At 45.8% G+C, this 115,343-nt stretch carries 102 protein-coding genes (2 of these 102 cut by a window edge); 74 read left to right on the top strand and 28 right to left on the bottom strand.

Annotated elements, in window-relative coordinates; genetic code table 11:
• The 10 genes from KE626_RS13990 to KE626_RS14035 form a co-directional block, all read left to right on the top strand.
• Window positions 1-1,108, top strand: partial view of an ABC transporter permease gene (locus KE626_RS13990; protein WP_211973537.1) — the final stretch only. 1,307 nt of this gene lie to the left of the window's left edge; the window shows 1,108 of its 2,415 coding nt (coding positions 1,308-2,415); the start codon falls outside the window, past its left edge; its stop codon occupies window positions 1,106-1,108.
• A gap of 1 nt (window position 1,109) precedes the next feature.
• The gene (locus tag KE626_RS13995) at window positions 1,110-3,467 is read left to right on the top strand and encodes an ABC transporter permease (RefSeq protein WP_211973538.1); all 2,358 of its coding nucleotides are present in this window, start codon (window positions 1,110-1,112) and stop codon (window positions 3,465-3,467) included.
• 11 nt (window positions 3,468-3,478) lie between these two features.
• Entirely contained in the window at window positions 3,479-5,866 is a 2,388-nt protein-coding gene (locus KE626_RS14000) for an ABC transporter permease (protein WP_211973539.1), read from the top strand.
• Window positions 5,866-7,440, top strand: a complete 1,575-nt coding sequence (locus KE626_RS14005) for an ABC transporter permease (protein WP_211973540.1) — start codon at window positions 5,866-5,868, stop codon at window positions 7,438-7,440. Before KE626_RS14000 ends, KE626_RS14005 begins: the two co-directional genes overlap by 1 nt.
• Window positions 7,441-7,510: 70 nt before the next feature.
• Window positions 7,511-9,919: an ABC transporter permease gene (locus tag KE626_RS14010; RefSeq protein ID WP_211973541.1), complete on the top strand. Its 2,409-nt coding sequence runs from the start codon at window positions 7,511-7,513 to the stop codon at window positions 9,917-9,919.
• Between the two features lie 20 nt (window positions 9,920-9,939).
• A complete protein-coding gene (locus tag KE626_RS14015) occupies window positions 9,940-12,324 on the top strand; it encodes an ABC transporter permease (RefSeq protein ID WP_211973542.1) in 2,385 nt (794 codons plus the stop codon).
• 81 nt (window positions 12,325-12,405) lie between these two features.
• Window positions 12,406-13,071: an ABC transporter ATP-binding protein gene (locus KE626_RS14020; protein WP_211973543.1), complete on the top strand. Its 666-nt coding sequence runs from the start codon at window positions 12,406-12,408 to the stop codon at window positions 13,069-13,071.
• A gap of 145 nt (window positions 13,072-13,216) precedes the next feature.
• Window positions 13,217-14,662: a TolC family protein gene (locus KE626_RS14025; protein WP_211973544.1), complete on the top strand. Its 1,446-nt coding sequence runs from the start codon at window positions 13,217-13,219 to the stop codon at window positions 14,660-14,662.
• A gap of 25 nt (window positions 14,663-14,687) precedes the next feature.
• Entirely contained in the window at window positions 14,688-16,073 is a 1,386-nt protein-coding gene (locus tag KE626_RS14030; protein WP_211973545.1) for an efflux RND transporter periplasmic adaptor subunit, read from the top strand.
• Window positions 16,074-16,216: 143 nt separating this feature from the next.
• Window positions 16,217-17,239, top strand: coding sequence for an NAD(P)H-dependent glycerol-3-phosphate dehydrogenase (locus tag KE626_RS14035; protein WP_211973546.1), 1,023 nt, complete (start codon window positions 16,217-16,219; stop codon window positions 17,237-17,239).
• Window positions 17,240-17,396: 157 nt separating this feature from the next.
• Here the strand turns inward: KE626_RS14035 and KE626_RS14040 are convergent, their stop codons facing one another.
• Window positions 17,397-17,675 (bottom strand): hypothetical protein, encoded by a 279-nt coding sequence (locus KE626_RS14040; RefSeq protein ID WP_211973547.1) that lies wholly within the window; start codon window positions 17,673-17,675, stop codon window positions 17,397-17,399.
• Window positions 17,676-18,105: 430 nt separating this feature from the next.
• Between KE626_RS14040 and KE626_RS14045 the strand changes: the two genes are divergently transcribed.
• From KE626_RS14045 to KE626_RS14055, 3 genes are all read left to right on the top strand, one after another.
• Window positions 18,106-20,379 (top strand): glycosyltransferase, encoded by a 2,274-nt coding sequence (locus KE626_RS14045; RefSeq protein ID WP_211973548.1) that lies wholly within the window; start codon window positions 18,106-18,108, stop codon window positions 20,377-20,379.
• 7 nt (window positions 20,380-20,386) lie between these two features.
• Entirely contained in the window at window positions 20,387-20,749 is a 363-nt protein-coding gene (locus KE626_RS14050; protein WP_249207466.1) for a response regulator, read from the top strand.
• Between the two features lie 70 nt (window positions 20,750-20,819).
• Window positions 20,820-22,253 (top strand): sigma-54-dependent transcriptional regulator, encoded by a 1,434-nt coding sequence (locus KE626_RS14055; RefSeq protein ID WP_211973550.1) that lies wholly within the window; start codon window positions 20,820-20,822, stop codon window positions 22,251-22,253.
• Between the two features lie 50 nt (window positions 22,254-22,303).
• Here the strand turns inward: KE626_RS14055 and KE626_RS14060 are convergent, their stop codons facing one another.
• A complete protein-coding gene (locus KE626_RS14060; protein WP_211973551.1) occupies window positions 22,304-23,746 on the bottom strand; it encodes a hybrid sensor histidine kinase/response regulator in 1,443 nt (480 codons plus the stop codon).
• A 54-nt stretch (window positions 23,747-23,800) separates the two neighbouring features.
• Window positions 23,801-25,252: a sensor histidine kinase gene (locus tag KE626_RS14065; protein ID WP_211973552.1), complete on the bottom strand. Its 1,452-nt coding sequence runs from the start codon at window positions 25,250-25,252 to the stop codon at window positions 23,801-23,803.
• Between the two features lie 312 nt (window positions 25,253-25,564).
• On the opposite strand from KE626_RS14065, the gene KE626_RS14070 reads away from it, so the two are divergent.
• The 4 genes from KE626_RS14070 to KE626_RS14085 all read left to right on the top strand — a co-directional run bounded on the left by KE626_RS14070 (window position 25,565) and on the right by KE626_RS14085 (window position 27,865).
• Entirely contained in the window at window positions 25,565-25,810 is a 246-nt protein-coding gene (locus KE626_RS14070; RefSeq protein WP_211973553.1) for a hypothetical protein, read from the top strand.
• Window positions 25,811-25,840: 30 nt separating this feature from the next.
• Window positions 25,841-26,383: a YciE/YciF ferroxidase family protein gene (locus KE626_RS14075; protein ID WP_211973554.1), complete on the top strand. Its 543-nt coding sequence runs from the start codon at window positions 25,841-25,843 to the stop codon at window positions 26,381-26,383.
• Window positions 26,384-26,460: 77 nt separating this feature from the next.
• Window positions 26,461-26,814 (top strand): SDR family NAD(P)-dependent oxidoreductase, encoded by a 354-nt coding sequence (locus KE626_RS14080; RefSeq protein WP_211973555.1) that lies wholly within the window; start codon window positions 26,461-26,463, stop codon window positions 26,812-26,814.
• Window positions 26,807-27,865, top strand: coding sequence for a DNA topoisomerase IB (locus KE626_RS14085; protein WP_249207467.1), 1,059 nt, complete (start codon window positions 26,807-26,809; stop codon window positions 27,863-27,865). The genes KE626_RS14080 and KE626_RS14085 overlap by 8 nt, the downstream gene beginning before the upstream one ends.
• A gap of 29 nt (window positions 27,866-27,894) precedes the next feature.
• Here the strand turns inward: KE626_RS14085 and KE626_RS14090 are convergent, their stop codons facing one another.
• Complete coding sequence (locus tag KE626_RS14090; protein WP_211973556.1) at window positions 27,895-28,242, bottom strand: hypothetical protein; 348 nt, start codon at window positions 28,240-28,242, stop codon at window positions 27,895-27,897.
• A gap of 107 nt (window positions 28,243-28,349) precedes the next feature.
• Here KE626_RS14090 and ku point away from each other — a divergent pair, with 107 nt between their 5' ends.
• From ku to KE626_RS14110, 4 genes are read left to right on the top strand one after another with little or no spacing between them, the layout of a single operon-like run.
• The gene (gene ku / locus KE626_RS14095) at window positions 28,350-29,132 is read left to right on the top strand and encodes a non-homologous end joining protein Ku (protein ID WP_211973557.1); all 783 of its coding nucleotides are present in this window, start codon (window positions 28,350-28,352) and stop codon (window positions 29,130-29,132) included.
• Complete coding sequence (gene ligD / locus KE626_RS14100; RefSeq protein WP_211973558.1) at window positions 29,129-31,678, top strand: DNA ligase D; 2,550 nt, start codon at window positions 29,129-29,131, stop codon at window positions 31,676-31,678. The genes ku and ligD overlap by 4 nt, the downstream gene beginning before the upstream one ends.
• 33 nt (window positions 31,679-31,711) lie before the next feature.
• Window positions 31,712-32,179, top strand: a complete 468-nt coding sequence (locus KE626_RS14105; RefSeq protein ID WP_211973559.1) for a DUF4199 domain-containing protein — start codon at window positions 31,712-31,714, stop codon at window positions 32,177-32,179.
• Window positions 32,180-32,201: 22 nt separating this feature from the next.
• Entirely contained in the window at window positions 32,202-33,545 is a 1,344-nt protein-coding gene (locus KE626_RS14110; RefSeq protein WP_211973560.1) for a sigma-54-dependent transcriptional regulator, read from the top strand.
• On the opposite strand, the gene chrA is transcribed toward KE626_RS14110, so the two are convergent.
• From chrA to asnS, 4 genes are all read right to left on the bottom strand, one after another.
• A complete protein-coding gene (gene chrA / locus KE626_RS14115) occupies window positions 33,540-34,700 on the bottom strand; it encodes a chromate efflux transporter (protein WP_346344412.1) in 1,161 nt (386 codons plus the stop codon). The genes KE626_RS14110 and chrA overlap by 6 nt on opposite strands.
• A gap of 360 nt (window positions 34,701-35,060) precedes the next feature.
• Window positions 35,061-36,017, bottom strand: a complete 957-nt coding sequence (locus KE626_RS14120; protein WP_211973562.1) for an isopenicillin N synthase family dioxygenase — start codon at window positions 36,015-36,017, stop codon at window positions 35,061-35,063.
• Between the two features lie 132 nt (window positions 36,018-36,149).
• A complete protein-coding gene (locus tag KE626_RS14125; protein ID WP_211973563.1) occupies window positions 36,150-36,671 on the bottom strand; it encodes an ExbD/TolR family protein in 522 nt (173 codons plus the stop codon).
• Between the two features lie 270 nt (window positions 36,672-36,941).
• Window positions 36,942-38,381 carry an asparagine--tRNA ligase gene (asnS, locus tag KE626_RS14130; protein ID WP_211973564.1) on the bottom strand — a complete coding sequence of 480 codons (1,440 nt, stop codon included), beginning with the start codon at window positions 38,379-38,381 and terminating at the stop codon, window positions 36,942-36,944.
• Window positions 38,382-38,827: 446 nt separating this feature from the next.
• Here asnS and rho point away from each other — a divergent pair, with 446 nt between their 5' ends.
• Complete coding sequence (gene rho / locus KE626_RS14135) at window positions 38,828-40,543, top strand: transcription termination factor Rho (protein ID WP_211973875.1); 1,716 nt, start codon at window positions 38,828-38,830, stop codon at window positions 40,541-40,543.
• Between the two features lie 66 nt (window positions 40,544-40,609).
• Here the strand turns inward: rho and KE626_RS14140 are convergent, their stop codons facing one another.
• From KE626_RS14140 to trmB, 10 genes are all read right to left on the bottom strand, one after another.
• Window positions 40,610-40,786 (bottom strand): quinol oxidase subunit 4, encoded by a 177-nt coding sequence (locus KE626_RS14140; protein ID WP_211973565.1) that lies wholly within the window; start codon window positions 40,784-40,786, stop codon window positions 40,610-40,612.
• Window positions 40,787-40,903: 117 nt separating this feature from the next.
• Window positions 40,904-41,509: an outer membrane beta-barrel protein gene (locus KE626_RS14145; protein WP_211973566.1), complete on the bottom strand. Its 606-nt coding sequence runs from the start codon at window positions 41,507-41,509 to the stop codon at window positions 40,904-40,906.
• 64 nt (window positions 41,510-41,573) lie between these two features.
• The gene (locus KE626_RS14150) at window positions 41,574-42,209 is read right to left on the bottom strand and encodes a TetR/AcrR family transcriptional regulator (protein WP_211973567.1); all 636 of its coding nucleotides are present in this window, start codon (window positions 42,207-42,209) and stop codon (window positions 41,574-41,576) included.
• Window positions 42,210-42,333: 124 nt separating this feature from the next.
• Window positions 42,334-43,086: a LytR/AlgR family response regulator transcription factor gene (locus KE626_RS14155; protein ID WP_211973568.1), complete on the bottom strand. Its 753-nt coding sequence runs from the start codon at window positions 43,084-43,086 to the stop codon at window positions 42,334-42,336.
• A 25-nt stretch (window positions 43,087-43,111) separates the two neighbouring features.
• Window positions 43,112-45,196: a histidine kinase gene (locus KE626_RS14160; protein ID WP_211973569.1), complete on the bottom strand. Its 2,085-nt coding sequence runs from the start codon at window positions 45,194-45,196 to the stop codon at window positions 43,112-43,114.
• A 20-nt stretch (window positions 45,197-45,216) separates the two neighbouring features.
• Window positions 45,217-45,447, bottom strand: coding sequence for a 4a-hydroxytetrahydrobiopterin dehydratase (locus tag KE626_RS14165; RefSeq protein WP_211973570.1), 231 nt, complete (start codon window positions 45,445-45,447; stop codon window positions 45,217-45,219).
• 86 nt (window positions 45,448-45,533) lie between these two features.
• Window positions 45,534-45,977, bottom strand: coding sequence for an IPExxxVDY family protein (locus tag KE626_RS14170; RefSeq protein ID WP_211973571.1), 444 nt, complete (start codon window positions 45,975-45,977; stop codon window positions 45,534-45,536).
• Window positions 45,978-46,019: 42 nt separating this feature from the next.
• Window positions 46,020-46,451 carry an MGMT family protein gene (locus KE626_RS14175; RefSeq protein ID WP_211973572.1) on the bottom strand — a complete coding sequence of 144 codons (432 nt, stop codon included), beginning with the start codon at window positions 46,449-46,451 and terminating at the stop codon, window positions 46,020-46,022.
• On the bottom strand, window positions 46,372-46,581 hold the full coding sequence (locus tag KE626_RS14180; RefSeq protein WP_211973573.1) for a C1orf53 family protein: 210 nt from the start codon (window positions 46,579-46,581) through the stop codon (window positions 46,372-46,374). Before KE626_RS14180 ends, KE626_RS14175 begins: the two co-directional genes overlap by 80 nt.
• A complete protein-coding gene (trmB, locus tag KE626_RS14185) occupies window positions 46,553-47,260 on the bottom strand; it encodes a tRNA (guanosine(46)-N7)-methyltransferase TrmB (protein WP_211973574.1) in 708 nt (235 codons plus the stop codon). Before trmB ends, KE626_RS14180 begins: the two co-directional genes overlap by 29 nt.
• Before the next feature lie 518 nt (window positions 47,261-47,778).
• Between trmB and KE626_RS14190 the strand changes: the two genes are divergently transcribed.
• Window positions 47,779-48,246: an Lrp/AsnC ligand binding domain-containing protein gene (locus KE626_RS14190; RefSeq protein ID WP_079471223.1), complete on the top strand. Its 468-nt coding sequence runs from the start codon at window positions 47,779-47,781 to the stop codon at window positions 48,244-48,246.
• A 62-nt stretch (window positions 48,247-48,308) separates the two neighbouring features.
• Window positions 48,309-49,238 (top strand): tryptophan 2,3-dioxygenase family protein, encoded by a 930-nt coding sequence (locus tag KE626_RS14195; RefSeq protein ID WP_211973575.1) that lies wholly within the window; start codon window positions 48,309-48,311, stop codon window positions 49,236-49,238.
• 1 nt (window position 49,239) lies between these two features.
• On the opposite strand, the gene KE626_RS14200 is transcribed toward KE626_RS14195, so the two are convergent.
• The gene (locus KE626_RS14200; protein WP_211973576.1) at window positions 49,240-49,947 is read right to left on the bottom strand and encodes an alpha/beta fold hydrolase; all 708 of its coding nucleotides are present in this window, start codon (window positions 49,945-49,947) and stop codon (window positions 49,240-49,242) included.
• Between the two features lie 186 nt (window positions 49,948-50,133).
• On the opposite strand from KE626_RS14200, the gene KE626_RS14205 reads away from it, so the two are divergent.
• The 16 genes from KE626_RS14205 to KE626_RS14280 all read left to right on the top strand — a co-directional run bounded on the left by KE626_RS14205 (window position 50,134) and on the right by KE626_RS14280 (window position 68,568).
• Window positions 50,134-50,862: a DUF4290 domain-containing protein gene (locus KE626_RS14205; protein ID WP_211973577.1), complete on the top strand. Its 729-nt coding sequence runs from the start codon at window positions 50,134-50,136 to the stop codon at window positions 50,860-50,862.
• Window positions 50,859-52,169 (top strand): UDP-N-acetylglucosamine 1-carboxyvinyltransferase, encoded by a 1,311-nt coding sequence (murA, locus tag KE626_RS14210; RefSeq protein ID WP_211973578.1) that lies wholly within the window; start codon window positions 50,859-50,861, stop codon window positions 52,167-52,169. The genes KE626_RS14205 and murA overlap by 4 nt, the downstream gene beginning before the upstream one ends.
• A gap of 161 nt (window positions 52,170-52,330) precedes the next feature.
• Window positions 52,331-52,900: a guanylate kinase gene (gmk, locus tag KE626_RS14215; protein ID WP_211973579.1), complete on the top strand. Its 570-nt coding sequence runs from the start codon at window positions 52,331-52,333 to the stop codon at window positions 52,898-52,900.
• 42 nt (window positions 52,901-52,942) lie between these two features.
• Complete coding sequence (locus KE626_RS14220; RefSeq protein WP_211973580.1) at window positions 52,943-54,217, top strand: hemolysin family protein; 1,275 nt, start codon at window positions 52,943-52,945, stop codon at window positions 54,215-54,217.
• Between the two features lie 625 nt (window positions 54,218-54,842).
• Window positions 54,843-55,700, top strand: coding sequence for a twin-arginine translocase subunit TatC (gene tatC, locus KE626_RS14225; protein ID WP_211973581.1), 858 nt, complete (start codon window positions 54,843-54,845; stop codon window positions 55,698-55,700).
• Between the two features lie 30 nt (window positions 55,701-55,730).
• Entirely contained in the window at window positions 55,731-56,189 is a 459-nt protein-coding gene (gene rpiB / locus KE626_RS14230; protein WP_211973582.1) for a ribose 5-phosphate isomerase B, read from the top strand.
• 129 nt (window positions 56,190-56,318) lie between these two features.
• Entirely contained in the window at window positions 56,319-57,857 is a 1,539-nt protein-coding gene (locus KE626_RS14235; RefSeq protein WP_211973583.1) for a M28 family peptidase, read from the top strand.
• Between the two features lie 585 nt (window positions 57,858-58,442).
• On the top strand, window positions 58,443-58,976 hold the full coding sequence (locus tag KE626_RS14240; RefSeq protein ID WP_211973584.1) for an HdeD family acid-resistance protein: 534 nt from the start codon (window positions 58,443-58,445) through the stop codon (window positions 58,974-58,976).
• Window positions 58,977-59,268: 292 nt separating this feature from the next.
• The gene (locus tag KE626_RS14245) at window positions 59,269-59,769 is read left to right on the top strand and encodes an RNA polymerase sigma factor (RefSeq protein ID WP_211973585.1); all 501 of its coding nucleotides are present in this window, start codon (window positions 59,269-59,271) and stop codon (window positions 59,767-59,769) included.
• A 401-nt stretch (window positions 59,770-60,170) separates the two neighbouring features.
• Entirely contained in the window at window positions 60,171-61,241 is a 1,071-nt protein-coding gene (locus tag KE626_RS14250) for a fatty acid desaturase family protein (RefSeq protein ID WP_211973586.1), read from the top strand.
• 236 nt (window positions 61,242-61,477) lie between these two features.
• Window positions 61,478-63,811 carry an ATP-dependent helicase gene (locus KE626_RS14255; protein WP_211973587.1) on the top strand — a complete coding sequence of 778 codons (2,334 nt, stop codon included), beginning with the start codon at window positions 61,478-61,480 and terminating at the stop codon, window positions 63,809-63,811.
• A 103-nt stretch (window positions 63,812-63,914) separates the two neighbouring features.
• Window positions 63,915-64,373, top strand: a complete 459-nt coding sequence (locus tag KE626_RS14260; protein WP_211973588.1) for a regulatory protein RecX — start codon at window positions 63,915-63,917, stop codon at window positions 64,371-64,373.
• Window positions 64,374-64,438: 65 nt separating this feature from the next.
• Window positions 64,439-65,242 (top strand): amidohydrolase, encoded by an 804-nt coding sequence (locus tag KE626_RS14265; protein WP_211973589.1) that lies wholly within the window; start codon window positions 64,439-64,441, stop codon window positions 65,240-65,242.
• A 98-nt stretch (window positions 65,243-65,340) separates the two neighbouring features.
• Window positions 65,341-65,739, top strand: a complete 399-nt coding sequence (gloA2, locus tag KE626_RS14270; RefSeq protein WP_211973590.1) for an SMU1112c/YaeR family gloxylase I-like metalloprotein — start codon at window positions 65,341-65,343, stop codon at window positions 65,737-65,739.
• Window positions 65,740-65,750: 11 nt separating this feature from the next.
• Window positions 65,751-66,848, top strand: coding sequence for an N-acetylglucosamine-6-phosphate deacetylase (gene nagA, locus KE626_RS14275; protein WP_211973591.1), 1,098 nt, complete (start codon window positions 65,751-65,753; stop codon window positions 66,846-66,848).
• 40 nt (window positions 66,849-66,888) lie between these two features.
• Entirely contained in the window at window positions 66,889-68,568 is a 1,680-nt protein-coding gene (locus tag KE626_RS14280; protein ID WP_211973592.1) for an ArnT family glycosyltransferase, read from the top strand.
• A gap of 112 nt (window positions 68,569-68,680) precedes the next feature.
• On the opposite strand, the gene thiL is transcribed toward KE626_RS14280, so the two are convergent.
• The gene (thiL, locus tag KE626_RS14285; protein WP_211973593.1) at window positions 68,681-69,712 is read right to left on the bottom strand and encodes a thiamine-phosphate kinase; all 1,032 of its coding nucleotides are present in this window, start codon (window positions 69,710-69,712) and stop codon (window positions 68,681-68,683) included.
• Between the two features lie 3 nt (window positions 69,713-69,715).
• Entirely contained in the window at window positions 69,716-70,486 is a 771-nt protein-coding gene (locus tag KE626_RS14290) for an inositol monophosphatase family protein (protein ID WP_211973594.1), read from the bottom strand.
• Window positions 70,487-70,665: 179 nt separating this feature from the next.
• Here KE626_RS14290 and KE626_RS14295 point away from each other — a divergent pair, with 179 nt between their 5' ends.
• Window positions 70,666-72,204, top strand: a complete 1,539-nt coding sequence (locus KE626_RS14295; RefSeq protein ID WP_211973595.1) for a GH3 family acyl-acid amido synthetase — start codon at window positions 70,666-70,668, stop codon at window positions 72,202-72,204.
• A 29-nt stretch (window positions 72,205-72,233) separates the two neighbouring features.
• On the top strand, window positions 72,234-72,872 hold the full coding sequence (locus KE626_RS14300) for a LysE family translocator (protein WP_211973596.1): 639 nt from the start codon (window positions 72,234-72,236) through the stop codon (window positions 72,870-72,872).
• A 118-nt stretch (window positions 72,873-72,990) separates the two neighbouring features.
• On the opposite strand, the gene KE626_RS14305 is transcribed toward KE626_RS14300, so the two are convergent.
• On the bottom strand, window positions 72,991-74,028 hold the full coding sequence (locus KE626_RS14305; RefSeq protein WP_211973597.1) for a 2-oxoacid:ferredoxin oxidoreductase subunit beta: 1,038 nt from the start codon (window positions 74,026-74,028) through the stop codon (window positions 72,991-72,993).
• A 67-nt stretch (window positions 74,029-74,095) separates the two neighbouring features.
• The gene (locus KE626_RS14310) at window positions 74,096-74,443 is read right to left on the bottom strand and encodes a carboxymuconolactone decarboxylase family protein (RefSeq protein WP_211973598.1); all 348 of its coding nucleotides are present in this window, start codon (window positions 74,441-74,443) and stop codon (window positions 74,096-74,098) included.
• Between the two features lie 234 nt (window positions 74,444-74,677).
• On the opposite strand from KE626_RS14310, the gene KE626_RS14315 reads away from it, so the two are divergent.
• A complete protein-coding gene (locus KE626_RS14315; protein WP_211973599.1) occupies window positions 74,678-76,891 on the top strand; it encodes a transferrin receptor-like dimerization domain-containing protein in 2,214 nt (737 codons plus the stop codon).
• 268 nt (window positions 76,892-77,159) lie between these two features.
• Here KE626_RS14315 and KE626_RS35055 read toward each other — a convergent pair whose 3' ends face one another.
• Both KE626_RS35055 and KE626_RS14325 read right to left on the bottom strand, forming a co-directional pair.
• The gene (locus tag KE626_RS35055; protein ID WP_211973600.1) at window positions 77,160-78,896 is read right to left on the bottom strand and encodes an N-acetylmuramoyl-L-alanine amidase; all 1,737 of its coding nucleotides are present in this window, start codon (window positions 78,894-78,896) and stop codon (window positions 77,160-77,162) included.
• A gap of 224 nt (window positions 78,897-79,120) precedes the next feature.
• A complete protein-coding gene (locus KE626_RS14325; protein ID WP_211973601.1) occupies window positions 79,121-80,914 on the bottom strand; it encodes an acyl-CoA dehydrogenase family protein in 1,794 nt (597 codons plus the stop codon).
• A 286-nt stretch (window positions 80,915-81,200) separates the two neighbouring features.
• On the opposite strand from KE626_RS14325, the gene KE626_RS14330 reads away from it, so the two are divergent.
• The 27 genes from KE626_RS14330 (at window position 81,201) to KE626_RS14460 (ending at window position 108,874) form a co-directional block, all read left to right on the top strand.
• The gene (locus KE626_RS14330) at window positions 81,201-81,977 is read left to right on the top strand and encodes an alpha/beta fold hydrolase (protein WP_211973602.1); all 777 of its coding nucleotides are present in this window, start codon (window positions 81,201-81,203) and stop codon (window positions 81,975-81,977) included.
• 5 nt (window positions 81,978-81,982) lie between these two features.
• Window positions 81,983-83,125: a glycosyltransferase gene (locus KE626_RS14335; protein ID WP_211973603.1), complete on the top strand. Its 1,143-nt coding sequence runs from the start codon at window positions 81,983-81,985 to the stop codon at window positions 83,123-83,125.
• Between the two features lie 20 nt (window positions 83,126-83,145).
• The gene (locus tag KE626_RS14340; protein ID WP_211973876.1) at window positions 83,146-84,270 is read left to right on the top strand and encodes an ABC transporter permease; all 1,125 of its coding nucleotides are present in this window, start codon (window positions 83,146-83,148) and stop codon (window positions 84,268-84,270) included.
• Between the two features lie 48 nt (window positions 84,271-84,318).
• Window positions 84,319-84,750: a hypothetical protein gene (locus KE626_RS14345; protein ID WP_211973604.1), complete on the top strand. Its 432-nt coding sequence runs from the start codon at window positions 84,319-84,321 to the stop codon at window positions 84,748-84,750.
• Window positions 84,751-84,826: 76 nt separating this feature from the next.
• Entirely contained in the window at window positions 84,827-85,942 is a 1,116-nt protein-coding gene (locus KE626_RS14350; protein ID WP_211973605.1) for a glycosyltransferase, read from the top strand.
• A 120-nt stretch (window positions 85,943-86,062) separates the two neighbouring features.
• Complete coding sequence (gene gldC / locus KE626_RS14355; RefSeq protein WP_211973606.1) at window positions 86,063-86,410, top strand: gliding motility protein GldC; 348 nt, start codon at window positions 86,063-86,065, stop codon at window positions 86,408-86,410.
• A gap of 18 nt (window positions 86,411-86,428) precedes the next feature.
• Window positions 86,429-86,881 carry a GatB/YqeY domain-containing protein gene (locus tag KE626_RS14360; RefSeq protein WP_211973607.1) on the top strand — a complete coding sequence of 151 codons (453 nt, stop codon included), beginning with the start codon at window positions 86,429-86,431 and terminating at the stop codon, window positions 86,879-86,881.
• Window positions 86,882-86,961: 80 nt separating this feature from the next.
• Window positions 86,962-87,504 (top strand): CvpA family protein, encoded by a 543-nt coding sequence (locus tag KE626_RS14365; RefSeq protein ID WP_211973608.1) that lies wholly within the window; start codon window positions 86,962-86,964, stop codon window positions 87,502-87,504.
• A gap of 71 nt (window positions 87,505-87,575) precedes the next feature.
• On the top strand, window positions 87,576-88,352 hold the full coding sequence (locus tag KE626_RS14370; RefSeq protein WP_211973609.1) for an alpha/beta fold hydrolase: 777 nt from the start codon (window positions 87,576-87,578) through the stop codon (window positions 88,350-88,352).
• Between the two features lie 118 nt (window positions 88,353-88,470).
• Window positions 88,471-89,130: a CBS domain-containing protein gene (locus tag KE626_RS14375; protein WP_211973610.1), complete on the top strand. Its 660-nt coding sequence runs from the start codon at window positions 88,471-88,473 to the stop codon at window positions 89,128-89,130.
• A 244-nt stretch (window positions 89,131-89,374) separates the two neighbouring features.
• The gene (locus KE626_RS14380) at window positions 89,375-90,787 is read left to right on the top strand and encodes a POTRA domain-containing protein (RefSeq protein ID WP_211973611.1); all 1,413 of its coding nucleotides are present in this window, start codon (window positions 89,375-89,377) and stop codon (window positions 90,785-90,787) included.
• A gap of 164 nt (window positions 90,788-90,951) precedes the next feature.
• A complete protein-coding gene (locus KE626_RS14385) occupies window positions 90,952-91,842 on the top strand; it encodes an NAD kinase (protein ID WP_211973612.1) in 891 nt (296 codons plus the stop codon).
• 156 nt (window positions 91,843-91,998) lie between these two features.
• Window positions 91,999-92,865: a type IX secretion system protein PorG gene (gene porG / locus KE626_RS14390; RefSeq protein ID WP_249207469.1), complete on the top strand. Its 867-nt coding sequence runs from the start codon at window positions 91,999-92,001 to the stop codon at window positions 92,863-92,865.
• Window positions 92,866-93,084: 219 nt separating this feature from the next.
• Entirely contained in the window at window positions 93,085-93,846 is a 762-nt protein-coding gene (gene uppS, locus KE626_RS14395) for an undecaprenyl pyrophosphate synthase (protein ID WP_211973613.1), read from the top strand.
• Window positions 93,827-96,583, top strand: a complete 2,757-nt coding sequence (locus KE626_RS14400) for a BamA/OMP85 family outer membrane protein (protein WP_211973614.1) — start codon at window positions 93,827-93,829, stop codon at window positions 96,581-96,583. The genes uppS and KE626_RS14400 overlap by 20 nt, the downstream gene beginning before the upstream one ends.
• A 66-nt stretch (window positions 96,584-96,649) precedes the next feature.
• The gene (locus tag KE626_RS14405; protein WP_211973615.1) at window positions 96,650-97,165 is read left to right on the top strand and encodes an OmpH/Skp family outer membrane protein; all 516 of its coding nucleotides are present in this window, start codon (window positions 96,650-96,652) and stop codon (window positions 97,163-97,165) included.
• Between the two features lie 57 nt (window positions 97,166-97,222).
• Window positions 97,223-97,732, top strand: a complete 510-nt coding sequence (locus KE626_RS14410; protein WP_211973616.1) for an OmpH/Skp family outer membrane protein — start codon at window positions 97,223-97,225, stop codon at window positions 97,730-97,732.
• A gap of 181 nt (window positions 97,733-97,913) precedes the next feature.
• On the top strand, window positions 97,914-98,069 hold the full coding sequence (gene rpmH, locus KE626_RS14415) for a 50S ribosomal protein L34 (RefSeq protein WP_012788729.1): 156 nt from the start codon (window positions 97,914-97,916) through the stop codon (window positions 98,067-98,069).
• 25 nt (window positions 98,070-98,094) lie between these two features.
• Window positions 98,095-98,472 carry a ribonuclease P protein component gene (locus tag KE626_RS14420; protein WP_346344423.1) on the top strand — a complete coding sequence of 126 codons (378 nt, stop codon included), beginning with the start codon at window positions 98,095-98,097 and terminating at the stop codon, window positions 98,470-98,472.
• A gap of 152 nt (window positions 98,473-98,624) precedes the next feature.
• Window positions 98,625-98,855 carry a membrane protein insertion efficiency factor YidD gene (yidD, locus tag KE626_RS14425; RefSeq protein ID WP_211973617.1) on the top strand — a complete coding sequence of 77 codons (231 nt, stop codon included), beginning with the start codon at window positions 98,625-98,627 and terminating at the stop codon, window positions 98,853-98,855.
• Between the two features lie 48 nt (window positions 98,856-98,903).
• The gene (locus tag KE626_RS14430) at window positions 98,904-100,577 is read left to right on the top strand and encodes a S41 family peptidase (RefSeq protein WP_211973618.1); all 1,674 of its coding nucleotides are present in this window, start codon (window positions 98,904-98,906) and stop codon (window positions 100,575-100,577) included.
• 38 nt (window positions 100,578-100,615) lie between these two features.
• Window positions 100,616-101,161, top strand: coding sequence for an RNA polymerase sigma factor (locus KE626_RS14435; RefSeq protein ID WP_211973619.1), 546 nt, complete (start codon window positions 100,616-100,618; stop codon window positions 101,159-101,161).
• A gap of 101 nt (window positions 101,162-101,262) precedes the next feature.
• Complete coding sequence (locus KE626_RS14440; RefSeq protein ID WP_211973620.1) at window positions 101,263-102,303, top strand: FecR family protein; 1,041 nt, start codon at window positions 101,263-101,265, stop codon at window positions 102,301-102,303.
• Between the two features lie 48 nt (window positions 102,304-102,351).
• Window positions 102,352-102,639: an STN domain-containing protein gene (locus tag KE626_RS14445; RefSeq protein WP_211973621.1), complete on the top strand. Its 288-nt coding sequence runs from the start codon at window positions 102,352-102,354 to the stop codon at window positions 102,637-102,639.
• Entirely contained in the window at window positions 102,636-105,608 is a 2,973-nt protein-coding gene (locus tag KE626_RS14450; RefSeq protein WP_346344424.1) for a SusC/RagA family TonB-linked outer membrane protein, read from the top strand. The genes KE626_RS14445 and KE626_RS14450 overlap by 4 nt, the downstream gene beginning before the upstream one ends.
• Window positions 105,609-105,629: 21 nt before the next feature.
• Window positions 105,630-107,312 (top strand): RagB/SusD family nutrient uptake outer membrane protein, encoded by a 1,683-nt coding sequence (locus KE626_RS14455; protein WP_211973622.1) that lies wholly within the window; start codon window positions 105,630-105,632, stop codon window positions 107,310-107,312.
• A gap of 170 nt (window positions 107,313-107,482) precedes the next feature.
• On the top strand, window positions 107,483-108,874 hold the full coding sequence (locus KE626_RS14460; RefSeq protein ID WP_211973623.1) for a Gfo/Idh/MocA family protein: 1,392 nt from the start codon (window positions 107,483-107,485) through the stop codon (window positions 108,872-108,874).
• 100 nt (window positions 108,875-108,974) lie between these two features.
• Here KE626_RS14460 and KE626_RS14465 read toward each other — a convergent pair whose 3' ends face one another.
• A complete protein-coding gene (locus tag KE626_RS14465) occupies window positions 108,975-109,580 on the bottom strand; it encodes a superoxide dismutase (RefSeq protein ID WP_211973624.1) in 606 nt (201 codons plus the stop codon).
• 302 nt (window positions 109,581-109,882) lie between these two features.
• Between KE626_RS14465 and KE626_RS14470 the strand changes: the two genes are divergently transcribed.
• The 3 genes from KE626_RS14470 (at window position 109,883) to KE626_RS14480 (ending at window position 112,203) form a co-directional block, all read left to right on the top strand.
• The gene (locus KE626_RS14470) at window positions 109,883-110,587 is read left to right on the top strand and encodes a LuxR C-terminal-related transcriptional regulator (protein ID WP_211973625.1); all 705 of its coding nucleotides are present in this window, start codon (window positions 109,883-109,885) and stop codon (window positions 110,585-110,587) included.
• Between the two features lie 288 nt (window positions 110,588-110,875).
• Window positions 110,876-111,091, top strand: a complete 216-nt coding sequence (locus KE626_RS14475) for a hypothetical protein (RefSeq protein WP_211973626.1) — start codon at window positions 110,876-110,878, stop codon at window positions 111,089-111,091.
• Between the two features lie 185 nt (window positions 111,092-111,276).
• Window positions 111,277-112,203, top strand: coding sequence for an SPFH domain-containing protein (locus tag KE626_RS14480; protein ID WP_211973627.1), 927 nt, complete (start codon window positions 111,277-111,279; stop codon window positions 112,201-112,203).
• Here KE626_RS14480 and KE626_RS14485 read toward each other — a convergent pair whose 3' ends face one another.
• Both KE626_RS14485 and ligA read right to left on the bottom strand, forming a co-directional pair.
• A complete protein-coding gene (locus KE626_RS14485) occupies window positions 112,204-112,644 on the bottom strand; it encodes a nucleoside deaminase (protein ID WP_211973628.1) in 441 nt (146 codons plus the stop codon). It lies immediately after the preceding gene.
• A gap of 134 nt (window positions 112,645-112,778) precedes the next feature.
• Window positions 112,779-114,893 (bottom strand): NAD-dependent DNA ligase LigA, encoded by a 2,115-nt coding sequence (gene ligA / locus KE626_RS14490; RefSeq protein ID WP_211973629.1) that lies wholly within the window; start codon window positions 114,891-114,893, stop codon window positions 112,779-112,781.
• Between the two features lie 164 nt (window positions 114,894-115,057).
• Between ligA and KE626_RS14495 the strand changes: the two genes are divergently transcribed.
• Window positions 115,058-115,343 carry the beginning of an NUDIX hydrolase gene (locus tag KE626_RS14495; RefSeq protein ID WP_211973630.1) on the top strand. 434 nt of this gene lie beyond the right edge of the window, so the window shows 286 of its 720 coding nt (coding positions 1-286); the start codon lies at window positions 115,058-115,060; the stop codon falls past the right edge of the window.

A 115,343-nucleotide genomic window follows, 5' to 3' on the forward strand; every position in this document is an offset into this window, starting at 1 on the left:
GCAGTTTGCCGTAGCGGTGGCATTGATCATTGCTACGGTGGTGGTATTTTCCCAATTGCGCTACTGGCAGAATAAAAATCTTGGATTCGATAAAGAACACCTGGTGAATGTGTATTTGTCTGGTGTGGATGGCGATGCAAAAGCCGCCTTGCTGAAATCTTCTTTTTTAGCCTTATCCGGTGTGCAGCAGGCTTCTATGCATAACCTTCAGATGGGTAGCGGTGTTATGAGCAATAACCCTGTTGTGAAGGAAGGAGCCGATGATAAGGAGGGTTTTGTAGCAGGCATTGTTCAGTCGGATTTTGACCTCCTGAAAACAACGGGTATAAAACTGGTTGCCGGACGTGATTTTAACCCGGCGCTGGCCACCGACTCATCTGATGCGTTTATCATTAACCAGGCAGCAGCCAGGCAACTGGGTTTTAAGGATGATGCCGTTGGCAAGCGTATCGAATGGAGACCAGGCTATATGAGGAGGCATGGAACGGTGATAGGTGTGGTAGAAGATTTTAACCTCCGCTCGTTGCAGGTGCCGGTTGATCCGCTTATTTATATGGTAAAACAGGACGGTGCGGGTATTATTACGCTTCGCCTGGGCGCCGGCGATCAAAAAGTGGTATTGAAAAAAGTGGAAGCAGCATGGAATAGTATTATTCCCGATGTGCCGTTTAATTACACCTTTGTAGAAAACGATATACAGGCGCAATATGTTGCAGAACGTATGCTGGGTAAGCTATTCGGCGTTTTTTCCGGTCTGGCGATCTTTATTGCCTGTATGGGTTTACTCGGATTGTCGATGTTAATTTCCCGGCAGCGTACCAAGGAAGTCGGTATCAGAAAAGTACTGGGGGCTTCTGTTGCGAATATATCCTTGTTGTTATCGAAAGACTTTCTCAAACTGGTATTGATTGGTATTTGTATTGCTTCTCCGCTGGCCTGGTATGGCATGGAGCAGTGGCTGAAACATTTTGCCTTCAGGATACATATGGAATGGTGGGTGTTTGCCGTTACAGCGGCGCTGGTGGTCATGATTGCGTTTTGCACAGTAAGTCTTCAAACGGTAAGGTCGGCATTAATGAACCCGGTTAAATCACTTAGATCAGAATAACATGATTAAGAATTATTTCCGCATTGCCTGGAGAAGCCTGGAAAGAAGTCGCTTCTTTGCCGCGCTGAATATTGCCGGGCTGGCCTTTGGCATGGCTGTATGCATGTTTATTTTATGCTGGGTAGCAGATGAATACAGCGTAGATAAATTTCATACAAACGGAAAAAATATGTTCCGGTTACATGTCAATGCCGACTGGGGAGGTTTGCGTACGCTCACCACCACACCGGTTGTGCTTGGGGACGAGGTGAAAAACTCTTTTCCCGAAATAACAGCAGATGTAAAAGTAAGGACATACGAAGCCAATAAACTGTTTAAAACAGGTGGTAAATCGGGTATTGAAAAAAGAATGATGTATGCCACCCCTAATTTTCTGCAGGAGTTCGACTATCCTTTGGTAGCAGGCGATAAGCGCACGGCGCTCACACAGCCCAACTCAATTGTGTTAACAGCTGCGCTGGCTCAAAAATACTATGGCAACAGTAACCCCATTGGCAAAATTATCAGTCTGGATGATGGAAAGAGCCTGCAGGTAACGGCTGTTATCAGTAATGTTCCCGCTAATTCCTCGTTACAGTTTGATTTCATATTACCCTTTGCACTCACCTTACAGGATGATCCCTGGCTGCTGAGACCCGGTAGCTACAGCATATTCAACTATATGGTGATAAGGCCGGGTACAGACATCGCACAACTGACCGCCAAGATCCAGCAAAATTATAAGCGGTTGCACCCCGAGCAGAAGAACGAGTTATGGCTGCAACCTTTCCAGGACATCTATCTGCATGAAAAATATGAAAATGGAAAAGTGGCCGGAGGAAGGATAGAATATGTACGGTTATTTTTTATCACTGCCATCATAGTACTGGCGATTGCCTGTATTAACTTCATGAATCTTTCTACCGCGCAGGCTTCGAGGAGGGCCCGGGAAGTGGGGGTGCGCAAATCTTTGGGTGCTACCCATTCTTCGCTCATCCTGCAGTTTACCGGTGAAGCATTGCTGATGGCAGCTATTGCCGCTATCATTGCAGGAGTGGCGGTTTGGCTGCTGATGCCTGTATTTAACAACTTCACGGGTAAACACATTACTTTCACAATTCCTGTTATCAGTAAATACCTGCTTGGTTTGTTGCTGGTAACCCTGTTAACGGGCTTATTTGCAGGTAGCTATCCTGCATTTGTTTTATCCCGCTTCCTGCCGGTGAAGGTGCTGAAAGGGGATATAAGCAGCGGCGCAGGCACTTCCCTGTTACGGAAAAACCTGGTAGTATTGCAGTTTGTGCTTTCCTTTATTTTTCTTGTTGGCAGTGTAGTGATCTACAGACAGATGAACTATATCTATCATCGTAACCTCGGCCAGGACCGGGAAAATATTATGTATGTGCAGCTGGATAATGGTTTCCCGGATAAGCAAACTGCTATTGAACAATCGCTGGCCCAGTTGCCACAAATAAAGTCTTTTACCTACAGTAATTTTCTGCCGCTGTCTATTGAAGGTGTGAGTGCTGATCTTTCCTGGGAAGGTAAGCCGGAGCAAATGGTAGTGAATACGGCGCCTTTGCAGGTGGGATACGACTATGTGAAAACTATGGGCGTTGCAATGAAGGAGGGCCGTGACTTTTCGCGTGATTTCGCGACTGATTCAGGCGCTTATATTATTAATGAGGCCGCGGTCCGTGTAATGGGTATGACTAACCCGGTGGGTAAACAAATTGGTTTCTGGAAAGGTAAGGGAACTATCATAGGGGTAGTGAAGGATTTTCATTTCACTTCCCTGCGTGAGAATATCAACCCGGTGGTGATGATGCTGGAACCAAAGGATAATAACTATATCATGCTGCGTTTGGCCAGGGGAGATGTAGCAACAGAAGTGGCTGCTGTAGAAAAAGTATTTGCCAGGTTTAACCCGGAATATCCGCTGGAATATCATTTCCTTGATGAAGCTTTTGATAATATGTACCGGTCGGAAACCATGCTGAAAAAACTGGCAGAAGTATTTGCGGTGGTGGCCGTACTGATTTCCTGCCTGGGTTTATTCGGACTGTCGGTATTTACAGCAGAGCAGCGTAAAAAGGAAATAAGTATCCGGAAGATACTGGGCGCATCGGTGATGAATGTAACTACGTTGCTTTCCAGGGATTTTCTCTGGCTGGTGATGATTGGTATTTTGCTGGCAACGCCGGTGAGCTGGTACCTGATGCATAACTGGTTAAACGGGTTTGCTTATCACGTGAACCTGTCGGCCTGGATCTTCCTGTCAGCAGGGGTGCTGGCAATACTGATAGCACTGGCTACTGTAAGTTTTCAGTCGGTGAAGGCAGCATTGGCCAACCCGGTAAAATCTTTAAAATCAGAATAAACATCCAGTATATGTTTTACCGTTATATTATTATAGCCATCAGGAATCTGCGGAGGCAAAGGTTATTCACCTTTGTTAATATAGCCGGACTGGCTATAAGTATGGCGGTATGCCTGCTGGTGCTGATATCTACGCGGAAAAATTTCTCCTATGATAATTTTCATCCGGATGCCGCGCACACCTGGCGTATTACCAGTAAGGTGCAGACGCCGGATGGCAGAAAGTATCATATGGCGAGCACACCAATGCCCATTGGGGAGGCACTGAAAAATAATTACACCGCTATCCGGCAGGAAGTAACGCTATACGGTGCACTATCCGGAGAGGCTAGGATTAATAAGAAGAAAATAAATATAAACGGCGCATTTACCACACCCTCCTTTTTTAATGTTTTTGGCTTCAAACTGGCGGCGGGTAATCCGCTCACCGCATTGACCACGCCTAACAACATTGTGTTGACAGAGGAAGCGGCGAAACGCTTATTTGGCACGAATGATCCGATGGGTAAAGTGATAACGTTTGATCAGAGGGGTAGTTATATCGTGAGTGGTGTATTGCAACCGGCGCCCTCCTTAACACATATCGACTATGAGGCATTTGCAGCCATGTCATCGGTGACGGCATTAGAGCAAAATCATGCTTTACCGGGAAGGCTCCAGAATTGGGATATATTCCAGGACAATTATACTTATGTACAGATGCGTCCGGGCGAGGGCAGGGCGGCGTTAACAGCAGCTTTAAATGATATCGCACACCGGTATGATGATTTGCCCGGGAAAGGGATGCCTCATATTGCTTTTGAGCCACAGGCACTGGGTAGAATAAGCCCTTCGCAGGAATTGTATAATGATATTGGCAATGCACCTCCCTGGGGGAAAATGTTGGCAGAGATGGGAGTGGCTTTGCTGTTGCTGACCTGCGCCGGCTTCAACTATACTAATTTATCCATTGTCCGTTCCCTGCAACGGGCTAAAGAAGTAGGTGTACGCAAAGTGAATGGGGCACAGCGCTGGCAGATTTTCATGCAGTTTATTACAGAGTCGGTGCTGATGTGCATACTGTCGCTGATCCTGGCCGTTATGCTGTTATTGCTGGCTCAATCGACCCATTTCAACGCCTTGCCGGTGCCTGACATTAACTTGTTAAACGGGCACTTATTACTGTTGTTCTTTGTGTTTAGCGTTATTACCGGCATAGTGGCCGGGGCGATTCCAGCCTGGGCGTTATCGTCGTTCCAGCCGGTGAAGGTGCTTAAAAACCTGATAGACATCAAACTATTTGGTGGACTGGGTTTGCGGAAATCGCTCATCGTTATACAGTTTACATTATCACTCACGGCCATTATTTTCCTGGTAACCGTATACAGGCAGTTCAGTTATAAAGCAGTAAAAGACATGGGCTTTTATCGCAAAGACATTCTGAATGTACCGCTGGCAGACGTGGACTTTCAACTTATGAAAGAGCGCATGTTGCAGCTTAACGGCGTAACCGCTGTGGCAGCCAGCTCCGGTACCCTCGGTATGCCCCGGGACGCGAACTTTTGCCAGATGAGAACGGCTGAGGGAAAGGATTACATTGAGTTTGGATATTATGCGGGAGATGCGGACTTCTTAAAAGTTATGCATCTGAAATTATTGGCCGGCAGCAGCTTTCCGGCGGCGGCATCTAAAGAGAAAGAGCAGTATGTAGTTGTTAATGAAAGAGCCGTCAGCGTAATGGGAATTAAAACCCTTGCGGAGGCAATCGGTAAAACACTGTGGCTGTCTGATTCGCTCCCGCTCAATATTGTAGGAGTAGTACAGGACTTTAACTACCAGCCAATAGAAATGAATATACGCCCGATGGCGATCCGTTATCATCCTGCTGAATTCCACCAGCTCCAGTTGTCAATGGCAAAGGGAGATAAAGAGCAGCAGATCGCCGCTGTAAAGAAGATCTGGATAGAGTTGCATCCCGGCGAAATATTTTCTTCGGAATGGATGGATGAACAGCTGCTTGCCCGCAGCGGACAGGAGGTGATTTCCATGCTGGGGTTCCTGGTATTTATTTCTACCATGATTTCAGCACTGGGCCTGATGGGAGTAGTGGCTTATACCTCTTTTACCCGCAGAAAGGAAGTCAGCATCCGTAAAATACTGGGAGCAACCGCCCCGGGTTTGCTGGTGTTGCTTTCCAGGAGTTACGTGAAACTTATTATCATCGCCGGTTGTATTGCATTGCCATTCGGTTATATCGGCAGCGAGTTTTTCCTCCGGATCTTTGCCTACCGGGTAAGCATTGGGGTACTGCCGATATTGGGAAGCTTTATGTTCCTGGTATTTTTAGCACTTGTTACTATTCTTTCACAAACGTGGAGAGCTATTGAAGTGAATCCGGTCGACAACCTGAGAAACGATTAATGATGTTATTATACAACTACATAAAACTGGCATGGCGCAATCTCGGCAAGAGGAAATTGTACAGCTTTATCAATATTGGCGGGCTGGCTGCCGGATTATGTGTTTGTATGCTGATCATGCTGTATGTGGCGCATGAGCTAAGTTATGATCGTTTTCATAAAGATAGTCACCGGATCTTCTCCCTGTTGGAAAAGATTAAAATGGATAAAGACACCATACAGTTTGAGCGGTTTAACTACGCTACCGGGCCTGCTATATTGCGGCAGGATGCGGCTGTAAAGAGTTTTCTGCGAATGGGTAATCTTTCCAATGAGGCTACGGTAATGCAGAATGTTGCTAACCCGGCCATCCGTGATGAAGAAACGGATACCTGGTTTACGGATGCCAATTACTTTAGTTTCTTCTCTTTTCCTTTGGTGGAAGGAAATCCGGCGGAGGTGCTGAAGCAGCCATTTACCGCTGTGATCACTGCTTCCATGGCCAGGAAATATTTTGGTACTACGGCTGCCGTGGGAAAACAACTACGCTACAATGGCCGGTACATTTTTGTGGTATCCGGTATAATGGCGGATGCTCCCTCTAACTCCAGCATTAAGGCCAACTTTTTACTATCTGTTTCCAGTATTGCCGGCATTGAATCACTCAGGTCACTGGTGACTGATGACCGCGGTTTTGGAGGGCCTTTTAAAACTTATATTAAGCTTACGGATGCAGCATATGCTGGCCAGGTGGAACAGCGCACAGGCCGGATAGCCTCGCTGGAAAATGAGCCGGGAAAAGCCCTGCTGATTCCCTTGAACAAGATACACCTGGAAGCAAATTTCAATGCAGGATTTAATTTGCGTTACCTGAAGCTTTTTCCGGTGGTAGCTGTGTTAATTCTGCTGATGGCGCTGATCAACTATATGAGCCTTTCTACGGCCAGAGCAACTGTGCGGGCCCGCGAAATAGGCGTGCGAAAATCACTTGGCGCCGATCACCGGCGTATAGCACAACAGTTTTATGTAGAATCGGCCCTATATGCCTTCCTGGCGTTTTGCCTTGCAATAGTGTTATGTATGGTGCTCCGGCCCTGGTTTTTTAATTTGCTGGAACTGAAGGTGGATGTGAGTTTCCTCTATCATCCCGCAGTTATTGTCATATACGTTGCCCTCCTCCTGGTCACTGTTTTAATTGCAGGAAGCTACCCGGCATTTGTATTGTCGCGCTATAATCCCGTTACAGTATTATCAGGAAAGATGAGTAAAACAGGCGGCACCGGGGTAAGAAAAGTATTAACGGTACTACAGTTTGGTACCGCCGCTGTGCTCATTATCTGCAGTATAGTGCAGATCACCGCACTGCTTTCAAAGGAATTTGTAAAATTAGTCTTTATAGCATTGGTGATAGCTTCACCAATTGCATGGTACCTGATGCAGCGGTGGCTGCAGCAGTTTGCGTATCGCATTGATATGCAACCCTGGATGTTTGTATTGTCGGCCCTTATTGCTATTGCAGCAGCACTGATGGCGATAGGGTTGCAAACGGTGAAGGCGGCCATCAGGAACCCCGTAACAGCATTAAAAATCGAATAACAAGTGAACAGCAAATCAGAGAGCGTATCTACGCACCCTGCTTCCTTTTTTCATTATAAACAAGACCACTATGTTAGTAAGTTATTTAAGGATTGCCTGGAGAAATCTGCGAAAGCAAAAAGTGTTTGCAGCGGTGAACATCATAGGGATGAGTACCGCGCTGTGCGCTGCGCTGTTGTTATCACTCACGGCATACCGGGAATGGACCTACGACAATTTTCATGAAAATGGCGCGCATATTTACGAAGTGTTGGGAAAGGAAAATACCGGAATAAATATAAAAACAGGTTCCAGCATGGCGCAACCGCTGGCCGAAGCAATTCAGAAGGAAGTCCCCGGCGTGAAGCATTTCAGCTTTATGGCGGCCGACAATCTGCCGGTAAGATATGGCGCTAACCACTACTACCTGGGTACCCAAATGGTGAATGCAGATTTTTTGAAGATGTTCACCTTCCCCCTGTTAAAGGGAAATAAAAACAATGCCCTGCAGGAGCTGAACCAGGTGGTGCTCACCCAAAAGGCAGCAACCACCCTGTTTGGAAACAGCGAGGCGGTAGGTAAAACAATTGAATTGAACCTGGGTGGTAAATGGCGCCCGCTTATTGTGAGCGCAGTAGCCGTCGATATCCCCGACAACTCAGACATTAATTTTGAAATGCTGGTTCGCCTGGAAAATGAACCGGAATATGCCGTTACAAAAAACGAGTGGAACGCCTCTAATTTTCCCTTGTTTATCCAACTGGATCCGGGCGTAACTGCTGCTTCTTTCGAAAAAAATATTATACCGTTGCTGCATAAGTACTACAACGGAAAAATTGAAGACCTCCGGAAAAACGCCGGGGCAACAGCGAAAAACAGCGAGGTGTTCTGGCTGGAAGCCCTTCCCCTGAGAGATTTTCACCTGGATGAAAACAGTCATTTCTATAGCGGGTTGAACAAATTTTATCCCTGGCTGATGATCATCCTGTCGGTATTAATTGTAGGCATAGCCTGTATAAACTTTATTAATCTTTCTATTGCCCGGTCATTTGGCCGCAGCGGGGAAATAGGTCTCAGGAAGTCGCTGGGTGCGCAGGACAGACAGTTGTTGTTCCAGTTTTGGATGGAAGCTTTCCTGTTATGCTGCTTTGCGCTGGTATTGAGTTTACTGTTGATGATATCGTTGTTGCCCTATTATAACCAGGTATTTGGACATAGCATTGCACTCCACGTTTTCCGTAATATCAACGTAGTCGCCGGCGTGGTACTTGGTTTTTTTGTCATTACCCTGCTGGCAGGCGGTTACCCTGCCTGGAAGGTTGCCCGGCTTAATATCCTGGAAGTGTTGAAGGGCAAGCTGGGGCTGGGCAAAAGCTCAGGTGTGCGCAATGGACTCATCATATTGCAGTTTGTGGCCGCTGTGGTGCTGATCAGTTGCACAGCTGTCATCTGGCAGCAGTTGAAATTCATACAGGCGGCCCCGTTAGGATACAATACCTCACAGGTGATCAGTATTCCGCTTGATAATGCCCCGCCGTCTGTCATTGCAGCGATGAGAAACAGGCTGGCTGAGTTTCAGGAAGTAAAAAGTGTGACGGGGAGTATGCTTAACCTGGGGCTGGGAAAAGATGGTTCGTCCGGTAACTGGACCAGGGGTTTTAGTTACAAGGACAGGCATATCACTACCCAATGCCTGGTGGTAGATTACAATTATGCCACCACGCTGGACCTGAAAATATTGGCGGGCCGCGACTTTTCAAAAGATTACGGTACGGACAGTACAGGGGTGGTGATCAACGAAAAAATGGCAAAACAATTAGGAGTGGCAGATCCTGTAGGTATGGAGTTTAAAATGGGTGACGATCAACCGGTGCATGTAATAGGAGTGGTGAAAGATTATCATTATGAATCTCTGCGGAAGAAGATAGATCCGCTGGTGATGGTCATAAATGAACCGTCGGCCTTGTATTACGTGTTTGTAAAGGTAGAAACCCCCAACCCGGTGGCAGCTATGGAGCGTATTGAAAAAGTATGGAAGAACCTGAACCCGTTGGCAGAAAACGATGCCTCTTTTCTCGATGAAAATACCCAGCGGCTATACCAACAGGAACAGCGGTTTTCAAAAATATTTGTCAGCGGAGCGGTGCTCGCCGTGATTATTTCGGCGATGGGATTGTTTGCCATAGCTGTGCTGGTAATGGCGCAGCGGAGAAAAGAAATAGGTATCCGTAAAGTATTGGGGGCTTCCATCAGCGGTATTGTATTGCTGTTATCGAAAGATTTCCTCCGGCTGGTGCTGGTGGCAGTGGTGATAGCGGCGCCTGCCGCCTGGTATTTTATGTACCGCTGGCTGCAAAACTTCGAATATCATGTGGCAATACATTGGTGGGTATTTGTGATAGCGGGCCTGCTGGCTGTTGTTATCGCTTTTTTAACCGTGAGTATGCAGTCGGTGAAAGCCGCGCTGGCCAACCCGGTAAATAGTTTGAAAAGAGATTAGTCCTTTTAAATACCTGTTACATGTGGCGTAATTATTTAAAAACAGCAGTAAGAAATCTGCTTAAGCGCAAATTATATACAGTGATCAATATCACCGGGCTGGCCGCTGGTATTACCTGTTTTATTTTGCTGGCGCTTTACCTGCAAAATGAATGGACGTATGACCAGTTTCATACCAATGCGGCAAAGCTGTATCGTATCCGCATGGACTATGGCGAAAAAGACCAGCCGGTAACACATACCGCGCTCAATTTTAATGGCTTAGGCCCTGTAGTAAAGGACTATCCTGAAGTAAAGCTGATGTCGAGGGTGTATCCTTATGCTTCTACTGTAAAGTATGGTGATAAGGCCGTGAATGAAAAACGCTTTATTTATGCCGATCCGGCTTTTTTCCGGATGTTTTCATTTCCGTTGTTATCCGGCAATGCTGCCACCGTATTGAATGGTCCGGATATGATTGTGTTGTCGGCATCCATGGCCAACAAATATTTTGGTACTACCGATGTGGTAGGAAAAACATTGAAAATAAATGACAGGAAAAATTACCAGGTAACCGGAGTAGCAGCAGATGCGCCTGCCAATACCCATCTGAAATTTGATTTTGTAGCCAGTTATTCATCACTGGGAGAAAAAGATAACTGGAATTCGCCAAACTACTACACTTATGTTCAACTTGCCGACAATGCTACCGCAGCGGGTTTACATAAGAACCTGAAAGCCTTCATCGGGGAAATGATGAAAGGGGCAAACAGGAGCGGGGCAACGTTCGACCTGGTGCCGGAACCGGTAACCGGCATCCATTTGTATTCTGTTGCAGGTAACTCTACTGAGGCCGGCGGCGATATCCGGTATAACTATATTCTCAGCATTATTGCGGTGTTGCTATTGCTGGTAGCGGGTATCAATTTTATGAACCTGGCTACAGCCCGTTCTGCCGACAGAAGCCGGGAAATTGGTGTGCGTAAGGCACTGGGCGCCTTACGGGGACAGCTTTTCTGGCAGTTTATGGCAGAATCGACTATTATCACTTTCTGTGCAATAATAATAGGCCTGTTGCTGGCAGCGATATTGTTGCCATTTTTCAACAATATGGCAGATACCACGATCAGCCTGGGCTTTACCAACGGATACCGCATATACGCTTTGCTGGTGGTTGTTTTTTTGGGTACTACTTTTTTTGCAGGCACCTATCCTGCATTATTCCTTTCCGGGTTCCGGCCGGTACAGGTACTGAAAGGAAGAATGACCTATGGTAAGGGTGGCAATATCCGCAAAACACTGGTGGTATTTCAGTTTGCCACGGCGGTATTCTTTATTATTTGTACACTGGTGGTAGGCCGTCAGCTGCAATACATACAAACAAAAAAGCTGGGAATGGACCGCTCCCAGGTTTTGGTGTTGTACGGTGATCATATGAATTCGAAAATGCTGGAGCAGTTTAAAAGCAGGCTACTGCAACAAACGGGCATACAGCAGGTAAGCGCATCCTACGATTCACCCGTGGCAGTAGGCGGTGGCTATACTATTGACAATTTACAGGGTAAGCCGGCGGATTATCACCTGGACATTACCGCTATCCCGGTGGAAAAAGATTACCTGCGCACGATGGGTATCCGGTTGATTGCCGGATCTGATTTCACAAATGCAGATATACAGGATGTGTTAAAGGCAGACAGCGCGCGGGTGTATCATTTCTTCCTGAACGAAACTGCGGTGCGTTCCCTCGGATGGGAGCCGGAAGCAGCTATAGGAAAAAAGATGGTGATGAATGGCCGTGCAGGTCTTATCCAGGGTGTGATGGAGGATTTCCATTTTGCCTCTATGAGAAATAAGATCCAACCGATCGTTGTTTTTCCGGAGTATGATTATTTCGGAGAAATACTGGTGAAAACAGCCGGAGGCAAAGAACAGCTGGCAATTGCCGGTATAGAAAATGTTTGGAAGGAATATTTGCCGGGAACACCGTTCGAATATCATTTCATGGATGAAGATTTTAACGGGATATACAAAGCAGAGTTCCGTACCAGCACCATACTCACCACTTTTTCCGTAGTGGTAATATTGGTATCCTGCCTGGGTTTGCTGGGGCTGGCAGCCTTTACGGCAGAACAGCGTACCCGCGAAGTAGGCATCCGCAAAATAATGGGCGCCTCCGCGACCAATGTGGTGGCGTTGTTGTCAAAGGATTTTATAAAGCTCGTTGTCATTGCACTTTGTATTGCTTCTCCTGTTGCCTGGTACGCCATGCATCACTGGCTGGAAACCTTTGCTTACCATACCAGTTTGAATGTATGGTTGTTCCTGCTGGCAGGAGGGATGGCTGTACTGATTGCGCTAATGACTGTTAGCCTGCAATCAGTGAAAGCTGCATTAATGAATCCTGCAAAAAGTCTCCGGTCTGAATAAACGCAGGCAATTACTTTTAATTATATTGCTATGCCGATATGCAGCAACATCCATATTTATCAAAAAACAAATTAACCGATCATGATACAATTGCAGAAAATTTCCAGGCATTACCCGGTAGGATTCGGAAAAAACTATATCCTGAAAGATATTGACCTCACTATTAATGAAGGCGAGTTTGTATCTATCATGGGCCCTTCCGGTTCAGGGAAATCTACCTTGCTGCATATTATGGGACTGTTGGAAGAACCATCCGAAGGTCAGTACCTGTTTGAAGGAGAGCGGGTGGACAAAATGAACGAAAAGAAACGTACCCAGCTGCATCGTGGCTCCATTGGGTTCGTGTTCCAGGCATACCATCTTATAGATGAACTGACCGTTTACGAGAATATCGAAACCCCACTGCTGTATAAAAATATACCTGCTTCCGAAAGGAAAAGCCGCGTGGCTGATGTGCTGGACCGTTTTAACATGGTAGCCAAGAAAGACCTGTTTCCTAACCAGCTATCCGGCGGTCAGCAACAGCTGGTGGGTATTGCCCGTGCCATCGTGGCCGAACCCCGGGTGATCCTGGCCGACGAACCCACCGGTAACCTGCATTCCGACCAGGCAAAGGTTATCATGCAGCTATTCAAACACCTGAATGAGCAGGATAAGATTACCATTATACAGGTAACCCATTCTGACGTGAATGCCACCTATGGCAACCGCGTTATCCAGATCCGTGATGGCCAAATACAACCATAAGGCGGGACGCTTTTAAGAAATTTGTAAAAAAAAGATTATGTTGTACACTCAATTAGTGAGGTATACTGCCATACCTACTAAATTTTTGCCTTCTATCAAGAAGGGTGGAAAAGTATCATCACAATTATTATATTTTTGGTATGTTATGAGAATATCCCGAATAGCAGGAGTAATCCTGGTTTTATTGTTTGCTAACATATCATCCGCTGTAGCACAGGATACGTGGAGCTTGCAACGTTGTGTGGACTATGCTTTGCAAAATAACCTGACGGTTAAACAACAGGAAATACAAAGACGACTGGCCGAGTTAACCTTGAAGCAAAGTCGCCTGAGTATGATCCCCGGTGCCAGTATTGATTTCGGCGGAGGATACAGACAAGGACGTAACCCCAGCCCGCAAACGAATACTTATATTACCCAGTCGTTTTTTTCCGCAGATGGCGGATTGAGCGTAGGGGGTGATATTTTCAACTGGTTCTATAAGCAACATACGATCGCTGCCAATAAATATGACCTGCAGTCCAATAGCTTCCTGTTGCAGAAAGCCCGTAATGACCTCGCTTTTAATGTGGCAACCGCTTTTTTACAGATCCTGTTAAATAATGAACAGGAGAAAGTTAACGAAGTACAGGTGCAACAAACGATGTCGAACCTGGAGAATACAAAGAAACTGGTGATCGCCGGTTCTGTTCCGGAAAGTAACCAGGCCGACCTGGAAGCACAGCTGGCACAGGATAGTACCAACCTGGTAACTGCAAAAAATAATGTAATACTTTCTATCCTGCAGTTGAAAGCATACCTGAACCTGGGCTTCGAAATCCCTTTTCAGCCGGAAATACCAGCTAATATTGAAACGCTGCCCTTACAGCCTTTAAATGAAATGGCGCCGGAAATGGTATACAGCGCTGCTATGAGCACCTATCCGCTGGTGAAATCAGACCAGTTGAAGATACAGTCGGCACAAAGCAATTTTAAAGCAGCCCGTTCACAGATGTTCCCCAAGTTGTCGTTTTCGGCCAGCCTGGGATCATCTTACTCCAATAATATAGAAAAGTTTAACCAGGGTAACCTGGTGTTAAGAAAAGATACCATCGGCGTGGTAAGTAATACCAACGTACCGGTAACCACCTTCACACCAACCTTCCCTAACCAGTATTACTCAAAAATGCCATTCTCCGATCAGCTGGACCAGAACTTCCAGCAATCGGTTCGCGCCACGCTGAGTATTCCTATTTTTAACGGATGGCAGGCACATGCCGGTATGGCCAAAGCCAAACTGAATGTCCAAAACCTCGAGTTGACCCGCGACCTGGATAACCAGAAACTGAAACAGGATATTTATACCGCACATGCCAATGCAATTGCGGCCCTGCAAAAGTTTAATGCATCCACCAAAGGAGTGATGGCGGCACAGAAAGCGTACGATTTTGCCACCAAACGCTTTAACCTGGGATTAATGAATACCATTGATTATATCACTACCCAAAGTAAATTGTTCACCGCGCAAATACAAAAGGTGTCCGCGCAATACGATTATATATTTAAAATGAAATTGCTGGAATTCTACAGAGATCAAAAAATATCGCTGTAGCGATGCCGGGAAATTAAATTGCTTTATGAAGAAAAAGACACTTTATTGGCTCATAGGCATACTTTGTTCACTCGTTATTTTGCTCCTGGTACTGAAAGCGTCCGGGGTTATTGGTAAGGAAGAAGGGATTAAAGTTGCTGTAGACAAAGCTTCTAACAGAAATATTATAGAAGTGGTAACCGCCAGCGGTAAAATTTATCCTGAAATAGAAGTAAAGGTAAGTTCCGACGTATCCGGTGAAATCACCGATCTGCTTGTGCTCGAAGGCGATTCCGTTAAAAAGGGACAGGTACTGGCACGCATATACGCAGATATTTATGGCTCTATGGTAGACAAAGCCGCAGCCTCTGTAAGCCAGCAACAGGCACAGCTGGCCAATTCTACCGCTGCCCTGAGTTCCTTTAAAGCCCGGTTAGCCCAGAACAAGGCCGCTTACGACCGTAACAAAGAGCTGCTCGGCCAGAAAGTGATCTCTAAATCTGAATTTGAAACCGCAGAAGCTACCTATCTCGCCTCCCTGGCAGATTATAACGCGGCTGTTCAACAAATAAACGGGAATAAATTTGCCATCCAGAGCGCAAGAGCCGATCTGAATGAAGCCCACAAGAACCTGGGCCGTACTACCATTGCCGCCCCCATGAGCGGCATCATCTCCCTGTTGTCTGTAAAGAAAGGCGAACGCGTGGTAGGTACCGCACAAATGACCGGTACGGAAATGCTGCGTATAGCCGATATGAATACCATGGAAGTACAGGTGGATGTGGGAGAAAATGATGTGCCCAAGGTAAAATACGGCGATACCGCTATCATTGAAGTGGACGCCTATAACAATCGCCAGTTCAAAGGTATTGTTACCCAGATTGCCAGTTCCAGTAAAGGAGCCGCTACAGCTACGGTAAGTACCGCCTCTTCTGCCGAACAGGTAACCAGTTATATAGTACACATCCGTATCCTGCCGGAAAGCTACCAGGACCTGATCGACAAAGCCGGTAAAAGAACATTTCCTTTCCGCCCCGGTATGAGCGCCAGCGTAGATATTCAAACCAGGCATGTAAACGACGTACTCACTATTCCTATTAACGCGGTAACCACCCGTGATGCCGATTCAACAAAGAACCACGGTGGTAAAGATAAAAAGCCGCAACAGGATGATACCACGCCAGGTTCTTCTGCCAGTACAAAACCTACCCTCAACGAAGTAGTATTTGTGTTACAGAAAGATGGTACCGTAAAAATGGTGTCCGTAAAAACAGGCGTACAGGACGATGCCTGGATCCAGATCACCTCCGGATTGAGCCCGGGAGAACAGGTGATCAGCGCACCATATACCGCCATTTCCAGGTTGCTGGAAAATGGTAAAAAGGTAAAAGTGGTACCGAAAACAGATTTATTCGAAGGACAAGCGAAATAAAGCATAAAGGCTAAAGCAAAAAGCTATTGAGGCGAATGATCAGCACAAAGGGTGTAATTCCCGCTGAGATCATTCGCCTCAATAGCTTTTTGCTTTAGCCCTTATGCTTTAAGCTTTTCCTTATATTGCGTAAAAATTGCATTGTGAGCAAGAGCATTGGTATAATTGGCAGTGGCAGCTGGGCCACTGCGCTGGCAAAAATTCTGACAGACAACGGGCACGCTATACATTGGTGGATCAGGAATGAAGATACCATCCGTCATATGCAGCTGCGTCATCATAATAAACATTATCTCACCTCCGTATATTTTGATACCAGCCTCTTATCGCTTAGCAGCGATGTAAAGGCAGTAGTAGCCGCCTGTGATGAGCTGGTGCTGGCAGTGCCTTCCGCTTTCCTGGAAGATGTTTTAAGCCAGCTTTCGCCTGATGCTTTACGCAATAAGAAAGTTATTTCGGCTATCAAAGGCCTGGTACCCAGTAATAATGAGTTGATAGGAAAGTACCTGCATGCTCAATTCGCTTTGCCGGCCAGCCAGTATTTTACTATTACAGGCCCTTGCCATGCGGAGGAAGTAGCCAACGAAAAATTGTCTTACCTCACTTTCTCCGGCACCCACCTGGCTGATGCGCAGGCCATCGCCGATAAGTTTACCGGTAGCTATCTTCAAACCATTGTAAATACAGACGTGATAGGCGTGCAGCTGGCGGCGGTGCTAAAAAATATTTATGCGCTGGGAGCCGGTATTGCACACGGACAGGAATATGGAGATAACTTCCTTAGCGTATTTATAACCAACTGTTTCCGGGAAATGCAACATTTCCTCGAGAAATATGAAGAACAAAAAGCATTGGTAGCGGGCATGGAGCCTATGGTACATAATTACAGCGCCAGCGCTTACCTGGGCGATCTGTTGGTGACCTGCTACTCCCTGCATAGCCGTAACCGCACGTTTGGTAATATGATCGGGAAGGGATACAGTGTGAAGGCCGCTCAGCTGGAGCTGAATATGATTGCAGAAGGCTATTATGCCAGCAAATGCATGCATGAAATGAACAGGAGTATCGGGGCTTATATGCCGGTAGCGCAGGCGGTATATGCTATTTTATGGCAACAGGTGCATCCGTCAGAAGCTTTCCTGTCGCTGGAGAAAGGCTTTATCTAGCAATATTCCCCGCAAAAACACAAAGCAGTATTTATTTTTAATGGTGTAGCTGTAAGCAGCATGTCCAGGTTTTTAGAAATGGTATGGCTGGAAACAGCATGCCCATGGTGTAAGTTACTATCCCTACTGCTTTGTGTTTTTGCCGGAAAACTATATCCTAAAAATCATCGTAATCCTCATAGTTATCCTCGCCAATCTTTATAATAGCCCGCACATTGGGAAAATACTGCTTTATCAGGGTCGCAATCCGCGTAAAAAGGTAGTCACTTAATACCGGCCCCTCATAATATTCAATTTCGTTGGTTTCGTCGGAGATGATGTACTCTGTAATGTTTCGGTCTATAACAGCCTGAAACCTCCTTTGCCGCGGGAGTTTCCGCAAATTGATTTTGGTAGGTACACCATCTACATTGAATGTACATGCAATGTTTCGCATAACGGCGATTGGGTTTAAATGAGAAAACGTAATGGTTGAGTTGTGTTTCACATGGCAGCCTTGGTGTGCTTACTTCTGCTAAAATAAGCTGATATGGACAAAAGACCAGTATTGACCGTTTATGTTGAACTAATGTTGTCATTTGTGCCATTTTAAACCCATTTGCCAATTAATTACAATACAATTGTAGCTAATTATGTTTATATGCTATGTTAATAGAATGTAAATACGAATTATTTAAATCTGTTACAGCACCTGTGGAGATGGGACAGGAAGCGTGGAATTAATTCCACAGAATTTGACAGCCCAATCCGTTGCAACCCTTACATGCAGGCATTGGATTGAAATTTGGATCATCCTATTTCCCCCGCTGTGAATAAGGGGCTTGGTTAGTTTAGTTGTTAACTGTGTATGTAAAAACTTTTTACCAATGAAGATCAGAACCTTGCTTTTTGTTACATCTTATCCACCTCGCGAATGCGGCATCGCCACTTTCGCGCAGGACCTGGTAAACGCAATGAATAAAAACTTTGCCGGTAACCTGAATATAGAAATAGCGGCATTGGAAGAATCAGGGAAACCAGCAAACATCAAACAATCGCCTGTTACATATTCGGTTAACCCATTTGATATTGATAATTGTATCGACTTCGCCCAGAAAATAAATGAAAACAATAAAATAGACCTGGTGTGTTTTGAACATGAGTTTGGGCTGTACGGCGGTGAGTACGGACATAATCTCCTGGCAATGTTATCCTTACTGGATAAGCCTTTCGTGGTTCGTTTCCATACAGTACTGCCATACCCGGATCTCAAATGCACCAAAGTAGTGAGCCTCATCAGCACATTGGCAGCAAAAGTAATTGTGATGACCCGCTCATCTGCCGAACTGCTTCAGCAGGTATACCATGTACCGGCCGACAAAATTGTGCATATACCACATGGTACCCATGCCCATATTGTAGATGATATACCGGCATTAAAAAGCCACTATAACCTGGACGGAAAATTGGTGCTTACCACCTTTGGCCTCCTGAGCGAAAACAAAGGCATAGAAACGGCTATCAGGGCGATGAAGGATATTGTAAAACAATACCCTGATGTGATATACCTGGTGCTGGGAAAAACACATCCCGTAATATTTTCAAGAGAAGGGGAAAAATACCGGAACTCGCTGGAAAACCTGGTCACTGAACTCGGATTACAGCAACATGTGAGATTTGTCAATTCCTATCTCTCGCTGAAAACATTGCTTGATTATTTATCGCTGACAGACATCTACCTGTTTACCTCCAAAGATCCGCATCAGGCGGTAAGCGGTACCTTCGTGTACGCGATGAGCGCAGGTTGCGCCGTTATTTCTACCTCGTTTGTACAAGCCCGCGAAATGCTGGAAGACGGCGCCGGATGCCTGATCGATTTCAATAATCCTGAACAGCTCGCGGCCAGCGCACTTCAGTTATTGGGAAATGCTGACCTGCGGCAGCAAATGAGCCGGTCGGCCATCGAAAAAACACGCAGCTCCATCTGGGAAAATGTTGCCATCGCGCACATGAGCGTGATCAGTGAAGCACTGGCAGAAGATAAAATTCTTCCCAATCTGCCGCCGCCTTATCTCGACCATGTTGATCGTATGACCGACGAATTCGGCATGCTGCAATTTTCAAAACACGATGTGCCGGATCCGCAATTCGGATATACCCTCGACGATAATGCCAGGGCGCTCATAGCGATGTGTATGTATGCCAATGAGCTGAAATCCAATACATTCGTTAACGCGCTATGTCGCAAATACCTCGATTTTATCAGCTATTGCCAGAAACCATCCGGCAAATTTCTCAATTACGTGGAATGTGGCGGAGGCTTTTGCAGCATGAATGAGGAAGTAAACCTGGAAGACGCTAATGGCCGCGCCGTGTGGGCGCTGGGCTACGCACTGTCATCACACAACAATCTCCCGTTTGATGCAGTGCAGGACGCTTTATCCCTCTTCAGACAATGTTTTAGCTGGATGGAATCACTGCAGTCGCCAAGGGCTATCGCCTTTACCATTAAAGGACTGTATTATTTCCTCCGTTACAAACAAGGTGAAAGAGCGGCAGAGATCCTGCAGAACCTGGCGGCAAAATTGTACAATAACTACAAAGATGAAGCAGATGAGAACTGGCATTGGTATGAATCCTACCTGACGTATGGTAATGCAGTGCTGCCCGAGGCAATGTTGATGGCATACCAGGTAACGGGTATAGAAGCATACCGCAAAACTGCGGAAGACAGCCTGACTTTCCTTTGCAGCAAAACCTTTACCGACAGCCACATGAAAGTGATCAGCAACAAAACCTGGTATCATAAACATACGAATCAAGAGCCAGAGGATGGCGGCGAACAATCCATCGAAGTCGCCTATACCATGTTGGCAATGAATACATTTTATACAGTCACAAAAAATAATTCATATCTGGAAAAAATGCGTTTGGCATTCAGTTGGTATTTGGGTAATAATCACCTGAAACAACTTGTTTATAATCCGTTAACTTACGGTTGCTATGATGGCCTGGAGAAGAATAATATAAACCAGAACCAGGGCGCTGAATCAACCGTGTGTTACCTGATAGCCAGACTTTTGATGGAACAATGGAATAAACATAAATATGTTACAACGAAACAAAGTAGCCTGGAGCCTGTTAAACTCGGCTTCAACTGATAGCACAATGAAATATCCCAGTATACTGATAATAGATGATGAACCGGATATCTGCAGATTATTGCAACTCACACTTGTACGTCACGGATATACTGTGAAATATGTACATGAACTGGGTGAAGGGATGCAGGCCATTTTCAAACATCAGCCAGACCTGCTTTTCCTGGATATCCACCTGCCGGATGGCTCCGGACTGGAGGCGTTGCCGGTTATAAAAGAAAAATGTCCAACACTGCCTGTTATCACCATCAGCGCATACGACAATGCCATGGAAAAACAGATCGCGCTGAAAGCAGGAGCCACTTTTTTCCTGGCTAAGCCCTTCAGTGTCAAACATGTTGATGAACTGATAGATAATATTAAAAGCTAGGTGCAGCTTAGTTATAATTAGTAATTTTATGCAGCTATTCTGTTGCCAATTACCCACTTATTAAAGCAGTATGAAAAATATTCTAATCATAGACGATGAAATTAATATCTGTACGCTCCTGAGCAAATTTCTCGGGAAGCACGGATTTGATGTGGATACCACCATGACGGGTAGTGCTGCACTGAAAATGATGAAGGAAAAGACCTATGACCTCGTGCTTTGTGATTATCGGCTGAAAGATACAGACGGTGCACAGTTGTTGCAGGATATCCACCAGATCAATCCCGCTACCATCGTGATCATTATCACAGGTTATACCGATGTGAGAGTGGCGGTGGAAATGGTGAAAAACGGAGCATATGATTATCTCTCCAAACCATTGTATCCCGACGAAATTCTCAGCCTCGTACATAAAGCATTTGCACATAAGGAATCCGAGCAGGAAAGACAGGCCGTAAGACCCGTGGAATCCGGCAGTGAGCCGGAAGTAAGGGAAACACTGTTATCACGCAGTCAGAATGATAAGAGCGACAAGTACGTGTATGGAGAAAGTGAAGGCGCCAAGGAATTAATCCGCCAGATTAAGTTGGTTGCCCCTACCGATTACAGCGTTATTATTTTTGGTGAAACCGGTACCGGGAAAGAATCGGTGGCTCACCTGATACATCATCACAGTAAAAGAAGCCAGCAGCCTTTCGTTGCCCTGGATTGCGGAAGTCTTTCAAAAGAACTGGCAGCAAGTGAATTGTTTGGTCATGAAAAGGGATCTTTTACCGGCGCCATCAACACCAAAATCGGTGCATTTGAACAGGCGCAGGGAGGTACGCTTTTCCTCGATGAAATTTCCAATTTATCGTACGATATCCAGGTAGCGTTACTCCGCGTATTGCAGGAGAAATTGATCCGCAGGGTAGGCAGCCTGAAAGAAATTCCGATTGATGTACGCATTATCGTGGCATCCAATGAAAAACTGTCTGAATCCGTACAACGTGGTAAATTCCGGGAAGATCTCTTTCATCGCCTAAATGAGTTTACTATTTATATCCCGCCATTGAGAGAGCGCCGTGATGACCTGCCTTTATTTACCACTGCCTTTGTAAACCAGGTGGAAAGAGAGTTGGACAAATCATGCGGAAAAATTTCTTCTGAAGTTTGGGATTGTTTCAGACAGTATAACTGGCCAGGTAATATTCGTGAACTAAAGAACGTGATCAGACGGGCTTGTTTGTTGACACCGGAAATGGAGGATATTACGATGAGCGCGCTGCCACTGGAAATGAAGGAAGCATTCTCCCAGGCGTCGGAGGAAATACATGTATCCGGAGAACTGGCTTTGTTATCCAACGATAACGATCTGAAAACAGTGGCCTTACAGGCAGAGTATAATAAGATTATTAATGTGCTGAAAGAAGTAAAATACAATAAAACCAAAGCAGCACAGGTATTGAATATAGATCGCAAAACTTTGTATAACAAACTGCGCCTGCTAAATATTAATTACTAAAGGAATATTGATTGCCCGGTTAATAACGAAAGGAAATAGCCGGGCAATATTTAAGCCACCGGCAGCGCAATGGTAAACACGGATCCCTTGCCCGGTTCGCTGTCTACATGAATGGTTCCCTTGTGATTTAACAGGATATTTTGTGTGCTGGTTAACCCAAGTCCGGTACCTTTCGCCTTGCTGGTATAAAAAGGGTCAAATAATCTTGCGAGCTTATCTTCCGGAATCCCTGCCCCGTTATCGGCGATCATTAATTTGACTTTATCCTGGTTACGTATGCCTGTAACCGTTAGAACACCTTTTCCGGGTACCATAGCTTCGATAGCATTAATGATGATATTTAAAAAAGCAATCACTACTTTTTCTTCATCTGCATTCACCATTACATCCGGCAATAGCAGGTTTTTTTCTACCTTTATGTCATTGAGCTGAAGCCGGTCCTGCGCCAGTACCAGCGCCTTTTCCACCAGTTCACTGATGCCATATTGATCCATATGCAGTTCTATCATACGGGTGCTGTGCAGCAACTCGGTGATCAGCTGATTAATACGGGTACAATTACGTTCAATAATATCGGTATACAGGCTGGTATCTTCTCCGGCAGCCACTACCGGTTCTTCTTCTTTAAACTGGCTCACAGCCAGTAGTATATTGGTTAACGGATTTCTTACTTCATGTGCAATAACCCTGGCGATACGGCCGGTGATCACGAATTTTTCCTGGTGTTGTTTCTCCTGTTCTTCTCTTTTTTTATCGGTAATGTCCTGTATTACACAAAGGAATATCTGTGCTGCCTCGTCCAGTGTAACAGCGTTGATGAGCACTGTTAATTTTTTATTATCGGCAGTTTTAAACTCGTATTCCAATGCAGTTGTAGCACCAGTGTTACAGATATTGTTGAGAAAAATTTCACTTTGCTCCCGGGAAACAAAGAGATCACGGAGGTGCAGCTTCAGCAATTGCTCCCTGCTATAGCGGAGCGTGCGCAGCGCAGCGGGATTGGCGTCGATAATATTCCGGTCGCAATCTGCCAGCACGATCAGGTCGTGTGCTTTCTCAAAGATGCCATAATATTTTTTTTCACTTTCTTCAATCGAGCGGCGATGGTTGTATTCATCAAGTGCGTACCGGATGGATCTTTCCAGCAGATCGGCGGTAATTTCCCCTTTTACCAGGTAATCGTATGCGCCGGCCTGCATGGCCTCCTGGTCAATTTTGTAATCGCCTTTGCCGGTAAGCATAATTACCGGCAGCTGGTTGGGCATCTGCTGTATGCGCCGAAGCACATCTATACCGGTATTGGGCCCCAGGCGATAATCAACCAGGAATACATCGTGTGAGTTGTTTTCAAGGGCAGCTATACCTTTCTGGTAAGTGGAGGCCCATTCCAGCACATATTGGCCGGGTGATATATCATGTAGCAGCTCCGTTACAAGAAAGAAGTCGTCTTCATCATCATCTATCATTAAAATGTGTATCGGGCGCTCACTCATCGCGTAAGATTGGAAGTTTTGTAATCAAAGACAAAAATTACAGCAATAAAGATGCTAGGCTTTCAACCAGACTTCGTGATCCTCTGTTTTCAGCTTTTGTTTCAGCGGTAGTATAATCACGAAAGTAGCTCCTTTGTCTGGCTCGCCATAGGCCTGGATGTAGCCACTGTGGCTGTCCACAATTTTTTTGCAGATGGCCAGCCCTATACCGGTACCTGAATATTCGCTGATGCCATGGAGGCGTTGAAAAATCAGGAAGATGCGTTCTGCATAAGCCTGCTCGAAACCAATACCATTATCGTCGATACTGATGCGGCAAAAAGTGTCATGCTGCTGGCTTTCTTTCACTACTGCCAGCTCTTTTCCGGTGAGGATCTGGTGATGGATGTTTATTTCCAGCGGCCTGTCCGGGCTGGCAAATTTAATGGCATTAGCCAGCAGGTTCTGGAACAATTGATGAAAGGAGGTGTCGCTGCCTTCAATCACCGGAAGTTCGTCGTATTTTACCTGTACATTCTTTTCTTCCAGTGTTACTTCCAGGTCGCTGAGTACTTCCTGCAGTAGCTGGTTCATATTCACCGGCGTAATACTTTCGGGAGTAATGCGACCCGCCCTGGAAAAAATGAGCAGGTCATTGATCAGTACCCGCATCCGCGAAACCGCCGATACCATGCGGTCTATCAGCTGGGTGGCGTCCGGGGGAAGTTGTTCTTTGTATTTTGTTTGCAGCCGGTCGCTGAAGGTAGATATCTTTCGCAGCGGTTCCTGCAGGTCATGGGAAGCCACATAGGCAAACTGTTCCAGCTCCTGGTTGGTTTTATTGAGCAGCGAAATGTTTTGTTGCAGATCCCGTTGGTAGGACTTCATCCTGCTTTCTATATGCAACTGTAATTTAAACTCTCTTGTAAGCGTGATATAGGAATAGATGCCAATTAAAATGGCCACCAGGGAGGAAATGAGGATCATGGGTACCCACAATACCGCAAAAAAATGGAACAACTCCGACTTTTCCTGCACCAGACTTTCTTCAATGCGGATCATATCGCGCACTTTATTGTCAATAAGGTCCATGGCTTTTTCGCCTTCTTTTACAGAGGACAGCTGTTTTACCTGGGTGGATTCTTCGCCACCCACTTTCAGCTGCTGGTATTTGATAGTCAGCAACCGGCGGAGCGTGTCCAGGTGGTGTTGCTGCACGGGATTATCTGCCGTAATTTTCCGCAGCAGCAGATACTCTTCCTCTATCCGGTTGCTGCGTTCCTGCATACTGGGGTCAAGGAAAGAACTGTCGCGGGTAAGGGTATATCCCCTGATAGCGGATTCGGCTTCTTTCAGCTGCCGGGTGATCACTTCCAGTTTTTTAGATACCTCTATAGCATGATTGAGTCTTCCGGCGTTATCCAGCAAGTTTTTGGCGACGAGATAAGAAAATACCGATGCTGCTACGATCACCGTAAATGCTATGAAAAAACCAAGTCTTATCTTTTTGTGTACTGAAAAATGCATCTGTATGTATGGGAAGTTGAGAAAGCATTTCAAGGTACTATTTATGTTTGAACTTTGGGATCAAAACACCGTTTTTTTTCGCCTGCATCGCTGAGCAACATATTCCACAGAATACCCTTTAATTCTACAAGGCTTACGGGCGCTGCAGAACATAATTATATACCTGGTTACTGCAGAGGTAGAAGCGACCTGCTTTTATTGTCAGTAGCGGTTTTCAGAGAGATGAATACCGCCGAAAAAGTGCCTGGAAACAGGCATTGGAATGAACTTTGGATTACTAATTATAGTTCTTTACCAATAAAAATTTGAATCATGAATAACCCGGATAAAAATAAACAACCTGTCACTGATCCTGCTACACCGGAAAGACAACAACCCGGTAAGGAGGAGCCACCAGTACAACCACCTCCGGTACAACCACCGCCGGTGAAGCCGGAAATTGAACCCATTCCGGAAGAACTTCCCGAACGGGAAACGCCCCGTAAGCCCGCAGATCCGCAGGCTGGCCAGGAACAGGAGCAAGCTTTCAAAAGAAAATCACCGGACAAACAACAATAATTATTTTCTAACCTAAAAAAACCTGTTACAATGCCTACCACTAAAACAGCTTCAAAGAAGGCCAGCGCCGGAAAAATGGACAACTCCAAATTCCACGAACTTTTTGTGGAGGAACTGAAGGACATTTACTGGGCGGAAAAAAACCTGGTTAAAGCCTTACCTAAAATGCAGAAGGCCGCCACTTCTGACGATTTAAGTACCTGCATAGGAAATCACCTCGAAGAAACCAAGGAGCACGTAGCAAGACTGGAAGAAGTTTTTGAACTGCTGGGTAAAAAGCCGCAGGCAAAAAAATGTGAAGCCATGGAAGGCCTGATTGCAGAAGGACAGGAAGTATTGGCCGATACTGAGGCAGATACCGCCGTAAGAGATGCAGGTATTATCATTGCTTCCCAGAAAATTGAGCACTACGAAATATCCGCCTATGGCAGCTTACGCACGCTTGCCAATGTAATGGGGCATACCGAAGTAGCGAAATTACTGGAGCAAACTTTACAGGAAGAAAAAAATGCTGATAGTCTCCTCACAGAGGTAGCTGAATCTGCCATAAACGAAGAGGCGGCAGCAGAATAGCACGATTTGTATAATTGTTTAATGGAAAAACTGCAAAAGGTCCCTGGTATTGCGGGGGCCTTTTTTAAGCTCATTTTATGCAAAAAAGCTATCCCAAAAAGCCGGTAAGACCGCCACAGAAACAACCTGTACAACCCGGACTGGAAGAGGCAATGGAGCCGTCGCCGGTATTCGAAAAAACAAATACCAAAAAAGGAAAATTGCACAATAGAACGGCGCTTATCACCGGGGGCGACAGCGGTATTGGCCGCGCCGTAGCCGTGGCGTTTGCCCGGGAAGGCGCCGATGTGGCTATTGCCTATTTTAACGAGCATACAGACGCTGAAACTACCTGCGGGCACATTACCCTTGCCGGACGCCAATGCTTGCTGATTGCCGGCGATATTGGCAGTGAAAATCATCCCAATGGAGGGGAGATCGTAAATGGTTAATATTGATCAGATCACCGACCCCGTTGCCGTTGCCAGATCGGTAAAACTCCGCTATGTGAAAGCAGATATACCCGGCTATACCCGCCTGCGCAAAGGAAAGGATTTCATTTATTTTGACGATAACGGCCTGCCCCTAAAAGAGCCGGATGTGCTGGACCGTATCCGTAAACTGGTGTTGCCACCGGCCTGGGAAAATGTATGGATATGCCCCTGGCCAAACGGACACCTGCAAGCTACCGGTATCGACGCCAAAGGACGCAAACAATACCGCTATCATGCCGCCTGGGGCAAAGTACGTAATGAAACAAAATATTACCGGCTGCGCCAGTTTGCTGAGAAATTGCCTGACATACGTAAACGGATACACGAAGATTTAAAGCATCCGGCGTTGGATAAAGATAAGGTGATCGCTATCGCATTATCTGTGATGGAAGAAACGTTGATAAGGGTGGGAAATGCTTCCTATGAACGGTTATACGGATCGCACGGTCTTACCACACTGCGCGATAGACATGTAAAAATTAACGGCAGCAAAGCTTTTTTCCGGTTTCGCGGTAAGAAAGGAGTGGAGCATAAAATTGAATTGCAGGACGCCGCACTGGCAAAATTACTGAAGAAAGTACAGGAGGTTCCCGGGCAGGTACTCTTCCAGTATTACGATGAAAATGGGGAGCATAAAGGACTGGATTCCGGTGAGGTAAATGAATACATAAAACAATGCTGCCCGGAAACGGAATTTACCTGTAAGGATTTCCGGACCTGGGCCGGTACCGTAAACGCATTTAATTTACTGGCCGATCTTACCCCCTTTGCATCGGTAACGGAATGCCGTCGTAACATCGTGGCAATAATAGACGGTGTGGCGGGCAAATTGGGGAATACCCGCGCCGTGTGCAGGAAATATTATATCCATCCGCAGCTGTTGGAGAGCTACGAAAAAGGACTACTGGAACCCTGGCTGCAACAGTTACGTGCAAAACGCAATAAACCCGCCGGAGGCGGGTTACATGCAGATGAAAAAGTGCTTTTGAAATTTCTTGTAAGCGCCTGATCAGGCCAGGGTACGGAGAACCCGGCAGGCTATCCGAATAACAGTTGTTCTTCCCTGTCTTCTACCTTAATTTTCTGGATAAACTCGTCAAAGCCGGCCTCTTCGTGCGAGCTATAAGCGCCATAAGCGTCCAGTACATAGCCTTTCTCCCCGTCCTTGTCTTCCAGTACATACAGAATAGAGGAATCTGAAGGATCTGACTCTCCTTCGAAACGATACGTTTTAACGATAGTCAGGTCCTCCGGATTATATATTTTTTGTGCATCCTTATTCTGTAACCTGCCATGATCACTCATATTCAATTCATGATCAAAGCCTCTCTCATGCAGTTTTTCCAATACTCTTGATAAAGTGGTCATTTCACCTGGCTTTTCCATAAAAAAGGGTTTTAGTTGAAATGTCAAAAACCAAAAGTTATGCCGCGATGTTTTATGATAGTGGTACTATTTGTGTTAACTTTTTATTAAACTAAAACTATAACATCATGCGTGCAATATGGTCAGGATCTATAGGATTTGGGCTGGTAAATATACCGGTGAAACTATTTAGCGCTACCCAGGACAGCCGGCTGGACCTGGATATGCTCGACAGTAAAGATCAGGCACATATCAAATTTAAACGGGTCAACGAAAATACCGGCAAAGAAGTGCCCTGGGAGCAGATTGTAAAAGGGTTTCTTTATAATGATGAGTATGTAGTGCTGGAGGATGAAGATTTTGAAGCCGCCAGCCCAAAGAAAAGTAAGATCATAGAAATTGAATCCTTTGTGGAGGAAACAGATATAGATGATATCTATTTTGAATCTGCCTATTTTATAGAACCCGCCAAAGGAGGGGAAAAAGCCTATTCCCTGCTGTTGCAAACCCTGGAAAAAACGGGGAAAGCAGGCATCAGCCGCTTTGTACTCCGGTCACAGGAACACCTGTCTGTAGTAAGACCAAGGGAAAACTACCTGTTACTGCAACAACTGCGGTTTGAGGAGGAAGTGAGGTCATCCGCTGATCTGTCGCTGCCTGCTAATGTAAAATTCGCAAAAAAGGAGCTGGATATGGCCATCGCCCTGGTAAAACAATACACCGCCAAATTTGATATCAGCGAGTATAAAGATGAATACAAGGCTGAGCTCATGAAAATAATAAAGGCAAAAGCCAGTGGTAAGAAAACAGTCGTGAAAAAAATGCGGGTGGTGCATACGAAGAGCGATGACCTGTTTGATCAGCTGAAAGCCAGTCTTGGAAAACCCGCTGCTAAAAAACGTGCATCATGAGCCTTGCAAAATATAAGCAGAAACGGAACTTCAGCCAAACAACGGAACCCAGTGCCGGAAAGGCTGTACAGGGTAAGCATGTATTTGTGGTGCAGCGGCATCATGCCTCCCGGCTGCATTACGATTTCAGGCTGGAAGTAGATGGCGTACTGAAAAGCTGGGCAATACCGAAAGGACCATCCATGAACCCGGCAGATAAACGGCTGGCCATGGAAGTGGAAGATCATCCGTATGACTATAAAGACTTTGAAGGTACCATACCCGCAGGTAACTACGGCGCCGGCACCGTTTATATCTGGGACAAAGGAACGTTTGAGCTTATGAACCCCGACGGCAGTAATTTCGATAAGGAAGCCCTGAAAGAATTGAAATCAGGCGATCTGAAAATAGTGATGAAAGGAAAGAAGCTGAAGGGAGAATTTGCAATGGTGAAAATGAAAGGCCGGGAAGAAAACGCCTGGTTGCTCATAAAACACAAAGATAAATACGCAGTAGATGAATATAACAGTGAAGACTATACGCCGGAGAAAATAAAAGCACAGGGATTGAAAGAAAAGGCTGCCGCTAAACAGGTGGCAAAAAAAAAATCAGTCGTCCGGGTGAAGCCGGTCGCGGAGGCAGCTCCTTCTCCCGGAACAAAAAAGAAAACCATCGCAAAAAAAGGGAAATCTCCTATCAAAAAGGTATACAAACCTATGCTGGCAACACTGGTCAGCGAAGCATTTGATGGCGATAACTGGCTCTTCGAAACAAAATGGGATGGCTACCGCGCTATTGCCAGTGTGGCCGGTAACAAGGCCATGCTTTATTCCAGGAATGAGAAATCCTTTAACAATGATTATCCCCCGGTAGTGGCTGCCGTAGAGAAAATTTCGCATAATGTGGTACTGGACGGAGAGATTATTGTACTCGATAAAAAGGGGCGATCTGACTTCCAGTCGCTGCAACAATATAAAACCACCGGGAAGGGTAACCTGGTATTTGCCGTATTTGATCTGCTTCACCTGGATGGCAACGAGTTGCAGGAAATGCCTTTACTCGCGCGTAAAAATCTATTAAAGACCCTGCTGGCAAAACTGGATGATAAAATGGTGCGGTTTTCGGCGCATGTATTAAAAAGTGGCCACCGGTTTTTTGCCAAAGCCAGGGAAAAACAGTGGGAGGGCATTATAGCTAAGAAAGCAGACAGCATATATGAGGAAGGAAGAAGGGGCATGTCGTGGCTGAAAATAAAGATCGTGAATGAGCAGGAGGCCCTGATCTGCGGTTACACCGCTCCCCGTGGCAGCAGGAAGAAGATCGGCGCCCTGGTATTGGGCATCTATGAAGGAAAAAAATTAAAGTATATCGGGCATTGCGGTGGAGGACTTAACGAGGCTACTATCGGTAACCTTTATGAACAGCTGCAACCCCTGGTAACAAAGGCGTCGCCATTCAGTGAAAAAGTAGCCACCAATATGCCGGTTACCTGGGTAAAGCCCCGGCTGGTATGTCAGGTAAAGTTCCAGGAATGGACCGGCGACGGACACCTGCGGCAGCCGATATTTCTTGGACTGCGGGAAGATAAACCAGCAAAGGACATACATCCGGAAATTGCAAAAAAAATGACCATGACGGCAACTACCCTTGAAAAAGAACGCACCCTGACGCTTAACAGCAAAAAGGTGACCCTTACCAATCAGTCAAAGCTGTACTGGCCGATTGAAAAAATCACCAAAGGCCAGCTGATTGATTACTACCTGTCGGTAGCAAAATATATGTTACCGCATCTGAAAGACCGGCCTTTATCGCTGCATCGATTTCCCAATGGCATTACAGGTCCTTCTTTCTACCAGAAGGATCTTGACCTCACGCAAACCCCCGGTTGGATAAAGAGTGTGCCGCTGCTGGCCGATTCTACCGGCAAGAACGTGGACTACCTGGTTTGTAATAATGAAGCCACGCTGGCGTATATGGTAAACCTGGGCTGTATTGAAATCAACCCCTGGCTGTCGCGGATAAATAAGCTCGATGAACCGGATTTTATAGTGCTGGACCTGGATCCGGAAAACATAGATTTTAAATATGTGGTGGAAACGGCCCGGCATATCAAAGCCATGCTGGATGGATTTAAGATCACTTCTTTCTGTAAAACCTCCGGTTCTACCGGGTTGCATATTTATATTCCAACGGGAACCACAAAAATAAGTTATGACAGTAGCCGCCTGTTTGCGGAATATATTGCCCGCCATGTCAATGAACAGTTGCCTAAAAGCACCAGTGTGGTAAGGGCTAAGGCCGCCAGGAATAAAAAAGTATATATTGATTTTCTGCAGAACAGCCGGGGGCAGACTGTTGCGGCGCCTTATTCTGCCCGTCCAAAACCAGGTGCCACCGTGTCGATGCCGCTTTTATGGGAGGAAGTAAATGAAAAATTAAGGATCAGTAATTTTAATATATTTAACTCACTGGAACGGATAAACGAAAATAACGACTTGTGGCACGATATTAAAAGTGTAAAGAATGACTTGCGTAAAGCGATAGGTGAGATAGAAAATAGCCGGTAGCACGCAGGTATTTCTTCACGTAAAACCGTAGTTATGGAAAAGTCTTCTCAGTCAGGGAAATTTCTTCCCGCGTACGGATATGGATTAGCCCTTATTTCCATTGTCTTCACTGTTATTTTTTATCTCACAAAACTATATGGTAATTTATGGATGGGCTACCTGGGAAATATCATCATGTTTATTGGGGTATTGTTATCGATCATTCATTATAACAGGGTGCGCCATGACCGGGGTTCGGCCATGTCGGCATTTTCAATGGGCTGGCGCACTACCTTACTCGCTACTATTATTTATGCCGTATTTATGATTCTTTTTCATTTCCTGGTGGGAGGAAATCCGGCTCATTCCCTGCAGGAGCACGATACCGTAAAAGATAATTTCTGGGTATATTTCCTGGGAAACATCATTTTCGTGAACCTCTTTGTAGGGGTAGTAGCTGCTTTGCTGGGTGCAATGGTATTTAAATCCGATCAAAAAACTACCTCGCCCAACGAGCCATAGGAACTATTATCTTTGCAGGGCTATGTCTAAAGGCCATATTTTAATTATCGACGATGAGGATCAGCTCCGGAAGCTGTTAAGCCGCCTGCTGGCCCTCGAAGGATATACCCTCCATGAAGCGCCCAATGTACGGACCGCCATGAAGATCCTGGAAAAAGAAGAAATACACGTGATACTCTCGGATGTAAAACTGCCGGATGGGAATGGTGTGGAACAGGTAAGCCATATCCGCAGTAAATACCCCGAAATTGAAACGATTGTGCTCACGGCATATGGTAACATCGCCGACGGAGTACAAGCCATTAAAAACGGTGCATTTGATTACATCACCAAGGGCGATGATAACAATCGTATCCTTCCGTTGGTGAGTAAAGCGATGGATAAGGCCCATCTGCAGTTCCGTATCCGCGACCTGGAAAAGAAGATAGGAGGTAAGTATAACTTTGAAAATATTTTGGGAGCATCACCTGAAATAAAGGCCGCTGTTGCATTGGCCGAAAAAGTAGCGCCCTCGGATATGACCGTGTTGCTGCTGGGTGAAACCGGCGCCGGCAAAGAAGTGTTTGCACATGCCATCCACCAGGGGAGTCAACGCCGGCAACAGCCTTTTGTGGCGGTAAACTGCAGTGCCTTTGGCAAAGAGATCCTGGAAAGCGAGTTATTCGGACACATAGCGGGCGCCTTTACCGGCGCTGTAAAAGATAAAAAAGGCTTTTTTGAAGAAGCCCGCGGAGGCACCATTTTCCTGGATGAAATAGGAGAGATGGCCATAGAGCTGCAGGCTAAAATGTTACGGGTACTGGAAACCCAGGAGTTTTATAAGGTAGGCGAATCAAAACCTACTAAAACGGATGTACGCATTATTGCCGCTACCAACCGTTTGCTGGAACAGGAAATTGCCGCAGGACATTTCCGGGCCGATCTCTTTTATCGCTTGTCCGCTTTCCAGATATCCCTGCCATCGCTGAATGAGCGCCGTAAAGACATTCCCGTGCTGGCAAGCTGGTTTTTACAGCAGATTGCGCCCAAAATGAACAAGCGTATTACCGGCATGACCCCCGCTTTCCTGCAGGCATTGCAGCAACATAGCTGGAAGGGAAATATCCGGGAACTGCGTAATGTTATTGAAAGAGCCGCCATTCTAACGGATACGGATATACTCGATGCCCCGGTATTACCACTCGATTTTCAACAAGGAAATATAGAAGAACCTTCTTCCCTTCGCCTGGCCGATATGGAAAAACACCATATTGTCCGGGTACTGGCGCATGCCAAAGGCAATAAAACCAGGGCGGCAGAGCTGATGGGAATCGGTTTAACCACCCTGTATAACAAAATTAAGGAATACAATATCACCGCATCATAATAACCAGCCGAGTAACAGGCAGGCCAGTACGATAAAAGGAGAAGGAACCCTGGTAAGGCATAACAGCGCCAGCGTACTGGCCATGATCAGCAGGTTATACCAGTTGACCGGGATTACAAAAAAGAGGATAAACGTAGCCGCCCACATAATACCCACCACCACGGCATTTATACCCTCCAATGCCCGGTATATTACCACATATTTTTTGAGGTTATTCCAGATAGGAAAGAAAAATAATACCAGCAACAGGCTGGGTAAGAAAATAGCTATAGGCGCCAGCATGCAACCTAGAAACTGGTAACCCATTCCCAGGTTGCGCATCGCCATACCTCCTACATAGGCTGAAATGGAAAAGGTAGGCCCTGGAAGCGCCCGCATAATACCAGCCCCGGTCAGTAGTTCTTCTGCCGTAAGATATTGTGATTTGGCGCGGGTAACATACTGCTCCAGCATCATGGCAATGAGTATATCGCCTCCGCCAAATACCAGGCTCCCAAAACGGTAAAAGTTTTCAAACAGGTTAAATGGCCGCCTCGTGATCCATTGATGGGAACGGGCCAGCTCGGAAAAAATACCTGCCAGGATAAACAACGATACAAATAACCAGATATTACCCCACTGTATTTTGCGGGGTTTTTCCGCTACACCGGGGATACGTTTGTTACTGAAATTAGATACAATGCCGCCAAGTATAATCAACGCGGGAAATGTCCAGGGCGATTTGAGGTAAAAGGCCGTAAACATCGACACCACCATGATGATAAAGGTGGCCACGTTGTTAATACTGATGCGGAATGCCCTGATACCCCCGTAGGCCAGGAAGCCTACCGCCATGGGCTGTACGTATTTGAAAATGTCGGTTTGCAGGGCATTTTTGCCAAAATACTGGAGCAGGAAACTCAGGGAGCCCATTATCAGGCAGGCCGGGCTGATCCAGATCAGCAGGGTGATAACGGCCAGCACTACGCCACCCCGTTTATAGCCGATTAAAGTAAGGGTTTGAGAAGAAGAGGCGCCGGGCAACAGCTGACAAAAAGCATTGTACTCCATCAGCTCCTGCTCGGTTACATCCTTGCGTTGCTGTACAAAGGTTTTCATCATCATGGCCAGATGACCTTGCGGTCCTCCGTAGGCGGTGATGCTATGTAGTAGCACTGCTTTTAGAAAAGGAATATGACGTAGAAGCACAGTTAATTTAGTGAATTCCGATTGCACGAATTTATAAGGTACTCAAATATCCCGACAAAATACAACCAGGTTGCTAATATTGGTAATGGCTTAAAATAATAAAGGCACAATACTTGTAATATCTGTATCCGTTATAACGAATATGGCCTTTTGTCCGTTGTGATCAGTTTGTTACTAGATAGGTTAATTACCCACCAACATCTAAGAATGTTCGGATTTAAAGAATAACCATATTGAGAAAAACCATTGAGAAATGACTTGCTTATACGCAGGATATTTGTAAAGTCCCGGAAACGATAGTTTCCCGGGACTTCGCTATTTACAGCTTTATTTTTTCAATCCGATTTCACGTAAACGTTCGTCCAGGTATTCGCCGGCGGTGATGGGCTCGTAGGCCAGCGGACTATCCGCGGTAACACAGCTTTCCAGGCAATCCAGCTTCATACTTGATTTGGGATGCAGAAAAAATGGGATAGAGTAGCGGGAGGTATTCCACATTTCGCGGGGAGGATTCACCACCCGGTGGGTAGTCGATTTAAGACGGTTGTTGGTTAAGCGCTGGAGCATATCCCCCACATTTACCACGATCTGTTCCGGCAGGGAGGTAACCGGTACCCAGTTATTTTGTTTATCCAGGATCTGTAGCCCATCTGCAGAAGCTCCAACCAGCAGCGTAATCAGGTTAATATCTTCGTGCTGTTCGGCCCTGATAGCAGATTTTGGCTCCTGTGTAATAGGAGGGTAGTGAATTGCCCTCAGGATAGAGTTGCCGTTATGTATTTTGCTGTCAAAATAGTGCTCGTCCAAACCAAGGAATAAGGCAATTGCCTGTAACAGGTACTTGCCCGACCGTTCAAAACCACGGTAGGCCTGGAAGAAGGTAGGGGTAAATGCCGGTACTTCCGCCACCTGCACATTGTCAGGATATTCAGCGCCAATAGGATCACTATCTTCCACTGTTTGCCCGAACTGGAAAAACTCTTTCAGATCAGGTGCCTCATAACCCTTGGCATGTTCTTTACCAAAAGAGGTATATCCACGCTGACCGGCCAGTTCAGGGATCTCGTACTGATGCTTTGTATCAAAAGGAAGCTTGAAAAATTGTTGTACATACTTGTAGAGGTCTGCAATCAGTTCGTCAGGAATCCCATGATTCTTTACCGCTACAAAACCAACTTCTTCATAAGCTTTACCTAACTGCTGCACAAAGGCGGCTTTTCGTCCTGCATCTCCGGAGGTGAAGTCTGCAAGATCCACGGAGGGGATAGAGTGGGTTGTTGCCATATCTTGATATTATTGTTTTGGAGCAATAAAGGTAGGGAAAAAAGGGAAGCAGGAACCTCCCAGCTATTAGCCATTAGCTTTTAGCTTTTATTAAAAGCTAATGGCTAACAGCTAAAAGCTGGGGGGGCCTGCTTACTTGAAGTAATTTTCCTCTGTTCCGGTGATATCCACCACTGCATAACGGTTTACCTGGTTGATCAGCATTTCATCCATGATGTCTACCACATTCTTGTAGTTGGAACGCTTATCTGCTTTGATCAGCACCATCAGGTCGTTTTTCCGGAAAGCCTGCAGTACAGCGGCTTTTTTCCGGATAATAATATCCCGGATGCCATTGCGATTGGCATAGCTGCTATATTGTACCTGTGGCGGAATTGCAGGGTCGTTGCCAATGCCTTCGTACCAGGCAATACGGTTGTCGGGGCCCAGTATCACCGTCAGCGCTTTTTTTGCCGGTAACGACATGGAATCTCCATCTTCCCGGGGCATCACCAGGTCCATGGTTTTAGGTTTGGCCATGGTGGTAGTCAGCATGAAAAAGGTGATCAGCAGGAAGCCCAGATCCACCATGGGCGTCATGTCTACCCGGGTTGACTTTTTATTGCTGCGGGTACCGCGGCCATTGTTCTTTTCGGAAGTATTTATTTCAGCCATTGTTAACGGTTTTGGATAAACGAAAAATGGTTGAAAGCGCTTTCAGGTATTAGATGCACGAGGAAAAGTATTCCATACAAGGATTTTTTCTTGCCCGGGATTAAACTGATTTTACAGATTAGGTTGATTTATTCCTTCGAGGATTAAAAAAAGATTAGCGAAGACAGAAGCGGGTATCCGCCTTTATCTCCGCTAATCTTTTTAAATCAAAAAAATATAAATCAGGATAATCTGCAAAATCAGTTTAATCCTGGGTAAGACAAGAATTGTTTAAAACTCCGCGCTTTTCGGTGTCCTTGGGAAAGCTATTACATCCCGGATATTAGTCATACCGGTAACAAACAACATCAAACGTTCAAAGCCAAGTCCGAAGCCGGCATGTGGTGCAGTGCCGAAACGGCGGGTATCGAGGTACCAGCTCAGTTCATCTGCGGGAACATGCATTTCACCCATACGTTTTACCAGTTTGTCGTAGTCTTCTTCACGTTGTGAGCCGCCTACCATTTCGCCGATACCAGGGAACAGGATATCCATAGCCCTTACGGTTTTGCCGTCATCGTTTAGTTTCATGTAGAAAGACTTGATTTCTTTAGGATAATCGGTCAGTATAACCGGTTTCTTAAAATGTTTTTCTACCAGGTAGCGTTCGTGTTCGCTCTGCAGGTCAGCGCCCCAGGCTTCGATCAGGTATTGGAACTTCTTGTTTTTGTTATGTTTGCTGTTCTTCAGAATGTCGATAGCTTCTGTATAGGTGATCCGCACAAACTCGTTGTTCAGCACAAACTCCAGCTTTTCTATCAGTCCCATTTCACTGCGTTCCTGCTGTGGCTTTTGCTTGTCTTCCTCCACGAGGCGGTTAGCCAGGAAGTCCAGGTCGTCGCGGTTATTATCCAGGATATATCCTATTACGGATTTAATGAATGCTTCAGCCAGATCCATGTTGTCTTCCAGTTCATAGAAGGCCATTTCAGGCTCAATCATCCAGAACTCAGCCAGGTGGCGGGCTGTATTGGAATTTTCAGCACGGAAAGTAGGACCGAATGTATAGATATCTCCAAAAGCCATGGCTCCCAGTTCGCCTTCCAGCTGTCCGGAAACCGTCAGGTTGGTAGATTTGCCAAAGAAATCTTCTTTGAAGTCAATATCACCGTTTTCGGTGCGTGGCGGGTTTTTCATGTCCAGCGTGGTTACGCGGAACATTTCGCCTGCGCCTTCCGCATCGGATGCCGTGATAATAGGCGTGTGCAGGTACACAAACCCGCGCTCATTAAAGAAGCGGTGTACGGCAAATGCGAGGGCATGACGTACGCGGAAAATGGCGCCGAATGTATTGGTACGGAAACGCAGATGGGCTATTTCACGCAGGTATTCCAGGCTGGGCTTGTTTTTGAGCTGTAAAGGATATTTTTCCGGATCACAGTCGCCCAGTATTTCCAGGGTGGCAGCCTTCAGTTCTACTTTCTGGCCCTTACCGAGGGAAGGAATAATTTCGCCGGTAGCGCTGATGGCAGCCCCGGTGGTAATGCGCTTCAGCAGCGCTGCATCTGTATTTTCAGAATTGATTACTATCTGTAAATTATTATTGGTAGAGCCATCGTTCAACGCTATAAACTGGTTATTACGGAAGGAACGCACCCAACCTTTAACCGTTACCTCGTAATGCTGCTTGTCGTCCGACAAGATTTGCTTGACTTTCACCCTTTGGCTCATAATATATTATATTTTAGGACTGCAAAAATAAGTGGAAAACTTCATAGTATATAGTCCGGATGACTGCCTTTTTGCCTTCCTGGATTGCCAATAAAATGTTAAAAATCACTGGATAGGTTGGCTAGAATCAATATTAACAAGGTTTTGAGCCTCCCGCTCACAGTCTTTTACAGCCCGGGAAAGCACTGTATTACCCGCTACTTTGGGGCAATTGGGGTCTAAATATTTTTGGATAATAATAAAACTTGTTTTAATCTTGCGGTATATTCTGCCTGATTAAGTTCATTTTTCCATCTTCATCAGCAGTTCCTAAACTCAATCATTCCCTATCAAATTTAATAAGCTAATTAAATTTATTGACTCAAAAACAATTATTTGTAATTGGTGTATGTTGGTATGCAGTGGTACCCGCCTCACAACACTTCTAAAATTTGACAACACAGATGATGTACGACATCTTACAACTGAACGACATGCTCGTTCCTGAGCTGCTTGATATTGCAGAGAAACTGGACGTTCCCAACGCGAAAAAACTGAACAAACAGGACCTCATCTACAAAATTCTTGATAAACAAGCCGTATTAGCCTCAGAAGATAACCAAGCCAACGGAGACGAAAAGAAAGCACGTAAACGCAAACCTGTAAAGAAAGACGAAGCTAACCACGCTGCTGAAGAACCTGCTCACGCTGAAGAAAAACCAGCTGCTAAAAAAACGGCTGCAAAGAAAACTACCGGTAACAAATCAAAAGATCATGACGCGGATGAAGCACCGGTAACTTCTGCAAAACCTAAGATAAAAGATTTTGAAATAGACCTGGATAGCATCCCTTCCCTGACTTTCGATGATGATGATGATATCATCATTCCATCTTTTACAGAAGATGAAGAAGCAGCAGAAGAGGAAGAAGAAGAAGTGGTAACAATACCTCCGGCGGAAGAAGAACTGGACGAGGACGATTTCGTGGTACCAGGTGAAATTCCTGTAATACCCGCTGCCCAGAAGAACCGCTTCCCAAGCAAGAAAGAACCAGTTTTCAATATAGAATTTGATGGTGTAATTGTAAGTGAAGGCGTGCTGGAAATGATGCCCGATGGCTACGGTTTCCTCCGCTCTTCCGACTATAACTACCTCAGCTCCCCGGATGATATTTATGTATCTCCATCGCAGATAAAACTGTTCGGGCTTAAAACCGGTGATACCGTGAAAGGCTCTGTACGTCCACCTAAAGAAGGAGAGAAGTACTTTGCACTGCTGAAAGTAGAAACCATTAATAACAAGTCACCGGAAGAAGTACGCGACCGTGTACCTTTCGATTACCTGACACCACTGTTTCCTTTCGAGAAACTGAGATTAACCACCACTTCCAATAACTACTCTACGCGTATCATGGATATGTTTACGCCTATCGGTAAGGGACAGCGCGGACTGATTGTTGCGCAACCCAAGGTAGGTAAAACCATGTTGCTGAAAGAAGTAGCTAACGCGATTGCTACCAACCATCCTGAAATTTACCTGATGGTAGTACTGATCGATGAGCGCCCGGAAGAGGTAACAGATATGGAGCGCAGTGTAAAGGCAGAAGTGATCGCCTCCACTTTTGACGAACCGGCAGAAAAACACGTGAAAGTATCTGCTATCGCGTTGCAGAAAGCAAAACGCCTGGTAGAATGTGGTCATGATGTAGTGATCCTGCTGGATTCCATCACCCGTTTGGCAAGAGCACACAATACCGTGGCGCCTGCATCCGGTAAGGTATTGAGCGGTGGTGTGGAAGCTAACGCCATGCAGAAACCTAAACAATTCTTTGGTGCGGCACGTAAAATAGAACACGGTGGTTCATTAACCATCCTGGCTACCGCATTGATCGATACCGGTTCTAAAATGGACGAGGTGATCTTTGAAGAATTTAAAGGTACCGGTAACATGGAACTGTTGCTGGATCGTAAACTGGCTAACAAACGTATCTTCCCGGCGATCGATGTTTCTGCATCTTCTACCCGTCGTGATGACCTGTTGCTGGATAAAGATTCACTCAAACGTATCCACATCCTGCGTAACCACCTGGGCGATATGAACACAGATGAGTCCATGCACTTCATGCTGCAACATATGCGTGGTACTAAAAACAATGAAGAATTCCTGATCTCTATGAATAGTTAGGATCGGTTACATTATAATGAAAAGCCGTTACGGATATCCGTAACGGCTTTTTTTATTTTATGATGTTTAGTACTGTTTTTTCTGCTGCCCCGGCGCAAAAGGTTTGGCGGATTTAGTACCATATATTTTTTTCTGTTGCCCCGGTGGTAAACCATGGGGATTGCCGGCTGGCTGAGTGGTTACACAGCTGCTGTAAATAATGGCCGCTGAAAAAAATGACAACAGCATTTTTAGTGTTCGCATGACAGGTTATTTTTATTACACCTTAAAAAAGCAAAAATCCCGCCACAGTAATACCGTGACGGGACTATCCAATCTATTTAACCTTATAACTATCTTACATAAAACATCATCAGATGCTTAGAATATCCAGTTTACTCCCAGGGAGAATTCTTTAGGGAAGTTAAAATCAAAGCTGCTGGTGTTTGTTTTAACACCGGTTGCTTCCAGTTTATTCTGGTTGTAGCCATAAGATAAACCACCAAACGCACCTTCGATCATGAAATGTTTGGTAACAAAGTAAGTGATACCAGGTAATACATTCACTTCAAAACCGTTTACAGTGTTGGTTTTAGTACCCTCCACCTTGGTGTTACCGAAGTGGTATCCAGCGTTGGCTTCGGCGAAGAACGCGAATTTGCTTTCGCCGATCATGTGGTAGTTACGAACAAATAAACCCGGAGTGATGTCCAGCGTTTTGGTCTTAATGTCTGCAATGGTTTTGTGGGAACCAAATTCCGATTTTGCAAAGATACCAACTACCCAGTTTTGATTCAATGCCACGCCTACTTTGGGGCTGATGCCAAATTTCGTTTCTGAGTCTTTTTTGTCAGCGTCTTTTACTTTTGAAGTAGTAGTAGAAACATTCAGATTACCACCTAAAATTACATCGCCTTTCGAAAACTGAGCCTTTGCTACTTGTGTGCCGAACAGTGCTACTGCGGCCAATACAATCAACTTTTTCATCTGTCGTTAAATTTAAATATTCATTAAAACTATTCCTGTGTGCTTTGATTCTTCTACATACTGTCTAGCAATCCTGGTTGATGTTTGGTCGATATCTTAACCCATTAAAAAAAATGGTTAAAACGTGTTTCTCGCGGGCCATAAAGCATTTCAAGGCATTACGGTCGTGAGGATCGAAACCCGCCGCCTGCCATTTGCACCATATTACCCATAAACCGAATAATACATTTACCAATAGCTGCGCCGTGAGCTCCGTATCTGTATCTTCATGAAGCTCGCCGCTTTCCACTCCCTTGGAAATGGTGGCGGAAAGGAAAGAAATTTCTACCTGCTGCAATAACTCAATCGTTTGCCGCATCAGGCTGGAAGGAACATCCTTGATCCATTCGTTTACACCAAACAGAAAATGATATTCCAGCAGCATTCTTTCCTTCAGCTCCAGGTAGCGATCCATGATAGCGGTGGTAGACGGGGCTGATTCCACATATGCGGACATATCGAGGAAACAATCGGCTATCATACGCTCCACTACCGCTACGTAGATGGATTCTTTATCTGAAAAATAATAATACAAAGAGCCTTTCGAAATTTCCAGGTCCCTGGCTATTTCTTCCATGGTAGTTTTAGACAGGCCGAACCGCTTGAAGCGCTTTAATGCCGCTTCCAGAATCATAGTTCGTTTCTGGTCCTGTTCTGCCATTTGCCTATAGTTGCAAACGAAACTGACTGTTTGACTATTTCGTTTTGCGGGTCAAATGTACGACCAAAACTTATTCCACCAAATTTTTTTGTTAAGAAATTGTTACGTATCCTTCGCGGAAGATTTATTTGCGCGCCATTTTAGCTACCAGGTCCCGTTGTCTTCTTTCTGTGATATCGAGCACCACACCGCTTTTCAAAACTACCTTGCCGGCCGCGGAATCGAGGTGCGCAATGTTGGAGAGCTGTATCATCTGGCTGTTATTGATCTGGTAGAAACGCAGGGAACCGAAAAGGTCTGCATAGTACCGGAAAGGCAGCAGCGCAGCCACCGGCCCCCCGGAACTTAAATGAAACAGGCAGTTATCGCTGCTGGCTTCCAGGTATTCGATAGCAGGTATATTAATAGTATATGCCTCGCCGTTAGTAGCCTGGATAAGCAGCTTCCAGGAGGAAGGCTTGCTGTGGTTAAAGTTTTCCAACAGCACATGATACCGGTCTTTATTGGTGCCGGTACTGATTCGTTCAGCCACTAACGTTACCGCCTGCAATAAGCTTTCTTTATCAATGGGTTTCAATATCAGCTCTACATCGCTGAAGCGTATTACATGCAGGAACTTTTTTTCAAATGCGGTTACAAATACAGCTTCAAAAGGAATATCCGGCATTGTGCCGGCCAATACGTCAAACCCGGTGCCATCCGGCATTTCGAGGTCCAGAAATACCAGTTCGGGGCGGTGTTTCTTTATTTTTTCAACGCCGTCCCTGCAGTCCGATGCAGTATCGGCGATAGTGATTTCGGGGCAATATTTTTCCAGCATTAACGCAATAATGTCCCGGCTGTTTCGCTCATCATCTATTATAATAGCCTTTATCATAAAATAACATTAACGGATACACTAATTATAACTGGGGGATCAGTATTTTAACAATCGTGCCGCTATCTGATTCATCTTCCGATGACCTGTCTATAATCTCTATATGGATTTCAGTATTATACATTTTGTTTAATAACTCAGCGCGGTTCTGGCTTATTTCCATACCAGACGACTGATGATGTTTGGGAAGCATCCGCAGCGATTTGGAACGGGCAATGCCGATTCCGTTATCCGCAATCACACATTCCAGCATATCGGCAGCCACCTGGTTAAAGTAAATGGAAAGCTGGCCGGTAGGCTGTTGGGGGTTGGTCATACCATGTTTTACGGCATTTTCCACATATGGTTGCAACAGCATTGCCGGAATCTCCAGTTCGGCGGTGGCTATCACAGGATCTACCACTATTTCATATTCCATCCTGTTCTCAAAACGCATTTTTTCCAGGCCCAGGTAGGTATTCAGGTAAGTGATTTCATCTGCCAGCGATATAAAATTACGACGGGAGAAATCCAATGTTTTGCGGATCAGGTAAGAAAAGTCGGAGAGATACTTTTGCGCATATTCATAATCCCGCTGCATTACAAACAACTGGATAGAGTTCAGGCAGTTGAATATGAAATGGGGATTTATTTGTGCGCGTATAGCCTTCAGTTCAATTTCTGTCAGCTTCTTATCGTATTCCGTTTCCAGTTGTTTTTTCCGCTGTTCTTCCAGCTCCTGTTTTTTGCGGAGAATTTCGGTGGTCTGCTCTTTCACCAGTTCTTCCAGTTGTTCGTTCAGCTTACGTTGCAGCTCTTTGTTCTTGTTCAGCTGTTTGATGAGCAGCTCCTGTGTGCGGGTGCGTTCCAGGTGCACCAGTTTGTTACGGTAACTTAACCCCGCCAGGAAAAACATAGCCTGCAGCAATACACCGCCTATCAGCAGCATGGTAGGTGCTGCCAGCTCTCCCAGGGCGCTGAGCAGCCCAAGTGGCCATACGTGCATCAAAAAAGAACCCAGGCAGGCCAGGTATAAACACACCGAGCCATACAGGAAAAACCGCACCAACGGGTGGTGCCGCGACCGCCGGGCCAGCGCTACAAACACCGCCAGCAGTGGCACCAGTGTTACAAAATATACATAACTATAGATAATGGTCGGTAAATGGTATTGCTCTTCAGCAATACAGTACATACACAATATAATAAGGCCGCCCACTACCGCTGACACCCAGGTGAACACCCGCTCCATCAACGGATAGCGCTCGGTCAGGTTGAGAAAAGTATTCCCAAACAGCAGGTACATCAGGTAAAAACAAAAAAGTAGTCCCGGAATGTCCCAGTAATATTTCAGCATCGGCCACTGATGAAAAAACGATAACTGGTACGGCTTGCTTTCCAGTCTTAACGCAAAAAACAGGATCAGCCCCAGCACATATACGGCAAAATAGATGTAGGACCTGTCTGGTAACTGTATATAATTGATAATGGAAATGCTGAAGAAAACCAGCAGCATCCCGAGCAGCACCAGTATAATCACAGCCTCTTTGCGGTAAATATCCAGCTGCTGATCCCTGAACACCGCATAGGATTCTTTGCTGAAAAGCGTTGGCATCAGGGCATTTTCATTATACGATTTGTTGATGATATGCAGGTAAAACGTACGGATCTGACCAGCGGGTACCGCTACATTAAAGGCATAATGGTTCCATCGCTCCACACCGCCATCGTCGAGCATCAGACCGGTTTGCATCAGCAGCTCCGGGGTATCGCCTGGCGACTGCATGTACCAGTACATATAGTCGTGCCAGCCGGAAAACAACTGGCAGGAAAGCGGCTTATTGCTTTGATTTTTGACGGTAAGTCGCAGCCAGCAATTATTTACCCTTCCATTGTTTTTGGGGTAATTATGAAAAAGCTTGTCTTCATGAATAAAAGAGCGCCGGCTTACCTCTGTCACGGTAAGATGCTGATCATCGTCTGAAAGCGTGTTGATATAAGGGCGCAGATCCATATTCGCCGGTGCGAATGCGGTATCTGCTATCAGTGTATCTACTGGGTTACGATCCGTGTTGGCAAAGGATTCTGCAGTGTAACAGTACAACAGCAGCATTAGAAGAATGCGCTTCACAAAGAGTTTTATAAGTTTGGTTATAACAATTTATCAATAGCTTTTGCCATTGCCTCATCCCTGGCAGTAATGATATCTCCTGCATCGTGCGAGCTGAGATATATTTCTACTTTATTGTAAACATTACTCCAGTTGGGGTGATGATCCATTTTTTCCGCGACCAATGCAACTTTTGTCATAAACGCAAAAGCATCCCGAAAATCTTTGAATTCAAATGCCCGGTAAAGCTGTTTGTTTTTTTCTTCCCACATAAAATAACAGGGATTTTAAAAATGTAAAACTGGGGTCTGTCACGGAATCTGGTTAAATTATTATGCGCCGGTGTGTAGTGCCTATCTTAAAAAATAAGGTTCATCTTGTTCCTGATCTCTCTGATATCCAGTAAAGATACTAATTGTACAAGCGGAACAAGTCGTAATTCTTCCAATAATTTTTTTACGTCGTTGGGCTGATAGTAATCTCCTTTGATCATCCACAGAAAATCAATCTGTTTTAGCTCTGATAGCAGGAATTCTGCCTGACAATGATTATTATAAATATAATGCGCCACTGAATTAGTGGGTTCATGAAACTCAAATATAGGGAAATGGAAGGACCTGGTTTTTTTGGAAAGCGTAATTTCCAGCTGATTGTTCACCCGGAAGTTGGTATGCAGTTGGCGGTTAATATGCCAGCACAGCTGGTAATCGCGGCTTGAAGAAGCGATACCGATCAGATGGGTATTCTCAAAGAAATCCTCCACCAATTGGTCCTGGTCCAGCTTTAACTTGAGTATTGTCATATAGAAAAGTAACGCTTCATCCTGCCCGGATGTTGAAAAAAATTATCCTTTCTTCTTAATGCTCTTTTTGGAAGAAGGTTGTCCCGGGTCCCAAAATACGGTTTTAAAGTTTTGAATCTTATCTTCTTTTACAACCACGCCCTCCTGTTCCAATAATTCCTTCATCAGGGTGGGGGTGGCAAAGTGGCTGGCGCCGCTAAGTTCGCCTTTGCTGTTTACCACCCGGTGTGCAGGTACGGCCGGTTTGGCGCTGCCGGCGGCATTCATGGCCCAGCCCACCATGCGGCCGGTGAGCTTTAGCCCGGAAGCATCTGCTATAGCGCCATAAGAAGTGACCCGCCCACGTGGTATGGTGCGGGCGATTTTAAATACGGTGTCGAAAAAGGAAACCTTTTTACCGGTTTCCGTTGTTTTTTCCTTCTTCCCTGCGCTGGGCAAGGAGGGAAGATCTTTTGGGTTCAGGTACTTTTTCATAATCAAACGGACAATGTTTACAGCCGTTACCGCAGCAAAAGCCCCGGTCGAGGTGGAATTTTTCGGTAAATACCATATAGCCCTGGGCGTTATAGTAAAAATCAATCTTCTCCACCAACGGTTGCTTCATCTGACGGCAGTTTTATGGTTTGCCAGTTCAGCGGTGTAGCCGGCAATTGAAATTTCAGGTAACGGATTGTTCTGCCATCTGCCAGGTGCATACCTTCATAATAGGTCTGGATCTTCAGCAGGGGCGGAACTTCCGGTAAAGCGTAAACGTCAGGAATATCTTCTATCAGGGTACATCCCGCAGCAGCAATCACTTCCTGTGTAAAGGCATAGAGCTGGGGAGAGTCTGTTTTCAGGTTGATGGTAGCTCCCGGCGCCAGCAATGGCTGGAATAATTGCAGGAACTTCGGATGTGTCAGTCGCTTCTTTGACTTGGAATTGCGTAGGAACGGGTCCGGAAAGGTGATCCAGATATCTTTGATCTCGCCGGGCGCAAAGTAGTTATTGAGTTTATCTATCTGTGTCCTTAGGAACCCGGCATTGGTCAGTGGTTCTTCCAGGGCAGTTTTGGCGCCTCTCCAGATACGGTTGCCCTTGAGGTCCACGCCTAAAAAGTTCTGGTCGGGGAATAGCCTGGCCATACCCAGTGTATAATCTCCTTTTCCACAGGCCAGCTCCAATGTAACCGGGTGGCTGTTTTTGAAGAATTCATTCCATTTTCCCTGCATGCCTTCCGGGTATATCAATACGTTGGGGAAGGTTTCGATTTCAGCAAATCGTTCTAATTTTTTTTGTCCCATTTGCGGCAAAAATAAGAAAAAGCAGAAAGCTGAAGGCGGAAAGCAAAAAGCTATTGACACGATTGGCAGTAAGATATTAAATAATATCTGTTCACTTTGATCAATCGTCTCAATAGCTTTTTGCTTTCCGCCTTCAGCTTTTTGCTCAAAAAAAAAGCCCGTAAGCATGATAACTTACGAGCTCTTTAAACCAATTAAGCTGTAGGAGGAGGAGTCGAACCTCCACGGGGCAGTTAGCTGTAGCACAAGTAAGATTAGTGGTCAACCCATTTATACTACGTTTATCCTGTGATCCCCACCCTCGAGACAAGAGGGCATGTCTGCCAATTTCATCACCCCACAGTATGTTAAAACCGTTACCTGTTATTGCTTTCCGTTAACCTTTTTGGTAATGATTATGATGCAAATCTAAAGAGAAGGGGACTTTCTTGCAAATTTTTTAAGAAGAATTTTGGAATTTTCGATATTTTTTAAATATTTGCATATAACTTTAAAACATTCAAAAACAAATTGTAAAAATGAGCCACAATTTGAATATTGACAAACTCGATTTGCAGATTATCAGCGAAATGATGTCTAATGCTGAGATCTCTTACGCCGACCTGGGGAAGAAATTATTCGTTTCCGGCGGTACCATCCACGTGAGAATGAAGAAATTGCAAGAACTGGGTGTAGTTAAAGGTACTAAATTACATGTAGATTTAAAAATGATCGGCTATGATGTGATCGCTTTTATTGGGATTTACCTCGAAAAGAGCTCCATGTATGATACGGTTGCCAAAGAATTAAGAAAAATACCCGAAATGGTACGTCTTAATTATACTACAGGCAGTTATAGCATGTTTGCGGAAATTATCTGTAAAGATATTACCCAGCTTCGCCGTATCCTCCATGATGAACTACAGAAAATCAAAGGTATTGAAAGGACGGAAACCCTGATTTCCCTCGAAGAGAGCTTCTACAGAACAATTAACGTGGTGGAATAGTTTTTTAAGGATGAAGGAGCCGGCCCCTGTTGCTTTTTCATGCTTAATCATTAAATTCCACTATGGTTACACCAGAAATTGCCGACAAAATTCAGCGGTTGGAAGAAAAGTATGCCGCCATGGGGCAGAATCTGTCATCCTATCTCGATGGCCTTCTGTACGCGGACTACCTCACCTACTGGGATTATATTCAGCTGGATGTGTTGCTCAACCTGCAACACCCACGCACGCCGATTCCTGATGAAAGAATTTTCATTATTTATCACCAGATCACGGAACTGTACTTTAAGTTATCGCTGCAGGCTATCGAACAAATCAGCCTGGCGCCCGTACTGTCAGCTGAAATTTTTATCACCCAGCTAAAAAGGATCAACAACTACTTCCATAGTCTCATTAACTCATTTGAAATAATGGTGGATGGGATGGATAAGGAACAGTTTCTGCAATTCCGCATGGCGCTTTTGCCTGCCAGCGGCTTTCAGAGCGGACAATTCCGCATGATCGAAATTTGCTCTACCAGGTTAAATAACCTGGTATATGAAGCGATGCGGCCCGGAATGGAGCACCTGGAGCTGAAAGACGTGCTCGACAACATTTACTGGAGAAGCGGCGCCACAGAACTGGCTACGGGGAAAAAAACGCTGACCCTGCGCCAGTTTGAGCTGAAATACATGGATACCTTCCTGCAGATGGCCACCCGTTACAAAGACACTAATATACAGGCCCGTTATCAGCAGTTAACACCGGAAGAACAGGCTGAGGTAATCCCCCTGTTAAAGGAATACGACCTGAATATCAATGTGCGATGGCCTTTGATGCATTATAAATCTGCTGTAAGATACCTGCACAAAAAACCGGAAGATATCGCCGCTACCGGTGGTACCAACTGGCAACAATACCTGCCTCCAAAAAATAAACGCATTGTCTTTTTCCCGGAACTATGGACAGAAGAAGAGTTCAATAACTGGGGAAAACTGGCCATGGGCGAGTAACCTAAATCTGCTGCGTTGTAAATCTTCTTATATAATATGCCAATAACGGTACATCTGCTTTTTCCAGCGGATGTGCTGTATCCGGCATAATGGTTAGTTGAGCCAGCGGCAGGGCTTTGTAGACCTCTATTGTTTCCTGGAAGGATACCATGTTGTCGCGGTCGCCCATCATAAGCATACAGGGGGTAACAATCCGGGCATAATCGTCCTGTTTCAGCAAAGACTGATGTCCCAGTTCCTCAATCAGCTGGGCAGTACGGTTGACCACGGTTTTCCAGTCGCCCGCGGTATGCCTTTGCTCCAGCACCCGGGCAAAAGCAGGAACTTTCTCTTCAATCAGGGCCGGGTTCAGTTGTTTCACCTCCTTGCTGGCAGTAGCTTCATTCCAGTTATATTTGGTGGCGAGGGTAATGATCCGTCCTGTTTTTTCGGGGTAATGACGGGCCAGGTACATCGCTACATAGCCGCCCATGCTGTATCCGAAAATATGTACGAAATCAAGTTGCCGGCTTTCGAGATAGGAGAGCACCTCCGCTGCAAATACCTGGATACTGAAGCCCTGTTCTGAAAATGGTACATCTCCATGCCCGCTGAAGTTAAGCTGGTGTACCTCGTAATGGTCCGAAAGTGCGGCTGCCAGCGGCTGAAATTGAGAAGCGGCGCCAAGGGCGCCATGTAAAAAAAGTATGGGGAGTTTATTAGTTTGCATTGACTAAAACTAGCATAAACATTTTGGAATAAAAAGCAGAAAGCGGCTTTTTGCTTTATCCTTTCTGCTTTGTGCCCATAATAAAATGTTCCCATATTTTTTTATTATGTTTGCATAGATGTTGCCGATTAATTTTCTTCACTTAAGATGTCCCATCATCAAATCATGTTTTTTTAAATACTAGTAATGGAATACAATACCACGCGTAATTACCTGATAATGAAGGAATATGGCAGGAATATCCAGAAAATGGTGGAATACCTGGTAACCATAGAAGACGACGATGAGCGCCAGCGTAATGCTATGGCTGTGATTGAACTCATGGGTACGCTGAATCCGCATTTACGTAATGTGGAAGACTTCAGGCATAAATTATGGGACCATATTTTTAATATTTCCGGTTTTACCCTGAAAGTGGAATCACCTTACCCGATTCCTACCATAGAGAAGCTGAGAGCGAAACCCGATAAACTTTCCTATCCAAAAAAATATCCCAGGAACCGCCACTTTGGTAAAAACCTGGAGATGATCATAGACAAAGCCCTGCACGAAGAAAATCCTGAGAAGAAAGAAGGATTTACCCAGTGTATCGGGAATTACATGAAACTGGCTTATACCAACTGGCACAAGGAAAGTGTACACGACGACGCTATCAAGGCGGAGTTGCTGGCCATTACCAATAACCAGCTGGAATACCATCCGGGCCACACTGCACATGTAGCCAGTCCTGCCGGTTTCGGCGGAGGCGCCGGCGGCAATGTAGCCGGAGGCGGAGAACAATTCCGTTCCAGTAACAAACGCAAAAACTTCCAGCAGAACAAATTCAAAAGCAGCAACAACAGCGGCGGCGGAGGCAAAAGCAGAGATAATAACAATAAGCACAATAACAAATACAACAAAAACAGGAACAAGTGAGTAGTGCTTTTGAAGTAAGAGGCGGCAACCGCTTAAAGGGGGAAATTATACCCCAGGGTGCCAAAAACGAAGCTTTACAGATCATCAGTGCAGTGATGTTAACCCCTGAAAAGGTGACCATCAACAATATTCCGGATATCGTAGATGTTAATCTGCTGATAGAGTTGTTAGGAGATGCAGGTGTAAAAATTAATCGTATCAGTCGCGATGTCTGCGAGTTTCAGGCCGATGCAGTGGACCTGAAATACCTCGAGAGTCCCGAATTCAAGAAAAAATCAGGCAAGCTGCGAGGTTCAGTAATGATTGCCGGTCCCCTGTTAGCCAGGTTCGGACGGGCTTTTATTCCTAAACCCGGTGGCGATAAAATAGGCCGGCGCAGGCTGGACACTCATATCATCGGTTTCGAGAAACTGGGCGCCCGCTTTGTATACGATGCCGACGATAACTATTTCCGGCTGGAAACTGCCGGGGGGCTCAAAGGCACCTATATGCTGCTCGATGAACCCAGCGTTACCGGTACTGCCAACATCGTGATGGCAGCGGTCCTCGCTGAAGGAACTACTACCATTTACAATGCTGCCTGCGAACCTTACCTGCAGCAGCTTTGCAAAATGCTGAACCGCATGGGCGCACGCATCGGCGGGGTAGGATCCAACCTCCTTACTATTGAAGGTGTGAAAGAACTCGGTGGCTGCGAACATACCATGCTGCCGGATATGATTGAAATCGGCTCTTTTATTGGTCTTGCTGCCATGACGCAGAGTGAGATCACCATTAAAAATGCCGGTGTCGACAACCTGGGTATTATCCCGGAAAAATTCCGCCAGCTGGGTATCCAGATGGAAATCAGGGGAAATGATATCTATATCCCTTCCCAGGATTCGTACGAAATCCAGACTTTCCTGGATGGTTCTATCCTGACCATTTCGGATCATCCCTGGCCGGGCTTTACTCCCGATCTGCTGAGCATCGTGCTGGTAGTAGCTACACAGGCCAAAGGCAGTGTGATGATTCATCAGAAGATGTTTGAAAGCCGCCTGTTTTTCGTTGATAAACTGATAGACATGGGTGCACAGATCGTTTTATGCGATCCGCACCGCGCTGTAGTTATCGGTTTGGGCCGGCAGCATGCATTGCGCGGTATCACCATGTCATCGCCGGATATCCGTGCCGGTGTGTCTCTCCTGATTGCCGCGCTCAGCGCAGAAGGAAAGAGCACTATTCAGAATATAGACCAGATTGATCGTGGCTACCAGTATATTGACGAAAGGTTAAGAAAACTCGGTGCAGACATCAAAAGAATATAGCAACACAGAAGATTAAGATATTATCAGCTTCGCTGCATTCCCTAATAGCTAATGGCCAAAAGCTAACAGCTAAATCGCTCCACCCAAATACCAGCAAAAATTTTTACTGGTTTTTGGGTGTTGCATTTGGAGTAATCAGTAACATTGATTTCAACATCATAATGGAAAAAAAGATCATCATCGTTACCGCGCCTTCCGGCGCCGGCAAAACCACCATCGTAAAAAAACTACTGGCCACCATGCCGGTATTATCCTTTTCTATTTCCGCCAGTACCCGTACTCCGCGTGCCAGTGAAGTAGATGGGAAGGATTACTATTTTCTGTCGTCCGAAGAATTTCACCGGAAAATAGATGAACACGCCTTTGCAGAATACGAAATGGTGTACGCCGGTAAGTACTATGGTACCTTGAAAAGTGAACTGGAGCGTATCTGGAGCAATGAACAGATCCCCATGGTGGATATTGATGTGAAAGGTGCATTATCTATCAAAGAAAAGTACCACAACAACGCACTGACAATTTTCATACAGCCGCCCTCGTTAGACGCACTCCGGGAACGACTCAGTGAAAGAGGAACGGAAACACAGGCTTCCCTCGATGAACGCCTCGCCAAAGCCCGCTACGAGCTGTCTTTCTCCCATGAATTTGATGAAATTGTGGTAAATGATGAACTGGAGAAGGCTTATGGGGAAGTAAAAAAGCTGGTGACAGATTTTTTAAATATAAAATAGTCGTTTGATTGTTGGTTTTCCTAATTCAGTATTTTTGTTAGGATGGACGGATACACTATAATTATTTTGATTTTCCTGGTACTGCTGGCCGGTTTCTTTTCTGGTATAGAAGCGGCATTTGCCAATGTTAATAAACTTAGCATTGAGCTTAAAAAGAAGCAGGGCCGGGCTACTGGTAAAATATTAGCCAGTTTGAATGAAAACCCCAGTCGCTTCCTGGCTACCAGCCTGGTCGGATTTACGATCACTGTGGTCATTTATGGTATCATGGTGGCAGGATTTTTCCAGCCGGCATGGGATTCATTGACAAAGCAACAGTCAGAGGCCGCTGGTATGCAGCCCCTGGTGATCCTGCTGGAGGTAATCCTGGCTACGCTGATCATGTTGTTCCTGGGATTCTTTATACCCAGGGCGATATTCAGGTCCAGACCGGAAGCATTGCTCGGCTTTTTTGCCCTGCCTATTTCCCTGATCGCAAAACCGCTGTACGTAATCGGTAATGTACTCGTATCAATATCCGAGTGGATGCTGAAGTATCTGTTCAATGTTCGGCTGGTGGAAAGCGACGAATCCTTTACCCGCGTGGATGTGGAGCATTTTATCAGGCAATCTCAGCAACACCTTGGTGAAAACAACCAGGAGCTGAATACCGAATTGTTTGAAAATGCACTATCACTCGCCCATGTAAAGATCCGCGGCTGCCTGATTCCCCGCAAGGAAATAGAAGCGCTGGAAATACACCGCCCAATTGGCGATGCGAAGAAAAAATTCATGGAAACAAAACTGTCAAAGATTGTTATCTATGAAGGCTCCATCGACAATATCCTCGGTTATATTCATCAGTTGGATATGTTCAAGGACCCAAAGGAAATCAGCAGCATCATTCATCCCATATTAGCAGTGCCTGAAACTATGAGCGCAATAGACCTGCTCAGCAAATTCAATAAGGAACGAAAAAGTATCGCATGGGTGGTTGATGAATTTGGCGGTACAGCAGGTATTGTCACCATCGAAGATGTTCTCGAGGAAATATTCGGAGATATAAAGGATGAACATGATGAAGAAGAGTTTGTAGAAAAGCAGATCGCAGAAAAAGAATATATTTTTTCAGGAAGATTAGAGCTTGATTACTTGAATGAAAGGTATGGTTTGGATTTTCCGGAAGATGAAAGTGAAACGTTATCGGGCTATATAATCAACCATCATGAGACCATTCCCAAGATCAAGGAACGCATTATAATTGATGATTATGAGTTTGATATTCTGAATGTTACGGATACCAGGATCGAAATGGTGAAGATGAAGATGTTAATATAGACATGCCCGTTAATCAGGTTGATTTATCAGATATTAATATGATATAATTTTTTCTATAATGTGTGGATTAACCATACAATAACAATTTTGCTAAAACGTTTTTAAAAAAAGTAGTAGGAATTTAACACGGATTGTATACATTTGCTCCAGATGATGTAACACAATGATTTGATTTTTGTTAAAAGGTTGTAAAAAAAGTGTTCCAACATTGATAATAAAATAATTCTTGTTATTTTTGTATTACAAAATAAAACGCAACCAGGGATTCTTACTTATTCTGAACGCTTGCCATCAATTAGGTAAGTAGTATAACTGGAAGCTAAAGACATTCTCGAATTCAACTTTTTTGGGGTTAACAAACAATGGATGAAAGGCCGGCTCTTGATTCTTCTCGGGCTGGCTCTTTTTTTGTACTACCCGCTTCCTTTCTTTTCTTTTATTCTCCCTTTTGTTTACCGGAACTTTCTTTTTTACGTACTTGCTTTCTTCAGAACACCCAACTACTTAAAGCAGCATTAAAATAAGGTGACTTTATACATGGCTTACTGTAATTTGTAGTATTCAACTGCTATATTTGTGATCCTTAACCGGAAACTGTATTCAACATCGTTCGACCGTATAAAGTATGTTAAAGAAATTATTTGAAAATAATGAGGATAAGGCAGAGATGTCTTTTTTCGACCACCTGGAAGACCTAAGGTGGCACCTCGTCAGGTCGGCCCTGGCACTTGTGGCATTTAGCATATTTGGCTTCGTGTATACACAGGAAATTCTTGACAATGTTATTTTCGGACCCACCAACGCAGATTTTCCTTCCTATGTGGTGCTTTGTAAATTAGGACACTGGGTAGGCCTCGGAAATCAGCTTTGTATTACGCCTGTAAAGGTGCAGTTTCTGAACTACAAGATGGTGGGACAGATCATGCTGCAATTTAAACTGGCCTTCATCATCGGTTTTATTTGTGCCTTCCCGTACATTTTCTGGGAGTTCTGGCGCTTTGTAAAGCCTGCATTGAAGGAAAAGGAGCTGAAAGGGGCAAGAGGCGTTATTTTCTGGGTTTCCTTTCAATTTTTCCTCGGAATATGTTTTGCCTACTTCCTGATGGCGCCTTTTACCATCAACTTCCTCGCATCCTATACAGTAACAGCCAAGGCGGTTAACCAGTTTTTTATAGATGATTACTTTGACCTGATGACACAGATCGTACTGGGTATGGGACTGTTGTTTGAATTGCCCATCCTGGTATTTTTCCTCACCAAATTAGGGATACTCACCCCGGATTTCCTCCGTTCCTACAGACGACACGCGATTGTGGTGATCCTGATCCTGGCAGCTATTATTACGCCCCCCGATCTGGTAGACCAGCTGATCGTATTTGTGCCGTTATACTGTCTTTATGAAATCAGTATCTTTATATCGAAAAAGGCGCTGAAAGATCGCGAAGACAAGATGGCAAAGACTGAAGTTGAAGAGTGGTCGTAATTATCTCTAATCTGTAAACACGTAATTGAAATGGAAAATATTGCATTTAATCTTACACTGCCTGTAGCTATTGGCTCAGATCACGCAGGGTTTGAGTATAAGGAAGAAGTAATTTCTTACCTGGAATCAAAAGGGCTGCAGGTAAAAGATTATGGCACCCATTCCAAGGATTCTGTGGACTACCCTGACTATGCACACCCTGTATCTACTGCTGTTGAAAGAGGCCAGGCTGCTTTTGGTGTCCTGGTTTGTGGAAGTGCTAACGGTGTGGCTATTACAGCCAACAAACACCAGGGCATCCGTGCCGCTATTTGCTGGGGGGAAGAACTGGCAAGATTGGCCCGTTCCCACAACAATGCAAACGTACTGTGTATACCCGCCCGCTTTGTAGATATTCCTGTAGCTACGCAGATGGTGGAAATGTTTATAGGTACCCCGTTTGAAGGTGGCCGCCATCAGGACAGGGTACGTAAGATGGCCTGCCTGTAATGGTTTAAAGCCACATATCACTTTTTACTGTAACGAATACATGGAAATGTAGTAATATTAAAGAGCCGGCTATCAACCGGCTCTTTTTTTATTAAAGGTTGTGTGACCTGTCCAATTAAAAAATGCTCCATGAGAGTTCCTGTTATTTTCATTTGTTTGCTCCTCGTTAACGCCGCACAGGCACAGGTGAAAACAACAAATAATGTCCCTGTGGAAAATAAATCCGCAGCGGTAAAGTATGGCGAGACCATCACGTCTGCAGCTGTGAGTAAGCAATTGCACATCATTGCCGGAGCAGGTATGGAAGGAAGGGAAACAGCTACCGCAGGACAGGAAAAAGCAGCAGCGTATATTATCAGTCAGTTTAAAGCCGCCGGCCTGCAACCCGGTGTTGATGGTAAATGGGAGCAGTATTATCCATTGTATGCCGACAGTTTACTGAACAGTACGATCACTGTAAAGGAAAAAACATATTTATACGGAAAAGATTTTTTGTCGGACCTGCGCAACGGGGTAGCACAGGACCTTAGTGCCACACAGGTGGTATACGCAGACATGGGCATCGTTAACGCCGCGCAGGACGACTATCGTCAACAGGATGTAACTGGAAAAGTGGTCATGATCCGTGATGTGGTAAAGAAAGGAATGCATCGCGATAAAAGTAACCTGGAAGATAAAATAAAGGCGGCTCATGATAAAGGCGTAGCAGCTATCCTGGTAATATCCCCTTCTGCCGGTCGCTTCAGCGCGTTAAACCAGCAAAAACTCAGGACAACCGGGCTTTACTGGCAAAAAGATACAACGGCACGCCCTAACGTATACTTTATCACGCCCGCGCTGGCATCTGCCATCATGGGCATTGAAAACAGTGAAGCGCTGCTGGAGGACCTGGATAATGGAAAAAAGGTCCCGGCCCTGATCAATACCGATATCCATATTGTGTTTGAAAAAGCAGCTACCATCCTCCATCCCTCCAATGTACTGGCCTACCTGGAAGGTACCGATAAAAAAGACGAAGTCGTTTTCGTGACCGCACACTACGACCATCTTGGAAAAGAGGATGATAAGATCTATTACGGCGCCGATGATGATGGATCCGGTACCAGCGCCGTTATAGAGATTGCCGCTGCTTTTGCCAGGGCTAAAAAGGCAGGTAACGGGCCTCGCAGGAGTATGGTATTTATGACCGTATCCGGCGAAGAGAAGGGCTTACTGGGATCCAGGTATTATACGGAACACCCGGTTTATCCACTGGAACGTACAGTAGCAGACCTCAATATTGATATGATCGGGCGTATTGATCCGGCTCATGAAAAAGATACCAATTACCTGTACATTATCGGCGATAATAAACTCAGCTCAGAGTTGCGGCCCATCAATGAAAAGGCAAACAATACCTATACGCAGCTCAAGCTGGATTATAAATACAACGACCCCAACGACCCGGAAGGTTTCTATTACCGCTCCGATCACTACATGTTTGCCCAGCACGGCATTCCCATCATCTTCTATTTCAATGGTACACATGCTGATTATCATGCCCATACGGACACCGTGGAGAAGATCAGCTACGAACTGCTGGCCAAACGTGCCCGCCTCGTTTTTTATACCGCCTGGGATATCGCCAACCGCGATCGTAAACTGGTGGTGGATCGACACGAAAGATAAAGATGTCTGCAGTACCCGTAATCAGGCTTAATCCCCTGCCATACCGGCTTTACAGCCAGTAAAAACGTTTTTGTTTATTTTAACAAAATTTTTTAAATTGTGTATAGGGTCTTTGTCCTTTTAACCATACATAATTTTTTTTATTTGTAGAATCGGTGAATGTAGGGATCAGTTAGTTAGTAAGTGTTAGCAAGTCGTTTTTTGAGAGTCGGGCTTCCCCAATTAAACATTTTTAACTAACCTGTTGTTGTTCAATCGGTATTTATAGGATCATGCGGTTATTTTTTCATCGGCAATGAGCAATCATGCCTGTTTTCCGCTTTCTGTAACCATATAAATGTACCATATGAAAACACCTGCCACCTTTTCTATAAGAAAACACTATTCTGCAAGGAGAGTTTCCCTGCGTCCTATTGACCGATGTTGTGACAGAAAACACCTGAGTTACATGCATTTTTAGAACCTAGTTTTTATATATAGTCCTGGTTGTTCAGAATGTTGAAAAACGGAAACGCAATTACACGCGGTGGCAAAATCCTGCCATGATATTTAGCTACGCTTTGTGAAACCTTAAAATGAGAATGCATGGATAATTTTTATAGCGCTTACTGGTGGATCTTTTTGTTAAGAGGGATTTTTGCCCTGGTATTGGGGGTACTGGCCGTTGGTTGGCCCGGTGTCACCTTTGCCACCCTGATTGTTTTCCTTGGAGCCTACCTGTTTATAGCCGGCTTGTTTGCTGTCATCGGCGCCATTGCTGCCCGTAAAACAAACGAAAACTGGGGTATTTTCTTATTTTCTGGTCTGCTGGGCGTTATATTAGGCATCCTTACCTTTTACAATCCGTTTGCTACCGGCGCGGCACTCATTTACCTGATAGCTTTCTGGGCCATGGTGGCCGGCCTGTTTGAACTGATTGTTGCCATCAGGCTGAGAAAAGTGATTACCGGCGAAGGCTGGTACATTGCCGGCGGTTTGCTGACGATTATTTTCGGTATTATCCTGGTCTCCAACCCCGTAGCTGCCGCAGTAACGCTTACATGGATGTTTGGCATATATGCCATTGTAACCGGTATTATGTTGATATCGTTGTCATTCAGACTGCGCAGCAGGCATTGAACAATAGCTGAAACTAAAGATGGGTACCTGTTCACTATTTAAAAATACCCCATATGCAAGCTTATTCTTTAACTAAAAACTATTCCTTATGATTACCATAACACCTGGTTAAGGCACCTGTATCTGCCGAATTTCAGGGTGTTGATACCTCCCTGTCTGATAAGGCTTTACAGGTGCCGGCAGTACCCGCCGGAAGGAGAGCCGGTGGCATACCATTACTGTCAACCTTATTCTCCCGGCCCCCAAAAGGCTGTTGCCGTAGCTAATTGTGAATAACTTAAAGTTAACCGTTATGTCATCCACCGAATTCAATAATCTGTTACTAGGAAATGCCGATTTTCTGCGGCCATACGCAGTGACCCTGACCAAAGATTCAGAATCAGCCAAGGATCTTTACCAGGAAACATTGTTCAGAGCACTGTCGAACCGTGAGAAATATCTCGCAGGTACCAATATCAGGGCCTGGTTGTATACGATCATGCGAAATATCTTTATCAACAACTACCGCCGCGGTAACCGGCAGTACCGCTTGCTCGATAATGCCGTAGGAGATTACCTGTTGAGTCATCAGCCCTCTGCTATCGGAAATTTCGCAGAATCAGACCTGCGGGTAAAAGATGTACAAATGGCGGTATATAACCTGCCTGTCATCTTCAAACAGCCATTCCTGCTGTATTTTGAAGGCTATAAGTATTATGAAATTGCAGCGATCCTGAATGAACCGTTGGGAACAGTGAAAAGCCGTATCCATTTTGCCCGTAAAATGTTGAAAACCCGTATCACGAGACACTGATGCACCGTATTGAGTAAAATAACCCGGTCAAGTCGGGCTTCGGGTAACTGAAGTCTGCAAACCCTCAGCACAACACACCGTCAGCTGCTGCTAATACTATGATTACCCGGTAGTAAGCTAAAGATTGTTTAATTATGAGATGTACTGTTATCTGTTCACTATCTGCAGATAAGTGGTATCCCAGCTGTATGCCTGTTTGCGGACTTCGGTAACCCGGTCCCTGAAAAATACCATGAATTATTCCCCCGATTCTCCCTATAACACACAATTCTTTGTTAAATAACCATTTATTATTAAGGAATTTGTACAATTACCGGTTTTAAACCGTTATTTAGCAGTGAACTAATCAAAACTCTTCCGGATCCTGCTATGGTCTGTGTCCCGGATCCAACAATGCTTATATGGCGAAAGTAACCTTCAACAACAAGAATGCTATGTTCTTTCCTGCGCTGAAATCGGCTGTGGAAGAGTATTTCAAATCAAACAACATTAAAAAAACGGGTAACTGGAAGTTATATATTAAAACAGCAATCCTGCTCCCGGTGGCAGTGGCTTTGTATGTTTCGGTATTGTTTATATCTATGCCGGCTGCTATCTCGGTAACTTTATGCGCCATACTGGGCTTTATACTGGCAAGTATCGGCTTTAATGTAATGCATGACGCCTGTCATGGCAGTTATTCTACCAACAACCGGGTAAATGATACCCTGGGTCTTACCCTCAATGCCCTGGGTGGTAATGCCTTCATCTGGAAACAGAAGCACAATATTATTCACCATACCTACACCAATGTGGATGGTTTGGACGACGATATCGCAAAAAGCCCGCTGATGCGGCAATGCAGCTCCCAGAAATGGGTGCCTATGCACCGGATCCAGCATATTTACGTAGTACTGATATATGCTATTTCTTCTTTTGCCTGGGTATTTATCATGGATTTTGTAAAATACCTGAGCCGTAAAGTATATACCACTCCGCTGCAACCCATGAAATTAACGGATCACATGGTATTCTGGGGCAGCAAAGTATTATACGTTGTGTTTTATATCGCCCTGCCGATTGTACTCGTTGGCTGGCAGGCCTGGGCCATTGGGTTCACGGTTATGCACCTGGTAATGGGCTTTACCCTCGCCATCGTGTTCCAGCTGGCACATGTAGTGGAAGAAACCGAATTTGAAGCAGTGGGCCAGGATGCACGGGTCATCGAAAACGAATGGGCCATCCACCAGATTAAAACCACCGCCAATTTTGCACCTGGCCACAAACTGATTTCATGGTTTGTAGGCGGGCTGAATTACCAGGTAGAACATCACCTGTTTCCCCGCATCAGCCATGTGCATTATCCTGCGCTCAGCAAAATAGTAGCGGCCAAATGCGCCGAACATAACCTGACTTACAACTGTATCCCTACCATGCAGGGAGCCGTAGTATCGCATTTCCGGTTTATGAAGGCATTAGGCGCAAAACCCTGAGTGGATCTTGTCTTTATCAGGATTAACCCGATTTAGAAGATTTTTTTATAAGATTAAAAAGATTAGCGAAGATAAAAGTGGATATCCGCTTCTGTCTTCGCTAATCTTTTTAAAATCGGAAATGTAATCTTCAAATCATCAAAATCAGTCTAATCCTGATAAAGACAAAATCCGTACTTTTACACCCTTCTGTAATACTCATCTTACTACAAAATAAAATATAAACAGCAGTCGTGATGAAGGCAAATTATTTAGACGAGCTTAACGAACAACAGCGGGAAGCAGTAATACATATCAACGGCCCAATAATGATTGTAGCAGGCGCCGGTTCGGGAAAAACCAAGGTGCTCACCACCCGTATAGCGCACCTGATGCGGAATGGTGTAGATGCGTTTAATATTTTATCACTCACCTTTACCAATAAGGCGGCCCGTGAAATGAAGGAACGTGTGGAAAAGATCCTCGGTGGCAGCGAAGCCCGTAATCTCTACATCGGTACCTTTCACTCCGTTTTTGCCCGCCTGCTTCGTGGTGAAGCCCATCGCCTCGGCTATCCGAACGATTTTACCATTTATGATACCGACGATGCCAAAAGCGTTATCAAAACAATTATCAACGAGCTAAATCTCGATGATAAACATTATAAACCCAACTTCGTATACAACCGCATCTCCGCTGCCAAAAACAGCCTGATGGGGCCGGAAGAATACCAGATGGACAACCTGGTACAACAGGAAGATATGCGCGCCAACAGGCCGCTGATCGGTAAGATCTACGACATGTACGCCAAACGCACATTCAAGAACGGCGCTATGGACTTCGACGACCTGCTGTTCAAAATGTTTGTACTGCTCAAAACATTCCCGGAAGTATTGCATAAATACCAGCACAAATTCAAGTATATCATGATCGATGAGTACCAGGATACCAACCCTGCGCAGTACGAAATCATCAAATTACTGGGTGCCGTAAATGAAAATATTTGTGTAGTGGGAGATGATGCGCAAAGTATCTACTCCTTCCGCGGAGCTACTATAGAAAATATCCTCCAGTTTGAAAAGGATTATGATGATGTGAAAGTGGTGAAACTGGAACAAAACTACCGGAGCACCAAATCAATCCTTAATGTAGCCAACGAAGTAATCGCGCATAACAAAGGGCAAATTGAAAAAAATCTCTGGACCGATAATACCGAAGGCGATACCATTAAACTGGTACGCACCATGACGGATAATGAGGAAGGTAAGTTTGTGGCAGATACCATCGCAGAACAGAAACTGCGAAACCACTACGACAACCGCGATTTTGTGATCCTCTACCGTACCAACGCCCAGAGCCGCTCCTTCGAGGAAAGCCTGCGCCGTAAAGCCATTCCCTACCGCATCTTTGGTGGCTTGTCGTTCTACCAGCGTAAGGAAATCAAGGACTTTGTTGCCTATCTCCGCGTTACCATGAATACCCGTGATGAGGAAAGCCTGAAAAGGATCGTCAACTACCCGGTGCGTGGTATCGGTAAAACCACTATCGACAAAACCATTGTGCTCAGCAATGACCATAATATCACTATGTGGGAAGTGCTGGAAAGAGCCAGGGAGTTTGGTTTCAAAGGAGGCACGGTAGAAGCGATCGAAGCCTTTGTTATCATGATCAAAAGCTTCCAGGCACTGCTTTCCAACCACAACGCATATGATGTGGCGGTAGCCGTAGGTAAATCCACCAACCTGGTAAAGGAACTATTCAACGATAAAACTACGGAGGGGCTTGCCCGTTATGAGAACGTGCAGGAATTACTGAACTCCATCAAAGAGTTCACAGAAACCCCCGATGAGGAAGGAGAACTGCTCGACAAAAGCATGGGCTCCTATCTGCAGCAAATTACCCTGCTGACTGATGCAGACCAGGGTACTGACGAAAACAGCGATGTGGTGAAACTGATGACCATCCACGCGGCAAAAGGACTGGAGTTCCCGGTGGTATTCACCGTTGGACTCGAAGAAACCCTTTTCCCCAGCGGCATGTCTATCAATACCCGTGAGGAACTGGAAGAAGAAAGACGCCTGTTTTATGTAGCCATTACCCGTGCAAAAGCGCGTTTATGGCTCACCTATGCCAATAGCCGCTACCGCTTTGGCAACCTGGTGCAAAATGAGCCGAGCCGCTTCCTGGAAGAAATGCCGGAGAAGTTTATAGACCGCAGCTATGCCGGCGGCGGCAGTGTACGCAACGCTTTTGGCGGTGGCAATACTTCCGGCTGGAGTAACAGTAACAATATGTTTGACCGGATGCAGAAGAAAACACCGGCCCAGCAATCGCAGCCGGCAGCTCAGAAACCAGCGGCCAAGCCCACTTTTTCTGCCGCCACTACGCACGTGCCTTCAGAAAACTTTACTCCCGACGACCCGGCCGGTATGGAACCAGGTATGCAGGTGGAGCACCAGAAATTCGGTTTTGGCACCATTGCCGCTATGGAAGGCGCGCCCAACAACAGGATCGCCACCATCTTGTTCCCTAAGGGAGGCGGCGAAAAGAAGATCATGCTGAACTACGCCAAGCTAAGGATAGTAAGATGATCCGGCTTTTAGCTATTGGGGGCTGACTTTTAGTATAAAGCAGCCGCAGAAGCAGGTAGAAGATTTTTATTAAAGGCAAACAGCTACAAAAAGCAACAGCGAAATGCTCACCGCTATTCAAAAACTCCGGCAGTTTTGTGCCTACCAGGAACGGAGCCACCAGGAAACGAAATATAAATGCCTGGAGCTCGGATTGAGGGGGCAGGAAGTAGACGAAGCCATTGCAGAGTTGATAGCAGACAATTTCCTCAACGAAGAACGGTTTGCCAAAGCCTATGCCGGTGGCAAATTCCGGATCAAACAATGGGGCAGGAAGAAAATCCTGATGGAACTGAAGCAGAAACAGGTATCTGCCTACTGCATCAAAAAGGGGATGGAGGAGATTGATGAAGATGACTATGCAACGGTGCTGCTAAAGCTCACAGAAAAGAAATACCAGTCGCTGAAAGGAGAAATTCTGATGAAGCGGAAATATAAAACAATGCAATACCTGCTGCAACGAGGCTTTGAATCCGAGTTAATAAACGATGCGCTTGAACAAATCGCAAATAAGGAGGCCTAAGCAGGCAATAATTTGAAAAGTTTCTAATCAGTCAGGCCGTAATTTTGTGATCACAATAACCGATAATGTCAGATCTGAAAGTAACACTCATACAGTCGCAATTGCACTGGGAAGATAAAGAAGCCAACCTACGCATGTTTGATGAAAAAATCAACAGCATACAGGAAAGAACAGAAGTGGTTATTTTACCCGAAATGTTCAGCACCGGCTTCAGTATGCAGTCGGCACGCCTGGCTGAAACTATGGATGGCAGCGCCGTTCAGTGGATGAAGAAAAAGGCGGCAGAGAAGAATATTATTATCACCGGCAGCCTCATCATCGAAGAAAACGGGCAATACCAGAATCGCCTGGTGTGGATGCTTCCCAACGGCACGTATGGTACTTACGATAAGCGGCACCTATTTGGTTATGCAGGCGAGCAGGATCATTACCAGCCCGGCGATAAACGACTGATTGCACAGGTGAAAGGCTGGAAAATCAATCTGAGCATCTGTTACGACCTGCGTTTCCCGGTATGGGCCCGCAATAACATACAGCCGGATACCAACGAGCCGGCGTACGATGTGCTGATCAATGTTGCCAACTGGCCACAAAGACGTAAAACTGCCTGGACCACACTTTTACAGGCCCGTGCTATTGAAAACCAATGCTATGTGATTGGCGTAAACAGGGTAGGCAACGACGGAAATGACATCTATCATAGCGGTGAGTCCAGCTTGATCGATCCTATGGGTGAAATCATTTACCGCAAATCAGACGACGAAGATATTTTTACGTATACGCTTCAACGTGAACGCCTCAGTGAAGTCAGGAAAAATATTCCTTTCCTCAAAGATGCAGACGCATTTACGATCCTGCCCAAAGGATAGTGTACTGTGGTAATGGTTCACCATAGCCATTCCGCAAAATTTACCCGCTTTATTTAACAGCTAACAGCTAAAGGCTAATAGCTATACAAACATCGCTCATGCTCCTGCAGTCCGTCCATCATGTCGCTATTATTTGTTCAGACTACCTCCGTAGCAAAACATTTTATACCGATGTGCTGGGCCTGGAGGTGATACGTGAAGTATACCGGGAGGAGCGGGATTCCTGGAAGCTGGATCTCGCGCTGGGCAACCAGTACATCATTGAATTATTTTCCTTTCCCGATCCGCCGGCAAGAGTAAGCCATCCTGAAGCAGCCGGATTACGTCACCTGGCATTTGCTGTAGCGGATATCGCCGCTGCAGTGGCTGTGTTGCAGGAAAAAGGCGTAATAACAGAACCCATCCGTATTGATCCCCATACCCAGCAACGATTTACATTTTTTGCAGACCCGGACGGGCTGCCTTTAGAGCTATACGAAGTAAACTCACGTCTGTAAAATTTTAATGTATGTCTGTAACCTACGTCAACGCCAGGATATTTACCGGCGAGGAGATATTGGAAAATCATGCCTTAACTACTGACCAGGGCAAAATAACCAGCATTGCGCCAGCGGCTGAAAAAGCAGCGGCCAGCCGGGAAATTGACCTGAAAGGAGCCCTGCTGGCGCCGGCGTTTATTGATTTACAGATCTATGGCGGTAACGGACAGGTGTTTTCCATGTATCCATCGGTTACCTCACTGGCTGCTACTGTTGCTTACAGCAAAGGCGGCGGCGCTGCCTGGATTATGCCTACCGTGGCTACCATTGCCCCTGAAGTAATGCTGGAAGCCATGAAGGCGGTAAGGGCATACCGGGAACAGGGAGGGGAAGGCGTACTGGGTTTACACCTGGAAGGACCTTTCATCAATCCCGCCAAAAAAGGGGCACATCTCGAACAATATATTCATGCACCAACGCAAGCTGATATAGATTGGATACTGGAAAATGGCAGGGATGTGGTGAAAATTATGACCCTGGCGCCGGAATGTTGCGACCCTGAACTGGTGCGGCAGCTGGAAGCGGCCGGCATTGTGATATTTGCCGGGCATAGTAATGCTACCTACGCCCAGGCCTATACGTCGTTTGATAATGGCATTCACCATGCCACGCATCTTTTTAATGCCATGTCGCCGTTGGAAAGCCGTGCTCCTGGTATTGTAGGCGCTATTTATGATCATCCGAAAGTGGCTGCCAGCATCGTAGCAGATGGGGTACACGTGGATTTTGCATCTATCCGTATCAGTAAAAAAATAATGAAAGACCGCCTGTTTCTTATTACAGATGCGGTGGAGGAAAATAAAGAGGGCGGATATGTATACCTGCGGGAAAAAGACCGCTATGTAAGTGCTACCGGTGTGTTATCCGGCTCCTGTCTTACCATGACAAAGGCTGTCCGCAATTGCGTGGAGCAGGTTGGCATTCCGCTGGAGGAAGCGTTACGTATGGCGTCATTATACCCTGCCCGTGCAATTGGCCGTGAGCAGGCATTGGGCCGTATTGCGGTGGGCTATGATGCCGCGCTGATCGCCATTGCCTCAAACTGGGATACTACAGTATACTGTTAATAGCCCTATCTTCGCAGCATTAATCATACTGTATATCCACATGAGTGCACTAACTCGTTTTTTAAAAAAAGACCGGTATAAAAATCTATTCCTGCTAACCTGGCTGGTGCTGGGCCTTTTACAGGCCTGTTTCTCCGAGTTGTGGGATGACGAAGCTTATTATTGGGTGTATTCGCGTCACCTCGACTGGGGATACTTTGATCACCCGCCAATGATTGCCCTGCTGATCAAAATAGGATACGGTATTTTTCATAATGAGCTGGGGGTAAGACTGCTGATAGTAGTGGTAAATACACTCACCCTGTGGATTACAGCAAGACTGATCGCTTCCAAAGACAATAAACTTTTTTACCTGTTGATAGGCGCCATGGGCGCCATGCAGATAGGGGGCATCCTGGCAGTACCGGATGTGCCGCTGATATTTTTTGCCGCTATTTACTTCTGGGTATACCGCAATTTTGTAAATGAACAAACCTGGAAGAATACCATCCTGCTGGGACTTTCTATGGCGTTGATGTTCTACAGTAAATACCACGGCGTTTTGTTGGTATTCTTTACTGTATTGTCCAACATCAACCTGGCCAAGGTATTCAAGTTCTATGTAGCCTGTATTATAACCACGGTGCTGTTTCTGCCACATATTTACTGGCAGTATACACACGGCTTCCCATCACTTCAATACCACCTGGTAGACCGTAATGCTTCTTCCTATGATATCAGTTACTCCCTCGATTATCTGGGAGGACAGCTGTTATTATTCGGCCCTTTGCTGGGTTGGCTGATATTATACTATGCATTCCGCTGCCCGATACAGAATTCATTTGAGCGGGCGCTTAAATTTTGTGTAATCGGGGTGTTGTCTTTTTTCCTGTTGAGTACTTTCAAAGGCAGGGTGGAGGCCAACTGGACGGTGATGCTCTTTACGCCGGTGGTGATATTGGCACACCAGGCCATTGTAAGAAAAGGCTGGTCGCAGAAATGGCTGCTCTATACGTTGCCGGTTACACTGTTGCTGGTGTTGGTTACGCGGGTATATATGATATGGGATTTTATGCCGGGGGTAGAAATACGGCCCGAAATCCATCATAACAGGGAATGGACGTCGCAGGTGGCCGCCCGGGCCCAGGGAAAGCCGGTAGTGTTTATCAACAGCTATCAGCGGCCATCGAAGTATATGTTTTATACAGGCCAGCTGTCGTACAGCCTTAACAGCCGCTATTCCCGCAGAAGCCAGTACAACTTCTGGGATACGGAAACGGAGTTATGGGGTAAGCCCGTGATGGTGGTTTTTGAACCCGGCATGGGCATTCCTATTACAGACAGCTTAAAAACGGTGCACGGCACCTGGGATTATAACATCCAGTCAGATTATTACTCTTACTCGCTCATACAGTTGAAACCAGCCCTGAAAAGCATTAAGGCTAAACGGGGAGAACATGTAAATGTGATCCTCCAGCCTAATAATGATTATCACCAGCCCATCCGGTTGGACAGGACCAATGAACCCGTACTGGGCTATGGATTTACTGCCGGGGACGAGAGTTTTCCTCCGGTGAAATCTACTATGACATTGGAAAAGGCGGTACTACGCCGGTTAATCAACCTGGAAGTGGTGATGCCGGACACGCCGGGGAAATACCAATTGAAATTCTCTGTATTTGCCGGCGACATGCCGGGCACGCATAATAGCCCGGTCATTCCTGTAGAGGTAGTGAGATAGCTGTTAGCTTTTAGCCATTAGCTTTTAGCAAAAATGCAGCGAAGATGAACATTTGATTATGTGTTCTTCTTCGCTGCATTTTTGCTAAAAGCTAATGGCTGAAAGCTAAAAGCTATTGTTGGAATGCATTCCATCCCTGGGCCACGAGCTTAAATTTGTTGCCGCCTTTGGTATGGATATGGGCGCCTTCGGTAATATCGGTCATGTAGCCAATAACGCTGATTTGCTCATTGAGTACAATTTTATCGTAGTCCTGTTGTTTCATGGTAAACAGCAGTTCGTAGTCTTCGCCGCCACTGAGTGCACAGGCGGTGGGATCGAGACCAAGTTTCAGCGCTATCTCCCTGCTTTCCTGGGCAATCGGGATCTTTTCCTCGTACAATACTACTCCCAGGTTGCTTTGTTTAGCGATGTGGAGTATTTCTGAGCTGAGGCCATCGCTTACGTCCATCATGGAAGTGGGCCGGATGTCTTCCTGTTGGAGGAAGTCGATGATATCTTTACGGGCTTCCGGTTTCAGTTGCCGGCCAATGATATAGGTTTGGTCTTCCAGGTCCGGTTTTACGCCAGGACTTTCCATAAAGATCTTTTTCTCTCTTTCCAACAGGGTGAGGCCCAGATAGGCTGCACCGAGATCGCCGGTAACGCAGAGCAGATCGCCCTTTTCGGCTGTAGATCTTTTCACAAAGGTATCCGGGGTTACTTCGCCGATGGCGGTAACGCTGATAACGAATCCTTTTTGTGAGTTGCTGGTATCGCCACCCACCAGGTCTACGCCATATTTTTCGCAGGCGGCATATACGCCTTCATAAAATTCGTTGAGCGCTTCCAGGGAGAAACGGTTGGAGAAAGCAATGCTCACGGTGATCTGGGTAGGAGTAGCGTTCATCGCGTAGATATCGGACAGGTTTACTACTACCGACTTATACCCCAGGTGTTTCAGGGGGGTATACATCAGGTCAAAATGAATGCCTTCTACCAGCATGTCGGTGCTGATGACCGTTTGTTTACCAAAATGGTCAATAACGGCAGCATCGTCGCCCACACCAAGAACGGTGCTGGCATTTTGTATTTCAATGTTCCTGGTCAGATAGTCGATTAAACCAAATTCTCCCAGGTCCTGTATTTCTGTTCTTTCTTCCATCTTTTATTTACCGTTAACGAGGTCTTGTAATGCACTATGAATATGGCCGTTGGTAGCCAGCAGTTCCTTCTGATAAGGAGAATACCGGTTTCCGGAGAAGTCGGTCACTTTGCCCCCGGCTTCTTCTACGATCAGGAAGCCGGCTGCGGAATCCCATGCCTGCAGGTGATGCTCATAAAACCCGTCGAACCGTCCGCAGGCTACCCAGCAAAGGTCTATGGCTGCAGAGCCGAGGCGGCGTACGGGGATGCCTTGTTTAATGAGATGTTCAAGCACCTGTAACGGGTTGTTGGGCATGTCCTGCCATTTATAGGCAAATCCGGTTACCAGGAAGGAGGTGCCTACATCGGTTTTTTGGGAAACGTGGATAGGTACGCCGTTCAGGGTGGCGCCTTTACCTTTTTCGGCAACAAACAGCTCGTTCATAAACGGGTTGTATACGGCGCCCAGTACTATTTCTCCATCTTGTTCCACACCTATGGATACACAACAAATGGGAATCCCGTTGGCGTAGTTGACAGTGCCGTCAATAGGATCGATGATCCATTTTATGGCGGAGCCGGTCTTCATCTCACCAACTTCTTCACTCAGGATAAAGTGATCTGGATAAGTTTCCCTGATAATGTTGATGATGGCTGTTTCTGATCGCTTATCCACTTCCGTTACCAGGTCGTTAACAGAACTTTTACTGCTCACCTCGAAAGGACCATTGAAATATTGTTGCAGTATTTTTCCGCTGGCTTCAGTAGCTTTGAGTAAAGTTGTTTTTAACATGCCGCAAAGGTAATTACGAATTGCGAATTATGAATTGCGAATTATAGCCTACATCTTTGGATATTTTGTATGTATAGAGGACTTGTTGATAACTCATAACCTGTAATTCAGAATTATCTGTCATCTTATATTCAATATTCCACTTATTTTTGTACTTCAATTAAAGAGAGGGAAAGTTAATGGCCATTATAGGTAATCTTATTTCCAGGTCACTACGCATCAGGAAGAAGTTCACGTTTAAGTTAGGAACACCTCGCCAATACCAGCTGCAGGTGCTGCATCGGTTGCTGGAGAAGGCCAAGGAGACAGAGTTTGGTCGCCACTACCAATTCCAGGACGTGCTGGATAGCCCCAATTTCATCGGACAATACCGTGAAAAAGTACCCGTGCATAACTACACCAAAATGCACAACGAGTGGTGGTATCGTTGCCTTGAGGGCGAGGCTAACGTGAGCTGGCCCGAGAAAATCAAATATTTTGCATTGAGTTCAGGTACTTCGGAGTCTGCCAGCAAGCACATTCCCGTTACCAAAGCGATGCTGAAAACGGTGAAGAAAGTAGGTGTAAAGCAGCTGTATTCTATGGCTAACTTTAACATACCCCCCCGCTCCTTTGAAAAAGGGATCCTGATGTTGGGTGGTACTACTTCATTATACGAGAAGGGCGATTATTACGAGGGAGATATGAGCGGCATTCAGGCCAAAAATATTCCAAAGTGGTTTCGCCGTTTCTACAAGCCGGGAGGCAAAATATCCCGTAAACCCAACTGGGAGCAGCGTATTAAGCTGATTGTGCGGAAGGCCCGCGAATGGGACGTAGGCACCGTGTGTGGCGTACCTGCCTGGGTACAGATTGTACTGGAAGAAATCATCAAGTATCACGGAGTTAAGAATATCCATGAAATATGGCCCAACCTGGCCGTTTATATTCACGGAGGGGTATCCTTTGAGCCGTACCGCGACAGCTTCCAGAAACTGCTGGGTAAGCCTATTGCGTTTATTGAAACATATATGGCTTCCGAAGGATCTTTCGGATTCCAGGCCCGTCCCGGTACCAGGGGTATTAAGCTGGTGCTGAATGCGGGTATCTTTTATGAGTTTATTCCTTTCAACGAGGAAAACTTTGATGCAGAAGGAGAGGTGAAGCCTAATCCTAAATCTTACATGATCAACGAGGTGGTGGAAGACGTGGAATATGCCGTGATGTTGTCTACCTGCGCCGGTGCATGGCGCTATCTGATTGGTGATGTGGTGAAGTTCACTTCTGTAAAAGAACATGAAATTGTGATTGTTGGCCGTACCAAACAGTTCCTTAGTCTTTGCGGGGAACACATGAGTATCGACAACATGAACAAAGCCATTGATAACGTACAAAAGAAGCTGGGTATTACAGTAAGGGAATTTACCGTAGCCGGTTTCCCTTATCAGAACCTGTTTGCACACCGCTGGTATGTGGGCACGGATACACCCGGTGTAAATGCAGAACAAGTGCGTGAAATCATTGATCAAACGCTCAGCGAGGTAAATGATGATTATGCCGTAGAACGCTCTGCAGCACTGAAGGAAGTATTTGTGGAAATATTACCCAACGACGTGTTTATTGATTACCTCCGTTGCAAAGGCAAGGAAGGCGCCATGAACAAGTTTCCACGTGTAATGAAAGGTGAGAAACTAAAAGACTGGGAAAAGTTCCTGGTTGGAAGAACCGTTAAGAATTAAGTAGCACCTGTGACACGGAAATTATAAGCATGATAGCATCAATTGTAGCGGGACTGGGGCTGGGATTATTTCTTTCTTTATCGGTGGGCCCGGTAATATTCGCGATCATAAAATACAGTATTAATAATGGCTTTAAGGCAGGGATCAGTTTCGCACTGGGCGTGTCTTTCAGCGATATTATGTTTGTGTTGACAGGTAACCTGGCCACTTCTTTTATCAGCGACCTGGAAGAATACAAACGTTCCATTGGTGTGGGCGGCGGAATTTTACTGATAGCCATGGGGATTTATGGTCTCTTGTTCAAAAAGGTGAAGATCAGTACTGGTGATGAAAAGCCGGAGATGTTCCGCACGCACGACTATCTTAAAATATGGCTGGCCGGGTTTTTAATGAACACGCTCAACCCGGGTGTCATTATTTTCTGGTTGGGCGTTTGCGTAGCTAACAGTGCTACACCTGCTTCCCACAGGTTTATTATGTATACGGTTTGTTTGGGCCTCGTATTATCGGCAGATATCCTGAAGGTATTTGTGTCTGATAAGATCCGTCATAAGCTTACGCTGACTAACGTAGAGTGGCTCAATCGTATTGCCGGCGTGAGTATGATCATTTTTGGGGTGGTGCTATTGTATAAAGTGCTGTTCGAAGTGGGTGGATTAGGACACTAGTAGAGCATAAAGCCGAAAGGATAAAGCAAAAAGCTATCAAAACGAATGACCAGAGTAGATGGATTAATATCCGCTCTGGTCATTCGTTTTAATAGCTTTTTGCTTTATCCTTTCGGCTTTATGCTATCGTCCAGGTTTCGTTACCAGCCAGCAACTTGTCCAGGTCGCCGGAGCCTTTTTTCTCCAGGGCGTCTGTTAACTGGAACTGCATGATATCCTCGTAAGTAGGGCGGTTAGCCTGATAAAACACGCCAAAAGGACGCGGTAAATGACCTTCAATGCGCACGTCATCAAACATACGGGTCAGCAGCTGAGCCTTATAGAAATCATTTTCATCATGGATCCAGAGGTCGCTTTCAGAGAAATCACCACCCAGTTCTACCGCTACCGGCCTTAAGCCATCCAAACGGATACCTTTGTTTTTCTGGGCGCCAAACACCAACGGCTTGCCTTGTTCAACAAAAATGGTTTCATCCGCTTTACTGCTTTTTTCAGTAAAGGCTTCAAATGCACCATCATTGAAGATGTTACAGTTCTGGTATATTTCCAGGAAAGAAGCGCCTTTGTGTGCGTGGCTGCGTTTCAGCATTTCCTGCAGGTGTTTCGGATCACGGTCCATACTGCGGGCAATAAAAGTAGCGTCTGCACCCAGGGCCAGGGCCATCGGGTTAAACGGATGATCAATACTACCCATAGGAGTAGACTTGGTCACTTTATTTTCTTCTGAAGTAGGAGAGTATTGTCCTTTTGTTAAGCCATAGATCTGGTTGTTAAACAACATGATGTTCACATCAAAATTACGGCGCAGTAAGTGGATGGTATGGTTACCACCAATAGAAAGGCCATCACCGTCGCCGGTAACGATCCAAACACTCAGCTCCGGACGGGTCGCTTTCAGTCCGGATGCAATAGCAGTAGCACGACCGTGGATCGAGTGCATACCATAGGTATTCATATAGTATGGAAAACGCGAAGAACAACCGATGCCGGAAACAATTACAATATTTTCGCGGGGAATCCCCAGGCCAGGCATAATTGTTTGTACCTGCTTAAGTATAGAGTAGTCGCCGCAGCCAGGGCACCAGCGTACTTCCTGGTCCGTTGCAAAGTCTTTTGCCGTTAGGGCTGCCTGCGGAGCTATAGTTGCTGTTGACATTAGTATGAATTAAATATAAACTATGATAGAGTCTGTAAAGTTACGATAGATACCTGTAAATATCAGTTCACTGCGCCTGTAATTCTTCCCAATATTCTGCCGCCCTGCGGGTGTGAGGAATTACAATTGTTCCACCCACGATATTGGCCACTGCAAAGATTTCATACATCTCATCGGTGGTAACACCCTGCTCAAACGCTTTCCCGAGGTGATATTTGATGCAGTCATCACAACGCAATACCATAGAAGCCACCAGGCCCAGCATTTCCTTGGTTTTGGTGCTCAATGCTCCCTCGGCATAAGTGTTGGTATCCAGGTTAAAAAGACGATTGATCACTTTATTCTGTTTGCCCAGTATTACCTCGTTCATCTTAGCCCGATAGTCGTTGAACTCCTGAATCGTATTATTAGCCATATAACTGCTGTTTATGATATTAGTTTGATCGTTTCACATATAAAGCTATGAAAGGATTTACAAATATAGATTAATCTACTGGCTAAGTAGACTATTTGGCCTATAACCTGTATTTATGGATCATAACCAAAAGTTATTGAGAGAGGTTTTTCATGGAAAATAGTCTATTGATATTATAGACTATTTGTATATTGTACAGATAAACCCATTTTAACAACAAGATCTGCATCATTTATGAGTACAACCAACTTTGCCCGTTTGCTGGCGCTCCTGTTATGCGCCGGCGCCACCACCCGGGCGCAGGATAAAAAACTGACCGGATACACAGATGCTGCCGCCACCACCCAACTGCAACTGGAAAGCCAATTCGACAAACAACTGAGTAGTAATCATATAGGGGAAACTATCCGCTCCTTGTCGTCCCATCCGCATCATATTGGCTCAGCCAGAGGTAAAGCTGTGGCAGAAGACATTCTCCAACGTTTCAAAAGTTATGGCTGGGATGCAGAAATAGTCACCTACCAGGTATTATTCCCCACACCCAAGGAAAGGATAGTGGAGCTAACAGGACCGGCTACGTACAAAGCCCTGCTTCAAGAGCCTGCCCTGAAAGAAGATGCTACCTCCGGTCAGGAAGGACAGCTGCCTACCTACAACGCCTGGAGCGCCGATGGCGATGTGGAAGGATCATTGGTATATGTTAATTATGGTCTTCCGGAAGATTATGAATACCTGGAACGTGCCGGCATCAACGTTAAAGGCAAAATAGTGATTGCCAAATACGGCCGCTCCTGGCGGGGAAGCAAGCCCAAAGTAGCCCAGGAACACGGCGCCGCCGGCTGTATTATTTATTCAGATCCCAAAGATGATGGATACTATAACGGTGACGTATATCCGAAAGGCGCTTTCAAAAATGAATATGGTGTGCAACGCGGTTCCGTTATGGACATCGTTATTTATCCGGGTGATCCGCTCACCCCAAACATCGGCGCCACCGCTAATGCGCAGCGGCTCGATCGTTTACAGGCGCCTAACCTGCTGAAAATACCGGTGTTGCCCATCAGCTACCACGATGCCACGCCCTTGCTGGAAGCCCTGGATGGTCCCGTAGCGCCGGAAGAATGGCGCGGTGCGCTGCCTTTTACCTATCATATCGGTGATGGGAAAGCCAAAGTACATCTTAAGCTCTCCTTCGATTGGCAGATACGCCCCTGCTATAACGTGGTTGCGAAAATAAAAGGCAGCGAACAGCCCGACCAATGGGTTATTCGTGGTAATCACCACGATGCCTGGGTAAATGGCGCCGCCGATCCGATCAGCGGTCTGGCCGCCCTCCTGGAAGAAGCCAAAGCCATCGGGGAACTGCATAAACAAGGCTATCGCCCGCGTCGCACCCTGGTGTATTGCGCCTGGGACGGCGAAGAACCCGGATTACTGGGCTCTACCGAATGGGTGGAAGATCACGCCGCAGAACTGCAACAGAAGGCCGTGGTATATATTAACTCAGATAACAACGGCCGCGGTTTCTTCAATGCCAGTGGCTCCCATGCATTGGAAACACTGGTTAATGAAGTAGCCCGCGATATCACCGATCCGCAAACATCTGTCAGCATCCTCGCACGTAAACAGGCTTCGGAAGTACTGAAAGCAGCCACGCCTAAATTGAGGAAAGAGAAGCTCGCCAAACAAGGCATTGCCATCGGTGCCATGGGATCGGGCTCAGACTACTCCTCCTTCTTGCAACACCTGGGCGTGCCCTCCCTGGATCTCGGTTTCGGGGGAGAAGATGCCGGCGGAGAATACCATTCCATTTACGACTCTTACGACGACTACCGGCGTTTTAAAGATCCCGGATTCGACTACGGCGTAACACTGTCAAAAGCCGCAGGCCATACGGCATTGCGTGTAGCCGATGCCGTTAACCTGCCATTTGATTTCCGTAAACTATACGAAACCGTAAACGGCTATGTAAACGAACTCACAGAACTAACCAACAACATGCGTGAAGCCACGGCTATCGACAATCAACTGATCCGCGACCGTAAATACCAGCTCACCACTGATACTGCTAAACACCTGTTGCCGCCCACACCAAAGCCGGAAGTGCCTTACCTGGATTTTTCACCACTTCAAAATGCGCTGACAGGTCTGGATACGGTTACACTGGCCCTGTCTGCCAAAAAAAATCTTTCAGGCGCCGCATTCAACAAGGCCCTGTACCAGGCAGAGCAGCAGCTGTTGAACGAAAAGGGACTACCCGCCCGCTCATGGTATAAGCACACCTTGTATGCCCCCGGATTTTATACCGGCTATGGTGTGAAAACAATCCCTGGTGTAAGGGAGGCCATAGAACAGCGCAGGTGGATGGAAGCGCAGGAGCAGATTGCTGTTGCGGCGGAAGCGATCAAAAGGTTGTCGGGGTATTTGGTTACAGCGGTTAGCCTTTAGCTGTTAGCTTTTAGCAAAAATGCAGCGAATTTTATCTTGCCCAGGATTAGCCTGATTTTGAGGATTTTCAGGATTTTTTCCTTTATGATTTTAAAAAGATTAGCGAAGATAGAAGCGGTAGTTATTTTTTTGATTTTACAAGATTAGCGAAGACAAAAGCAAGTAATATCATCCGCTTCCATCTTCGCTAATCTTTTTAAAATCATAAAGGAAAAAATCCTGAAAATCCTCAAAATCAGGCTAATCCTGGGCAAGATATAAATCCGTACTACCGGCCGGCTGCGGCGGTTGTCAGGTAATCCTTCACACCTTCCACGATCTTTTCGGCAACCTCCTGCTGAAAAGCTGGTTGCAGGATTTTTTCTTCGTCGCCGGGATTACTGAGAAACAAGGTTTCTATCAGGGCATCCGGAAATTCGGTGGGGTTATTCAGGATAAAATTAAAGCCGTCGTTATTCCCGAAGTCATGGAGACCAGTCTCCAGCAAACGTTCATGGATGGCGGCGTTGAGCGGCTCACAGAAGGGATGTTTATAATAGGTGGCGGTGCCATATACATCTACCGGATTTACCGAAGAGTTGAAGTGGATATTGAGCAACAGATCGGGATTGGCTCTGCGGAAGAAGGAGAGCCGGTCTTCGTTGGCTACAAATTTTTCTGTATAGCGCGACATGATCACAGTGCCGCCTTCTTTTTCCAGTAGTGCTTTCACGAGCATGGAGAGCTGCAGGGTCATTTGTTTTTCCACGATGCCGGTAAGACCGGTAGCGCCCGGGTTGCTGCCGCCATGACCGGGGTCGATGCCTATCACCATGTTTTTCAGTGAGGGGTTGCGCGGTACACGTTTAACCTTTACCGTTATACGGTTATTGTCATAGTATATTTGGTAACCCCAGGGGGCATGTTGCAGGGAAATGACCATGCGGCAAACATCCGGTGATGGCTGGCCCCAGGCGATGGATGTAATTTCTTTGGTGTTTTGCAGCAGGGTATTGAGTCCTTTTTCTGCGTAGGCGCCATGTATATCTACAATAATTTTTTTGGAAGAAACCAGTTCGGTAGAGGTGTAAGGGAGTTTATCAGACAGGGCTACGGAAACATAATCGTACTTGTCGTCTCCCCATATTTTTGCGTCGTCGGCAATGCTGATGGGGAGCTGCTCCTGCGGGATTTCTGTATCTACCAATGGTTCCGGTATAAAGGCGGTTGTTTTGGAAGATAGTTTCACTTTGTAGTAGTCTCCCTGCCGGCCTACAATATGCAGTAATACATCTTTATCGAGATAGCCGATCTTATCGGGCCCCAGGCGGTCGCCATGCGGGCTGGCGGTGAGATAGGTCATGTTGTCGATGGTGCGGCCGGTGAATGGTATTTCATTGCGCATAACGCTGTAGCGATACGGGCTGCCGAGGATGGCGGTTTCCCCGTTGCGTTTACGCAGGCGTACCATTATTTTGCCATTCAAGAGGGAGTCGCCGGGTTGTATGATGTAACTGCCGCTGTAGTAGCCGGGCACGCCGCCTGTTTGGGAGGTGGGCATTTCGCGGAGCGGAGCGTTATTAAACCAGCTGGCTTCCTCACCAGGATAGCCTTTCATTTTTATACGCAACGTGTCGCCTTCCATAAGCTGAACATTGCCGGCAGGCGATATCTCTATAAAATCTATTCGGAAAGCAGTGGTGGCGGTAGCTGCCGGGGGGGTATTGTAATAAAATGTGACGTTTTTCGTGTATGTTTCCCCGTCAGGAGCTTCCGTTGTAATGGCGAAATTGCTTCTGCCGATGGGCAATTCATATTTTGCTGCAAAGGTCCCGGTGGAGTATACATGTACAGTATCATTATTAATTTTTACCCGGCAGCCAATACAGGTGCGGCCTGCAATAAATTGTTTTGAAGTGCTTACATTACTTTGATCCCGCGAGGGCTGGCTAAGACGCAGCGACACCTGGCCACTGGCTAAAAAGGGGATACAAAGTACAACAACAATCTGCGCAAAAAACTTCACTGATAGCATAATAACCTGTCATCAATATCTTGAAAGGGTACAAAGATAAGCAGGGGGAGGGGAAATGAAATGAAATAGCTGTTAGCTATTGGCTGTTAGCTTTTAGTAGATGCAGCGAATCAGCTGTTAGCCATTAGCTTTTAGCTATTAGTAAATGCAGTGGAGATAATGTTATATTAATCTTCGCTGCATTTACTAACAGCTAAAAGCTAATGCCTAACAGCTTAAAAGCTGTACTTGTTATTTTCGATTAATTTGTCCGCTATTCTTCTGCGGGCATCTTTTGCATTGAAGGAATCTGCTTTGGTAAAGCGTTTGAGGCCTAACAGCATCATGCGTTGTTCGTCGCCTTCTGCAAATGCATTGATGGCATCTTTACCGGATTTATTGATGCGGTCTGCGGTATCATAAATAAAGGTGCGTACAATATCGGCCTGCAATGCGGCAGCGCTTTCGCCCTTGCTATTGGTCAGTTTAATTAAACGTAACAGGGCGCTTTCAGCCACAAATGTTTCAATCGCCATATCGGCAATATCCATGAGGATTTCCTGTTCGTTTTCCAGTTTTACCATCAGCTTTTGTGCGGCAGCACCGGCGGCCATGAGGATCGCTTTTTTGAAGTTGGCGATCATTTTCTTTTCCTTGCTGAAAGCAGTTTCATCGTCGCTGCCAAAATCCGGAATGCTCATCAGTTCCTTCATCACATTCATGGCTGGTGTCATCAGATCCAGCTTGCCTTTGAGGGCGCGTTTCAGCGTCATATCAATGGTCAGTAGCCGGTTGATTTCGTTGGTACCTTCAAAGATGCGGTTGATGCGGGAATCACGGTAAGCTTTTGAGATAATGTATTCATCGCTGAAGCCGTTACCACCATGAATTTGTACGCCTTCATCCACCACATAATCCAGTACTTCCGAACCATTTACTTTCAGGATGGCGCATTCTACAGCATATTCTTCTGCTGCGCCCAGTAACGCTTCGTTGAAGGGTTTGCCGGCAGCAAGCAGTTCTCTTTCTTTATCATCAATCAGTTGTGCGGTGCGGAACAGCGCTGATTCGGATGTCCAGGTGCGGATAGCCATTTCCGCCAGTTTATGTTTGATGGCGCCGAAATTGGCGATCGGTTGTTTAAACTGTGTACGGGTATTGGCGTATTGTACGGAGGTGTTGATACATTTTTTGGAGGCGCCCAGTGCAGCAGCGCATAATTTCAGACGGCCAATGTTCAGGATATTAAACGCAATCAGGTGGCCTTTGCCAATAACACCCAGCACATTTTCTGCGGGTATTTTTGCATCCTGGAAATAGATCTGGCGGGTGGAAGAACCTTTGATCCCCATTTTATGCTCTTCTGCGCCAAGGGTAAATCCGGGTGTGCCTTTCTCTACGATAAATGCGGTGAATTTGTCGCCGTCAATTTTTGCAAACACCGTAAATACATCGGCAAAACCAGAGTTGGTGATCCAGCTTTTCTGGCCGTTTAAAACATAGAATTTGCCGTCTTCCGTTAGCTTCGCGGTGGTTTTGGCGCCGAGTGCATCGGAGCCGGAATCAGGTTCTGTAAGGGCATAAGCGCCTTTCATTTCTCCTGAAGCCAGTTTGGGAATGTATTTTTGTTTTTGTTCTTCAGTACCAAAATACAGGATCGGTAAGGAACCAATACCCGTATGGGCGGCCATGGCCACAGAGAAAGAGTGACCCGCTCCCAGTCCTTCGTTGATGATGGTGGCCGTCACAAAATCTTTTCCTAACCCGCCATATTCTTCGGGGAAGGAGGCGCCCAACAACCCTTGTTCTCCCGCTTTCTCCAAAAGCGATTGCATCAAACCTTCTTCCTGCTTGTCTATACGCTCTACAATCGGGGTAACCTCTTTACTGATGAACTGGTCTGCCATGTCTTTGATCATCAGCTGCTCTTCCGAAAAGTCTTCGGGAGTAAACACTTCCTCAGGAGCACTCTCCTTTACCAGGAATTCTGCGCCCTTGAGCGCAGTCTTATTTTCAACTGTTGCGTCCATGTTACTGAATTTTTGGTAGTTCTGTAATTTAATGAAAAAAAGGACTGTGATGAAGATGATTATTGTGATTATTCTGATTTGCGGAGATTGTATTTGAAATTTAACATTTTATGATTTTCAAGGGTATTTGGTTGGCCGGATCTGCGCTAAAATCCGCTGAAATATCCGCTGAAATATCGCTGGGATCTCCACTCATCAGGATAATCACAATAATCATATTAATCACAGTTTCGGTTTTATTTGCTATCATTGTCGCCCTTTTATGCCTGATTTTTATCTGTCATATTTGAAAAGCCGGTTTCACGGCACCTGCGAGGGTGCAGGCGGAAAGCTATTGATTTGCCTGCATGGCTTTGGTGAAAGCGCGGCCCATTTTCACCCGCTTACTGCCAGCCTGGGCGATATTTTTACTATCGTGGCACTGGACATGCCGCTGCATGGCAGCACCCAATGGGAGGAAGACCGGGTTTTTGAAAAAGAAGACCTGGCAGCATTGATACAACTGGTTTTACAACAACAGGGAAAAGAACGCTTTTCGTTAATGGGTTACAGCATGGGCGGCCGATTGTCGCTGTGCCTTGTGGAAACAATGGCCAACCGTATCGACCACCTTTTCCTGGCTGCGGCCGACGGGTTAAGAAATAACCCATGGCATATGTTTGTAACACAAACCACAATTGGTAATAAGCTCTTTAAATACAATACTTATCATCCGCAACTTTTTTTCACCCTGCTGCATACCTGGCGCAGACTAGGACTGCTTAATCAGAGTATCTATAAATTTGCCCTGCACCGGATGGATGAAACGGAAAAGCGGGAACTGGTATATAATGTGTGGACCAACCTGCGGCATATGATGCCGGATAAAAAACGTTGTAAACAATTATTATCCCGGTATAACGTTTTAACGCTTCTGATATTCGGGAAATATGATCGCGTAATTCCACCTGTACTGGGTACCCGCTTCGCGGATAAATCTTTTCCCGTCAAAATACTGGTAGTAGAAAAAGGGCATCAGCTGATATCCGCACAGCTGGGGCTCATCATCAAAACAAATCTTTGACCCGGATGTATTTTTTTGTAATCATATTAATTGGATTGGCTTTGGGTTATGGTGTGCTGATGCTTTGGTATACCCTGGGCTGGAAGCGGCTCCGGAAATTTTCTCCGGCTGCCCAGCAAACAGGCCATACCAAAGTAACCGTGATCATTCCGGCCAGGAATGAAGCCGCTAACCTGCCTTCCCTGCTGGAGGCGCTCCATCGCCAAACATATAACCCTTCCTTGCTGGAGGTAATTATCATTAATGATTTTTCTACAGATAATACCGCCGCAGTGATCCGCAATTTCCCGGCAAATAATATCCATTTACTGGAACTAAGTGAATACCTCGACGCGGAACAACGACTTAATTCATTCAAGAAAAAAGCGATTGAAATAGCGATCTCAAAAGCCAGTGGGGACCTGATCGTTACCACAGACGCCGATTGTGTGATGGGACCGCGCTGGATCGAAACCATGGTACAGTACTACGAGCTGCATCAGCCTAAATTTATAGCCGCGCCGGTCAGCTTTTACAAAGAGCATAATTTCTTCAAAAGATTGCAGTCGCTCGATTTCATGACCATGCAGGGCATCACCGGAGCCGCTGCAGAACTGGCCTCCGGTACCATGTGCAACGGAGCCAACCTGGCCTACCAGAAACAGGCCTTTCATGAAGTAGGCGGATTTAGCGGTATCGATAACATTGCTTCCGGCGATGATATGCTGCTGATGTATAAAATATACAGCGCATATCCGGAAGGAGTAAGATACCTGAAATGCGAAGATGCTATTGTGCGCACGCTCGCAGTGGATACTTTCAGAGATTTTATGAACCAGCGCATCCGATGGTCGTCTAAAGCAGATAAATATGAAGATAAAAGGCTCACCTGGGTGCTGTTGCTGGTATACCTGTTTAATGCAGGGATGCTGGCTATGGCAGTAATGGCGCTGTTTATACCCGTATGGTGGCCCTGGTTCCTGATCATATTACTTTTCAAGATTACGCTGGAACTCTATTTCCTGCTGCCGGTAGCCCGGTTCTTTAATAAAACAGAACTCCTGCTCTGGTTTATACCCGGACAGATATTTCATATTCCTTATATTGTAGTGGCAGGCTGGCTGGGGAAGTTTGGTAGTTATCAGTGGAAGGGCCGCCAGGTAAACTAAATACGCTTCCTTTGTCAAATATGCAATCTTCCTGGAAACGATTACGCCGTAATAAAGGTGCGGTGGCCGGTTTGCTGGTCATTACCCTGGCGGTGTTTATGGGTTTGTCCGCCTATCTCATAGCGCCGGATCATACACCCGATGCCAACAGGATGGTGCTGGAAATAGAAGGGCAACATCCCGGGTTCCGGTCTGCTATACTGGCGGTGCGTAAGGAGCAACAGGAAAAGCGCGTTTCATTTTTTCATCGCCTGATATCCGGGCAACCTTCTCCCGACAGCTGGATTCCGATGCGATCCTGGCAATTCAGAGACAGCGTGCTGGTGATACAACGCTATGTAGACGAGTCTACCAGCAGAGAGGAAGTTTACCCGCTCACCGAAATATGGTATGGTGATATGCCGCCGGTTTCCCGGCTATCGGACCGGGAGTTGCAGGAGCAGATTGTAAAAAAAAGTATTTTTTTCCGTACCTACTGGTTAGGCACCGATAAGTTTGGCCGTGATATTTTAAGTCGCCTGATTGTGGGCACCCGCGTGAGCCTGGGTGTAGGCTGTATTGCTGTAGTGATTTCCTTGAGCATTGGGGTTTTGCTGGGGGCGGTGGCCGGCTATTTTAAAGGCCGTACAGATGATGTGGTAATGTGGTTGGTAAATGTGGTGTGGTCCATGCCCACGTTGCTGCTGGTATTTGCCCTGACACTGGCGCTGGGTAAGGGTTTCTGGCAGGTGTTTATAGCCGTGGGATTAACGATGTGGGTAGGAGTAGCGCGTATCATCCGCGGGCAGGTGCTGGCTATCAGGGAGCTGGAGTTTGTGGAAGCCGCCAGGGCATTGGGTTACGGGCATATACGGATTATTTCAAAGCATATTTTGCCCAACATCCTGGGGCCGGTAATGGTGGTAGCAGCCGGTAATTTTGCCACCGCCATTGTGATAGAAGCAGGACTTAGCTTCCTGGGAGTGGGGGTGCAGCCGCCGCAGCCTTCCTGGGGATTGATGATCAAGGAAAATTATAACTTCATTATAACGCATAATCCTTTGCTGGCACTGGCCCCGGGTATCGCTATCATGCTGTTGGTGCTGGCGTTCAACTTATTAGGCAATGGCCTGCGGGATGCCCTGGATGTGCGAAGTAAAATTTGATTTGCATATAAAAAAAAGCTAATTTCATACTCCCATATACTTGAAATTATGTTATTGAAGACCTGTTTCCCTGCATTTTTAGCTGTTGTATTGCTTACTTTTTCCTCCTGTAAGAAAAAGAAAGGGAACGATCCTGCGCCCAATGTGCAGGAGGAAACGCTGGCATTTGAACTCCCGGACGTACAGGTAGGGAAGTACAATATTGCACAGGACAGCACGTACGGGCTAAAGGTGACTATCACTTCCAAAATACCGGAGAAGGGGGTAAAGGTAACGCTGAATGTGGCTACAGAAACGGGTAATATCCCGTTGGGCCAGGATGCGGTACCCGACGTAACCACTACGCCGTTTACGATTACGCTGCGTCATCTGAAGCCCTTGAAAACCTATGCCGTTACTGTTACGCTGGCCTCCCTGGGCAATACGGCCAACAGCGCCGCCCCCAAAGTATTTTACCTGACCAACAAATCCGCTGAATAAAGAGCAATCTCAAAATCCGTTTCTCCCGAATCTAAAATTGTGTAGGTTTGCAAGCTCGCAGACAAAGGAATCGTTTATGCAAATTGCTGTTAATGCCGCTTGTTTACGACAGGACATGCCTGCCGATACCGGGAGAGTGGCCACTGAAATGATACTGGCGATGTGCCGGCAGCAGCCGGGGCATCAGTTTACTTTATTTTTTGATGGGGAGATACCGGCCGGTCTCAGTTTTCCGGCTAATGTGACCAAAGTGGTGTTGCCGCTGAAAGGCAATAAGGCCTGGCATCGGTACTGGTGGCTGGAATGGCAGCTGGTGGGGGCTATGAAGCCTTTCCGCCCGGATATGTTCCTTGGGTTGGATGGGGCTTTACCTTTGCGCAGTAAGATACCTGCCGGTTTGCTGATAAGGGATCTTTCGTTTTTGAGGGATGCCGGTTTGCAATCATGGGTACAGCAACGGGCGCTTAAAAAGAATATGGCAAAATACCTGGAACGTGCCAGGAAGGTGGCAGTGCTGTCGGATACCGGTAAAGATGAAGTGTTGCGATATGCACCGGCGGTGAAAGATAAGCTTGTCCGGTTGGATACCGGTTTAAGTGCGCTTTATAAACCACTGGAGTGGGAACAGCGGGAGGCGGTGAAAAAAGCGTTTACCGGTGGGGCAGAGTATTTCCTGGTCACGGGAAGCATGCATCCCAGGAATAATATAATCCCCGTGCTGAAAGCCTTTTCAGCATTGAAGAAACGGCAGCGGAGTAATATCCGGCTGGTGCTGGCGGGAAGCGTAACGCCGGCGGGTGCAGATATTATTACCGCACTGCAAAGCTATAAGTTCCGCCAGGATGTGGTGAATGTGGAAAACGCAGATGAAGATACCCTGGCCCGGTTAACAGGGGGCGCTTATGCCCTCGTATATCCGTCGAGGTTTGAAGGGCTGGCGTTACCGGTTTACGCCGCACAGCGCTGCGAGGTACCGGTGATAGCGCTCGATAATGCAGCGGCGAGGGAAGCAGGCGGCGACACCGTATTGTATGCTGATCCTGCCAGTTTGGACGACTTATCAGAAAAAATGAGCCTTTTATATAAAGATGAACAACTGAGGGGAAGACTGCTGGCCAAAGAATCGCCTATCAGGCCATTCAGCAGCTGGGAACACGCAGCAGCGCAGTTATGGGCGCATTTAACCGCTTAAGAAAACCGGCCCTGTTTGATGTTTGTAGCATAGGCGGCTACCGCCCAAATTTTCATCTCCGGAAAACCAGCTTCCGAAAATCAGCAAATGATGGCTATTTTTGCGCTTTAATTGATAATCATGAGTACGATATCTACCATAAAGATCCAGGTTGGACTGGACGACCAGAAGGTGCCCGAGTCAATAGCGTGGAGCGCTACAGATAATAAAGACGAAAAGATGATCAAAGCCAAAGGCATGATCGTATCTTTCTGGGATCCGGCCGAAAAGGCTGCCCTCCGCATTGACCTGTGGACAAAAGATATGATGGTGGATGAAATGGCGGATTTCTTTTTTCAGACAATGATGACCATGGCCGATACTTATGGAAGGGCTACTCCTTATAAAGACCAGGCCGACGAACTGCGTGCTTTTGCGAAAGACTTCTTCAAGAAGTTCCAGGACAAACAGGCCGCAGAAGGACAATAATCCATTAAACCTTACCATATGTCGTTAGAATTAAATATCAACGCAGAAATTAAAACTGCGATGCTGGGTAAAAAGGAAGCCGACCTGCGTGCACTGCGTGCAATCAAGGCGGCTATACTCGTTGCTAAAACAGCAGAAGGAGCCAGTGGAGACCTCACCGAAGCGGATGAATCAAAGATCCTGCAGAAACTTGCGAAGCAAAGAAAGGATTCCCTGGAAATTTTCCGTGCGCAGAACCGTGAAGACCTGGCCGTAAAAGAAGAAGAAGAGCTGGTAGTTATTGAACGTTTCCTGCCCAAACAAATGAGTGAAGCAGAATTACGTACAGCCATTACTGATATTATTACCTCCACCGGCGCCAGTTCACCCGCAGATATGGGTAAAGTAATGGGCGTTGCCACCAAACAGCTGGCGGGTAAAGCCGATGGAAAGGCTATTTCCGCACTGGTAAAGGAACTGCTTAGTAAGTAATTTTGAAGGAGATGTGATTTTTTGATACTGCCCGGGTTAACCGGCCGGTATCAAAAACGTCCATCCCTATAGCCTCTATCATGCCTATAGACATTATTTTTGCTATTATCATGGTGTTTGCGATCTACAGGGGCTATACCCGTGGACTGATAGTAGCGTTGTTTTCGCTGGTAGCAGCCGTACTGGGATTGGCGGCGGCGCTGAAGTTATCGGCGGTAACCGCCCTGTATGTGCAGCAACATTGGGATATGCATTCCCGTTGGGTTCCCGTGCTTTGCTTTATCTGTTTGTTCCTGGGCGTGATCATAGCCGTGCGGCTGGGCGCAGGAATGCTGCAGAAGCTGGTAGAAGCTGTTATGCTGGGCTGGTTGAATAAACTGGGGGGAATACTGTTGTATAGCGTTATATTTATAATAATTTACAGTGTAATGCTGTGGATGGCGAACCAGGTATACTGGTTAAGCCCCGAAACAAAGCTGCAATCAGCCGTATATCCCTACATTGAGAATATTGGCCCGTGGGTGTTGGATCATATAGGAAGTGTGATCCCGGTTTTTAAGAATATGTTTGCTGAATTACAGTCATTTTTTGAGAAGGCAGCCCAGCATATTCAACCTGGATAACTCGTTCCAAAGATTATTTAGATTAATAAAAAGAATTATTTTAGCGTAAAATTGACTTTCAAGATTTGGCAATGGATTACGAAATCAAAACACAGGGTAAGTTTAATTTTATAGAAGAAGGAGAAGGAGAACCACTGGTATTATTGCATGGACTTTTTGGTGCTTTGAGCAATTTCTCGCACATGATCGAATATTTCAGGCAATATAACAAGGTGGTGATCCCGATGTTACCCCTGTACGATTTAAACATCCTGGAAACATCGGTAGGGGGATTAGCCAAATATGTGCATAAGTTTATTGAAGCCAGGGGATACAAAAATGTACACCTGCTGGGCAATTCACTGGGAGGTCATGTGGCATTGGTATACCTGCTGAAACACCCTGAAGCATCCGTGAAATCACTCATCCTGACCGGCAGCTCCGGCTTGTTCGAGAATGGAATGGGTGAAACCTATCCTAAACGCGGAGACTATGAATACATCCGCAAAAAAGCAGAACTCACTTTTTATGATCCGAAAATTGCTACCAAAGAACTGGTAGATGAAATGTTCGAGATCGTAAATAACCGCCTGAAGGTGATTAAAATTATTACCCTGGCGAAATCGGCCATCCGCCACAACCTGGGCGATGAGCTGAAAGACATTAAACAACCAACTTTACTGATCTGGGGAATGAACGATACCGTAACACCTCCAATGGTCGGCGAAGAATTTCAAAAGCTTATACCTAATTCTGAACTGCAGTTTATTGATAAATGCGGACATGCTCCCATGATGGAGGTACCCGACGAATTCAACAAGATCCTGCACGCTTTCCTGGAGAAACTGAAGCACCATCCTGTCAGTTAAACCGGCGTTTTCCCGGTTGCTTTGTAACTGTACCAAAAGGTGCAGTGACTTCGCGTACATGTAATTTCTTTTTCTGTTGGCATATTCTTTACTATTATTGTATCAGAATACGCTGCACATGATTGCCAGAGAACTCATATCTTCAGTACCTGTTCTGCATCCCTCGGATACAGGATCAAAGGCGCTGCGTTTGATGAACGAATATCATCTGACGCAACTACCAATGGTAGTGGATAGCAAATACCTGGCCCTGGTGGAGGAAGACGAGATCATGGATCTCGAAGACCCTGACGTACCCCTGGAATCCACAGAGTACGGCAATACCCGCCCGGCTGTCATGGAATACGCTCATCTTTTCGAAGCGCTTAAACTTTTTTACGATTTTAAATTGTCTGCCCTCCCGGTTGTAACCAAAGAAAATGAATACCTCGGTATCATTACTAAAGACAACCTGCTGGCAGCTTTAGCAAAATATAACGGCGTGAAGGAACCCGGCGGTATCATTGCCTTTGAAGTGGATCCGCGCGACTACGCACTCAGTGAAATCGCCCGCATCGCCGAATCCAATGATGTAACACTGCTGAGCGTAAATACCATCACCAACCCCGTTACCGGGAAACTGGAAGTGGTGCTGAAAACAAACCGGCAGGAACTACAGGGATTACTGGCTACTTTCGAACGGTTTAATTACCTGATCAAATATGTTTTCGCGGAAGAACCTGAAGAAGAAGCGCTCAAAAAGAACTACGATCTCCTGATGAATTATATCAGCATGTAGTTTTTGGTGCAACCCGGATTCAACTGATGAGTTGATTACAGGATTTTATTTTGTTAGCTTTATAATGATTAGCGAAGATAAATATGGTTTTATCCATATCTGTCTTCGCTAATCTTTTTATTTTTTACATAAAAATCAGCAAAATCATTAACATCATATTAATCCTGCGCAAGACAAAAACTGCATACAGCTTTTTATTATATTTGGATATTGTCAACGCTTTTAAAATTTTTACAGGACCTACATGCTGAGATGCTGTTATTACCTGCTGGCCATGATCTGCCTGATGGGAATAGTGTTACCGGAAACTGCTGAAGGACAGTCTGTACCTGCAAAGGATAGCAGCTATCTGGTGGTGCGTAACATCATCGTTACGGGGAATAAGAAAACCCGTACCACCGTTATTATGCGGGAAATCAGCACGGTACCCGGAGATACCATCTACTACCGGGATCTCGCCGAAACCCTGGAAGAACGCCGCAAGCAACTACTCAATACCTCGCTTTTCCTGAATGTAACCGCCAATGTAAAAAACTGGAACGGCGACCAGGCCGACCTCGTATTTGAAGTATGGGAACGCTGGTACACCTTTGCCTACCCTATCTTTAAACTGGCCGACCGCAACTTTAACCAGTGGTGGGTGGAAAAAAAACACAGTCTCAGCCGGGTCAATATAGGCGTAAGCGGTACCCAGGAAAACCTGACCGGCCGGAACGACGCCCTCAATGCGGCCCTCCAGTTTGGCTATACGCAACGCTTTGCGCTCCAGTATAACCTGCCTTATATTGACAAGCATTTCCGGCATGGCATGGGTATCATCGCTTCCTATAAGCGTAACCGTGAGGTGAACGACAGCACCAGCGATAATAAACAACAGTTTTTCCGGAAAGATGAATTTCTCCGCCAGGTATATCTCGTAGGGCTTAGCTACAGCTATCGCAGGGCCATTAATACCCGGCACCAGGTATTTGTAAACTATAACTACGAAAGAGTGGCGGATTCTGTGGCCATCCTCAATCCCAATTACCTGGGAAAAGGCCGCACAAAAATCAGTTACCTCGATATCGCTTACCGGTTAACCTATATAAAGGCCGACAGTTGGGTGTATCCGCTGAAAGGAGTGAGTATACTGGCAGAAGTGGGCAAAAGGGGGATAGGCCCTTGGAACGATATCAGCGACGTTCATTTCCGGCTGAATATGGCCAAATACTGGCAGCTGCGCCCCAAAACCTTTGGCGCGCTGGGTATCCGGAGCATGGCGAAATTCTCCAACGACCAGCCTTATATCAACCAGCAGGCGCTGGGCTACAGCGATGATTACCTGCGCGGACTGGAATATTATGTGATAGATGGTACCAGCTTCGCCATCTTTAAATCTACCTTGCGCCAGGAGCTGCTATCGTTCAAAATTAAATTGCCGGTTGTACCCAAAAAATTTAACACCGTTCCCGTGCGAATTTTTGCCAAAGCCTTTGGTGATGCGGGGTACGCCTATAATAAATACCCCGGTAACAGTTTCCTGAATAACCGCTTTTTGTATACTGGCGGCATTGGACTCGATATGGTTTCTTTTTATGACACTTGTCTTCGTATAGAGTACAGCTTTAACCAGTTAGGGCAAAAAGGACTATTTTTACACACGAGCATCGATATGTAGGTGGGGAGCTGTTAGCGTTTAGCCGTTAGCTTTTAGTAAAGGCGGAGAAGAACGGTTTACAGCTTGCCCGGGAAATAACAACAGGATTAGCTGGGAGCATTTGGAGACAGCTTTTTAAAAGCGTCGCTGACAGCTAACAGCCAATGGCAAAAAGCTAGAAAATTATGCAGGTAGCACTATATAGCAGGGGATTTATTACAGAAGATATTGCAAACATCCGCTTATTGCTGGAGGAATTGCAGCGGGCAGATATAGATGCCATTATTTACGAACCTTTTTACCATACACTTCAGCAACACATTCCTTTTGACAACACGCCGCCGCTTTTTAGTTCAGCGGAAGATCTTCCCGGTAAGATCGACTTCCTGGTGAGCCTGGGCGGAGATGGTACGCTGCTGGATACGGTTTGCTATGTAAGAGATACCAATATCCCGGTGATCGGGATCAATTTTGGCCGGTTAGGTTTCCTGGCCAGTATCGGTAAAGACGAAATTCATGCCCTGGTGCAGGCCTTGCTGAACCGCACCTACGTGGTAGATCAGCGGTCCCTGTTGCATCTGGACGCCAATGTGCCTTTGTTTGGCGATGTGCCTTACGCGTTGAATGAGTTCACCATCCATAAAAAGGATACTTCGGCCATGGTGAAAATCCATACCTACCTGAATGGAGAATTCCTGAACACTTATTGGGCCGATGGCCTGATTGTAGCCACCCCTACCGGTTCTACCGGGTATTCGCTGAGCTGTGGCGGTCCTATCGTGTTTCCGGATGCGGGTAACTTTGTGATCACCCCTGTGGCGCCGCATAACCTCAATGTAAGGCCCATCATAGTGCCTAACGATAATATTATTTCTTTTGAAGTGGAAGGGCGCAGCGACCAGTTTTTATGTACGCTCGACAGCCGTATGGAAACCATTGATAATACCGTGCAGCTCGCCGTTAAAAAGGAGCAGTTTAAACTCAGCCTGCTGCGACTGGACGACAGCAACTTCCTGCATACCCTGCGTAATAAGCTATTGTGGGGAATTGATGCGCGGAATACGATTAAAATATAGAAATGTAAAATATATTGTTACATTTACAAATATATTTTCTGCTGATAGTAATATTCATTATGCCTGTGGATAGAGAATGTGTCAAAAATAGTAAGCATAATCATCAGCTATACATTAAATAAATCCGGCATTTTAGCGTTTAAGTAGAACTGATTTATGCTGAAACCTCTTTTATATCCTCAATACTTCATTTTCTTTTTGCTGTTGTCGGCTGGTTGTCTGTATGGTAACCGGGTATCGGGGCAAAATGAGCTGCAATATGTGGGAGAGCTGGGATTGTCGGTGGGAGGGGCCCAATATTTCGGGGATCTGAACACCCGTGGCGCCCTGAATACCATGAAACCTGCTGTGGGTATATATTACCGGAAGTACATGAACGATTATGTGGGGATCCGCGCACACGGAAGATATATGCAGCTGGGCTATTCCGATGTGTATAACAAAAATGAGTTTCAAAACCGCCGTAACCTCAGTTTCAATACCAATTTATACGAATTATCCCTGCAGGGGGACTTTAATTTCTTCCGGTTTGAGCCTGGAAGCCTCTATGAGCGGTTTTCGCCCTATCTCACGGGGGGAGCCAGTATTTTTTATTACAACCCATATACTTATCTTAACGGTGTGAAATATTTTTTACAGCCTTTGCGTACGGAAGGACAGGGTACCGCCTTATATCCCGAACGCAAGCCATATAGCCTGGTATCATATGCCTGGCTGATCGGATGGGGCTTTAAATATAATATTTCAAGAAAAGTGAATGTAGGTCTGGAGGCCTTATATCGTTTCACTCAAACAGATTACCTGGACGACGTGAGTACCACTTATGCGGGTACAGCTGCTTTCCCTGAGCTGCCTAACGGACAGCCTTCGATAGCGTCGCAATTGCAGGACAGGTCTGGGGTAAAGGGGACGCCTATAGGGGTAATGGGCCGGCAGCGCGGAAACAGCCGGGATAAGGATCAGTTTTTGACGATTGAGTTGACAATCAGTATTCTTTTTACTTCTTACAACTGTAAATTTTAATTTACAGAGAAAATACTTTCTGCCGGCGGGCTTTCTATACCTGCGAACCGCCCGGATAGGTCTCCGAAATTGCTAAAATCCCCACTGGTATTGAATTCGCTGTTAAAACTACGTTAAAACAACTTATTGGGCTTTGCCAAAAAAGTCATTACTCTATTTTTGTATCTTTGCACCCTTTTAGTAAATCTGTTATAATCTGTTATAATACGCCTGACACAAATGAGCTTGAAGGATAAATTGGACTTACAACGGTTACCGCGCCATATAGCCATTATTATGGACGGGAACGGCCGTTGGGCAAAGGAGCGGGGACAAGACAGGCTGTACGGGCACCACGAAGGGGTAGAAAGTGTGCGCAATATAGTGGAGACCTGTGCAGAACTTGGAATAGGTTATCTGACCCTATACGCGTTTTCAACCGAAAACTGGGATCGCCCGGTTTATGAAGTTAATGGCATAATGGAACTGCTCGTAAACACTATCCGCATGGAAGTGAATACGTTATCAAAAAATAATATCCGTTTGAGTGTAATAGGCGACATGGACATGTTGCCTCCCCAGGCTCAACGGGAAATGGAAGAGGCTATTGCGCTTACCAGCCAGAATACCGGCCTCAATCTCATTATGGCGCTCAGCTACAGTGCAAGGTGGGAAATCGTGAATGCAGCCAGGAAAATAGCCCTGGATGTAAAGAATGGAGCCCTGGACCCGGCAGCTGTTACGCCTGAAGTATGGGAGAAATATCTCTGTACCGCCGGCCTGCCGGACCCTGAATTAATGATTCGTACCAGTGGAGAATGCAGGATCAGTAACTTCCTACTATATCAATTGGCCTACGCGGAACTGTACTTTACAGAAACCCGTTGGCCGGATTTCCGCAATGAACATCTTTACCAAGCCATCTTAAATTACCAAACCAGAGAACGGCGCTTTGGCAAAACAAGCGAACAAATTCAGCAGAATGAAGAAATTATTTCCTAAGGGCCTTCTGGCTATAGCATTATGTTGCAGTGCAGGCATTCGTGTATCCGCTCAGCAAAAAGATACCGTGCCCCCTACACAGCCTCCTGCTAACCCGCCGGCAGTTGCTCCGATTAATATGGGTGTTCCGCAACAGTACGAAATTGCCGATATTACCGTTGCCGGTACCCAATACCTGGATAAGACCCTGCTGCTGTCGCTTTCCGGCCTCAGCGTGGGCGATAAGGTAACCTATCCGGGGGGAGATCAGTTTACCAAGGCCATCCAAAGCCTCTGGTCGCAAAGACTGTTTGCCGATGTAACCATTTATGTGACTAAAATTGAAGACAATAAGATCTGGCTGGAAATAGGATTAACGGAAATGCCCCGTATGTCCTCATTCTCCTTCAAAGGAATTAAAAAAACCGAAGCAGACGATATTGCTACCAAAGCCGGTTTGCGCAAAGGTTCCGTGATCACCCAGGCACTGAAACAAAACGTAATAGGGGTAGTTCATAAATTTTATGCTGACAAGGGATTTGGTAATGCTACCGTAAAAATCGAGGAAAGAGTCGATAGCGGACAGGTAAACTCCCGCCAGGTGGTGTTTAACGTGACCAAAGGAAGTAAAGTTCGTACCGAAAATATCAATATCGTAGGTAACTACAACATTGCCGATGGCAAAATCAAGAAGAAGATGAAAGGAACAAAGGAACGTTCCCGCTTCACCCTTCATCCTGATATTGAACATGTATATGTGGATTCCCTGGCAGAAGCAGACGACTTCTGGCAAACATACGGCTTCCTGCAGCCCACAAGGGCGCTCGAGAAGCTGGATCCTTATTTCCGCTTTAAACTGTTCAGCTCTGCCAAGTTTAACGAAAACAAATACCTGGAAGATAAAGGTAAAGTGGTAGGCCTCTACAACTCCAGGGGGTATCGTGATGCCGTTATCGTAAAAGATACGGTGTATAAAACCCGTTCCCAGAATCTGAATATCGATATGCAGATTTCTGAAGGAAAGAAATACTATTTCGGTGATATTACCTGGAAAGGAAATACCCGCTATTCCGACTCCGTACTGACACGTATCCTTGGTATCAAGAAAGGAGATGTGTATAACCTGGAACTGCTCGAAAAAAGAATCGGTAAACAAATGTCGCAGGAAGGCGGCGATATCAGTGGTTACTACATGGACTACGGCTATCTCTTCTTCCAGATTGATCCGGTGGAAATCGGGATCCGCGGCGACACCATCGATTACGAAATCCGTTTACGTGAAGGTCCGCAGGCTACCATTAAGGAAGTACGCATTGCCGGTAACGAAAAAACAAATGAACACGTTATCCGCCGTGAGCTGCGCACCATACCAGGTGAAAAATTCAGCCGCCAGGATCTGATCCGTTCCAACCGTGAAATTGCCAACCTCGGCTTCTTCAACCCGGAAAAGATCGGTATGAACCCTGTGCCAAACGTACAGGATGGTACCGTGGATATTGACTATACTGTAGAAGAAAAAGCCAATGACCAGCTGGAACTGTCGGCAGGTTGGGGTGGTTATATCGGTTTAACCGGTACCCTCGGCGTAACCTTTAATAACTTCTCCCTCCGTAACATTTTCCGGAAAGAAACCTGGGATCCGTTACCAAGCGGAGACGGACAAAAATTGTCTGTTCGTATTTCCTCCAATGGTAAAGCTTACCGTTCCTATAACTTCTCCTTCACTGAGCCATGGCTGGGAGGTAAGAAAAGAAACCAGTTTTCTGTGAGCTTCTATAGCAGCTATCAGAATCCATACGCTTATAACGATTACTATAAATTACCGGGAGATACTTCCAGGTCTACAGACGGACACTTTAAAGTGTTAGGTGCTTCCGTATCGCTGGGTAAGCAGCTGAAATGGCCGGATGACTATTTCACCCTGATCTATTCCCTGAACTATCAACAGTACAAACTGAAGAACTATAACTATTTTGGTATTGCTGGTTTTGAAAACGGTACTTCCAATAACGTGAACGTTAAACTGACACTGGCCCGTTCTTCTGTGGATCAGCAGATCTTTCCGCGTAGTGGTTCCAACTTCATGTTATCTGCTCAGTATACGCCGCCATATTCCCTGTTTAATCCTGATAAGGATTACTCCAAGGAGCCGGCTTCCAAGCAGTTTAATTTTATCGAGTACCAGAAATACCGCTTTAACGCAGAATGGTATGTGCCTTTGAGTCGCCCGATGGGCAGCGACAACAAAACGTTTGTATTGAAAGTAGCTGCTAAATTTGGTTATATCGGCCGCTACAACAACCGCACAACGCTGTCGCCATTTGGCCGGTTTGAAATGGGGGGTGATGGTTTGAGTAACTTCGCTATCTACGATCGTGATATCATCTCCCAGAGAGGTTATCCGGTGTATTATACATCCGATCCGAGCATCAATCCTGAAAACGGTCAGCCTGCGAACTATTCCGGCTTTACCGTATTCAATAAGTTTGTGATGGAACTGCGGTATCCGTTCAGCCTGAATCCCAGCTCCACGATCTTTGGTCTGGCCTTCCTGGAAGCAGCCAACGGTTACAAAGATCTGAATGAGTATAACCCGTTCAGGTTGCGTCGTTCTGCCGGTATCGGTATGCGTTTCTATCTGCCGATGTTCGGATTGCTTGGATTTGATTACGGTATTGGGTTTGACCGCCTGACGCCGGGTGGTGGTCTGAAAGACGCAGCGAAGTTTACCTTTATGCTCGGTTTCGAACCAGAATAATGTGAAAATAAATTATATATTGCAAGTTTAACCGTCGTTTGGTTTTGCAAAAAAATCTATTGTAGCATGAAGAAATTATTTATTACAGCCGCTATTGTATTGGCTATGGGCGGTGCAGCAAGTGCACAGCGCTATTGTGTGATAGATACAAAATATATACTGGAAAGCATTCCTGAGTACAAGGAGTCGCAGAAAAAGCTGGATGCCGTTGCTGAACAGTGGCAGAAGGAAATTGACGCCAAATTCCAGGAAGTGGACAAAATGTATAAGTCCTATCAGGCCGAGCAGGTAATGCTGACAGAGGAACTGAAGCGGAAACGCGAGGATGAGATCGTGGCGAGGGAAAAAGAGGCAAAGGATTTGCAGAAGAAGCGTTTTGGTTACGAAGGGGATCTTTTCAAGAAAAGAGAAGAACTGGTAAAACCAATCCAGGACAAGATCTACAATGCGGTACAGAAATTGTCTGCCAGCAGGATGTTTGACTTTGTACTGGACAAGGCCGCAGGTGCCACCGTTATTTTCTCTGATCCCAAGCTGGACAAGAGCGAAGAGATTCTAAAATCCCTTGGGGTGAAGAAATAAACGTGTACCTATTTTTTAACTATAAGTATTTAAATTTTTTTAAACACAGACAACATCATGAAGAAGTACGTAATTATTGCTTTTGTGGCGGTTACCGGTTTGTTCAGCGTGAATGCAATGGCACAATCCAAAGTAGCGCATATCAATGCACAGGCACTGGTAGCCAGCATGCCTGAAGCTAAGAAGGCAGAAACTGATCTGCAGACTTTTGCACAGAGCCTGGAAGCTGATGGAAAAGCATTGGTAGACGAGTATACAAAGAAAATGAAGGACTTTGATGACAAGGCGGCCACTATGACCGACAACATAAAAGAAATCAAAGGTCGTGAAATCCAGGATGCACAGAAACGTATCCAGGACTACCGCGAAGCTGCTGAACAGAAAGTGCAGGCTAAACAGCAGGAACTGCTGAAACCTATCTACGATAAAGCCCGTAAAGCGATCGAAGATGTAGCGAAAGAAAAAGGTTATGGCTATGTGATCGACAGCTCTGCCGGTATGCTGCTGGTTTCTCCTGCTGCAGACGATATCCTGACTGCGGTGAAGACCAAACTGGGTGTTAAATAGTAAATGATTTTAATATTAAAGGTGGAATGTGGCTCAGACTGCATTCCACCTTTATATTTAAGAAATTGTATTTTAATTTTACTTTCTAAATATTTTCTGCTACCTTTGCCTTCCGTTTTAAAAAACAGTATCCCTTAATTCGGGAGTTTTAGTATAGTACAGGTAAAAACAAAAAAAAGAAATGAAACGTACTTTTCAACCGCATAACAGACGCAGAAAGAGCGTTCACGGCTTCAGAAAGAGAATGGAAACTGCTAATGGCCGTAAGGTATTGGCTTCCCGTAGAGCAAAAGGTCGTAAGAAGCTGACTGTTTCTGACGAGCGTAAGCTGAAATAATTATAGTAGCTAAATACTATTTGCCATAAAAACTTATTCTTTTAAAAAGGAAGAAAGGTTAAAAAGCAGAAAACTTATTGAAACGCTTTTTCGTGAAGGAAAAGCGTTTTCTGTTTTTCCCTACCGGGTAGTGTACATGCCCCTCAAAGAGCCATGTAAATACCCCGTGCAGGTAGGCTTTAGTGCCGCTACCCGCCGTTTTCCCCATGCGGTGGACCGTAACCGTATCAAACGCCTGGGCCGCGAAGCCTGGCGCCTGCAAAAGCAGGAATTGTATGATCACCTCCGGTCACAGTCCCGGCAACTGGCCGTTTTCCTCATTTATACCGACAAAAAAATAGCCCCGTTTTCTACCCTGCAAGACAAAATTTTGGTAATTTTAAAGAAGCTGCGGGAAGCATAAAGCTGATGGCCAAAAGCCAAAAGCAAAAAGCTATTGCAGTGAATATGATGCCTGGAAGTGCACTTGTTGCAAAGTTTTTATTGTTTCTACTTCGCTGCAATAGCTTTTTGCTTTTGGCCTTCAGCTTTATGCTTTCTTAAAATATCGTTTATATGAATCGTGTAGTGCGCTGGTTGAGTTATCCTTTTATTTTCCTGATTAAGATCTATCAATGGTTTATTTCGCCCCTGCTGGGCAGTAAATGTCGTTATACACCCACCTGTTCCCAGTATGGACTGGAAGCACTTAAAAAATATGGCCCTTTCAAAGGCGGCTATCTCACCATAAAGCGTATATTGTCATGCCATCCCTGGGGTGGGCATGGATATGACCCGGTTCCCTGAGTAAATAACCGGTTGCTAACTTTAATCGTTCATCTTATACATTCTTGCATGCGTGCGTTTTTTAATAAAAGAAAGAAACTGACAGCAGCGCTGCTGTTGCTGATTACAGCAGCAGGCATCTTTGCTTTCAATGAAAATGATAAGTACTTCCAGATTGCCAAAAACCTGGACATCTTCGCGGCTTTCTACCGGGAACTGAATACTTATTACGTGGATGATCTTCCGCCGGAAAAGGTGATGCGCAAAGGCATTGAGGCAATGCTGGAGGAAACCGATCCATTTACCGATTTCGTTTCAGAAGAAAATCTGGATGACCTCAAATTTATGGCTACGGGCAAATATGGTGGTGTAGGCGCCTCTATTAACACCAATGGAGAATGGACATCCATCACCGATGTATACGAAGGCAGCCCCATGGACAAAGCAGGCGTAAAGCCAGGCGATATTATTGTAAGCATGGATGGTAAATCCACCAAAAATGTAGCCCAGGAAGACGTGAGCCGGCAGCTGAAAGGCGCCGCAGGCACACCGCTGGACATGGTATTCAGAAACCCCGTTACCGGTGCGGAAACATCCAAAAAGATCATCCGCGATGAAATCAATGTAAAAGCAGTCAGCTATGCCGGGATATTGAAAAATGATATCGGCTATATCAAAATGACGCAATTCACCGAAAACAGCGGTGTAATGGTACGCAGGGCAGTAGAACAGCTCAAACAAAGTAACCCTGCACTGAAAGGGATGATACTGGATCTCCGCGGCAACCCCGGCGGTTTGCTGGATGAAGCCGTAGTGGTATCCAATATCTTTGTAGATAAAAATAAACTGATCGTCAGCACCCGCGGGAAAGTAAAAAACTGGGACCGTAACTACGAAACATCCGATCAGCCGGTAGATGTGCATCTGCCCCTGGCCGTACTCACCAACCATTCCTCTGCCTCCGCGTCTGAAATTGTAGCCGGCAGCATACAGGACCTGGATCGTGGCCTGGTAATAGGGCAACGCTCCTACGGCAAAGGACTGGTACAAACTACCCGCCAGCTGCCTTATAACACCAAGCTGAAAGTAACTACCGCTAAATATTATACACCCAGTGGCCGTTGCATACAGGCCATCGACTACTCACACCGCAACGACGACGGTAGCGTGGACTATGTACCGGACTCCCTGCGTAAATCATTCACCACCACCGGCGGCCGCGCAGTGAAAGACGGCGGCGGTATTGAGCCGGATGCAAAAGTAGAACCTACCTATATCAGCCAGGTGGCTATTACCCTGCTCCGTAAGCAATTTATTTTTGATTACGCTACCAGCTATTATTACAGCCATCCGAGAATTGCGGCAGCAGCTACCTTTGCGCTGACAGACAGCGAGTTCTCCGATTTTGAACGCTACCTCGATAACAAGGACTACAGCTATAAAACCAGGAGTGAGGAAGCATTGGATTCCTTTAAAAGCACCGCTAAAAAAGAAAAATATTATGATGCGGTAGCCAAAGAACTGGAAACGCTGGAAGCTAAAATGAAGCATGATAAGAAGCAGGACCTGCTGAAAAATAAAGAAGAAATAAAACGTTTGCTGGAAGAAGAAATCGTGAACCGTTACTACCTGCAAAAAGGCAGGATTATCAAATCACTGGAATGGGATAATGAAGTAAATACAGCAGCAGATATCCTGCACAGCCAGGCAAAATATAAACAGCTGCTGGCAGCAGCCAAATAAAAGATTTAATCACTTTTTTCTATCAAAAGATATAGTGCTTGAAGCATTTAACAGATCCTGAACTGATAGTGTTATTAAGAGAAGATGACGAGGGGGCTTTCAGGGAAATTTATGAACGCTACTGGAAGGTCCTGTATCAACAGGCATTGAAAAAGCTCGCTACTACTGAAGAAGTGAGGGATATCATCCAGGAAATTTTCTTCTCGTTATGGAAGTCACGGCAGGTACTGATGCTCCGGGAAACGCTCCCTCAGTATCTGCATACCTCCCTGCGCTATAAAATTATAGATTACTACCGGTTGCGCAGTGTGCGGGGCCGGTACTACGATACGTTACTTCAGGAGGAAGAAATACAGTCTCCCGAGGTGAGTGAACAATTACATTACCAGCAGTTAAATAAACTGGTAGAAGAAGAAATAAGACAGATGCCTGCTAAAATGCAGGAAGTATTTGTGCTCAGCCGTGATCATAATCTGAATGCGGTAGAAATAGCCCGGAAACTATCTTTATCTCACCAAACGGTACGTAACCAAATCAGCACGGCGCTGAAAAGGATCCGCAAAAGGCTGGATAAGACCCTGTGAACCCAGTCATTCCCCATGAACCCTATGCCCCAGGCGGATTAAAAAAAGTTAAATTCTATCTGGTACACTTTGAACGGTTAACCGACAAATATAAGGACGCTATGAAAAATGATATGCCAGGCAATATTCCGGAGTCCATCCGGGCGCTGTTGTTAAAGCAAGATGGTACCGCTTTATCTGCCGCAGAAAGCCAACAATTAAATGAATGGTACGAAACGCTGGAATTAGTTCCGGCAGAAAACCTGTTGGATGGCGGTAGCGGTGAAGCAAACGAACAAGCGCTCATCTGGAACGCCCTGTACACGCAGGTAAAGGGTGCATCACAGCGCCCCGTATACCGGATGAAATCCTGGATATGGAAAGCAGCGGCAGTGGCAGCATTGGTGGGAATTGCCACCGCCTGGTTATGGTACGGACAACGCCCATACAAGCTGGAAATAGCTACCAATACAGGTAAAGTACAACATATCACCCTGCCGGATGGCTCGCAGGTATGGTTAAATGCCAAAAGCCGATTACAGTATAACAACTGGCAACCAGGCAAAGCGAGGGAAGTGGTATTAAGCGGAGAAGCCTTTTTTGATATTACACAAAAGGAGCATCAACCATTTATCATACATACAAAAACAGTAGATATCCGTGTGCTGGGCACCTCTTTTAACGTGAAAGCATATGCGGAGGATGGTCATACCGAAACCACACTGGTAACAGGAAAGGTGCAGATTGTGATGAAAGAAGAGGATGGCAGAACAGTAACACTGGAGCCTAATCAGAAGCTGGTAGTGCAGAACAGACTGGATCTGAAAAAAATCGAGACAATTAAAGCCAACAAAATACCGCTGCCAGATAATACCGGTTATCATATCACAGCCGCCAAGGTCATTGCCGGTGATAGCAGCGTAGCAGAAATATCCTGGCGGGAAAGGAAGCTGACCTTCTTTGATCAGCCACTGTCGGAAGTAGCATTACAGCTGGAGCGCTGGTATGGCGTTACTGTAGTTTTTAAGGAAGAAACAATGAAAAATGCCCGGTTTACAGGCACGTTCCGGGATGAATCTTTACAAAAAGTTATGGAAGTTTTGCAAATGTCGGCACCATTTAATTATCGCATAAGTAACGACACGTTAATGATTAACAAGTAAAATCAACAAAAAAATATGGATACCAGATAGCCGCTGAATACCAAGCGCATGAACCTTGCCCGGGTTTTACAGGCGATCGAAGCACAGGGAAATGTACGCTTTGTGTACAATAACGACGTACTACCCAGCAACGAATTTATTTCTATTGATGTAAAAGATCAGCCACTGGATGTAGTATTAAGCACCGTGCTGAAAAACACCGCCCTTACCTTTAAAGCACTGGACAAAGAACTGATTGTCATCGCACCAAGTAATTCCGTTATCAAAAAAATTACCGTAAAAGGTAAAATCACTGATAGTAAAGGTAATCCAATCATCGGGCCAATATCCAGATAGCCGGCACCAACCGCGGTACAGTTACCAGCCCGGATGGTACTTACCAGTTGGAAACACCGGACGATGCTACGCTGATATTTTCTTTCATCGGTTATTTACAGGAAAAGATTGCAGTGAATAATCGTACCACCATTGACGTGGTACTGAAAGAAGATACGAAAGGATTGAATGAAGTAGTGGTAGTGGGTTATGGTTGCCAGAAGAAGGTAAACCTGACAGGGTCTGTGGCCACCGTGAGTGCCGACAAGCTGGTATCCCGCCCGGTAACTTCCGTGCAAAACGCATTACAGGGGCTGGTACCCGGACTGACCGTTTTGAGCCGGCCCGGTAACGTAGGTAAGGATGCCGGTACTATTACGGTACGTGGAAGAACTAACCTTTCTTCTCCCGGCCCCATGATCATTGTAGATGGAATTCCTTCCACCACCAATGATATGTCGGCCATCAACCCCAATGACATTGAAAGCATGTCGGTGCTTAAAGATGCTGCCTCCGCCTCTATTTATGGATCCCGTGCTGCCAATGGCGTTATCCTGATCACCACCAAACGTGGTAAGGAAGGTAAAATGCAGGTGGATGTAAACGCCAGCTATGGCGCATCTTCCGCTACCCGTTTGCCTAAATACCTGGGATCTGCTGACTATGCCCGTTTATACAACGAAGGAAAACTGAATGCAGGTAAGCCGGCACTGTATACCGACGAGCAGATAAAGAAATTTGAAGATGGATCTGATCCGGATCATTATCCTAATACAGACTGGTATAAACTGGCGCTGCGTAAAAATGCGCCTTATAAAGACCTGCAGGCTGGCATCAGCGGGAGTTCCAAGAACTCTACATACTACCTGAGCCTTGGATACCTGAACCAGTCTTCCCTGATACCTACCACTTCCATGGACCGCTATACAGTACGGTTAAATACTTCAACGCAGGTATTACCTATTCTGAATATTGGTACCAACATGGCATTTGTAAAACAGGATATCAATAATAAAGGCGGAGATCTGAGCTTTACAACCCTGAACCGTTCCGTACCTACTTTGGTAGCTGTACAGTCAGACGGTACCTGGGGCACCATGAACGGTGGTAAATCAGATGCTACGCTTTCCAATGGCAACGTATTACGTACTTTAAGTGAAGCTGGCCGCAGCTGGGATAAATCCAATTCCTTTACAGGTGGCGTGAATGGTAGCTTAACCCCGCTGAAAGGGCTCGCTATCAAAGGCTTGCTTTCCCTGAAACTGGATAACCGTACTGCCAACAGGTTTACCAATACGATGGACCCATTGATTGATTTTGATACCAAAAAAGAAATCAAGTCAACCGCCGTATTGCTGAATGAAATGCAGGAAAAATGGGGACAACGCCAGGCATTATTGCTGCAGGCATACGCAGAATACGAGCGGAATTTCGGCAAGCACTATGCTAAAATTATGGCGGGTGCCTCCGAAGAAAGTAACGTATACCGTGATATCTACGCCGGCCGTAAAAACTTCCCGGTGAATGGTTTGGGAACAGTGGGCGCCGGCAGCGGCAGTCCGGATGATATCAGCACCGACGATGGCCTGACTGCTTTATCTCCCGATGGTACAACAGGACAACAACCCAATGGTACCTATTCAGAAGCCTGGGCGATACGCTCCTACTTTAGCCGTTTGAACTATGCTTTTGCAGACAAATATCTGTTGGAAGCAAATATGCGTTATGATTTGTCGTCGCGCTTCCACCCTGATTACCGTCTTGCTGCATTTCCTTCCTTCTCTGCTGGTTGGAGAGTTTCCGAAGAGAATTTTATGAAAGATGTGAAATGGGTGAGTAACCTTAAAGTAAGAGGTTCATGGGGTATTCTTGGTAATGAGTCAGCAGTGCCGGTTGGCAACTATTACAACTACCTCGAAAGCAACATCGTGTATAGCTTTGAAGAGAACCCGGTAAACGGTATTTATCAGAAAACAGCTTCGAACATGAGCACTACCTGGGAAAAAGTATATATGAGTAATGTGGGTCTGGATGCAAATTTCCTGAAAGGTAAACTGGATGTAACCGTTGATTATTATGTAAAAAGAACAGAAGGCATTTTACTGAATAAAACCAATCCCGCGGTATTTGGATTGGCTGCAGCGCGTGTAAACGCCGGTTCTACCCGTAACAAGGGGATAGAACTGAACCTGAGTTACAATGATAAAATCGGGAAGGATTTTACCTATAACATTTCCGTTAATCTCTCAAAAATCAAAAATACCATTGTTAATCTTGGTGGTGACGACAACCGGATAAACAGCTATTACATTGAGAGAGTAGGCGCTGCTGTTGGATCTTTCTATGGTTATGAAGTAGATGGTTTACTCGCAGAAGATGATATCAAGAACAAGTATCCGTTGTTGTATCCTAATTCAAAACCGGGGGATATCAAATACAGGGATGCCGACAACAATGGTAAAATTGATGGGGATGACCGTCGTATACTCGGTAATGATGTACCATGGTTTAACTATGGCGCTAACCTGGGTATGAGCTACAAAGGATTTGATCTGAATGTGCTGACCTACGGCGTATCCGATGTAAAAGTATATTTCGGGCAGGAAGCTTCTTATGCGTTCTTTAACGGCGCGGGTGTAAAAGAGTATCATCTGGACCGGTGGACGAAGGAAAACCCGAATCCGAAAGCAGCTTATCCAAGAATCCTGATTGGTGGGGATGCAACGCAGAACAACACGCCTATTTCTGAATTCTGGCTGTTTAACGGCGCTTTCTTCCGTGTTCGTTCTGTTAGCCTGGGTTATACTGTTCCGGCCAGCTGGACCAAGAGAGCAGCAATGCAATCGGCCCGCATTTATGTAGCGGCTAACAACCCATTCACTTTCATGTCTGACAAGCGCTTACATGATTATGACCCGGAAATGGCGTCCGGAAGAGGATCTTATCCTGGTGTTAAAACCTGGGTAGTAGGTGTAAACGTGAAATTTTAAGGCAGCAAAAAAAGACAACTCATGAAAAAACTTATCATAATAGGCGCTGTGTTGGGGATGACTATTAGTTGGTCCAGCTGCAGCAAGGATTTCCTGGACAGGGTACCGGAAGGAAAAATTTCCGAGGATACATACTGGAATACGCAGGCAGATGTAATGAATGCCCTGAACGGGGTATATGGTTATATCGGTACACCGGACCACGTTTACCTGATGGACGGACAAAATGCGATCTATGAAGATGGCGCCTCTGATAACGCGTTGGCGCAATATCCATGGGAAAGCAACGCCACCGATATTGCAAAAGGTAACGTAACACCTGCAACGAATGAAGGATGGGATTACACGGGTATCCGCCGGGCTAACTATTTCCTGGAAAATGTAGACAGGGTAAAGATGGATGATGCGCTGAAAGCAAGGACCAAAGCGGAAGCCCGCTTTATACGTGCTTACTTTTATTCAACCCTGGCGTTGAAATTTGGTGATGTGCCGTTGATCACCAAAACCATTACCCCCGCTGAATCTTACGGAGCACGTACGCCCAAAGCCGAAGTATGGTCGTTTATTTTCACAGAACTGGATGAAGTAGCGAAGGTATTACCCACTTCTTATGGAGGTGGAGGTACTGATCAGAAAGGACGTGTAACAAAAGGAGCCGCGCTGGCGCTGGCAGCCCGTTTGCACCTGTACCGCTCTGAATGGGCAGATGCTGTAAAGTATGCCAAAGCAGTGATGGCCATTCCGGGTTATGCGTTATTCAAGGTAGTGGCGGAAGATGGAGATGATGTATTGGATAACTATGCAGAATGGGTAGATTTTGCATCTGCGGCAGATGAGAAGAAATTCCGTATTGGCCTGAGAAGCTACGAGAAGTTGTTCATGGCAACCAACAAAGGTAATGCGGAAGTTATCTTCGACAGACAACATATGCTGCAAAAAGATGCCCAGTTTGACAACACCTACCTGCTGCCTGATGCATTGGGAGGCTGGAGCTCTGTTACACCTACACAGGACCTGGTAAATGCTTATGAAAGCTACAAAACCGGGGGGCCCCGTACTGTTATCAGTCCGGATGTTCGGGGAGCGCGTTACGCCAAAAAAGCCACCGATCCGCTGTTTTATACAGAATATAAAAACCTGGATCCACGGTTCTACGCCACTATCATGTTTGAGGGCAGTCCCTGGAATAATATTCAAAAAGGATATTCCTTTACCTGGGAGAAAGGATCCAATAACTCACAGATCGGATATAATTTTCGTAAAACGGTAGATCCTTCCTCCTGGAAAGCACAGGTAGATAACTATTCGAACCACATTATTATCAGGTACGCGGAGATATTACTGACCTATGCAGAGGCTCAGAATGAAGTAGCGGGGCCGGATGCCTCCGTATACGATGCCATAGATCAGATTCGCGACAGGGCCGGGATGCCGGTGCTGAATCGTACAAAATACAATTCACAGGCTACCCTGCGGGAAGCGATCCGCCTGGAACGCAGAATTGAGCTGGCCCTGGAAGGCAACCGGTTTATGGATATCCGCCGTTGGAAAATTGCGCCGCAGGTAATGAATACCACCTTGTACTCTATCGATGGTAAAAAGGCCGATGACCGTACCTGGTATGATAAATTATACCTCATGCCGGTACCACAATCGGAGTCAGATCAAAATCCAAAGTTATTACCCAATAACAACGGATACTAGTATTATTTAAAGAGAGAACAATACAAAACGCGGGTTCCAGCACTGTCCGGGACCCGCGTTTATATTTCAGGCGGGTTACTAAAATTATGAATTCCGGTTTATTGTTTTTATTTTGAGAACCTCAGTGAATAAGAACAGTTATCATTTTACAACCTAAAAAAGGGTTCATCATGCCAGTAAATTCCAATGAAGACTCTCGCCGGAGTTTTATCAGCAAATTTGCCAAAGGCGTAGTAGGCGCATCGCTGCTACCCAGCATCCTGACTGCTGCTGATAAGAAAAGAAATATAGCATCGCTCTCCCGTTTAAGAGAGAAGTACAGTGCCAACGACCAGATTCAGATAGCGCTGATTGGTGCGGGAGGAATGGGTACCGCAGATGCCAATACCGCGATCACTGTACCCGGTGTGAAACTGATAGCCGCCTGCGACCTCTACGACGGCCGCCTGGCAGATGCCAAAAAGAAATGGGGTAACGATATTTATACGACCCGTAATTACCAGGATATCCTGGATCGTAAAGACATTGACGCTGTTATAATTGCTGTTCCTGACTTCTGGCACAAGGATATCTCCGTAGCTGCCATGAACAAAGGTAAATCCGTGTATTGCGAAAAACCGATGGTACACGATATCAGCGAAGGCCCTGCAGTAGTGGAAGCACAGCAACGTAACGGAAAGGTAGTATACCAGGTAGGAAGCCAGGGTATGAGCTCCCTGGGAAATGAAAAAGCCAGGCAGCTGCTGAAAGACGGCGCCATCGGCAAACTGAACTATGCAGAAGGATTCTGGGCGCGTATGTCTCCCACCGGAGCGTGGCAATACCCTATTCCGGCCGATGCGTCGACTAAAACCGTGGATTGGGAAGCCTATCTCAAAAACGCCCCCAAGCGTGATTTTGACCCATTGCGTTTCTTCCGCTGGCGTAATTATAAAGACTATGGTACCGGCGTTTCGGGTGATCTGTTCGTACACCTGTTCTCCAGTCTTCACCTGGTAACCGGCTCTATCGGTCCCAATAAGGTAATGGCCACCGGCGGTTTACGCTATTGGAAAGATGGCAGGGAAGTACCGGATGTGATGCTGGGTATGTTCGATTATCCTGAAACAGAAATACACCCTGCGTTTAACCTGTCGCTCCGCGTAAACTTTGTAGATGGCACCGGTGGTACCAACTACCTGCGAATGGTAGGTAGTGAAGGCTCTATGACCGTAGAGTGGGACAAAGTAACCCTGTATCGCAACAGCGTACATGTGGATGAAAATGATCCGCTGGCTGCCGCCAATGCCGCTGCATCTAACAACGGTAAATCATATGCGTATCACCGCGCAGACATACTGCCGCAGGAAAAAATGGAGTATGAAGCAGAGAAGGGCTATAAAGGCGCTCACTTTGATCACTTCTACAACCTGTTTAACGCTATGCGTACCGGTGGCAAAGTAGCTGAAGACCCAACTTTCGGTTTCCGCGCTGCTGCTCCGGCATTGCTGTGTAACGAAAGTTACTTCGATAACAAGATCATCCACTGGGATCCAAAGAATCTGAAAGTGGTGCAGAAGTAAGCTGAAAGCTGAAAGCAAAAAGCTATTGAAAAGGAGATAAACGCGGAGATCATCCGCTTATATTACCCGCTTCAATAGCTTTTTGCTTTTTGCTTTCAGCTTATTTCACTGCTTCATAACGCTTAGCAATGGCGTTCCAGTCAACAACGTTCCAGAATGCTTTCAGGTATTCCGGACGACGGTTCTGATATTTCAGGTAGTAAGCATGTTCCCATACGTCTACACCGAGGATAGGCGTACCTTTTACTTCAGCAACATCCATCAGTGGATTGTCCTGGTTAGGTGTGGAAGAAACTTCCAGTTTGCCATCCTTTACTGTTAACCATGCCCAGCCTGAACCAAAGCGGGTTGCACCTGCTGTGCTGAATTTTTCCTGGAAAGCTTCAAAAGAACCAAACGCACTGTTGATAGCATCTGCCAGTTTACCGGCTGGAGCGCCACCTGCGTTAGGAGCAAGGCTGGTCCAGAAGAAACTGTGATTCCAGTGACCGCCACCGTTGTTTCTTATAGCAGGGCTCAGCTTACCGGCATTAGCTACCAGTTCCTCCAAAGATTTGTTCTCGTTTTCTGTACCTGCCACTGCTTTGTTCAGATTGTCTACATAAGCCTGGTGGTGCTTACCATGGTGAATTTCCATTGTCAGTTTATCGAAATTCGGCTCTAACGCATCAGTTGCGTAGGGTAAGCTCGGAAGTGTAAATGCCATAACTCAAAGTTTTATGGGTTTTAAAATATGATTTCTTGATAGTCGCCAAATTTACTGCCAATCCGTTAAAATTTAGCCATTAAATTATTTATGTATTTAGATAGCAGGTTTGGAAGCCTTCCATCAATATAAAATCGGCCAGGCAGGGGCATAAAATCGTTTAACCAGGCCTTGCCAGGCTTGATCATATGGAATTTTATTTTATATTTACAGATACTCGGTTTAACAGGACATGACATTAGGCATAATATTTCGTATGTGCCTGGTAGTTGTTTAACTATTGTTTGTTTAAAACTTATAGTATGCAGACAGGCTCGGACTCAGGGCAAAATTTTTCCCTCAATACCTTACAAAAGGAAAATGAGTATTTAAGAAATCGTATTAACTGGCTGGAAAGCATTTTACATCATGTACCCGCCATGATCTACAGTTACGATAACAATAACAAATCTGTTACCTGGTGTAATGAGCGCCTGGCAGAAACTGTAGGATTTTCTTCCGCAGAGATGATGGGAATGGGAATGGAATTTTTCCGGCACATTATGCATCCGGAGGATTTTAAACTGGCAACGGTAGCTCAGCAGTCATTCATCAATAATAAGGCGCAGTTTGGAGGCCTGGCACGTATCCGCAAAAAAGGAGAAGTGGACTACCGCTGGTTATTTGGGCTGGAAGTGCCTTTTACACATGATAAGAATGGGCGTGTGGTGGAAATTATCTGTGCCTTCCTGGATCTCACCCAGGCCATCGATACCAACGTTCAGTTGTCTGAAGCGCTGAGCGCTATCCTTCGCCGGCAAAATGAAAACCTCTTTAACAAGCTTACGCCAAGGGAAAAAGACATACTGGCGATGGCGGTGAAAGGACTTAATAATAAGGAGATCGCCAATTCGTTGAACCTTAGCCGTTATACTGTAGAAACCCACCGTAAAAATATCCGTCTTAAACTCAAAGTGCGGAATACTTCTGAATTGGTGACCATTGCGCGAAAGATAGGATTTGAATAAACCGCTGCTAAAATGATAGCAGTATTTACCTTTTGGTAGTGGAAATAATGGTTTGATCAGCCATCTTCTACTTCGCTGCATGGCAATATCATGCTGATCATATTTTGTTGGTAACCAGTCATCAGCAGTACAATTTCGTTGCAAAAAAAAGTTGCTAAAAGTTGCTAAATTTTTCAAAAATACCCAAGATTGGGTATTTGCTCGTCTTTCAAACTCCAGTAATTTAGTGGATTAAATATTACATGTGTTTTTTAGACATCCAATATGATTACCAGCTGAAACACCCCTATGACTATGATAACCGAGGAAAGAGCATTTGACATTTTGCAACTGGAAGAGTCCGCCAGCGCGGAGGAAATTGTGGCACGATACGAAATTCTGAAAGATCAGTACAGAAGAATAAAAGATGAAACGGAAGACCTTAGAACAAGACTTGCCTATCAGTTAAAGCAAATAGAACTCGACGACGTATTTATATATTTCCGGAGAAGACAAAGGATATAAGGAACTGACAAAGCTTTTGAATTATTCATTCGTTGTGTTTTTAAGCTCAGTTATGCATCCATTGTTTTTTCTTTATCTGTAACCCGGCCTTTCTTTCTGTTATCCGGCGGGAAAACTATGTCTGCTTCCTGTTAGCTTTATTTTCCTATATTTACTAGCTTAAACCCTACCTAAACAATCATTCTATGAATGTATTCTTGATTATTTTTCTGGTGTTGGTATTCCTGGTGTTGCTTTCATGTTTTGTTACCGTACAGCAGGGTAACATTGCAGTAACCACCATTTTTGGTAAATACAACCGGGTGCTTTTTCCCGGGTTGAACTTTAAAATACCGGTGATAGAAAAGGTATTTAAAAGGGTATCTATCCAGAACAGGTCTGTAGAGCTGGAGTTTCAGGCCATCACCATTGATCAGGCCAATGTTTACTTCAAAGCAATGCTGTTGTACGCTGTATGGAATCAGCAGGAAGAAACGATCAAAAACGTTGCGTTCAAATTTATGGATGAAAGAAGCTTTATGCAGGCGCTGGTACGCACGATTGAAGGTTCTATCCGTGGATTTGTTGCTACGAAAAGACAGGCAGAAGTGCTTGGTTTACGTAAGGATATTACGGAGCACGTAAAAGAGCAGATAGACAAAACCCTGGAAGAGTGGGGTTTCCATCTGCTGGACCTGCAAATGAACGATATTACTTTTGATGAAGTAATTATGAAGTCCATGGCGCAGGTGGTGGCTTCCAATAACCTGAAAGCTGCTGCTGAAAACGAAGGTCAGGCATTGCTGATCACCAAAACCAAAGCGGCGGAAGCAGATGGTAACGCCATCAAAATTGCTGCAGAGGCTGAGCGTCAGGCGGCCCAGCTGCGTGGTATGGGTGTTGCGTTATTCCGTGAGGAAGTGGCCAAGGGTATGAGTATGGCGGCTAAAGAAATGCAGCAGGCTAATCTGGATACCTCGGTGATCCTCTTTTCCATGTGGACGGAAGCCATTAAACATTTCGCCGAAAATTCAAAAGGAAACGTCATCTTCCTGGATGGTTCTTCTGAAGGAATGGATCATACCATGAAGCAAATGATGGGCATGAATAAACTCATGGATTCCAAGAAATAATTATCTTCTTTGTTCAAAGAAAGTTTTCATCAGCTGTAAGCTTTCTTCGCTGCACGGACCGGCCTCCAGTTTTGTTTTGGGATGAAACGGGGACCGGTCACCGGTGGCTCTGCGGTAGCTGTTTTTATCATCTGCCGCCGCATATACAATCCTCCCGATCTTACTCCAATACAGGGCGCCTGCACACATCAGGCAAGGCTCTACTGTTACATATAAAGTTGCTTCCATCAGGTATTTGCTCCCCAGTGTATTAAAAGCAGCAGTTAATGCAATCATCTCCGCATGTGCGGTACAGTCATTTAACCGTTCTACATGATTATAGCCACGGCCAATGATCTGGTTGTTCAACACTACTACCGCACCAATAGGTACTTCTCCGTCTTCAAAGGCTTTGCGTGCTTCCTGTAATGCCTGCCGCATAAAATGCAGATCGTCGAACATAGCTTTTTAGCTTTTAGCCGTTAGCTTTTAGCTGTTAGCAGGTTTGATATCTGGCTGGCAGCTAAAAGCTAAGGTCAATTATTTGGATATTATAGTTAAAAGTGGTTCATGCTGTGAGGCGCTGATAGCTATCGTTAAAGGCTGATGGCTAACAACTGAATGAACTCTTCCTCAGAAAGTATTTTGATAGTATTGATCTTTTTTGCTTTCTCAAGTTTGCTGCCGGCATCATCGCCCACTACCAGGTAGTTGAGTTTGCTGCTTACGCCGCTCACTATCTTCCCGCCTTCCTGTTCTACCTTTTCTTCGGCCTCGCTGCGCTTCAGCTGATGGAGAGTGCCGGTAAATAAAAACGTTTGTCCGTTGAGGTTACCTGATACCGGAGATGACTTCTTGGTGTTTTCCATATTGATACCCAGTGCCGCCAGTTTATTGAGCATGGCAATGTTATCATCGTTGGCAAAAAACAACCGGATAGCGCCTGCTACTTTGGGACCTATATCTTCCAGCGCCAGGATCTGTTCTTCTGTCCAGTTTTGGAGATCCATGATATTTGTAACGGCGTTGGCCAGTGTTTTCGCAGTAGTTTCCCCTACATAACGGATACCCAGTCCGAATATAAGGCGGTGCAGCGGTTGTGTTTTTGAATGTGTGATCGCTGTTTCGAGGTTGGTGAGTGACTTTTTGCCAAAGCCTTCGAGCGCGCCTATTTTTTCAAAATCCAGTTCGTAAATTCCGGGGATATCTTTTAGCAGTCCTAATGAGAAGAACTTGCGCACATTACTTTCACCAAAGCTTTTGATGTCCATGGCATCTTTGCTCACAAAGTGGATCATTCTTTCTACTACCTGTGCTTCACAATTGATATTGGTGCAACGCCAAACGCTTTCCTCCTGGGGCTTTACCAGCTTATCGTGGCATACGGGACAGTGCGTTGGAAACACAATATCCTGTTCGCTGCCATCTCGCAGATCGGCTACGGATTTTACGATGTAAGGAATCACGTCTCCCGCTCTTTCTACCAAAACCGTATCACCGAGCTTCAGGTCTTTTTCTTTGATCACCTCTTCATTAAAAAGGGAGATAGAGCCTACGGTAACACCTCCAATGGGCACCGGATCAATTTTGGCTACCGGTGTAATGGAGCCGGTGCGGCCTACCTGGAACTCCACGCTGCGGAGTTTACTGGTAGCCTGACGGGCTTTAAATTTATAGGCAATGGCCCAGCGCGGGTGATGCGTGGTCATACCCAGTTTATCCTGCAGGTTATAGTCGTTTACCTTCACTACCATACCATCTATTTCGTAGGGCAGGTTGTCGCGCTCGTTTTCAAACCACAGGCAATGATCTATAACGGCCTGTATACCTTTCACCACTTTCTTTTCTTTAGCCGGACTGCGGAATCCCAGTGTAGACAATAGTTCCAGGGTGCCACTATGCGTTGTCAGCGCATCGGGTTCCGTTTGTCCCGGGTTCATGGTATGATAGCTCATGTGATAGAGAAAGGCTTCCAGTCCGCGTTTGGCTACTTCGTTGGGGTCTACCATGCGCAGGGAACCGGAGGCGGCATTGCGCGGGTTAGCCAGTGGCGGCAGGTTATCGGCAATACGTTTATCGTTGAAGGCTTTAAAGGTGTTTTTATTGATAAGCACTTCACCGCGTATTTCGATCTGGTGGATGCCGTATTTGGAAAAGCGGGCCGACAGCGGAATAGAGCGGATTTGCTTAATGTTGGTGGTAATGTCTTCGCCGGCTACACCGTCGCCGCGGGTAGCGCCCCTTACCAGCTGATCATCTTCATAGATGAGGGAAATGCTGGCGCCATCGAACTTGGGTTCAATGCAATATTCTATTTCAGACAGCCCGGCGCTTTCGCGTGCTTTCCGGTCCCAGTCCAGCAGATCATCCGCATTATAGGAGTTTTCGAGGCTGAGCATGGGGACCAGGTGCGGTACTGTAACAAATTCTTTTGTAAGGCCTTTGGCTACCCGTTGGGTAGGAGAGTCGGCAGTAATAAGGTCAGGATGTTCCTGTTCCAGCTTCTTTAGCCATGCAAAAAGCTGATCATATTCGTAGTCGCTGATCACCGGTTCGCTTTGTACGTAGTAGCGCCAGTCATTATAACTGATTACCCGGCGAAGGCCATCAAGGGTTTCATCAATGGATTGCAACAGTTGCTGCTGCTGCAGGTGGCTCAGCAGGTCTTTGGCCAATTGTGCCAGGGTTATTTCTATCTCCTTTGTGTACATAATATGTGAAACTGAGCCGTAAATTTAAACTTATCTTTCTGCTTAGGAATGGCTCTTCAAAAAATTCGGCGGTTTTTGTTTTAAATGTGGTATTTTTTTCTTTCATTTGATTATAGTTCCGCGTAAAAACAATTAACTGCGTTTACTGTAATTCCACGTTCCTTATGATGTCTATGTACACCAAAAACATCAATACGCACCTGGTAGAAATAAAGGATTATTTCAAGGTTGCGATTTCAGTAGATTGTGTCATTTTCGGCTTTAACAACGATGAGCTGAAAGTCTTACTCATAGAATCTGATCTCAAAGAATTCAAAGGGAAATGGTCGTTGCTGGGCGATATTGTCCGGCCCGAAGAAGAGCTCGATGAAGCGGCCTACCGGGTACTGAAAGCCCGTACCGGACTTGATGATGTATATATGGAACAGGTGCAGACCTTTGGCGCCATCC

Source organism: Chitinophaga hostae, assembly GCF_018224885.1.
Lineage (GTDB): Bacteria > Bacteroidota > Bacteroidia > Chitinophagales > Chitinophagaceae > Chitinophaga > Chitinophaga hostae.

Bases quoted from the DNA above. Each gene is read 5' to 3' on its own strand.
- KE626_RS13995 (WP_211973538.1), top strand. From the start codon at position 1,110: ATGATTAAGAATTATTTCCGCATTGCCTGGAGAAGCCTGGAAAGAAGT.
- KE626_RS14000 (WP_211973539.1), top strand. From the start codon at position 3,479: ATGTTTTACCGTTATATTATTATAGCCATCAGGAATCTGCGGAGGCAA.
- KE626_RS14005 (WP_211973540.1), top strand. From the start codon at position 5,866: ATGATGTTATTATACAACTACATAAAACTGGCATGGCGCAATCTCGGC.
- KE626_RS14010 (WP_211973541.1), top strand. From the start codon at position 7,511: ATGTTAGTAAGTTATTTAAGGATTGCCTGGAGAAATCTGCGAAAGCAA.
- KE626_RS14015 (WP_211973542.1), top strand. From the start codon at position 9,940: ATGTGGCGTAATTATTTAAAAACAGCAGTAAGAAATCTGCTTAAGCGC.
- KE626_RS14020 (WP_211973543.1), top strand. From the start codon at position 12,406: ATGATACAATTGCAGAAAATTTCCAGGCATTACCCGGTAGGATTCGGA.
- KE626_RS14025 (WP_211973544.1), top strand. From the start codon at position 13,217: ATGAGAATATCCCGAATAGCAGGAGTAATCCTGGTTTTATTGTTTGCT.
- KE626_RS14030 (WP_211973545.1), top strand. From the start codon at position 14,688: ATGAAGAAAAAGACACTTTATTGGCTCATAGGCATACTTTGTTCACTC.
- KE626_RS14040 (WP_211973547.1), bottom strand. From the start codon at position 17,675: ATGCGAAACATTGCATGTACATTCAATGTAGATGGTGTACCTACCAAA.
- KE626_RS14045 (WP_211973548.1), top strand. From the start codon at position 18,106: ATGAAGATCAGAACCTTGCTTTTTGTTACATCTTATCCACCTCGCGAA.
- KE626_RS14050 (WP_249207466.1), top strand. From the start codon at position 20,387: ATGAAATATCCCAGTATACTGATAATAGATGATGAACCGGATATCTGC.
- KE626_RS14055 (WP_211973550.1), top strand. From the start codon at position 20,820: ATGAAAAATATTCTAATCATAGACGATGAAATTAATATCTGTACGCTC.
- KE626_RS14060 (WP_211973551.1), bottom strand. From the start codon at position 23,746: ATGAGTGAGCGCCCGATACACATTTTAATGATAGATGATGATGAAGAC.
- KE626_RS14065 (WP_211973552.1), bottom strand. From the start codon at position 25,252: ATGCATTTTTCAGTACACAAAAAGATAAGACTTGGTTTTTTCATAGCA.
- KE626_RS14070 (WP_211973553.1), top strand. From the start codon at position 25,565: ATGAATAACCCGGATAAAAATAAACAACCTGTCACTGATCCTGCTACA.
- KE626_RS14075 (WP_211973554.1), top strand. From the start codon at position 25,841: ATGCCTACCACTAAAACAGCTTCAAAGAAGGCCAGCGCCGGAAAAATG.
- KE626_RS14080 (WP_211973555.1), top strand. From the start codon at position 26,461: ATGCAAAAAAGCTATCCCAAAAAGCCGGTAAGACCGCCACAGAAACAA.
- KE626_RS14085 (WP_249207467.1), top strand. From the start codon at position 26,807: ATGGTTAATATTGATCAGATCACCGACCCCGTTGCCGTTGCCAGATCG.
- KE626_RS14090 (WP_211973556.1), bottom strand. From the start codon at position 28,242: ATGGAAAAGCCAGGTGAAATGACCACTTTATCAAGAGTATTGGAAAAA.
- ku (WP_211973557.1), top strand. From the start codon at position 28,350: ATGCGTGCAATATGGTCAGGATCTATAGGATTTGGGCTGGTAAATATA.
- ligD (WP_211973558.1), top strand. From the start codon at position 29,129: ATGAGCCTTGCAAAATATAAGCAGAAACGGAACTTCAGCCAAACAACG.
- KE626_RS14105 (WP_211973559.1), top strand. From the start codon at position 31,712: ATGGAAAAGTCTTCTCAGTCAGGGAAATTTCTTCCCGCGTACGGATAT.
- KE626_RS14110 (WP_211973560.1), top strand. From the start codon at position 32,202: ATGTCTAAAGGCCATATTTTAATTATCGACGATGAGGATCAGCTCCGG.
- KE626_RS14120 (WP_211973562.1), bottom strand. From the start codon at position 36,017: ATGGCAACAACCCACTCTATCCCCTCCGTGGATCTTGCAGACTTCACC.
- KE626_RS14125 (WP_211973563.1), bottom strand. From the start codon at position 36,671: ATGGCTGAAATAAATACTTCCGAAAAGAACAATGGCCGCGGTACCCGC.
- asnS (WP_211973564.1), bottom strand. From the start codon at position 38,381: ATGAGCCAAAGGGTGAAAGTCAAGCAAATCTTGTCGGACGACAAGCAG.
- rho (WP_211973875.1), top strand. From the start codon at position 38,828: ATGTACGACATCTTACAACTGAACGACATGCTCGTTCCTGAGCTGCTT.
- KE626_RS14140 (WP_211973565.1), bottom strand. From the start codon at position 40,786: ATGCGAACACTAAAAATGCTGTTGTCATTTTTTTCAGCGGCCATTATT.
- KE626_RS14145 (WP_211973566.1), bottom strand. From the start codon at position 41,509: ATGAAAAAGTTGATTGTATTGGCCGCAGTAGCACTGTTCGGCACACAA.
- KE626_RS14150 (WP_211973567.1), bottom strand. From the start codon at position 42,209: ATGGCAGAACAGGACCAGAAACGAACTATGATTCTGGAAGCGGCATTA.
- KE626_RS14155 (WP_211973568.1), bottom strand. From the start codon at position 43,086: ATGATAAAGGCTATTATAATAGATGATGAGCGAAACAGCCGGGACATT.
- KE626_RS14165 (WP_211973570.1), bottom strand. From the start codon at position 45,447: ATGTGGGAAGAAAAAAACAAACAGCTTTACCGGGCATTTGAATTCAAA.
- KE626_RS14170 (WP_211973571.1), bottom strand. From the start codon at position 45,977: ATGACAATACTCAAGTTAAAGCTGGACCAGGACCAATTGGTGGAGGAT.
- KE626_RS14175 (WP_211973572.1), bottom strand. From the start codon at position 46,451: ATGAAAAAGTACCTGAACCCAAAAGATCTTCCCTCCTTGCCCAGCGCA.
- KE626_RS14180 (WP_211973573.1), bottom strand. From the start codon at position 46,581: ATGAAGCAACCGTTGGTGGAGAAGATTGATTTTTACTATAACGCCCAG.
- trmB (WP_211973574.1), bottom strand. From the start codon at position 47,260: ATGGGACAAAAAAAATTAGAACGATTTGCTGAAATCGAAACCTTCCCC.
- KE626_RS14190 (WP_079471223.1), top strand. From the start codon at position 47,779: ATGAGCCACAATTTGAATATTGACAAACTCGATTTGCAGATTATCAGC.
- KE626_RS14195 (WP_211973575.1), top strand. From the start codon at position 48,309: ATGGTTACACCAGAAATTGCCGACAAAATTCAGCGGTTGGAAGAAAAG.
- KE626_RS14200 (WP_211973576.1), bottom strand. From the start codon at position 49,947: ATGCAAACTAATAAACTCCCCATACTTTTTTTACATGGCGCCCTTGGC.
- KE626_RS14205 (WP_211973577.1), top strand. From the start codon at position 50,134: ATGGAATACAATACCACGCGTAATTACCTGATAATGAAGGAATATGGC.
- gmk (WP_211973579.1), top strand. From the start codon at position 52,331: ATGGAAAAAAAGATCATCATCGTTACCGCGCCTTCCGGCGCCGGCAAA.
- KE626_RS14220 (WP_211973580.1), top strand. From the start codon at position 52,943: ATGGACGGATACACTATAATTATTTTGATTTTCCTGGTACTGCTGGCC.
- tatC (WP_211973581.1), top strand. From the start codon at position 54,843: ATGTTAAAGAAATTATTTGAAAATAATGAGGATAAGGCAGAGATGTCT.
- rpiB (WP_211973582.1), top strand. From the start codon at position 55,731: ATGGAAAATATTGCATTTAATCTTACACTGCCTGTAGCTATTGGCTCA.
- KE626_RS14235 (WP_211973583.1), top strand. From the start codon at position 56,319: ATGAGAGTTCCTGTTATTTTCATTTGTTTGCTCCTCGTTAACGCCGCA.
- KE626_RS14240 (WP_211973584.1), top strand. From the start codon at position 58,443: ATGGATAATTTTTATAGCGCTTACTGGTGGATCTTTTTGTTAAGAGGG.
- KE626_RS14245 (WP_211973585.1), top strand. From the start codon at position 59,269: ATGTCATCCACCGAATTCAATAATCTGTTACTAGGAAATGCCGATTTT.
- KE626_RS14250 (WP_211973586.1), top strand. From the start codon at position 60,171: ATGGCGAAAGTAACCTTCAACAACAAGAATGCTATGTTCTTTCCTGCG.
- KE626_RS14255 (WP_211973587.1), top strand. From the start codon at position 61,478: ATGAAGGCAAATTATTTAGACGAGCTTAACGAACAACAGCGGGAAGCA.
- KE626_RS14260 (WP_211973588.1), top strand. From the start codon at position 63,915: ATGCTCACCGCTATTCAAAAACTCCGGCAGTTTTGTGCCTACCAGGAA.
- KE626_RS14265 (WP_211973589.1), top strand. From the start codon at position 64,439: ATGTCAGATCTGAAAGTAACACTCATACAGTCGCAATTGCACTGGGAA.
- gloA2 (WP_211973590.1), top strand. From the start codon at position 65,341: ATGCTCCTGCAGTCCGTCCATCATGTCGCTATTATTTGTTCAGACTAC.
- nagA (WP_211973591.1), top strand. From the start codon at position 65,751: ATGTCTGTAACCTACGTCAACGCCAGGATATTTACCGGCGAGGAGATA.
- KE626_RS14280 (WP_211973592.1), top strand. From the start codon at position 66,889: ATGAGTGCACTAACTCGTTTTTTAAAAAAAGACCGGTATAAAAATCTA.
- thiL (WP_211973593.1), bottom strand. From the start codon at position 69,712: ATGGAAGAAAGAACAGAAATACAGGACCTGGGAGAATTTGGTTTAATC.
- KE626_RS14290 (WP_211973594.1), bottom strand. From the start codon at position 70,486: ATGTTAAAAACAACTTTACTCAAAGCTACTGAAGCCAGCGGAAAAATA.
- KE626_RS14295 (WP_211973595.1), top strand. From the start codon at position 70,666: ATGGCCATTATAGGTAATCTTATTTCCAGGTCACTACGCATCAGGAAG.
- KE626_RS14300 (WP_211973596.1), top strand. From the start codon at position 72,234: ATGATAGCATCAATTGTAGCGGGACTGGGGCTGGGATTATTTCTTTCT.
- KE626_RS14305 (WP_211973597.1), bottom strand. From the start codon at position 74,028: ATGTCAACAGCAACTATAGCTCCGCAGGCAGCCCTAACGGCAAAAGAC.
- KE626_RS14310 (WP_211973598.1), bottom strand. From the start codon at position 74,443: ATGGCTAATAATACGATTCAGGAGTTCAACGACTATCGGGCTAAGATG.
- KE626_RS14315 (WP_211973599.1), top strand. From the start codon at position 74,678: ATGAGTACAACCAACTTTGCCCGTTTGCTGGCGCTCCTGTTATGCGCC.
- KE626_RS14325 (WP_211973601.1), bottom strand. From the start codon at position 80,914: ATGGACGCAACAGTTGAAAATAAGACTGCGCTCAAGGGCGCAGAATTC.
- KE626_RS14335 (WP_211973603.1), top strand. From the start codon at position 81,983: ATGTATTTTTTTGTAATCATATTAATTGGATTGGCTTTGGGTTATGGT.
- KE626_RS14340 (WP_211973876.1), top strand. From the start codon at position 83,146: ATGCAATCTTCCTGGAAACGATTACGCCGTAATAAAGGTGCGGTGGCC.
- KE626_RS14345 (WP_211973604.1), top strand. From the start codon at position 84,319: ATGTTATTGAAGACCTGTTTCCCTGCATTTTTAGCTGTTGTATTGCTT.
- KE626_RS14350 (WP_211973605.1), top strand. From the start codon at position 84,827: ATGCAAATTGCTGTTAATGCCGCTTGTTTACGACAGGACATGCCTGCC.
- gldC (WP_211973606.1), top strand. From the start codon at position 86,063: ATGAGTACGATATCTACCATAAAGATCCAGGTTGGACTGGACGACCAG.
- KE626_RS14360 (WP_211973607.1), top strand. From the start codon at position 86,429: ATGTCGTTAGAATTAAATATCAACGCAGAAATTAAAACTGCGATGCTG.
- KE626_RS14365 (WP_211973608.1), top strand. From the start codon at position 86,962: ATGCCTATAGACATTATTTTTGCTATTATCATGGTGTTTGCGATCTAC.
- KE626_RS14370 (WP_211973609.1), top strand. From the start codon at position 87,576: ATGGATTACGAAATCAAAACACAGGGTAAGTTTAATTTTATAGAAGAA.
- KE626_RS14375 (WP_211973610.1), top strand. From the start codon at position 88,471: ATGATTGCCAGAGAACTCATATCTTCAGTACCTGTTCTGCATCCCTCG.
- KE626_RS14380 (WP_211973611.1), top strand. From the start codon at position 89,375: ATGCTGAGATGCTGTTATTACCTGCTGGCCATGATCTGCCTGATGGGA.
- KE626_RS14385 (WP_211973612.1), top strand. From the start codon at position 90,952: ATGCAGGTAGCACTATATAGCAGGGGATTTATTACAGAAGATATTGCA.
- porG (WP_249207469.1), top strand. From the start codon at position 91,999: ATGCTGAAACCTCTTTTATATCCTCAATACTTCATTTTCTTTTTGCTG.
- uppS (WP_211973613.1), top strand. From the start codon at position 93,085: ATGAGCTTGAAGGATAAATTGGACTTACAACGGTTACCGCGCCATATA.
- KE626_RS14400 (WP_211973614.1), top strand. From the start codon at position 93,827: ATGAAGAAATTATTTCCTAAGGGCCTTCTGGCTATAGCATTATGTTGC.
- KE626_RS14405 (WP_211973615.1), top strand. From the start codon at position 96,650: ATGAAGAAATTATTTATTACAGCCGCTATTGTATTGGCTATGGGCGGT.
- KE626_RS14410 (WP_211973616.1), top strand. From the start codon at position 97,223: ATGAAGAAGTACGTAATTATTGCTTTTGTGGCGGTTACCGGTTTGTTC.
- rpmH (WP_012788729.1), top strand. From the start codon at position 97,914: ATGAAACGTACTTTTCAACCGCATAACAGACGCAGAAAGAGCGTTCAC.
- yidD (WP_211973617.1), top strand. From the start codon at position 98,625: ATGAATCGTGTAGTGCGCTGGTTGAGTTATCCTTTTATTTTCCTGATT.
- KE626_RS14430 (WP_211973618.1), top strand. From the start codon at position 98,904: ATGCGTGCGTTTTTTAATAAAAGAAAGAAACTGACAGCAGCGCTGCTG.
- KE626_RS14440 (WP_211973620.1), top strand. From the start codon at position 101,263: ATGAAAAATGATATGCCAGGCAATATTCCGGAGTCCATCCGGGCGCTG.
- KE626_RS14445 (WP_211973621.1), top strand. From the start codon at position 102,352: ATGAACCTTGCCCGGGTTTTACAGGCGATCGAAGCACAGGGAAATGTA.
- KE626_RS14455 (WP_211973622.1), top strand. From the start codon at position 105,630: ATGAAAAAACTTATCATAATAGGCGCTGTGTTGGGGATGACTATTAGT.
- KE626_RS14460 (WP_211973623.1), top strand. From the start codon at position 107,483: ATGCCAGTAAATTCCAATGAAGACTCTCGCCGGAGTTTTATCAGCAAA.
- KE626_RS14465 (WP_211973624.1), bottom strand. From the start codon at position 109,580: ATGGCATTTACACTTCCGAGCTTACCCTACGCAACTGATGCGTTAGAG.
- KE626_RS14470 (WP_211973625.1), top strand. From the start codon at position 109,883: ATGCAGACAGGCTCGGACTCAGGGCAAAATTTTTCCCTCAATACCTTA.
- KE626_RS14475 (WP_211973626.1), top strand. From the start codon at position 110,876: ATGACTATGATAACCGAGGAAAGAGCATTTGACATTTTGCAACTGGAA.
- KE626_RS14480 (WP_211973627.1), top strand. From the start codon at position 111,277: ATGAATGTATTCTTGATTATTTTTCTGGTGTTGGTATTCCTGGTGTTG.
- KE626_RS14485 (WP_211973628.1), bottom strand. From the start codon at position 112,644: ATGTTCGACGATCTGCATTTTATGCGGCAGGCATTACAGGAAGCACGC.
- ligA (WP_211973629.1), bottom strand. From the start codon at position 114,893: ATGTACACAAAGGAGATAGAAATAACCCTGGCACAATTGGCCAAAGAC.